The following is a 115343-nucleotide window of genomic DNA, read 5'->3' on the forward strand; positions in this document are numbered from 1 at the left end:
TCGGTGTAGAAGCGGGTGGTGCGCGGGTGGTAGTTGCCGGTGCCCAGGTGCAGGTAGCGGCGCAGCAGGCTGTTGCCACGGCCGTCGTCCTCGCGGCGCACGATCAGCAGCATCTTGGCGTGGGTCTTGTAGCCGAACACGCCATACACCACGTGCGCGCCGGCTTCCTCCAGGCGTGCGGCCCAGTTGATGTTGGCTTCCTCGTCGAAGCGCGCCATCAGCTCGACCACCACGTTCACTTCCTTGCCCTTGCGCGCGGCGCGCAGCAGTTGCTCCATCAGCACCGAGTCGGTACCGGTGCGATACACCGTCATGCGGATGGCCAGCACCATGGGGTCATCGGCGGCGGCGCGCAGCAGGTCGATGACCGGCTGGAAGCTCTGGAAAGGGTGGTGCAGCAGGATGTCCTGCTTGCGGATGGCGGCGAACAGGTCGGCGCGCTTGCCGAAACCACGCGGCAGCGCCGGCTGGTGGGGGCGGTACTTCAGGTCGGGGCGGTCCACCCAGTCCGGCACCTGCATCAGGCGCACCAGGTTCACGATGCCGGGCACCCGGTAGAGTTCTTCGCGCTCCAGGCCGAACTGCTTGAGCAGGAAGTCGCTCATGGCGATCGAGCAGTTGTCGGCCACCTCCAGGCGCACCGAGTCGCCGAAGTTGCGCTGCTGCAACCCGCCCTGCAGGCTGACGCGCAGGTCCTTCACTTCTTCCTCGTCGACGAACAGGTCGCTGTTGCGGGTGACGCGGAACTGGTAGCAGCCCAGCACGTTCATACCCGGGAACAGGTCGCCGACGTGGGCGTGCAGGATGGAGGAAAAGAACACGAAGCCGTGGTCGATGCCGGTCAGCTCCTTGGGCAGGCGTACGACGCGGGGCAGGGCGCGCGGTGCCTGCACGATGGCGCTGTCGCAGTTGCGGCCGAAGGCGTCGCGGCCTTCCAGTTCCACGGCGAAGTTCAGGCTCTTGTTGAGCACGCGGGGGAACGGGTGGGCCGGGTCCAGCCCCACCGGCGTCAGCACCGGCATGACGTCGCGGAAGAAGTACTCGCGGATCCATTCGCGTTGCGCATCGGTCCACAGCGGGCGACGCAGGAAGGCGATGCCTTCCTCGGCCAGCGCGGGCAGTATCTGGTCGTTCAGCAGGCTGTACTGGTCGGCGACGATGCTGTGCACCTCGCGGGTGATGCGCTGGTACAACGCCTGCGCCGCGCTCGCCAGCGGGCTGGACTTCAGCTGCTCCTTGACGCCCGCCACGCGGATCTCGAAGAACTCGTCGAGGTTGCTCGACACGATGCAAAGGAACTTCAGCCGCTCCAGCAGCGGCACGCGCTCATCGGCCGCCTGGGCCAGCACGCGGCGCTGGAAGGCCAGCAGGGACAGCTCGCGATTGATCAGGGTGTCGGAAGAAGCCGTCGGGAGAGTCTCTGCGTGCGCCATGGCCGTGTCTCGATGAGTGTGCGGAGAGGCTGCGCCTTGCAGCCTGGAGGTGCCCTGGATACTGTGACATTTTAGTGACAACTTCATGACAGACGACAGGGCGGTTAAATCCTGCCTGTTCCGTGTGTCGCTTGCATTTCGCCGTCGGGAGCGAGTGATAAACTCGGCCGGCTCGCCCGTTGCAGTGGCATTACTGGCATTACTACTAACCCCCGGTGTCTCCTGATGTTCCAGAAACTCGTCTGCGCGGTCGATCTTGGTTCCAACAGTTTCCGCCTTCTCGTCGGGCGGATCGTTGGTGACCAGATCTATCCCCTGGACGGCCTGAAGGAGTCGGTACGACTGGCCGCCGGCCTGGGAAGCGACAAGCAGCTGGACGCCGCCGCCCGCGAGCGCGCCCTGGAAGCGCTGCGCCGTTTCAACGAACGCATCCGCAACCTGCCGCCGGACGCCGTGCGCGCCGTGGCGACCAATACCCTGCGGGTTGCCAAGAACGCGCCGCAATTCCTGCTGGAAGCGGAGGAGGCGCTGGGCTTCCCGATCGAAGTCATCGCCGGCCGTGAAGAGGCCCGCCTCATCTACGTCGGCGTCGCCCATACTTTGCCCGACCCGACCTTGCAGCAACTCGTGGTGGATATCGGTGGCGGTTCCACGGAGTTCATCATCGGCCGCAATTTCGAGCCGATCCAGCTGGAGTCGCTGTACATGGGGTGCGTGGGCTACAGCCTGCGCTACTTCCCGGGCGGCTACATCGAGAAGCAGGGGCTGAAGGAAGCCGAGCTCGCCGCGCGCAACGAACTGCAGGCGATTGCCAACCCGTACCGGGAAACCGGCTGGGACCAGGCTGTCGGCTCCTCCGGTAGCGCCAAGTCGATTGCCGATGTGCTGGAGCAGAGCGGCTGGTCGTCGGGTGGCATCACCCGTGAAGGCCTGGAGAAGCTGCGCAGCCACATGCTGCGCGCCGGGCACGTGGACAAGCTGGACCTGCCCGGCATCAAGGGTGACCGCCTGCCGGTGTTCGCCGGTGGCTTCTCCATCCTTTACGCGCTTTTCAAGGAATTCGACCTGGAACACATGGTGTTCTCGGACGGGGCGCTCCGCCTGGGCGTGCTCTACGACCTGCTGGGCCGCTATCACCGCCACGACCTGCGCGACGCCACGGTGCAGGCATTCCGCCGGCGCTACCAGGTGGATGTCGCCCAGGCCGACAGCGTGTCGGCGCTGGCGCTGGCGCTGTTCGCCCAGCAGTGTGCAGGCTGTGAGGAAGAGTTCGCCAACGACCGCCGCTTCCTGGACTGGGCCGCACAGCTGCACGAGATCGGCCTGTCGGTGGCGCATTCGAGCTACCACAAGCACACCGCCTACATCCTGGGCAACGCCGACATGCCGGGTTTCTCGCGCATGGACCAGGGGCGGCTCGCGCGCCTGGCGCTGGCTCACCGCGGCAAGCTGGAGCGGGTGCAGAGCCTGGACCCGGAAAGCACCGACTGGCTGCTGATCCTGTGCCTGCGCCTCGCCTGCATCGTGCATCGTGCGCGCAGCCATGCAGCACCTCCGCCCCTGCGCCTGCAGCGTGACGGCCAGGGCTTCATGCTGGCGGCGCCGCAGCACTGGTTGCAGGAATCGCCGCTGACCCACGCGGCCCTGCAGGAAGAGCAACAGCACTGGGCCCGGCTGGGCAAAGGCTTCCGCGTGAAGGCCGAGCGCGCCGTCGCCGCCGCCGGCTGAAGCCATCGTCCATCGCATGCAGACGGATCCGGCCACAACCGGTAGCACACATCGCAAGACGCCTGGCATCGAGCGCCATGCCGACAGGTGGGTGCTGCGTGGCGACTGGACACTGCAGTCGCTGTGCCCGCGCCTCAAATGGATCCGCAGCCAGCTGCGCTCGGCCAATCCCGACGCGGCCTGGGATCTCTCCGACGTGGGACGTCTTGACAGTTTCGGCGCGCTGCTGCTGTGGAAGGCCTGGGGCCTGCGGGAGCCCGCCGAACTGGTCCTCGCAGCGGGCTTGCAGACGGCCTTCGACCGCATCCGCGCTGAAGCCGATGTGCCGCCGCCGGTCCGGCAGCTGGACCTGCTGGCACCGGTCGCGAGGCTGGGTGACAAGATCCTGCGCGGCGGGTATGCCATCCAGCATTTCGTGGCGATGGTGGGGCAGGTCGTCATCGAGGCCGCACGGCTGCTGCAGAACCCGGCGCGTACGCCTCTGCGCGAGGTGTCCGCCACGCTCTACAAGGCCGGCATCACCGCCTTGCCGATCGCCGCGATGCTGGGCTTCCTCATCGGCCTGGTGCTGGCCTACCTGATGGCGTTCCAGTTGCGCAACTTCGGCGCCGACGTGTTCATCGTCAACCTGCTGGGCATCGGCATCATCCGCGAGATCGGTCCAGTGCTGGTGTCGGTGCTGGTGGCCGGGCGTTCCGGATCGGCGTTCACCGCACAGATCGGTGTCATGCGCGTCACGGAGGAAATCGACGCGCTGTCCGCGATGGGCGTGTCGCGCCACCAGCGGCTGATACTTCCCAAGCTGGTGGCGATGGTGATCGCCATGCCGCTGCTGGTGCTGTGGACCTCGGTGGCGGCGCTGCTCGGTGGGGCTCTCGTCGCGCAGTTGCAGCTCGACATCGACATGGGCTTCTTCGCCGAGACGCTGCAGCGCGTGGTGCCGGTGGAGAACCTCTACATCGGTCTCGTCAAGGGCTCGCTGTTCGGCGCGGCCATCGCGCTGGTGTCCTGTCACTACGGCCTGCGGGTCCAGCCCAATACGGAGAGCCTGTCCGCCAACACCACCAAGTCCGTGGTGGTGGCCATCTCCGCCGTGATCCTCCTCAACGCGCTGTTCGCGGTGGCCACGCGCGGCATGGGAATGCCCGGACGATGAGTGCCGCGACGGACATCGTCGAGTTGTCGGGCGTGTGGACGCGACTGGGCCACGACTGGGTGCACCGCGACGTGAACCTCACCGTGAGGCAGGGCGAGTTGCTGGCGCTGGTCGGCGGTTCCGGTGCCGGCAAAACCACGCTGCTGCGCCACATCATCGGCCTAACGCGGCCGGCACGCGGCAGCGTGAGCCTGTTCGGCGAGCCGCTGCGTGCGGGCAACCGCGCGGCGCGGCAGGCGCGGCGGCAACGTTTCGGCGTGCTGTTCCAGCATGGCGCGCTGTTCTCCGCGCTCACCGTGTACGACAACGTGGCCTTTCCGTTGCGTGAGTTCGGTGGCCTGCACGAGGATGAAATCCGCAGCCTCGTCATGAGTCGTCTCGCCCAGGTGGAGCTGGAGCCGCGTCATGCCCGCCTGATGCCCGCGCAGCTTTCCGGCGGCATGGTCAAGCGCGTGGCGCTGGCCCGCGCGCTGGCGCTGGAACCCGAGCTGCTGTTGCTGGACGAACCCACTGCGGGGCTGGACCCGGACCGCAGCGCGAGTTTCGTGAAACTCATCCGCTCCCTGCATGCCCAACTGGGATTGACGATGGTGTTCGTGACGCACGACCTGGAGACCTTGTCCGCGCTGGCCAGCCGGGTCGCCGTCATGGCTGAACACCGTATACTCGTCGCGGGGACACTGGAGGAGGTGTATCGCTTCGATCACCCCTTCGTAAAAAACTTCTTCCGCGTCCGCGCAGCGGGCGAGCGGGAGGTCTGAGAATGGAAAACCGCGCCTACGCGCTCATCGTCGGCACCATCACCCTGCTGCTCGGCATCGGCCTTGCGGCGGCCCTGTGGTGGATGACGTCCGGGGGTGGCAACACCACGGAATACATCATCGAATCGCCGCGCAGCGTGAGCGGCATCAACCGCCAGGCCGTGGTGCGCTTCCGTGGCATCCGCGTCGGCAAGGTGTCGAAGATCGAACTGGACCGTGCGCGTGCCGGCCACGTGCTGATCCATGTCGAAGTGATGGACGACACGCCGATCACCCGCGCGACGCGCGCCAAGGTCGGCTTCCAGGGCATCTCCGGGATGGGGCACATCCAGCTGGATGACGACGGCAGCGACCCGCAGCCGCTCGAACGCCCTGCGGGGCAACCGCCGCGCATCGCCCTGCAGTCGAACATGGTCGACCAGCTGACCCAGAGCGGGCAGGACATCGTCGCCAAGCTGCAGACCACGACCGACCGCCTCAACCAGGTGCTGAGTCCTGAGAACGTGGACCGCATCACGCGTAGCCTGGACAACCTCGCGCGCAGTTCCGCCCACGTCGAGCGCACGCTGGCACAGACCCCGGCGCTGATCGCCGACCTGCGCCGTTTCAGCTCCGCGCAGAATGCCGAACAACTGCAGGCCACGCTGACCAACCTGCGCCAGCTGTCGCAGCAACTGCCGCAAGCCATCGAGTCGTGGAACCGCGCGCTCGGCCGCGTCGAGGCCGCAGGTGGCCGCATCGACCGGCTGGGCGGCGAACTGCAGCAGAACCTGTCCAGCGAGACGCTGCCGCGCGTCAATGACCTGGTCGAGGACCTGCAGACGACCTCCACCCGTCTCAACAGCCTGATCGAAGAACTGGAACGCAGCCCGCAAATGCTGGTGGTCGGTCGCGAGGCGACGCGGCCCGGGCCTGGCGAGGGCGCTACGCGATGACTACACCTGACACGTATTCCCTGTCTTCTCCCGCCGCCACGGCAGGCTTGCGCGCCAGCGCGCGTGGCGTGCTGCTGGCGTTGTCGCTGGCCGTGGCAGGCTGCGGCAGTCTGCAGCCTGCGCCCGTCGTGACGCAGCATGACCTGGGCGGCCTGTTCGACGTGGGCGGGACGCGCAGCCCGGTGCCGTTGCGCACGCTCAACGTCACGGCGCAGCCGCTGGTGTCCGGTACCGGCATGCAGTACCGCGAGGTCGCGCAACCCACGCGGCGTGCTGTCTATGCGCAGAACCGCTGGGCCGCGCCGCCGGCGGCAATGGTGGAACCCGCGCTGCTGCGGCTGCTGGCGGTGGATGGTGGTGGCAGTTGCCGTCTGCAGCTGAGCCTGGCCGAGTTCATCATCGAGGTGGATGCGCAGGGCCAGAGCCGTGCCCGCATCGCAGCCGACCTGCGCTTGCTGGACGCCCGTGGGGTCAACGCCCAGATGCACAGCCTCGATGTCAGCGAGCCACTGGCCCGCACCGCCCCGGCGGAAGGCGCGCAGGCCATGCGTCGCGCGGTGCAGCGGCTTGGCGATGGCGTGGCCGCGTGGCTGGCAGGCGACGCGGGACGCGCCTGCAAGACCTGATCGGCGGCGCGCCGTGGCGCTGATCGACACCCATCTGCACCTGGATGCCGCCGAGTTCGACGGCGATCGCGAGGCGGTGATTGCCCGAGCCGGCGCCGCCGGTGTGACGCGGCTGGTGTTGCCCGCAGTGTTGCCCGCCAATTTCGACGCCGTGCGCGATCTGGCGCGACGCCTGCCCGGCAGCGTCCATGCCTACGGCATCCATCCCCTGTATGTCGGTCGCGCCAGCGAAACCGACATCGCGACGCTGGAAGCACGCCTCGCGGACGGCGACGCGGCGGCAGTTGGCGAGATCGGCCTGGATGGTTACGAGGCCGAGCCCGATCCGGCGCGGCAGGAATGGTTCTTCAACGAGCAGTTGCGGCTGGCGAAGCGCTTCGACCTGCCGGTGATCCTTCACGTTCGACGCGCCCAGGACAGGGTGCTCAAGTACCTGCGCCGGCACGGGTCGCATCGCGGCATTGCGCACGCCTTCAACGGCAGCCCTCAGCAGGCGCGCACGTTCATCGACCAGGGCTTCAAGCTGGGTTTCGGTGGCGCCATGACGTTCAGCGGCTCGACGCGGATACGCGCACTGGCGGCAAGCCTGCCGCTGGAGAGCATCGTCCTGGAGTCCGACGGGCCGGACATCCGGCCGGCGTGGGCGCAGGACGTACCGAACGAGCCCGCCAACGTGGCGCGTTTCGCGCAGGAGCTGGCGGCGTTGCGCGGCATCACGGTGGAGGAGGTGGCGAGGGCCACGACTGCCAACGCCTGCGAGGCGCTGGGCCTGGCGGCGTGACGGATCGCGATGGCGCGTATCGCACCAACCGGTTTCAGCGGCGAAGGTTTCCGCAGCCAAGGATTCAGCACGACCAGGTTTCAGCAGTGACGGTTTGAACAGCAAGCAGGAGAAATGATGATTGCATTCGTGACCGGCGCGACAGCCGGATTCGGCGCTGCCATCGTGCGGCGTTTCGTGCAGGAGGGGCATCGCGTGGTGGCCCTGGGGCGGCGTGCCGACCGGCTGGAGGCCCTGCGGGCCGAGTTGCCCGCTGGCAGCGTCCATATCGTGGAACGGGACGTGCGCGACAACGCGGCGGTGGAGCAGGTGGTGGCCAGCTTGCCGGCGGATTTCGCCGCGGTGGATGTGCTGGTCAACAACGCCGGGCTGGCCCTGGGGCTGGAGGGCGCGGACAAGGCGCTGCTGGACGACTGGGAGCGCATGGTCGACACCAACATCAAGGGTCTGATGTACGTGACCCGTGCCTTGCTGCCCGGCATGGTGGCGCGTGGTCGCGGCCATGTGCTGAACCTGGGTTCGGTGGCGGGCGCCTACCCGTACCCGGGTGGCAATGTGTATGGAGGCACCAAGGCTTTCGTTCGCCAGTTCTCGCTGAACCTGCGGGCCGACCTGGTGGGCAAGAACATCCGCGTCACCGACATCGCGCCCGGCCTGTCGTCCGGCACGGAGTTCTCGCAGGTGCGCTTCCACGGCGACGAAGGCAAGGCCGCGAAGGTGTATGAGGGCACGCAGTCGCTACAGCCCGAGGACATCGCGGAGTCCGTGTACTGGGCGGCCAGCCTGCCGGCGCATGTGAACATCAACATCATCGAGCTGATGCCGGTGACCCAGGCGTTCTCGCCGTTTGCGGTGGTGCGTGAGGGTTGAGTGGTAGACCAGCGCCAGACAAAAAAGGCCGCGAATCATCGCGGCCTTTTTTCTGGAGAATCCTGAGCCTTACTTGCGCAGCACGGCCTTGCCTTCGACGAGCGCTTCCACCTGCGCCAGCGTCACGATAGGTACGCCAGCCGCTTCGATCAGCGCATGGCCGCGCTTGAAGCATTTCTCCACCAGAAAGCTTGCCGCCACCAGCTCCAGCTTCGCTTCGCGTGCCATGTCGATCAGTGCGGCGGCGGTGCGGCCATTGCTGAGGAAGTCGTCGACGATGGCCACGCGCGCGCCCTCCGGCAGGTAGCGCTGCGACAGCACCATGCGGTACTGGCCGCCCTTGGTGGGGGATTCGAGGATGCGCGAGAGCATCGGCGTCTCCACGTCCGGGTGGTACTTCTTGGCGTAGACCAGCGGCAGGCCGAGTTGCAGGGCCACCATCAGGCCGGGGGCGATGCCGCTGGCCTCGGCGGTGAGGATCAGCTCCGGTTCGAAAGCGCGCAGGCGCTCGGCGATCTCGGCCGCCATCTGCTGCATGAACGCGGGTTCGATGCGGTGATTCAGGAAGTGATCGATCTTGAGGATGTCGTTGCCCTGGACGATGGCCTCGGTCTCGATGCGGGCAATCAAGGGGGCAAAAGGTCTGTTCAGCATGCTGCAAATCTCCGCGCCGGTGGGACTCACTGTGGCCCCGCCATAAGTCTTTGTAAAGGAGCGGGATTCTATCGGTTCCGGCGCGCCGTTTCGCATCTGTTGCAAGCAGCCTCTCAAAGGGCTGACGTGGGTCAGATCGGCGCTGTCGGACGCCGCTGACAAGCTTCCGCTTTGGCGCCCTACAGTGCTTCGCGCTGCCCTCTCATGGGGCGGGCGGGCGTGGCTGGCCACAATCCAGTCATGCCGGACGGTGAAGCCGTGCCATCCCGCCGTTCGAGGAGACAGAAAACATGAATGCGAATACCCGGAAATCCCCGCCCCTGCTCGCCAGGCGGCCCTCAGCGTGGCTGCAGTCCGGTTGCGCGGTGCTTGGCCTGATGCTGCTGACAGCCTGTACCGACAACGACGCCTCGCAGCCCTTCATGGTGCCGGAGCGGGCTTCCTCGTTGAAGCTGCCGGTCGATGTCGCCAGCGACGAACCGGACGTGCTGACCGCCAGTTCCGCCTGTGCTGCCAGCATGCTCAAGGCTTACGCCCAGGGCGTACGCAGCCTGACCGTCGAGCCGCCTGACCAGTCCGGTCCGATGGCCTGGCCGGAAACCCAGCCGGTTTCCCGCCGCGGTTGCGACCGCGAACCGTCGCCCGCCCAGCTTTTCACGGCGGCGCCGGCAAAGCAGGTCTGACCGTCTTCGCAACTGCAGGATCCGCCAGAAGCACGACGGCCTGTGCCGTCGTTGCTGCCGTGGCGCAGCCCAGGATGACAGGAGAGCAGTCATGCCATTGAAATCCGGAAAGAGTCGTTCGGCGATCAGCCAGAACATCAAGACCCTGATGCACGAGTACGACGAGAGCGGCGAGATCGGCACCAGCCATCCTCCCAGCCGCCAGCGTGCCTCGAAGCAGGCGGTGGCCATTGCCTTGCGCAAGGCCGGCGTGTCCCGCAACCAGCCGGGCAACAAGCGTTCGGCGCCGCGTCGCTCCCGTGCCAGCCGCCGCAGCGCCGGCCGGCGTGGGGCAGGGAGTGAGCGATGACTGCTGCCACCCTCAACCCGCCGCAACACCAGGACCGGCAGCCGGGGCTGGAATCTGAAATGAATCCGCTGCCGGTATCGGAGATGCCGGATGCGGGAGGCTTCAGGCTCTGCGGGCAGGTCGCCATCGTGACCGGCGGCGACAGCGGCATCGGCCGCGCGGTATCCATTGCCTACGCCAAGGAGGGTGCGGATGTGGTGATCGTCTATCTCGACGAGCACGGCGACGCCAACGACACGGCAGGGAAGATCCGCGAACTGGGCCGTCAGTGCCTGCTGCTTGCTGGCGACGTCGGCGACCCGGCGTTCTGTCGGGAAGTAGTGGATCGCACGCTCGGACAGTTCGGGCGTCTCGACATCCTGGTGAACAACGCGGCGGAACAGCACCCGCAGGACAGTCTCGCGGACATCGATGCAGCCCAGCTGGAGCGCACCTTCCGCACCAATGTCTTCAGCATGTTCTACCTGACGCAGGCGGCGCTGCCGCATCTCAAGTCGGGGGCCCGCATCATCAACACGACCTCGGTCACGGCCTATCGTGGCAACCCGACCTTGCTGGACTATGCCTCGTCCAAGGGCGCCATCGTCGCATTCACCCGCTCACTGTCCCAGCAGCTGGTGCCCAAGGGAATTCGCGTCAACGCCGTGGCCCCCGGCCCGGTGTGGACGCCGCTGATTCCCTCCACCTTCGACGCCGAGAAGGTCTCGCATTTCGGCGACCAAGTGCCGATGAACCGGCCGGGCCAGCCAGCGGAAATCGCACCGGCATACATCTTCCTCGCGAGCAGTGACTCCTCTTACATGAGTGGCCAGGTGCTCCACCCCAACGGCGGCGAGGTGATCAATGGCTGACGCCCCGGACAAGCCGTCGCGCAAGGAGGGGCCGCAGTCGCCCCAACCCAGGCCCGAGCATCCCGACCCGGTCGATCCACCGCTGCCACCCGATGAGCCGCCGGCGGAACATCCGGCGACCGATCTGCCCGAACCGGTAAGACCGCCACCGCCCGGCGACCTTCCGGATGAGGGTGGCGGGCCGAAGTGGGTCAGCTGATATCCGTTGAGGCGCCGCGCGAAGGTTCGAACGGCAGCAGCGACAGAAAGAAAGGCACCCGAGGGTGCCTTTCTTTTCTGCGACATCTTGCGACGTTCATTGCAGCTTGCGTACGCTCCGCCGCCTCAACCGCCAGACTTGTTGCCGTCCGCCTGCCCCGCATCGTGAGAGGCCGCTGGTGCCTGGTCTGCCTGCACAGCACCCTTCGGCGTCGTTGGCGCCTCGTCTGCCTGGCATACACCGTTGCGGCACAACTCACGTTCATGCTCCTTCTGTTCAGGAGGGCTGATGGAGATCGGGTCGCTTGCCGGAAACGAGTACTCGTTCGCCAGGTCCAGTGCGTCCTCTTCGTCCGGATTGGGGCCCAGCGGCGCCTGTGTCGTACCGGGACTGCCGGGTGCATTGCGTATCGAATGTGGCGTGCTCATGACTGCCTCCTGAGTAACTGGGTAAGTAAGCGTTCCGCGCGACCGGTCACTGATGATCGTGACGTGCGCGCAAAAGAACGCGGAAGGAACGGTGAGGCTCAGCCCTGGCCCGGTTCGGTCGCGTCCACGAGTTCGGCGCCGGCGTTGGGCGGCATCCGCATGACCTGCGCCGGTTGCGGACGCATCGGCACGTCCAGCGGATCCAGCACTTGCGAAGTACCTGACAGCAGCGAGCGTTCGATGGCGGCGATCACGCGCACGTCCGCCAGGCCCTCCAGACCATCCGGTTCCGGCGGACGCTCATCGAGGATGCAACGGGTGAAATAGCTCAACTCGCCAGCGAACTGGTCTGTCGCCGGAAATTGCTCCTCACGGGTGCTCTCGCCCTGCAGGGTCGTAAGGTGCAAGCCGGACTCGAAGTCGAAGCCGGGCGACAGCCGCAATGCGCCGCTGCTGCCGACGATCTCGTATTCGTCCACGCGCTGTGCGCTGTAGCTCACGGTGAACTGCGCCAGGCGTTGTTCGGGGAAGACGAGCGTCACCGCAACGGTGTCGTGCAACGGGGGCCCGCCGTCGGGACTCTGCACGCCGAAGGCCCACACCAGGATGGGCTCCGCGCCGAAGATGTTGCGCGCGGCGTTGATCGGGTAGGGCCCCATGTCGGCCACCGGTCCCGCCCAGAAGCCCTGCTGGGCACGGTGGTTGGACGCGGCGACATGCTGCGAGAACGTGGCGGTGAAGAAGCGCGGTACGCCGATGGCGCCAGCGCGCACGCGACGTATCGCTTCCAGCGTCGCCGGCTCGAAATGCAGGCGATAGGCGATCATCAGGCGGGCGCCGCTGCGCTGTGCCGCGGCGTTGATGGTCTCGCACGCGGTTACACCGATCGCCATCGGTTTCTCGAGCAGCACATGCTTGCCGGCATTCAGGGCGCGCACCGCGTAGTCGGCGTGCTGCGCATTCGGCAGGGCGACGAAGACGGCGTCGATCTCGTCGCTGTCGAGCAAGGCGTCGTAGCCCTCATAGGGCAGCGTCTTCACGCTATAGCGTGCGCCCAGCGCTTCAGCCTTGTCGTCGTCGCCAGTGACGATGGCGACGAGCCGGGAGTCCGTGGTCTGCGCGAAGGCCGGCAGGATCGCGGACTGTGCAATCCAGCCGGCGCCGACGACGGCATATCGTACGACCTGACTGGTGTTGCCCGCCGTGGCTGTTGCCATGCGTAAGCTCCTTGTGTGCGCGCGCCGAAGCCATCTTCCGCAATCGGCTGCAGATATGCGTTACGTCGTGCGCTTTCCGATGTCTTTACCGACCCGCCCTTTGCCGTTCAAAGAACACAAGGAGCAGTCCGACGCGGCAGTGCCAGGTTTTTCGCTGGTCCTGCCACGGTCGCTGGTCCTGCCACGGCGCCTCAGCAGGCCAGCGCGCGGGGAGATTCCGGCTCGCGCACGATGATGCGTGGCGGCTCCAGGTCGTTTTCGGTTTCCGTGGGCGCGTCGTCGACGGTGCCCGGCTCGACAGGGATGTCTTCGTCATTTTCCGCGGCGAGCGGGAGGTATTGCATGTCCATGGCGATCTCCTTGCTGGATACATAGACGATTGGCTGATGCACGAGACGCGACGCATCCCATGCATGCTTCATTTATGCAGCAGTGCAGCAAAGCAGACTGTAGGAGGATGCCGTTAGCCGCGTAGGAAGGACGCCGGCAGGTCTATCGGGCAAGGCGCAGGGCTGCGCCGCGGAGACAGGAGCGGCGAGGCAGAGGCCTCGCCGTCCGGGAGGATGCGCGTCAGCCGCGCAGCTTACGCACGCGTTCCGACGGCGTGATGATGTCGGTCAGGCGGATACCGAACTTGTCGTTCACCACGACCACTTCGCCCTGGGCGATGAGGGTGCCGTTGACCAGCACGTCCATCGGCTCACCGGCCAGTGCATCGAGCTCCACCACCGAGCCGTGTGCGAGTTGCAACAGGTTGCGGATCGAGATCTTGGTGCGGCCGAGTTCCACCGTGATCTGGACAGGGATGTCCAGGATCAGGTCGAAGTCGTTCATCGACGTGGGCTTCGCGCCCGGTGCATCGAAACTGGGAAACAGGTTGGAGGCGGGTTGGGCCTGGGGCTGCGTCGCCATGGCGGCATCGACTTCCACCTGCTCCTGCATGGCCGCAGCCCAGTCGTCCTCGCTGATCGCCTCTTCGGTTTCGCCGTTGGCGGTATCGGTGTCAGCCATCTTGTTGTCCTCCAAGTTTGCTGGCGATCAGGTTGATCTCGGTGTCTTCAGGCTTGATGAAGCGTTCCACCTTGAGCGCGTAGCGGCCGTTCTGCACGCCGTACTTGCTCTCCAGCACGCCCACGCCATCTACGGCGGCGCGGATGAATTCAGGTACTTCCAGCGGGACGACGTCCCCGGGTTTGAGTTTGGCCAGGTCGCGCAGCGTCAGCGTGGCCGTGGCCAGGTTGGCCACCAGCTCGATGTCCACGCTGTGCACCTGCTTGCTCATGAGGCTGACCCAGCGCTTGTCCTGCGTGATGTGGTCGGACTGCATGGAGCTGTACAGGATGTCGCGGATCGGCTCCATCATCGAGTACGGGAAGCAGATGTGCATGTCCGCCTGCGCGCCGCCAAATTCCAGCGTGAAGGTGGTGGCCACCACGATCTCGCTCGGCGTGGCGATGTTGGCGAACTGCGAGTTCATCTCGCTGCGGATGTATTCGAACTGCAGCGTGAACACCGGCGCCCAGGCGCGCTCGTACTCGGCGAACACCACCTTTAGCAGACCCTGGATGATGCGTTGTTCGGTGGGCGTGAAATCACGGCCTTCCACACGGGTGTGGAAGCGGCCGTCGCCGCCGAACATGTTGTCGACAACCAGGAACACCAGGTTGGGGTCGAACACCATCAGGCCGGTGCCGCGCAGCGGCTTGGCCATGATGAGGTTGAGGTTGGTGGGCACCACCAGGTTGCGGACGAACTCGCTGTACTTCTGCACGCGGATGGCGCCGACCGACACCTCCGCGTTGCGGTGCATGTAGTTGAACAGGCCGATGCGCAGGTAGCGCGCAAAACGCTCGTGGATGAGCTCCAGCGTGGGCATGCGCCCGCGGACGATACGTTCCTGCGTAGCCAGGTTGTACGAGCGTATGCCACCTTCTTCGGCTTTCTCGTCCGGTTCGTCCAGGTCGCCGGTGACGCCCTTCAAGAGGGCATCAACTTCTTCCTGGGAGAGAAAATCCTGGGCCATGGTGCGTGTCGTCCGTGCGCTGCGTGATCGCTGCTGTTACTGCACGATGAACTGGGTGAAGTAGACCGACACCACCGGGCCGGCGGGCGGCTCGTAGTTCTTCTTCTTCACCTTCGGCGGCGGGGGCGGCTCCCACCCCAGCACTTCGTTGGAGACGTCGGTCAGTTCCAGCGTCAGGTTCTGCCGACCATCCGGCGTGGTCACCTCGGACGGCTTCTTGGAAGACATCAGGGCAAGCATCTCGTGGCGCAGCTGCGGCATCAGTACCTTGATCTGCTCGGAGATCTTCTCGTCCGTGACGCGCAGCGTGATGACGACCTGCAGGAACTGCTCGGCGTTCTCCGGCTGCAGATTCACCGTGAAGGGTTCCAGCGCGACGAAGATCGGCGGCTTCTTCGGGTCGAAGGCAGGCTGGGCGGCGTGCTCTTCCTCCACCTCCTCGGCGTGTTCCTCGTCGCCAGCAGCGGTCTTGCTCTGTTTCTTGCCGAGCAGCAAGCCTGCGCCTGCACCGACCGCACCCGCCACGACAACGACGAGCAGGATGATGATGAGCATCTTCTTGCTCTTCTTCGGCGGTGCGTCGCCAGCGACTTCTTCCTTCTTGGGGGCTTCCTTGGCCATATCGATCCTGTGGAGCTATGTACTGGATTTTCCGGAGATTGCTACTTCCTGAAGCCTCAATTAACGGAAGCAGCGGGCCTTAAATGAAGGGTTGGATTGCCGGAGAAATACATGAACTCGTACATGAGCTCGCGTGGGTTCAGCAAAACATGGGGCGTCAGGCGAAGGTATCCACCAGGCCGACACCCTGGCGGCCGGCGAATCCGCGGCTGCTGCCAAGGCCTGCCATGTCGCCCTGTGACGACAGGCCGGTGTCTCCGCCGAAGCGGCGACCGCCCTGGCCCTGGTGCTGGTCGCCCTGGCCGCTGTGGTTGCTCTGGCCGGCGCTGACATGGGCCTCGCCAAGCTGGATGCCGGCCTGCGACAGGATTTCACGCAGGCGCGGCATGGCGTCCTGCAGGGCTTCGCGAGCCACCGGGTTGGCGGCGACGAACAGGGCGGAGGCCTGTTCGCCTTCCATGTGGATCTTCACTTCCACGCGGCCCAGTTGCGGCGGCGTCAGCACCAGTTCGGCAATCCCGTTGTCCTTGTTTGCCACCCACGCGACCTTTGTGCCTACTTCGTCCGCCCAGCCGCGATGGCCCACCGGGCTGTTCACGGTGTGACGGCTGGGAATGTCCTGCGCGTTGCTGGGGGCGGGCTGTTGCGCGTAGGTCGCCTGCACCTGGGCGGTAGCGTCCTGGCGGGGCGTCACGGCATCCACCGCGACAGTGCTGGCCTGGTTGCTGACCACGTCGGTCTTGACCGGCTGTTCGCTTGTCTTCGGCTGGATGATGACCGGGCTGTCGTCGGCCGTCGTGTCCGCGGCCTGTTGCGTATCGGCCTTGGCGGTGGCATCCACGGCCTGGGCCAGTACCGGCGCGGCGGCGGTGGACGATTGGGTGTCCTGCGTGGCGGCATCGACCTTGGCGTCGGCGGCAAGGCTTGCCGCGTTGCCGGCAGGGTTAGCCGGCAGCGGCGTGGCGCTTGCCGTCGGCGCGGCATCGGTGACGACGATTTCGGCCACGGCTTCGCTGGTCGCCGGCGCTTCCGCGGGTACTTCGGCCTGGCTGGCGAGCAGGGCGGCGAGCTGCGCGGCGGCTGCGGCCTCGCTGGCCTGCGTGCTGGGTTCGGTCGTGGGTTCGGTGTCGCTGGCAGCGTCTTCGGTCTTGCTGGAAGCCCCGTCTTTCCTGGCTTCCGCCTTGGTTTCGCTGTCGGTGCGGCGCTGGTCGCGCAGCACCTGGGCGAAGGTCGGCTTGCCTTCGCTGGCTTCGGTAGCCTTGTTCTCGCTGGCGTTACCGGCGCCGGCTTCGGGCGGGCGCACGGGGGTAACGGGGGCGGTGGCGGCGAGAATCATGTCGGGCATGGCGTTTCCTTCGTTTAGCTGGGCTGCGACCCATCTTTGCAAAGGCTGTGCCAGGCGCCTGACGGCCAGGCGTTGCTACTGGTCGTGCTCGTCCTCGCCACTCTTGAAGTGCTTGGCGGCGTGTTCGTCGCTCTGCCGCTGCTCCTGCTTGTTCTCCTTGCGCTGCTGCTGCTGGAGTTGCCGCTGGGAGAGGGTGTCGAAGGCCTTCAGGCGGTTGCGCTCCTGCATCCACTGCTGCTGCCCGGCCACGGTCAGGCGCTTCTGGTGGTCGGTCACTTGCTGCTGCTGGAGGATGGCGTCGTCCAGCTTGGCGAGGAAGGCGCTGTAGTTGCGCATGTCGGCAGGGCCCATGCCGTTGCGCACGGCCTCCATGTAGCGCTTGCGGTATTCCTCGCGGTAGTCGGTCAGCAGCTGCAGCTTCTCGGCCGCCGTGCGTTCGCCGGCCAGGCACTCGGCCAGGCGTCGCGTGGCGGAATCCACGCGGTCCTTGGCCATGTCGATGAGGGCTTCGAGCGGGCTCTGCCGGGTCATGGCGTGTCAGCCTTCCTTCACATCTGCTCGCCGAACAGGCCGTGCAGCGCGGCCAGACTGTCCTCGAATTCCGCCCGTTCCTCGATCTTCTGCTGCAGGAAGTTCTCCAGCGCCGGGTACATGCGTACGGCTTCGTCGAGGAGGGGGTCGGCGCCCTGTTGGTAGGCGCCCACCGCGATGAGGTCGCGCGAGCGCTGATAGCGGGAGAACAGCTGTTTGAAGCGGCGCACGAGATCGAAGTGGGCGGGGCGCACGAGGTTGTGCATCGCCCGCGAGATCGACTGCTCGATGTCGATGGCGGGGTAGTGGCCCTGGTCCGCGAGCGCGCGGGTCAGCACGAAGTGGCCGTCGAGGATGGCGCGCGCCGAGTCGGCGATCGGGTCCTGCTGGTCATCGCCTTCGGCCAGCACGGTGTAGAAGGCGGTGATCGAGCCGCCACCCTCGGCACCGTTGCCCGCGCGTTCCACCAGCGCGGGCAGGCGGGCGAACACACTGGGCGGGTAGCCGCGGGTCACTGGCGGTTCGCCGATGGCCAACGCGATCTCGCGCTGCGCCATGGCGTAGCGGGTCAGCGAATCCATGATCAGCAGCACCTGCTTGCCCTGGTCGCGGAAATGTTCGGCGATGCTGGTGGCGTAGGACGCGCCCTGCAGGCGCATCAGGGGGCTGGTGTCGGCCGGCGCGGCGACGACCACGGAACGGGCCAGGCCTTCGGCGCCGAGGTTGTGCTCGATGAACTCCTTCACCTCGCGGCCCCGTTCGCCGATCAGGCCCACCACCACCACGTCGGCTGCGGTGTAGCGGGCCATCATGCCAATCAGCACCGACTTGCCGACGCCGGAACCGGCGAACAGGCCCACGCGCTGGCCGCGGCCGACGGTCATCAGGCCGTTGATGGCACGGATGCCGACATCCAGCGTGGCGGAGATGGGCGCGCGGCCCAGCGGGTTGACCGGGCGGCTCTGCAGGGAACGGGTGTTCTGGGTGCCCAGCGGGCCGAGGCTGTCGAGCGGACGGCCGGCGCCGTCGAGCACGCGGCCCAGCAACTCGTCGCCGACCGGCAGGTGCTTGGCGCGGTCGGAAGCCCGGCGGCGGGGGACGACGCGCTCGCCGGTGGTGGGGGTCGGCTGCACCGGCTCGTTGGGAATCACCTGGGCACCGGGCGCCAGGCCGAACACGTCGTCGGTGGGCATCATGAACAGCTTCTCGCCTGAGAAACCGACGACTTCGCATTCCACCGAGCCACCGCCCGGCACCATCACGCGGCAGCCGGAACCCAGCGACAGCTTCAGTCCGGCGGCCTCCATGACGAGGCCGTTGATGCGGGTGAGGCGGCCGGACACCTGCAAGGGCGTCGTGGCGCGCGCGATCTTCTCGCAGTCGCGCAGGTAGTTCTTCCAGACATCGGTGAAGTGCTCATTGGCCATGGCCGTTGGCACCTCGTGCGTGGTCGTCGAACTGCGCGGCATCCTGGCTCAGGTGCTCCACCACCCGGCGCCAGCGGGTCTGCAGCTGGGCGTCGATCTGGGTGCCGGCGGCCTCCACGGTGCAGCCGCCGCGCAGGATGTGGTCATCCTCGACGATGCGGTGGGCCACGCTGTCGAAATGCTCGCCGATGTACTGGCGCGCCAGCGCGGCGTCCGCCGGGTTGAGGCGGATGGTGGCGTGTTGCTGCGGCAGCTGGTTGAGCGCTTCGCGGATGACGGTGAGCAGGGCCTCCGGGCGCTCGACGACGGTGTCGCGGACAACCTGGCGGGCGATCTCCAGCGCGAGGGCCTGGATCTCGTGGGCAATCTGCTGGTCCATGTGGCTCAGCGCCTCGTCCAGGCCGGTGAGCATCTGGTGTAGCTCGGCAGCCTCCATGCGGCCACGCGCCGCGCCTTCCTCATAACCGGCGGCATAGCCCTCGCGGGCGGCGTCATGCTGGATGCGCTCGATGTCCTCGGCGGTAGGCAGGGCCACGCCGGGGACGATCTCGAAGGGAAGGTCCTCGGCGGGTTGTTCCGTGGCGGGCATCGCGGCCGCGACGTTGCCGTCCTCGGGCACGGGGTCCGGCCCGACTGCCTGTTCCGGCACGGAGAGCGCGAAGTCTTCCGGTTCCCAGCGCTGGAACGCGCCGGAGGCCTGGTTGGCGGGGATCATCATGCTGGCTGCCATGTCCGTCGTCTGCAGGGATTGATTGAAGGCATCCGAAGCGAAGTCATCCGAAGCGAAGTCATCCGAAGCGAAGTCATCCGAAGCGAAGTCATTCGAAGCGAAGTCATTCGAAGCGAAGTCATTCGAAGGCAAGGCATCTGAAGCCTCATCGCCTTACACGAAGGCGTCGTCGCCACCCTTGCCACCCAGGGCGATCTGGCCTTCCTCGGAGAGGCGGCGGGCGATCTTGAGGATCTCCTTCTGCGACGCTTCCACTTCGGAGAGGCGCACCGGGCCGCGTGCCTCCAGATCCTCGCGCAGCATTTCCGCCGCGCGGGTACTCATGTTCTTGAAGATCTTCTCGCGCATGTCCGGCGCGGCGCCCTTCAGCGCGATGATGAGCTGGTCGCTCTGCACCTCGCGCAGGATGACCTGGATGCCGCGGTCGTCCACCTCCATGAGGTTCTCGAACACGAACATCTCGTCGAGGATGCGCTGCGCCAGGTCCGGGTCGTACTCGCGCACGTTGTCCAGGATGGCGGTCTCGGCCGCACTGCCGACGAAGTTGAGGATGTCGGCCGCATGTCGCGTGCCGCCCATCGAAGCCTTCTTCAGCGACTGCGCGGAGCCGGACAGCACGCGCGTCAGCGCTTCGTTGAGTTCCTTCAGCGCGGTGGGCTGCACGCCGTCCAGGGTGGCGATGCGCAGCAGCACGTCGTTGCGCTGGCGGTCCGGGAAGTGGCGGATGATCTCGCCGGCGTGGTCGTACTCCAGATGGACCAGGATGGTGGCGATGATCTGCGGGTGTTCGTTCTTGATGAGGTCGGCGGCGGTGGCCGCGTCCATCCACTTCAGCGACTCGATGCCGGCGGTGTCCGATCCCTGCAGCACGCGCGAGATCAGGTTGGCCGCGCGCTCGTCGCCCAGCGCCTTGGTCAGCATGACGCGGATGGTCTCCTCGTCCGGCTCGATGCTGGTGCCCTTGGCGGCGTAGAGCTGCAGCTCGTCCAGCAGCTTCTCGGAATGCTCGCGGGATTGCGGTGGCATCTTGGCCATCGCGGCGCCGAGCTTCTGCACCTCGCGGGGGGACAGCAGCTTGAGCACGCCCGCCGCCTCGTCCGGGCCGAGCGTGAGCAGCAGCAGGGCTGCGTTGTCCAGTCCGTCGCTAGCGTCGTTCTTCGGCACCGGCGCCTCCGTTCAGCCATGTCTTGATCAGTTGCGCCACGATGCGCGGGTCCTTCGCCGCGATGTCGCGGGCGCGGGCCACCTTCTTCTCGAAGCTCATCTTGGCGAGTTCCGCCTCCAGCACTTCCGGCGGGATGTCCTCTTCGCCGGCTTCCTTGCCTTCGCCCTCGGCGGCCGCGGCAGCCTCGGCAGCGGCGGCTGCCGCTGCGGCTTCGCGTTCCGCCTCGGCTTCCTCTTCCTCCTTCGTCGGCACCGGCATCACGGTGCGCAGCAGCGGGCGCAACACGCCGAAGGCCACGAAGGCGATCACGCCGAGCAGCACCAGCCAGCGTGCGGCTTCCTTGGCCAGTGCCAGGATTTCCGGGTCCTTCCACCAGGCGACGGTGATGATCTCCGGCCCCGGTGCATCGGTGAACGGCGCGTTGGCGACGTTCAGCGTATCGCCACGCTGTTCGCTGAATCCCACGGCCTCGCGCACCAGCGCGGTGATCTTCTGCAGCTCGGCCTCGGGCAGCGGCGTCATCTGCACGTCGCCGCGCGGATTGCGTTCCGATTTGTGGTTGACCACGACAGCGACGGAAAGTCGCTTGATGCTGCCGAGCGAACGGCGGATGTGCTGGATGGTCTTGTCCAGCTCGTAGTTGGTGGTGGCGCTCTTGTTCGTCGTGAGCGGCACCGGCGCGCTGGCGCCACCCGGCGGCACTTGCGGTGTGGTGATGGGGGCGGTGGCCGGCACCGGCGGCTGGTTGGACAGCGCGCCCGGCACGCCGGCGGCCGGCGGCTGGTTGGTCTGGTTGTCCACCGTCTGCTGCGAGCGGATCGCCGTGTTGGGCGGCGGGTTGGGCTTGTAGAGCTCCGAGGTCTGCTCGGTGGCGTCGAAGTCCACGTCGGCAGCCACCTGCACGCGGAAATTCGGCTCGCCCAGCAGCGGCATCAGGATGTTCTGCACGCGCTTGATATAGGCCGCTTCCACTTCCTCGACGTATTGCAGCTGGGTGGGGTCCAGGGCGGCCAGGCGGGCGTCGCGTTTCTGGGTCAGCAGGTTGCCGCGCTGGTCGATGACGCTGACCGCTTCCGCCGCCAGCTTCGGGACGCTGGACGAAACCAGGTGCACGATGCCGGCGACCTGCGCCGGTTCCAGGTTGCGGCCGGGGTGCAGGTTGACGACGACCGACGCGGTGGGCTTTTCTTCGTCGCGCAGGAAAGCCGTCTGCTTCGGGATGGCGAGGTGGACCCGCGCGCCACCCACCGCGGCCAGCGACTGGATGGTGCGTGCCAGCTCGCCTTCCAGGCCGCGCTGGTAATTGATCTGCTCATGGAACTGGGAGATGCCGAGCTTCTGTCCCTCCATCAGCTCGAAGCCGACCAGCCCGCCCTTGGGCAGGCCTTGCGAGGCCAGCAGCAGGCGCAGCTCGTTGGCGCGATCCGACGGGACCAGGATGGTGGCGCCGTTGGCCTCGACCCGGTAGGGAATGTTCTGCGCCTGCAGTGACGTGACGATGGCGCCGCCGTCCTTCTCGGCCAGATTGGAGAACAGCACCGAGTACTGCGGCTGGCGGCTCCATAGCCAGACGCCCACCAGCAGGGCGACGGCGAGTGCGAGCGCAACCGCGCCGGCCATCTTCTGGCGCGGCGTCAGTTTGTTGAAATTGTCCGCAATCGTCTGGAAAGGCGAGGGCGGTGGTGCAGCCAGTACGTCTTCGGCCATGTCGGCACTCCATCTAGACGCATCCCATACGGTGGGTGCGCCATTTCGGATGGGCGCATTCTGCGCGGCACCCGGCAAGCCGGACCGGTCAATAAGCGGCATTTTTTGCCGGTTTATCGCAAGGCCCTGTACCAGACTGGATGGATACAGTGCGAGCCAACGTGGGCTGCCCACGCTCTGCTCGCTGGCCGATGCTGATGAACGAACCGCTTGTGAAGGACGACACCGCCACACCGATGGATGCCGCCAGCCTGGCGCAGGCTTTCCAGGCTTTCGCACGGGCGTCCGACGAGCTGACCAACGCCTACAGCGGGCTGCAGGACCAGGTGGCGAGCCTGACCGACCGCCTGCGCCTGCTGCTGGCGACGCTGCCGGCGGGTGTGCTCATCGTCGACCGCGACGGCACCGTGGAGCAGATCAACAAGGCGGCGCGCGCGATGCTCGGCGAAGAGGTGGCCGGCCGCACCTGGGCGGAGGTGGCGCAGGTCTGCCTGGCGCCCACCGACATGCCGGGCGAATGGAGCTGGCAGCCGCTGCAGGGCGAGTGCGCCGTGGAGCGCGTCTCGATTTCGCAGAGCGAGGTGGAGCAGAGCGGTGGCCGCCTGATCCTGCTGCACGACTCCACCGAGGCATACCGCATGCGCCAGCAGGTGGCGCGTACCGAACGGCTGGCCTCGATGGGCGAGATGGTGGCCGGACTGGCTCACCAGCTGCGCACGCCGCTGGCGGCGGCGCTGCTCTACACCGGGCATCTGGCCAGCATGGACCTGCCGCCGGCAAACCGCGCCGACGTGGCGCAGCGCTCGCTGGAGCGCCTGCGTCACCTGGAGAGACTCATCACCGACATGCTGATGTTCGCGCGCGGCGAAGCGCTGGGGCGTGAGGCATTCGGCATCTGCGAGCTGGTCGGCGAACTGGCGCACACCATCGAACCCGTGGCCAGCCGCCAGAGCGCGCAGTTCACCACCGATTGCCTGGCGGGCAGCGAAACCCTGTTCGGCAACCGCAAGGAACTGGCGGGCGCCTTGCTCAACCTCCTGGAGAACGCGCTGAACGCGGTTGGCAGCAAGGCCCCTGACGGCGCCGTGATGCTGACCGCCAGCGTCAGCGAGGGGCAGGCGCGTTTTATCGTCAGGGACAACGGCCGCGGCATCCCGCCGGCCCTGCAGGCACGCCTGTTCGAACCCTTCTTCACGACGCGCGCCGAAGGCACCGGGCTGGGCCTGGCGATTGCCCGCGGCGTGGCCCGCGCGCATGGCGGCGACATCGCACTGCAGTCCGAGCCGGGCGTCGGCACCGAATTCACCTTCAGCATTCCCCTCGCACCCGCGACGAACGGAGCGAACGCATGATCGAAACCCTGAACATCCTGGTCGTGGACGATGACGCTGGCCTGCGTGATGCCATCGAGCTGATCCTGTCCTCCGCCGGCCATCGCGTCACGCTGGCCGCCAGCGGACCGGAAGCGCTGGAAAAGCTGGGCGGACGTGCCTTCAACCTGGTGGTGACCGACCTGCGCATGGACCCCATGGACGGTCTGGAGCTGCTCGGCCAGATCCGCGCCCGCCAGCCGCAGTTGCCGGTGCTGCTGATGACGGCGTTCGGCGACGTCGACAAGGCGGTCGCCGCCATGCGCGGTGGTGCCTGCGATTTCCTGATGAAGCCCTTCGAGCCCCCGGTGTTGCTGGAGGCGGTGCGTCGCTATGCCAGCGTTGCGCCGGGCCAGGAAGACATGGTGGCGGAGGACCCGCGCACCAGACAGACCCTGCAGATGGCCGCCCGCGTCGCGGAAACCGACGCCACCGTGCTGCTGACCGGCGAGTCCGGCACCGGCAAGGAAGTCTTCGCGCAGTACATCCACCAGCATTCGCGCCGCAAGAGCGGCCCCTTCGTGGCCATCAACTGCGCGGCGATCCCCGAGAACCTGCTGGAAGCCACGCTGTTCGGATACGAGAAAGGCAGCTTCACCGGCGCCCAGACGGCGCAGGCCGGCAAGTTCGAGCAGGCCCAGGGCGGCACCATCCTGCTCGACGAAATTTCCGAGATGCCGCTGGGCCTGCAGGCCAAGATGCTGCGTGTGCTGCAGGAGCGCGAGGTCGAGCGGGTGGGCGGCAAGAAGCCGGTGAGCCTGGATATCCGCGTGCTGGCCACCAGCAACCGCGACATGCAGCGCGAGGTTCATGCCGGACGTTTCCGCGAGGACTTGTTCTACCGGCTGAACGTCTTCCCGCTGGCGATTCCCAGCCTGCGCGAACGTCCGGGCGACGTGCTGCCGCTGGCCCGGCATTTCATCGCCCGGCACGGCGAGCGGATCGGCAAAACGGCAAAAATTGCCGGCGATGCGGCGGCAGTTCTTGCCGGTTGGCACTGGCCCGGCAATGTGCGGGAACTTGAGAACACCGTCCAGCGTGCCTTGATCCTGGCCGCCGGCGACACGATCAGCGACGACGACGTGCGGCTGTGCCTGCCGCCTCCAGGTATGGCAACCGCGCCGGCGCCCTTGCCGGACGCGGCTTTCGCAGTACCCGCCATACCCGTGCAACCCGTTTCAAATCAACGCCCTGCCAACATGAAGGACCTGGAGCGCGACCACATCCTGGAAGTGCTGAAGTCGGTCGGCGGCTCCCGCAAGCGTGCAGTGGAGCAGCTCGGCATCTCGGAACGGACCTTGCGTTACAAGTTGCAGCAGTACCGTGAAGAAGGCTATACAGATATCTGAGCCACGTCGGCGTCGTCGTTGCACCTTCGTGGCACATAATCTGCTTAGAAGTAGTTGATACGTCACCGAGACGTCACCCAGACGTCACCGAGTCAATCAGGCTGGAATAAATGGACACCAAGGGCATCGATCAGGTTATCGGACAACTCCGCGCTACCGCAGACGCTGCGGCCAGCAAGAGTGCGTCTGCCGCCGATGCCACCGGTGGCGCCAGCTTTGCCTCCGCCCTGCAGAACGCGCTGCAGGAAGTCAGCCAGGCCCAGGCCAGCGCGCAGGAAATGTCGCGCGAGTTTTCCGCCGGCAACCCCGACGTCAACCTGCAGGACGTGATGGTCAACCTGCAGAAAGCCAACCTCTCGTTCCAGCAGATGGTCCAGGTGCGCAACCGATTGGTCACCGCGTACCAGGACATCATGAACATGCAGGTGTGACCTGTAGGCGCCGAAAGGCGTAACACGGCCCCCCGCAAATTCCTGCAAAATCCCGGTACGCGGACTTCGATACGACGATCACTGATCGTCGTTTTCGTTTTTGCGCGACGGGTGATGTGCGGCGGCCCGTCGGATCAAGCCTCCCGCCGCACTGCATCCTGAAAGGAATAACCGTGAGTCACCCCGTCCAACGTGCTGATTTCGATCGCTACATGGTTCCCGTCTTCTCTCCGCTCGAAATGATCTTCGTGCGAGGCGAAGGCTCGCGCCTGTGGGATCAGGCCGGGCGTGACTACATCGACTTCGGCGCCGGCATCGCCGTCACCGCGCTGGGCCACGGCCACCCGGCTCTGCTGGCAGCCCTCCACGAGCAGGCCGCCAAGCTGTGGCACGTGTCGAACTACTACACCAACGAGCCGGTGCTGAAGCTGGCGCGCATGATCTGCGAATCCACGTTTGCGGAGCGGGTGTTCTTCAGCAATTCCGGTGCCGAGGCCAACGAAGGTGCGATCAAGCTGGCGCGCAAGCGGGCGATCGACCGCCACGGTCCCGAGAAGATCGAGATCGTGGCCTTCAATGGTTCCTTCCATGGCCGTACCTTCATGACCATGGCAGTCGGCGGGCAGCCCAAGTATTCGTCGGGCATGGGGCCGCTGCCGGAGGGGATCATCCACGTTGACTACAACGACATCGAGGCCGTGCGCCGCGTCATCGGACCGAGGACCTGTGCCGTGGTCATCGAGCCGGTGGTGGGCGAAAGCGGTGTCGTGCCGGCTACGCCCGAGTTCCTGCGCACCTTGCGCGAACTCTGCACGCAGCACGACGCGATGCTGGTGTTCGACGAGATCCAGTCCGGCAACGGCCGTACCGGCAATCTGTTCGCCTACATGGGGTACGGCGTGACGCCGGACATCCTGACCACCGCCAAGGGCATTGCCGGTGGCTTCCCGATGGGCGTCATGATGACCACCGAGGCGATCGCCTCTGCCTTCCATGTCGGCTCTCACGGCAGTACCTTTGGCGGCAATCCGCTGGCCGCTGCGGTCGCCTGCGCGGCGTTCGACCTGATCCGCTCCGATGCGGTGCTGGCCGGCGTGCGCAGCAAGGCCGAGCGTGCGGCGTCGCGCCTGCGTGACATGGCCACCAGTACCGGCTGTTTCGGCGAAGTGCGCCATGCCGGCCTGTGGTTCGGCTTGCAACTGGTGCCGGAAATGGCCGGCCGCGCCAAGGATTTCGTGACCGTCGGCGCCGAGGAAGGGCTGCTGGTGTTGCAGGGCGGGCCGGACGTCGTGCGACTGGCGACCTCGCTCGTCATCAGCGATGCCGAGCTGGACGAAGGCCTGAACCGGCTTGAGCGCGTCTGCAAGCGCCTGAAAGCCTGAGCGCGTTGCGAAAGTTTGCCGGGTCGGCTCAAGCTGGCCGTCCCGGCGCTCGTTAAGCAATGGTGGTTTCCCTTCCCATTTTCCGTCCCCGCCATCCATGAATCTGCCGGAGAACCCCGCTCAGGACGACTTTCCCAGACTGGTCGCGCAGGCCCAGCAGTTGGCGAAGCGGGCGGGCATGGGCAGCGTGCTGGTCGAGACGCCTGCGTCGGCGAACGAACTCGCCGGCCGGCTCATGCACATGCTGGACCAGCAATTGCGCGAGAAGGAGCGGCTGACGCTCGCGCTGGACAGCGTGCACGACGGCTTGTGGGACTGGGACAGCGAACGCGGGCAGAACTACCTGAGCCCGGCCTGGAAGGAAGTGCTGGGTTTCGCCGCCAGCGAGCTGGGCGACGATCAGGCGCAATGGGAAGCTATGATGCATCCGGACGATCTGCCGGAAGCGCGTCGCCGCCTGATTTCCCACCTGAAGGGTGAGACGGGCGACTTCCAGGCGGAGTACCGCTTGCGCACCAAGGAGGGTACCTGGTGCTGGATCGCGACCCACGGGCGTGTCGTCGCCCGCAATGCCGAGGGCCGCGCCACGCGCGTGGTGGGCGTGCATCGCAACATCAACGATCGCAAGGGCTGGGAGTTCGCGCTGCTGCGCGCCAAGGAGGCGGCTGAGTCTGCAAGCCGCGCCAAGGGTGACTTCCTGGCCAACATGAGCCACGAGATCCGCACGCCGATGAACGGGATCATCGGCATGACGGAGCTGGCGCTTGATACGCAGCTCGATTCCGAGCAACGCGGCTACCTGACGACGGTGAAGTCCTCGGCCGAATCGCTGCTGTCCATCATCAACGACATCCTCGATTTCTCGAAGATCGAGGCGGGCAAGCTGGAGCTGGAGAACATCGAGTTCTCGCTGCCTGCGGTCATCTCCGACACCTTCAAGGCGCTGGCGCTCCGCGGCCACCAGAAGGGGCTGGAGATGGTCTTCGGCATCGCGCCGGGCACGCCGCATGTGCTGCGCGGAGATCCTAACCGCCTGCGCCAGGTGCTGATGAACCTGCTGGGCAACGCGATCAAGTTTACGGAGAAGGGCGAGATCGAAGTCGTGGTCCGCCTGGTCAGCCGCGAAGCCGCCCAGGCGCGCCTGCAGTTCGAGGTGCGCGACACCGGCATCGGCATCGCCCGCGACAAGCAGGACGAGATATTCGGCGCCTTCTCGCAGGCGGACACGTCCACGACGCGTCGCTACGGCGGCACCGGCCTCGGCCTGGCTATCTGCCGCGAGCTCGTGGAGCTGATGCATGGCCGCATCTGGGTGGCCAGCGAAGCGGGGCAGGGCAGCACCTTCCACTTCACGACCGAGGTCGAGGTGGTGCGCGAGGAAGTGGCCAGCGAACGCGTCGATCCGCGCCTGACCGGCATGCGTGCCTTGCTGGTCGAAGACAGTCGCGCGACGGCCCGAGAAATCGGTGACACGCTCAAGCGCTGGGGCGTGCAGGTGAGCACCGCGGTGAGCGGCGAGGAGGCGCTTGCGACCCTGAAGATCGCCCATCGCGGCGGTGAGCCTTTCGACCTGATGATCGTGGACGGCAACATGCCGGAGCCGGGTGGCTTCGATCTGCCCTCCCGTTTCCACGAAGAGGGTGCAACCTGCGAGCGCATCATCATGATGCTGACGACTGACAGCCAGCGGAACGATTCCGCGCGCTGTCGCCAGCTCGGTGTGCGCGCCCACGTGGTCAAGCCGGTCTCATCGACCGACCTGCTGGATGCCATCAAGCTCGCGCTGATCCCGGCCAAGGACATGGATGTCGATCTCGAAGACATCCGCATCGACGAAGCCCTCGCCGAGGCCGACAGCCCGCGCCGCGTGCGTGACGTGCTGCTGGTGGAGGACAACCCGGTCAACCAGACCGTGGCGACCAAGATCCTCGAACGCGGCGGGTATCGCGTGACGGTGGCCGGCGATGGCCAGGAAGCCATCGAGTGCTTCGAGAAGCAGCGCTTCGACCTGATCCTCATGGACGTGCAGATGCCGGTACTGGGCGGTCTGGATGCCACCAAGGCCATCCGCGCCCGGGAAGCGCGGCGCAGCTGGGCGATGTCCGGCCGCTGGGAGGTCACGCCCATCATTGCGATGACCGCCCACGTCATGCAGGGTGATCGCGAGAAGTGCCTGGACGCCGGCATGGATGACTACGTGTCCAAGCCGATCCAGCCGCAGGAACTGTTCGCCGCGATCGAACGGGTGACGCGCCGTTTCCAGGCGACCGATTTCGAGGGCAACATTGCTAACTGGACCGAAGAGGCCCAGCAGGCCGCCGTGGTCCAGGGCGAAGTCGCCGATCTGTCGCAGACCATGGCCTTGCTGGATGGCGACCGGGATGCACTCGTCAACCTGATCGGCATCTTCCTGGCCGATTACCCGAAGAACGTCCAGCAACTCGAAAGCTCCGCAGCGAAAGGGGACATGAAAAGCCTGGGCGCCGTAGCGCACTCGCTGAAATCCTCGGTAGGGGTATTCGGCGCGTCGGTAGCGGCCGACGCTGCACAGAAAGTCGAGCACGCGGCGCGGCGCGGCGAGGCCGTCACGGCGACGCTGGGAGTGCCGGTGCTGTTGGCGGAACTGCAGCGGCTATCGGATTTCCTCGCCACGCAGATGTCCGCCTGATCGCCTTTCCCGCAGGCATCTCGCACGGCAGGGATTGCCGGGGAGGCTGTCTGCGGGCTATAATTCCGAAAATTTGCACGCGGGATGCGTCCGAGAGGGCGAGTCCCTTTTTTTACGCCGATTGATGGCGTGGGAAGTGTTGAAAACACGTGCAAAATCAATGCGTAACGCGACGCTGCGAGACGCTCCGGCGAGCTGGAAGCCCCGTTCCAGTCCCGGAAATCCTGGAATTTAGGAGCAGATTTTGGCTGACACCCTTCACGCGCTGCTTGCGCTTGCCGACGGTACCGTTTTTTCCGGCAGTGGCCTTGGCGCAGTGGGCAAATCGGTCGGCGAAGTGGTGTTCAACACCGCGATCACGGGTTACCAGGAAATCCTGACCGACCCGTCCTACACGCGCCAGATCGTTACCCTGACACATCCCCATATCGGCAACGTCGGCACCAATCGCGAGGATTGCGAGGCCAATGGCGTGTATGCCGCCGGCCTGGTCATCCGAGACCTGCCGGTGCGTGTGTCGAACTTCCGTTCCGAGCAATCGCTGGACGATTACCTGAAGGCGGCAAACGTTGTCGGCATCGCCGGCATCGACACCCGCAAGCTGACCCGCATCCTGCGTGAAAAAGGCGCGCAGGCTGGCTGCCTCGTCACTGCTGCCAGTGCGAAAGAACTGAACGCAGAGGCCGCCGTCGCCGAGGCGCGTGGCTTCCCCGGCCTGGCCGGCATGGACCTCGCCAAGGTGGTGAGTACCACCCGGTCCTATCCTTGGACTTCCGGTGAATGGAAGTTGGGTAAGGGCTTCGTGGAGCAAAGCAATGCGCGCTTCCATGTCGTTGCCTACGACTTCGGCGTGAAGCAGAACATCCTGCACATGCTGGCCGAGCGCGGCTGCAAGCTCACCGTCGTGCCGGCGCAGACGCCAGCGGCGGAAGTGCTGGCGATGAATCCGGACGGCGTGTTCCTGTCCAACGGCCCGGGCGACCCCGAGCCCTGCGACTACGCGATCGCCGCGACGAAGACTTTTCTCGAGAAGCGTCTGCCGGTGTTCGGCATCTGCCTGGGGCACCAGATCATGGGCCTGGCCGCTGGCGCAAAGACGCTGAAGATGAAGTTCGGCCACCACGGTGCGAACCATCCGGTGAAGGACCTGGACTCCGGCCGCGTGCTGATCACCAGCCAGAACCACGGTTTCGCGGTGGATGCCGCCACGCTGCCCGCCAACGTGCGCACCACGCACGTGTCGCTGTTCGACGGCAGCCTGCAGGGCCTCATCTGGACCGACCGCCCCGCGCTGTGCTTCCAGGGCCACCCGGAAGCCAGCCCTGGCCCGCATGACGTGGCCTACCTGTTCGACAAGTTCGTGAAAATGATGGAGAAGTGAAACGCGAAACGTGATGGCGCACCGCGCCAGCGAGGACGTGTCCGCACGTCATGACATCCACGTTTCAGGTTTCACGCGACAGTAAATGCCCAAACGCACCGACATAGAAAGCATCCTCATCATCGGCGCCGGCCCGATCATCATCGGCCAGGCCTGCGAGTTCGATTATTCGGGCGCGCAAGCTTGCAAGGCGCTGCGTGACGAGGGCTACAAGGTCATCCTGGTCAACAGCAATCCGGCCACGATCATGACCGACCCGAACATGGCCGACGTGACCTATATCGAGCCGATCACCTGGCAGGTGGTCGAGCGCATCATCGAGAAGGAACGTCCCGACGCCGTGCTGCCGACCATGGGCGGCCAGACCGCGCTGAACTGCGCGCTGGACCTGTGGCGTAACGGCGTGCTGGAGAAGTACGACGTCGAGCTGATCGGCGCCACGCCGGAAGCCATCGACAAGGCCGAGGACCGCCTGAAGTTCAAGGACGCGATGACCAAGATCGGTCTCGAATCCGCCCGCTCCGGCATCGCCCACAGCATGGAAGAGGCGCTCGCCGTGCAGGCCAAGGTGGGCTTCCCGGCCATCATCCGCCCCAGCTTCACGATGGGTGGTACGGGTGGCGGCATCGCCTACAACATCGAGGAATTCAACGAGATCTGCACCCGCGGCCTGGATCTGTCGCCCACCCGCGAACTGCTGATCGAAGAGTCGCTGCTGGGCTGGAAGGAGTTCGAGATGGAAGTCGTGCGCGACAAGCACGACAACTGCATCATCGTCTGCTCCATCGAGAACCTCGACCCGATGGGCGTACACACCGGTGACTCGATCACCATCGCGCCGGCTCAGACGCTGACCGACAAGGAATACCAGATCATGCGCAACGCCTCGGTGGCGGTGCTGCGCGAGATCGGCGTGGATACCGGCGGCTCCAACGTGCAGTTCGCGGTGAATCCGAAGGACGGTCGCCTGATCGTCATCGAGATGAACCCGCGCGTGTCGCGTTCCTCCGCGCTGGCCTCCAAGGCCACCGGCTTCCCGATCGCCAAGATCGCCGCCAAGCTGGCCGTGGGCTTCACCCTGGACGAACTGAAGAACGACATCACCGGCGGCCTGACCCCGGCGTCCTTCGAGCCGTCCATCGACTACATCGTCACCAAGATCCCGCGTTTCGCCTTCGAGAAATTCCCGCAGGCCAACGCGCGCCTCACCACCCAGATGAAGTCGGTGGGCGAGGTGATGGCGATGGGCCGTACCTTCCAGGAGTCTTTCCAGAAGGCGCTGCGCGGCCTGGAAGTCGGCGCTTACGGTCTCGACGAAATCGAGTGCGATCGCGAAGAGCTGGAACTGGAACTGGCGAACCCGGGCGCGAGCCGCATCTGGTACGTCGGCCAAGGCTTCCGCGAAGGCATGTCGCTGGATGAACTGCACAAGCTGACCAAGATCGACCCGTGGTTCCTCGCGCAGATCGAGGACATCATCCTCAGCGAGAAGAACCTGAGCGGCCGTTCGCTGAAGAGTCTGGACGCCGCGGCGCTGCGCGTGCTGAAGCGCAAGGGCTTCTCGGACCGTCGGCTTTCGAAGCTGCTGGGCTCGGATGAAACCGCGGTGCGCCTGCATCGCCATGCACTGGGTGTGCGTCCGGTCTACAAGCGCGTCGATACCTGCGCGGCCGAGTTCGCTTCGAACACCGCCTACATGTATTCCAGCTATGAAGAGGAATGCGAGGCACAGCCGACCAACAAGAAGAAGATCATGGTGCTGGGCGGTGGTCCGAACCGCATCGGCCAGGGCATCGAGTTCGACTACTGCTGCGTGCACGCGGCGCTCGCGCTGCGCGAGGATGGTTATGAAACCATCATGGTCAACTGCAACCCGGAAACCGTGTCGACCGACTACGACACCTCCGACCGTCTGTACTTCGAACCGATCACGCTGGAAGACATCCTCGAGATCGTGCATGTCGAGAAGCCGGTCGGCGTGATCGTGCAATTCGGCGGCCAGACGCCGCTGAAGCGCGCCCGCGCGCTGGAGGCGAACGGTGTGCCCATCATCGGTACCAGCCCGGACATGATCGACGCTGCGGAAGACCGTGAGCGTTTCCAGAAGCTGCTGCAGGACCTGGGCCTCAAGCAGCCACCCAACCGCACCGCACGTGCACCGGAAGAGGCCGTGCGCCTGGCGGCCGAGATCGGCTACCCGCTGGTCGTGCGCCCCAGCTATGTGCTGGGCGGTCGTGCGATGGAAATTGTGCACGAGCAGAAGGACCTGGAGCGCTACATGCGCGAGGCCGTGAAGGTCTCCAACGATTCACCGGTGTTGCTGGACCGCTTCCTGAACGATGCGACTGAAGTGGACGTCGATGCGCTGTCCGACGGCAAGCAGGTCATCATCGGCGGCATCATGGAACACATCGAGCAGGCCGGCGTGCACTCGGGTGACTCTGCCTGTTCGCTGCCGCCTTATTCGCTGTCGAAGGTGCTGCAGGACGAACTGCGCCGTCAGACCGAGCTGATGGCCAAGGCGCTGAACGTCGTCGGCCTGATGAACGTGCAGTTCGCCATCCAGGGCCAAGGCGACAATGCGGTGGTGTACGTGCTGGAAGTGAATCCGCGCGCTTCGCGCACCGTGCCTTTCGTGTCCAAGGCCTGCTCGCTGCCGCTGGCGAAGATCGCCGCACGTGCCATGGCAGGCCAGACGCTGGCGGAACAGGGCCTGAAGGGCGAGATCGTGCCGCCTTACTACTCGGTGAAGGAAGCGGTCTTCCCCTTCAACAAGTTCCCGGGCGTCGACACCATCCTCGGACCGGAGATGAAGTCCACCGGTGAAGTGATGGGCGTCGGCCGCAGCTTCGCGGAAGCTTTCGTGAAGAGCCAGATCGCTGCCGGCACGCGTCTGCCGCAGGCAGGCAAAGTGTTCATCAGCGTCAAGCCGACGGACCGGCCCAAGGCGATCGAGGTCGCGCGCGAGCTGATCGAGCTCGGCTTCACGCTGGTCGCCACGAAGGGTACGGCGACGCACCTGGAGGCCGCGGGCATCGCGGTGGAAGCGGTGAACAAGGTGATGGAAGGTCGTCCGCACATCGTGGACATGATCAAGAACAACGAGATCACCCTGGTCATCAACACGGTGGAAGAAAAGCGCCAGGCGATTGTCGATTCGCGCTCCATCCGCACCAGCGCGCTGGCTGCGAAGGTCACCGTCTACACCACTATCGAAGGCGCACGCGCGGCCTGCATGGGCATGCGCCATCTCGCCGGTCTGGAAACCTACTCGCTGCAATCCTTGCATGCCGAGTTGCTGCACTGATCCAAGAACATGAACACCATTCCGTTGACCGTTGCCGGTGCCGAACAGCTGAAGCAGGAGCTGCACCGCCTGAAGACCGTCGAGCGCCCGAAAGTCATCGAGGCGATTGCCGAGGCGCGCTCGCATGGCGACTTGTCCGAGAACGCCGAGTACGACGCCGCCAAGGAGCGTCAGGGCTTCATCGAGGGCCGCATCAAGGAGGTCGAAGGCAAACTGGGCAATGCCCAGATCATCGACCCCAAGCTGCTGGATGCGGACGGCCGTTGCGTGTTTGGCGCGACGGTGGATCTCGAGGATCTCGACTCCGGCGACTCCGTGACCTACCAGATCGTGGGTGACGACGAGGCCGACCTCAAGGCCGGCAAGATTTCGGTGAGCTCGCCGATTGCCCGCGCGCTGATCGGCAAGTACGCGGGTGATGTCGCCGAGGTTCAGGCGCCGGGCGGCGTGCGCGAGTACGAGGTACTCGACGTCAAGTACATCTGAAGTCGATGGGCCGCCTCGCCGATTACCTGTTCGCGATTGCCGCCACGCTGTGGGTCGGCGTCTTGTGGGCGATCGGCTATGTGGTGGCGCCGACCCTGTTCCATACCTTGAGTGACCGCAGCCTGGCCGGCTCGTTGGCCGGGCAGTTCTTCCGTATCGTGGCCTGGATCGGCATGGGCTGCGCGGCTTACCTGCTGATCTACCTGTTGGTGCGCGAAGGAGCCCGCGCACTGAAGGCGGCGGTGTTCTGGCTGGTGGTGGCGATGCTGCTGCTGGTACTTGCGGGCCACTTCGGCATCACGCCGATCATCGCGAAGCTGCGCGCCGAGGCTTTTCCGCGCGAAGTGATGGAAAGCGTGGTGCGCGATCGCTTCGTCGCCTGGCACGGGATTTCCAGCGTGCTCTACCTGATCCAGAGTGCACTCGGCATCGCGCTGGTTACCCAGCTGTTCAAGCGTCAGGCATAGGCGGTTTGGGTGCACTGCGTTCCAGAAAAAACGGCCCGCAAAGCGGGCCGTTGTCTTCAGCGGGCGCTTTTCTTGATGCGGCCGCTACCTGCCGTGGGCTTGCGGATACGCGGCGCGCGCTCCGAAGTCACCGTCGTGCGGATGGGCCCATCACGCTTCGGCCGGGCGCCGGAACTGACGCCGGGCAGCTTGCCACCTGCAATGCGCGGGCGGGTGGTCTTGCCTGCCGCTGCCGGAGCGGATTCATCGGGATTGGGGCGGAACAGGACGAGCAACTTGCCGATATGCTGGACGGCCGCGCAGCCGAGCTCCGTGCATACCGTATTGAGGATGTCCTCGCGGACGGCGCGCTCGTCGCCATACACGCGTACCTTGATGAGTTCGTGGGCCTTTAGCGAACGTTCGATTTCGGCCAGCACCGCAGGGGTCAGGCCATTGCCGGCAATGCTGACCACCGGATTCAGGTGATGGGCCTTGGCGCGCAGATCGCGGCGCTGGGCGGGTGTGAGCTGGAACATTCAGGAAAACTTTCGTAGCAAAACCGGATTTTACCGCGATGAAGCGCAGCAAGAGCAGCAAAAACTGGATGACGGAGCACGTCAACGATCACTGGGTCCAGCGCGCCAAGGCCGAGGGCTTTCGTGCACGCGCCGCGTTCAAGCTTCTGGAGATCGATGAGCGCGATCGCCTGTTGCGCCCGGGAATGGTGGTTGTCGATCTTGGATCGACGCCGGGCTCGTGGTGCCAGGTCGCCGCACCCCGCGTGAAACCGGGAGGCGAGGTATTCGCATTGGACATCCTGCCGATGGACCCGATCCCCGAAGTGACCTTCCTTCAGGGGGACTTCCGCGAGGACTCGGTGCTGATGGAATTTGAAACACTCCTGGCCGGACGTGAAGTTGACCTTGTTTTATCGGACATGGCCCCCAATATGTCTGGAATTGCCATCAGTGACGACGGCCGGATGATGCATCTTGCTGAATTGGCACTGGATTTTTCCCAATCGCATTTGCGCACGGGCGGCAACATGCTGATCAAGGTATTCCAGGGAGCCGGGTTCATGGAGTTTCGTGCGGCCATGCAGGAGAGTTTCAAGCAACTGCATTCACGTAAGCCGGATGCATCGCGCGACCGCAGTGCCGAGGTCTACCTGCTGGGAATGGGTCGTCTGGGGGCGCCAACGGGTCACCCATAGAAGGCTGCTATGAGGCCTATCTTGCATTGCAGCGTCGGAACGATAGGGCATAGAATCAGTCGAATCACGCCAAAGCCCCGGTATTCAGGGGCGTCACAGGAGTCGCCTTGAACAATCTTTTCAAGAATCTCGCCATCTGGCTGGTCATCGGTGTCGTGCTGATGACGGTGTTCAACCAGTTCAATTCCCGCCAGGCGACCCAGAACACGCTCGAGTACTCGCAGTTCATGGACGAGGCACGGCAGGGGCGTGTTGCCAAGGTTACGGTGGATGGCCGCAAGCTGATCGCCAAGACCCAGGACGGGCGCGACGTCACCGTCTACACGCCGGGCTATCAGGATCTGTGGATGATCGATGACCTGCGCAAGTACGGGGTCACGGTGTCTGCCGCCAAACCGGAAGAAGAACAGTCGGTGCTCATGAGCATCTTCGTGTCCTGGTTCCCGATGCTGCTGCTGATCGGGGTCTGGATCTTCTTCATGCGCCAGATGCAGGGCGGTGGCCGCGGGGGGGCCTTCTCCTTCGGCAAGAGCCGGGCGCGCATGCTCGACGATTCGGCCAACTCGATTACTTTCGCCGACGTTGCTGGCTGCGATGAAGCGAAGGAAGAGGTCTCCGAACTGGTCGACTTCCTGCGCGATCCGTCCAAGTTCCAGAAACTGGGTGGCCGTATTCCCAAGGGTGTGCTGATGGTCGGTTCGCCGGGTACCGGCAAGACCTTGCTCGCCAAGGCCATCGCCGGTGAAGCGAAGGTGCCGTTCTTCAGCATCTCCGGTTCGGACTTCGTGGAAATGTTCGTCGGCGTCGGTGCCGCACGCGTTCGCGACATGTTCGAGAACGCTAAGAAGCAGGCGCCCTGCATCGTCTTCATCGATGAAATCGACGCGGTGGGCCGCCAGCGTGGCGCCGGCCTCGGTGGTGGGAACGATGAGCGCGAGCAGACGCTGAACCAGTTGCTCGTTGAAATGGATGGCTTCGAAGGCCAGACCGGGGTGATCGTGATTGCCGCGACCAACCGTCCGGACGTGCTCGATCCTGCACTGCTGCGTCCGGGCCGCTTCGATCGCCAGGTCGTGGTGCCGCTGCCGGACATCCGTGGTCGTGAGCAGATCCTGCGCGTGCATATGCGCAAGGTGCCGATCGCGCCTGACGTCGATCCGCAAGTGCTTGCTCGCGGTACGCCGGGTTTTGCCGGTGCCGATCTCGCCAACCTGGTCAATGAGGCCGCCCTGTTCGCCGCACGCGCCAACAAGCGCCTGGTGGACATGGACGATTTCGAGAGCGCCAAGGACAAGATCATGATGGGCGCCGCGCGGCGCTCGGTGGTCATGCCGGAGGAAGAGCGCCGCAACACGGCGTATCACGAGTCCGGCCACGTCGTCGTCGCCAAGCTGCTCGACAAGACCGATCCGGTGCACAAGGTCACCATCATTCCGCGCGGGCGCGCGTTGGGCGTGACCATGCAGTTGCCGGAAGAGGACCGCTACAGCCAGGATCGTGACCGTCTGCTGCAGACCATCGCCGTGTTGTTCGGGGGCCGGATCGCCGAAGAAGTGTTCATGAACCAGATGACCACTGGCGCCTCGAACGACTTCCAGCGTGCAACCGACATTGCGCGTCGCATGGTCACCCAGTGGGGCATGTCCGATGCGCTCGGGCCGATGGTGTATGGCGAGGAGGAAGGTGAAATCTTCCTGGGTCGTTCCGTGACCCAGCATCGCAATGTGTCCGAAGCCACCATGCAGAAGGTGGACGGCGAGATCCGCCGGATCATCGATGCACAGTATGCCTTGGCGCGTCGCCTGATCGAGGAGAGCCGCGAGAAGATCGAAGTCATGACCGCGGCGCTGCTGGAGTGGGAAACGCTGGATGCGGACCAGATCAACGACATCATGGCTGGTGGCAAGCCGCGTCCGCCCAAGCCGTCCGCCACCCCGACGAATTCGCGCCCTGATGATTCTTCGGGCGCCGAGCCGAACGCACCGGCCGCGGCCTGACGCGGCTGGGGTTTCCCGATACGGGCGTCATCCAAGGATGACGCCCGTTTTGTTTTCCGACCTGCTTCCATGAAACAAACGACGGATCTGCAGTGTGCCGGTTTCACACTGAGCTTCGAACAACCGAAGGTGATGGCAATCATCAACCTCACGCCGGATTCGTTCTCCGGTGACGGCCATGCCGGCTCCACGGATGCGGTTTTGCGCCACGCCGAGCAAGCCCTGGCCGACGGCGCGGACATGCTCGACATCGGCGGCGAGTCATCGCGGCCCGGTGCGCAGCCGGTCAGTGAGCATGAAGAGCTCGACCGCGTGCTGCCGGCGCTGGAGCGCTTGTTGCCGCTCGGCCTGCCGATTTCAGTCGATACGGTGAAGCCTGTGGTGATGCGTGAGGCGGCGAGGGCGGGGGCGGCGATGATCAACGACATCAATGCCCTGCAGGCGGATGGCGCGCTAGAAGCTGCCGCGCAATCATCCGCCGCTGTTTGCCTGATGCACATGCAGGGCGAACCGCGCAGCATGCAGCAGGCGCCCCATTACGACGATGTTGTGCACGAAGTGGAGCAGCATCTGCTCGCGCGTGCTCGGGCGCTAATGGACGCAGGCTGCGCACCCGGGCGCATCGTGCTGGATCCGGGTTTCGGCTTCGGCAAGACGCTGGCGCACAATGTGCTGCTCTTCCGGGCGCTGCCGCGCTTCGCTGGCCTGGGCTATCCTCTGCTGGTCGGCGTTTCCCGCAAGACCATGCTTGGCCACATCACGGGCCGGGCTGTGCAGGAACGCCAGGCTGCCAGCGCGGCTGCAGCCTTGATGGCAGCGCAACATGGAGCTGCCATCCTGCGCGTGCACGATGTGGCGCCAACCGTCGATGCCCTGAAGGTGTGGGCAGCGTTGCGCGGTTGAATACTCGACAACAAGAAAACTTCCAGACAGGTCCATCATTTCCATGAGTCGCAAATACTTTGGCACCGACGGTGTACGTGGCCGCGTCGGCGAGTCCCCGATCACGCCGGAATTCGTGATGCGCCTTGGCTATGCCGCGGGCGTCACGCTGGTGGCGCGCGAGCAGATGCGTCCGGGACATCATCCTGCGGTGCTGATCGGCAAGGACACGCGGATTTCCGGCTACATGCTGGAGGCTGCGCTGGAGGCAGGATTTGCGGCTGCCGGCGTGGACGTGATCCTCGCAGGCCCGATTCCCACGCCGGCGGTTGCTTACCTCACCCGTGCGCTGCGCCTGCAGGCGGGGGTGGTCATTTCGGCGTCGCACAATCCGTACTACGACAACGGCATCAAGTTCTTCTCGGCAGGCGGCGCCAAGCTGCCCGATGCAGTGGAGGCCGAAATCGAGGCGCATCTGGATGAACCGATGGGCTGCGTGGATTCGGCCAGGATGGGGCGCGCACGTCGTATCGATGACGCCGCCGGCCGTTACATCGAGTTCTGCAAGAGCAGCTTCCCGAACGAGCTGAACCTGCGTGGCCTGAAGATCGCACTGGATTGTGCAAACGGCGCGGCCTACCAGATTGCGCCCAAGGTTTTCCATGAACTTGGCGCCGAGGTGGTGGCGGTGGGTGTCGAGCCCAACGGTCTCAACATCAACGATGGCGTCGGTGCCACGGCGCCCAAGAGCCTGAGCGAAGCGGTGTTGCGCACGGGGGCGGACATCGGCATTTCGCTGGACGGCGATGCGGACCGCGTACTGATGTGCGACCGCAGTGGCGAGCTGTATGACGGAGACAAACTTCTCTACGTCATCGCCCGTGCCCAGCAAGCGGAGGGGCGGTTGAGCGGCGTGGTTGGCACCTTGATGAGCAACCTCGGCTTCGAGAACGCGATCCGCGACATGGGGGTAGATTTCCACCGTGCCAAGGTGGGCGACCGCTACGTGCTGGAGTTGATGCTGGAGAAGGGCTGCAAGCTGGGTGGCGAGAATTCCGGTCATATCATCTGCCTGGACCGGCATACGACCGGTGACGGCATCGTGTCGGCGCTGCAGGTGCTGGCCGCCCTGCGGCAGAGCGGCGAAACCCTTGCCGAAGCGTGCCGATCCTTGGTGTTCTACCCCCAGAAGTTGATCAACGTACGCATGACTGCCGGTTTCGACTGGGCGTCGGACGCCGATATCGCTGCTGCCAGGCAAGCAGCCGAGGATGAACTGGGCCGCGAAGGGCGTGTCCTGCTGCGGCCCTCCGGCACCGAGCCATTGTTGCGTGTGATGGTGGAGGGGGCGGATGGCGCCAAGGTTGAACGCCTGTCCCGCAGCATTGCCGAGGTGGTGAGCCGGGCCGTCGAGTAGCAAACCACTGCAGGGGCTGCCGTAGCCCCTGTCGGTGCGACTGATTTCTTACACGTAATGCGTCTGTAACAAAGCGTTCATACACTTGCCTCCGGCTTCAGGCCAATCCATACAAGGAGTCGAGTTATGAACGGTTTCAAGATCCTGACCATCGCTGCGATGGTTGCTGCTGGTTTCGCTGCCCAGGGTGCCAAGGCCCAGGCAATCGTGAAGATTGACGGTTCCAGCACCGTCTTCCCGGTCACCGAAGCGGTCGCCGAAGAGTTCCAGAAGGCCAAGAAGGGCTCGGTCAAAGTGACCGTCGGCGTGTCTGGCACGGGTGGTGGCTTCAAGAAGTTCTGCCGTGGCGAGACCGATATCTCCGGTGCATCCCGCCCGATCCTTGCTAACGAAATGGCGGAGTGCAAGGCCGCCGGCATCAAGTACATCGAACTGCCCGTCGCTTTCGACGCGCTGACCGTCGTTGCCAACCCGAAGAACCCGTTCCTGAAGCAGATCACTGTCGAAGAACTGAAGAAGATCTGGGAACCGGCCGCTCAAGGCAAGATCACCAAGTGGAACCAGGTGAACCCGGCCTGGCCCGACGCGCCGATCAAGCTGTTCGGCCCGGGTGCCGACTCCGGCACCTTCGACTACTTCACCGAAGCCATCAACGGCAAGGCCAAGGCCAGCCGCGGCGACTTCACCGCGTCTGAAGATGACAACGTGCTGGTCCAGGGCGTCTCGCGTGACATCAACGCCATCGGTTATTTCGGCTATGCCTACTACGCCGAGAACCAGGACAAGCTGAAGGCCATTCCTGTCGTCGAAAAGGCAGGCAAGCCCGCCGTGCTGCCGTCGCAGGACACGGTCATGAAGGGTACTTACCAACCCCTGTCGCGTCCGATCTTCATCTACGTGTCGGCCAAGTCCGCTGATCGCGCTGAAGTGAAGGAGTTCATCGACTTCTACCTGAAGGAAGGCGGCAAGCTGGCCAAGGAAGTGAAGTACGTGCCGCTGCCGGACGCCGAGTACAAGCACGCGCATGAAATCTTCACCAAGCGCCGCACCGGCACCGCTTTCGGCGGCGTGCCCGAAGTCGGCGTGGAAGTTGCTGAGCTGCTGAAGCGCGAACCCAAGGAATAACTCCTCCGGGTTCTGCAGGAACCCCGGGATGCTGCGTGCAGGTCCCGGGGTTTTTTTGTGGCGTGACGTCAGGAGAGGGCAGGTAAAATCACATGGATAACGTCATGTTGAGAGAGGGTGAGGTCGTGATGGGTGCGAGCACCAGCGATCGTTTGAAAAAGAAACGCCTGCGCAATCTGCGCGAGAGCTTCATCGAATCGCTGCTTTTCCTGGCGGCCTTCGTTTCCGTGGTGACGACGGTCGGGATCGTATACATCCTGGTGTCGGAGTCGCTGAACTTCTTCGCGGAAGTCCCGCTGATCGACTTCCTGACCGATACGCAGTGGACGCCGCTGTTCGCCGATGCCCACTTCGGCATCATGGTGCTGATTTCCGGCACCCTGACCAGCGCCGGCGTTGCCCTCGCCGTCGCGTTGCCGCTCGGGACCATCATCGCCATCTACCTGTCGGAGTTCGCCACGTTCTCGGTGCGCGAGGCCGCCAAGCCGGTGCTGGAGTTGCTGGGTGGCGTACCTACCATCGTGTTCGGCTACTTCGCGCTGATCGTCGTGACGCCGGCACTACAGAAGATTTTCCCGTCCCTGCCTGGCTTCAACATCCTGTCCGCCGGCCTGGTGATGGGCGTCATGATCATTCCGTACGTCGCTTCGCTGGCCGAAGACGCCATGCGTGCCGTGCCGATGAGCCTGCGCGAAGGGTCCTACGCCATGGGCGCGACTCGCCTGCAGACGGCGCTGCGCGTCGTGCTGCCGGCCGCCATCTCCGGCGTGGCATCGGCTTACGTGCTCGCCATCTCGCGTGCTGTCGGTGAAACCATGATCTTGACCGTGGCCGCGGGGAGTCAGCCTTTGCTGACCTTCAATCCGGCCGATTCGGCGATGACCCTGGCGTCCTATATCGCCGGCGTGTCGATGGGCGACCTGCCGCACGACTCCATCGGTTACAAGACGATTTTTGCCGCCGGCCTCACGCTGATGCTGATGACGCTGGCGTTGAACATCTTCGGCCACTGGCTGCGCAAGCGCTACCGCGAGGTCTACTGACATGAATACCGCTGTTGCTCCGAACAAGGAAAGGGATCTGGCGGCAATCCGCTCGCTGATCCAGAAGCACAAGCGCTGGGATGCCATGTTCGGCGTTCTCGGCATCGTATGCCTGATGATCGGCGTGCTGACCCTGATCGCGCTGTTTGCCGACATGATCAGCGCCGGTGGCCAGCGCCTGTCCTGGGACTTCTTCACCAATTTCCCGTCGCGACGCGCAGGCCAGGCGGGCATCCTCGCCGCCTGGGTGGGATCCACGCTGGTCATGGTGGTGACTGCGGCCACCGCGATCCCGCTGGGGGTTGCCGCTGGCGTCTATCTCGAAGAGTACGCACCCAAGAACTGGGTGACCGACCTCATCGAGATCAACGTCACCAACCTGGCCGGCGTGCCGTCCATCGTGTATGGCCTGCTGGGCCTGGGTATCTTCGTCTACACCTTCGGCCTCGGTCACAGCATCCTCACTGCTGGCCTGACGCTGGCGCTGTTGATCCTGCCCGTGGTCATCGTGGCGACCCGAGAGGCCATCCGCGCCATTCCGCAAATGGTGCGCGAAGGTGCCTACGCCTGCGGTGCAACCACCTGGCAGACGGTGCGCGACCACATCGTGCCTTACTCCAGTGCTGGCATCCTGACCGGCGTCATCATCGGCCTGGCGCGTGCCATCGGTGAAACCGCGCCGCTGATCGTGGTGGGGGCCGTGACCTTCATCGCCTTCCTGCCGCCCGCTCCGGGCACTGGCGAGCCTACCGCCGGCCTCTTCGACTGGCTCTTCGCCGACTTCACCGTCTTGCCGATCCAGATGTTCAACTGGACTTCGCGCCCGGATGCGAACTTCCATGCCAATGCCGCGGCGGCGGGCCTGGTGCTGGTGCTCATGACGCTGCTCATGAACGGCCTGGCGATCTGGCTGCGTTATCGCATGCGCAAGAACATCAAGTGGTAACCCGTTGGCAAGCCCGCTTCCGAACGAATATTCCGCACAGAGATCGCCATGAGCAAAGTTGCTACCCCTGAAAAAATCAAGGCTGAGGTCAAGGACTTCAACTTCCATTACAGCGCCTTCCATGCGCTGAAAAGCGTCAATTTCCCGGTGTACGAGAAGAAGGTCACCGCGCTGATCGGCCCGTCCGGTTGCGGCAAGTCCACGCTGCTGCGCTCGTTCAACCGCATGCACGACCTGTATCCGGGCAACCGGTACGAAGGCGAGATCCGCCTGCATCCCGACAACACCAACCTGCTGGCTTCGGATGTCGATCCGATCGAAGTCCGCATGCGCATCAGTATGGTGTTCCAGAAGCCGAATCCCTTCCCGAAGTCGATCTACGAGAACGTGGCCTACGGCCTGCGCGTACGTGGCGAAAACAGCCGGGCATTGCTCGACGAGAAGGTGGAGCAGGCGCTGCGTGGGGCGTCGCTGTGGGATGAGGTGAAGGACCGCCTCAACGATCTCGGCGCCAACCTCTCGGGCGGCCAGCAGCAACGCCTGTGCATTGCGCGCGCCCTAGCGACCGACCCGGAGATCATCCTGTTCGATGAGCCGACCTCCGCGCTGGACCCGATCGCGACGGCCAACATCGAAGAGCTGGTGACCGAACTGAAGGACAAGGTCACCATCCTCATCGTGACGCACAACATGCAGCAGGCCGCCCGCGTCTCCGACTACACGGCCTACATGTACCTCGGCGAGCTCATCGAGTTCGGCGTCACCGACCAGATGTTCGTGAAGCCGCAGAAGAAGCAGACCGAAGACTACATCACCGGTCGCTTCGGCTGACGTCGCGGGGCCATGCGCCCCGATCTGGTGCCTTACATTGACTGATGCAAGGGGGCGGGATAACATCCCGCTTCTTTGCTAACTGACCCTGCGTACAAGACATGGGTGGTCCAATATTCAGCGTGGTGCTCGTCCTTCACATTCTCGTGGGGTTAGCACTCATCGTTTTCGTGCTCCTGCAGCACGGCAAGGGCGCCGATGTCGGTGCGTCCTTTGGTGGTGGTTCCGCAGGCAGCCTTTTCGGTTCTTCCGGTTCGGCGAATTTCCTCAGCCGGACGACTGCTATTCTCGCCACGGTTTTCTTCGTCACCAGCCTCGGTCTGACCTATTTGGCAGGTCATCGTGCGGGTGTGGCGGCAGTTCCGGCGAGTCTTATGGATGGAGTTGAGAATCAATCCGCTCCTGCCGCAGTGCCGTCTGCGCCGGCTACTGATTCAAAGTCCAGCGACATTCCGAAATAAGATAGTTGCTTGGCGGTTCAGTAGCCGTCACGTATAATCCTTTTGTTGCGGTGCGCCGACGTGGTGAAATTGGTAGACACGCCATCTTGAGGGGGTGGTGGCGCAAGCCGTGTGAGTTCGAGTCTCACCGTCGGCACCAGTCATTTAGAAACGCCCGCACATGCGGGCGTTTCTCCGAATTAGTCAGTAACTCCAGTTAATCGGAGCCTTGGATGCTAGAAAACTACTTTCCGGTATTGCTGTTTATTGTTGTCGGAGTAGTAATCGGCGTCCTGCCCATTCTTCTGGGGCGCATTCTCGCGCCTCATCGTCCTGATCCGGAAAAGCTTTCGCCCTACGAGTGCGGTTTCGAGGCATTCGAGGATGCGCGCATGAAATTCGATGTGCGCTATTACCTGATTGCAATTCTGTTCATCCTATTCGATCTTGAAGTGGCGTTCCTGATTCCCTGGGCATCGATCCTCAAGGAACTGGCCGCCACCGAAGCAGTCCGTCTGTTCGGTTTCTTCGAGATGTTCGTATTTCTCGGCATTCTTATCCTCGGTTACGTGTACGTCTGGAAGAAAGGCGCCCTCGACTGGGAATGAGTGCTGTATCGCAGTATTGAATCAAAGGTGCAGCCGTGAGTATTGAAGGCGTATTCCGCGAGGGGTTCGTTACCACGACCCTCGATACGGTCATCAACTGGACCCGCACGGGTTCACTGTGGCCGATGACTTTCGGGCTGGCCTGCTGCGCGGTCGAGATGATCCATGCGGGCTGTTCCCGCTACGACCTCGACCGTTTCGGCGTCGTCTTCCGCCCCAGTCCCCGTCAGTCCGACCTGATGATCGTGGCTGGCACGCTTTGCAACAAAATGGCGCCCGCCTTGCGCAAGGTCTATGACCAGATGGCCGAACCGCGTTGGGTCATCTCCATGGGTTCCTGCGCCAACGGCGGCGGCTATTACCACTACTCCTACTCCGTGGTGCGCGGCTGCGATCGCGTGGTGCCCGTCGACGTGTATGTCCCGGGCTGCCCGCCGACGGCCGAGGCGCTTCTCTACGGCATCGTCCAGTTGCAGAAGAAGATCCGCAAGAACAGCACCATCGCGCGCTGAGGCAAGCCTGATGAGCCAGAAACTGGAACAACTCTCCGCCTCATTGCAGGCGACGTTCGAAGGACGCGTGCAGTCCTTGCGGCTGGATCGTGGCGAGCTCACGCTCACCGTCGCCGCAGCCGACTATTTCCAGGTTGCCGAAGTGCTTCGTGACACGCCGGCCCTGGGGTTCGAGCAACTGATCGATCTTTGCGGCGTGGACTACTCCAGCTATGCCGGCAGCCAGTCGTTCAGCAAGCGCTACGCGGCGGTCTCGCATCTGCTGTCCGTGAAGAACAATCATCGTCTGCGTCTGCGGGCGTTTGCGGATGAAGACGAGTTCCCGGTGCTGGCATCCGTCTGCGACGTGTGGCCGGCCGCGAACTGGTTCGAGCGCGAGGCGTTCGACCTGTACGGCATCATGTTCAGTGGTCACCCGGACCTGCGTCGCATCCTGACCGACTACGGCTTCGTCGGTCATCCGTTCCGCAAGGACTTTCCGATTTCCGGTTTCGTCGAAATGCGTTACGACCCGGAGCAGGGCCGTGTCATCTATCAGCCGGTAAGCATCGCGCCGCGCGAGATCACTCCGCGCATAGTGCGTGAGGAGAGCTACGGAGACGTCGGCCATGGCTGAGATCCGCAATTACACCGTCAACTTCGGCCCGCAACACCCTGCCGCGCACGGCGTGCTGCGCCTGGTGCTGGAACTGGATGGCGAGGTGGTGGAACGCGCCGACCCGCACATCGGCCTGTTGCACCGTGGTACCGAGAAGCTGGCCGAAACCCGCACCTGGATCCAGTCCGTGCCTTATATGGACCGTCTGGACTACGTCTCGATGATGTGCAACGAGCATGCTTACTGCATGGCCATCGAGAAGCTGCTGGGCATCGAAGTGCCGCTGCGCGCGCAGTACATCCGCGTGATGTTCGACGAGATCACGCGCGTGCTGAACCACCTGCTCAATATCGGCACGCACGCGCTGGACATCGGTGCCATGACGATGGTGCTTTACACCTTCCGCGAGCGCGAAGACCTCATGGATGCCTACGAGGCGGTGTCGGGTGCGCGTATGCACGCGGCCTACTATCGTCCGGGCGGCGTCTATCGCGATCTGCCGGAGCACATGCCGAAGTACGAGGTGTCCAAGTTCAAGGACGCGGCAACGGTCAAGGACCTGAACGCGGCTCGCGAAGGCTCCTTGCTGGACTTCCTCGATGACTTCACGCAGCGCTTCCCGAAGTATGTCGATGAATACGAGACGCTGCTGACGGACAACCGTATCTGGAAGCAGCGCACCGTCGGCATCTGCGTTGTGTCGCCAGAGCGTGCTTTGGCCCTGGGCTTTACCGGACCGATGCTGCGTGGCTCGGGCATCGAGTGGGATCTGCGCAAGAAGCAGCCCTACGAGGTGTACGATCAGGTCGATTTCGACATTCCTGTCGGTGTGAATGGCGACTGCTACGACCGTTACCTGTGTCGCATCGAGGAAATGCGCCAGAGCAACCGCATCATCCGCCAGTGCATCGACTGGCTGCGCAAGAATCCCGGCCCGGTGATCACCAGCAACTACAAGGTGGCTCCGCCGGCACGCAGCAGGATGAAGGAAAGCATGGAGGAGCTGATCCACCACTTCAAGCTGTTCACCGAAGGCATGCATGTGCCGGAAGGGGAGGCTTATGCGGCGGTGGAGCATCCGAAGGGTGAATTCGGCGTGTACGCCATTTCCGATGGCGCCAACAAGCCTTACCGCCTGAAACTTCGTGCGCCCGGTTTTGCGCACCTGGCAGCCATGGACGAGCTGGCACGCGGCTACATGATTGCCGACGTGGTGGCGATCATCGGAACGATGGACATCGTGTTCGGTGAGATTGACCGATGAGCGATCGACAAGCGAACAGCATGCTTTCTGCAGAATCCCTGCGGTCCATAGACCGCGAAGTCGCCAAGTATCCCGCCGACCGCAAGCAGTCCGCCGTCATGTCGGCACTGCGTATTGCGCAGGTCGAGAAGGGCTGGCTGGCCAGCGAGACGATCGAGTTCGTGGCGAAGTATCTCGGCATGCCGCCGATCGCAGCCTACGAAGTGGCCAGCTTCTACAACATGTACGACCTGAAGCCGGTCGGTCGCCACAAGCTGACGGTATGCACCAACCTGCCGTGCGCGTTGTCCGGTGGCTTCGACGCGGGTGAGTACCTCAAGCAGAAGCTGGGTATCGACTACAACGAAACCACCGCCGACGGCCGCTTCACGCTGAAGGAAGGCGAGTGCATGGGCGCCTGTGGCGACGCACCGGTCATGTTGGTGAACAACCATCGTATGTGCAGCTGGATGTCCTACGACAAGATCGACAAGCTGCTGGAGGATCTTGGCAAATGACAGCGCTGAGTGGACACGGCGTCATTCTCGACGGCGTCGCCGGCGAGAACACCTGGCGGCTCGAGGATTACCTGAAGCGTGGCGGGTATGCCGCGCTGAAGAAGATCATCGCCGAGCAGATTCCTCCCGAGAACATCATCGCCGAGGTGAAGAAATCGGCCTTGCGTGGCCGTGGCGGCGCAGGCTTCCCCACGGGCCTGAAGTGGAGCTTCATGCCGCGCGCCTTCCCGGGCGCCAAGTACATCTGCTGCAACTCGGACGAAGGCGAGCCCGGTACTTTCAAGGATCGCGACATCATCCGCTACAACCCGCATGCGCTGATCGAAGGGATGATCATCGCCGGCTATGCCATGGGTTGCGGCACCGGCTACAACTACATCCACGGCGAGATCTTCGCGGAGTACGAGCGCTTCGAGGCCGCGCTGGCCGAAGCGCGCGAAGCGAACCTGCTAGGCAGCCATATCCTCGGTTCCGCATTCAGCTTCGAGTTGCATGCCCACCACGGTTACGGTGCCTACATCTGCGGCGAAGAAACCGCACTGCTGGAATCCATCGAGGGCAAGAAGGGCCAGCCGCGCTTCAAGCCGCCGTTCCCGGCGAGCTTCGGTCTCTACGGCAAGCCGACCACCATCAACAACACCGAGACCTTCGCGTCGATTCCCTACATCATCCGCGAAGGTGGCGAAGCGTTCCTGAACCTTGGCAAGCCGAACAACGGCGGCACCAAGCTGTTCTCGGTGTCGGGCCACGTCAATCGACCGGGCAACTACGAAATCCCGCTCGGCACGCCGTTCACCGAACTGCTGGAGCTCGCAGGTGGCATGCGCGGTGGCCGCAAGTTGAAGGCGGTGATTCCGGGTGGCTCGTCCGCGCCGGTGCTACCGGCATCGATCATGATGGACCTGACGATGGACTACGACGCCATCGCCAAGGCGGGCTCCATGCTGGGCTCGGGCGCGGTCATCGTCATGGACGAGACGACCTGCATGGTGCGTGCGCTGGAGCGTCTGTCCTATTTCTACTACGAGGAATCCTGCGGCCAATGCACGCCGTGCCGTGAAGGCACCGGCTGGTTGCACCGCATGGTTCACCGCATCGAACACGGCGAAGGCCGCGCGGAAGATCTCGAGATGCTGACCGGTGTGTCGGACAACATCATGGGTCGCACGATCTGCGCACTGGGCGATGCCGCCGCGATGCCCGTCAAGAGTTTCGTCAAGCATTTCGGCGACGAATTCGCTTATCACATCCAGCACAAGTGCTGCCTCGTTCCGCACGAAGTCCAGCGCGAAGGCAGCAAGATTTACGTGGAACACGCATGCTAGAGATCGAAATCGACGGCACGAAGCTGGAGGTGCCCGATGGCAGCACCGTGATCGATGCTGCCAACCGTGCCGGCACCTACATTCCGCACTTCTGCTACCACAAGAAGCTCTCCATCGCCGCCAACTGCCGCATGTGTCTGGTGGACGTGGAGAAGGCGCCCAAGCCCTTGCCCGCGTGTGCCACGCCGGTCACCAACGGCATGAAGGTGTCCACGCATTCCAGCAAGGCCGTGAATGCGCAGAAGGGGGTGATGGAGTTCCTGCTCATCAACCACCCGTTGGACTGCCCGATCTGCGACCAGGGCGGCGAATGTCAGCTGCAGGATCTGGCCGTCGGTTACGGCGCTGCGGGTTCGCGCTACAAGGAAGAAAAGCGCGTCGTGGTCAACAAGAACCTCGGCCCGCTGATTTCCACCGACATGACGCGTTGCATCCATTGCACGCGCTGCGTCCGCTTCGGTCAGGAGATCGCCGGCGTCATGGAGCTGGGGATGGCCAACCGTGGCGAGCACTCCGAGATCATGTCCTTCGTCGGGCGCACGGTCGACTCCGAGCTGTCCGGCAACATGATCGACCTGTGCCCGGTGGGGGCGCTGACCTCGAAGCCCTTCCGTTTCTCCGCACGCACCTGGGAGCTGTCCCGTCGCAAGTCGGTGAGCCCGCACGATTCGCTGGGTGCCAACCTGATCGTCCAGGTGAAGCACGACGAAGTGAAGCGCGTGTTGCCGCTGGAGAACGAGGCGGTGAACGAATGCTGGATCTCGGACAAGGACCGCTTCTCGTACGAAGCGCTGCGTTCGCCGGATCGCCTGATCGCACCGCGCATCAAGCAAGGTGGCGTGTGGCGCGAAGTCGACTGGCAGACCGCGTTGGAGTACGCCGCTTCGTCCCTGAAGGGTGTGGCAGCGGACCACGGTGCGCAACAGATCGGTGCCTTGCTGTCGCCGCACAGCACGCTTGAGGAGTTGTATCTCGCTCAGAAGCTGGTACGTGGTGTGGGCTCCGACAATGTCGATTTCCGCCTGCGTCAATCCGATTTCTCGCTGGATGGCAAACGCGCTGGTGCGCCATGGCTGGGTTTGCCGGTCGCCGAGTTGAGCAGCCAGGATGCGGTGCTCGTCGTGGGCAGCTTCCTGCGCAAGGATCATCCGCTGCTGGCGCAGCGTCTGCGCCGTGCCGCCTCGCAAGGTTGCGACGTGATGCGACTGCACGTCAGCGCAGATGACCTGCTGATGACGCTGGCCCAGGACCTCGTCGTCGCGCCATCGGATCTGGTGCGCTCGCTGGCCGCGATCGTCAAGGCTGCCGCGAAGATCGCCGGTGCCGAGGTGTCGGCCAGCGTCAGCGATGTCGTCGCCGCGGTGTCTGCCGATGACCAGGCTGAGGCCATCGCCCGCGCACTGAGTGAAGGTGAGAAGGCGGCCGTGTTGCTCGGCAACTTCGCCGTGCAACATCCGAACGCCGCCTCGCTGGAATTGCTGGCCGCGGAACTGGCGCGCCTGACGCAAGCCAGCGTGGGCGTGATCGGGGAGGCTGCCAATTCGGTGGGCGGCTACATCGCCGGTGCCTTGCCGCAAGGGCAGGGCGCCCACGCAGCCGCGATGCTGGCCACGCCGCTCAAGGGCTACCTGTTGCTGGGCGTCGAGCCCGACCTGGACTGTGCCGACGGTCTTGCCGCGCGCAAGGCCGCACAGGCGGCGGAAAGCGTCATCTACCTGGGTAGTTTCGCCAGCGATTCCATCGCCGAGATGGCCGACGTGATGCTGCCGGTTTCGCCGTTCGCCGAAACCTCCGGTTCCTACGTCAATGCGGAAGGTCGTGTGCAGAGTTTCCACGCCGTGACCAAGCCGCTGGGCGACAGTCGTCCGGCCTGGAAGGTGCTACGCGTGCTGGCCAACCTGTTGCAGCTGGACGGCTTTGCTTTCGATTCCAGTGAAGCAGTACGTGCCGCGGTGCTTGCCGAAGGCGAGGTGACTGCACGACTGTCCAACGCGGTGGAAGGTGGCGTGGCCCGTCTGGATGCCGCATCCGCCGGCCTGCAGCGTGTGGCCGATGTGCCCATTCACTTTGCCGATGCGCTGGTGCGCCGTGCGCCGGCCCTGCAGGCGACCCGCGATGGTGCTGCGCCAAGCCTGCGTGCAAATGCCGCTCAACTCGCCGAGCTGGGCTTGCAGTCCGGTGATGCTGTCCGGGTACGTGGCAGTGGCGGCGATGCTGCCCTCGTGGCCCGCGCCGACGAATCCGTGCCGGCCGGTTGCGTCCGCGTTGCCGCTGCGCACGCCGCGACGGTGGCGCTGGGCGGTCTGCACGGGACGCTGACGGTGGAGCGCGCATGATGCAAGAGCTTCTGCAGCCTGTTGCCGACCTCTTTGGTCCGACCTGGCCGGTGGTGTGGACGCTGGTCAAGATCATGTGCATCGTCGCGCCGATCTTCCTGTGCGTGGCTTACCTCACGCTGGCAGAACGCAAGGTCATCGGTTTCATCCAGGTGCGTATCGGGCCGAACCGCGTGGGTCCGTTCGGCCTGCTGCAGCCGATCGCCGACGGCCTCAAGCTGCTGTTCAAGGAAGTCATTCTTCCTTCGCAAGCCAGCTCCGCGCTGTTCTATCTCGGTCCGGTCATGGTGTTCGCGCCCGCGCTCTTCGCATGGGCGGTCGTGCCTTTCTGGGATGGTGGCGTACTGGCCGACGTCAATGCCGGTGTGCTGTACCTGATGGCCGTGACGTCCATCGGCGTGTATGGCGTGATCATCGCCGGCTGGGCCTCCAACTCGAAGTACGCCTTCCTGGGCGCCATGCGTTCGGCTGCGCAGATGGTGTCCTACGAACTGGGCATGGGCTTCGCACTGGTGTGCGTCCTGATGGTGGCCGGTTCGCTGAACCTGTCCGACATCGTCCGCTCGCAGGGCACGGGCATGTTCGCTTCGATGGGCCTGGGCTTCCTATCGTGGAACTGGCTGCCGCTGCTGCCGATGTTCGTGGTGTATCTGGTGTCCGGTTTTGCCGAGACGCAGCGCGCGCCGTTCGACGTGGTGGAAGGCGAGTCGGAGATCGTCGCCGGTCACATGATCGAATATTCCGGCATGGCCTTCGCGCTGTTCTTCCTTGGCGAGTACGCCAACATGATCCTGGTGGCGGCGCTCACCTCGGTGCTGTTCCTGGGCGGCTGGCTGTCGCCGGTGGGTTTCCTGCCCGACAGCTTCCTGTGGCTCGGCCTGAAGATTTCTTTCGTATTGTTCCTCTTCCTGTGGGTACGTGCGACTTTCCCGCGCTTCCGTTACGACCAGATCATGCGTCTGGGCTGGAAGGTGTTCATCCCGCTGTGCCTGTTCTGGGTGCTGGTCGTGGGTGTGTGGATCATGTCGCCGCTGTCGATCTGGAAGTGACGAGGTAAGTCATGGGTGCTGTATCTGAATTCATCGGCAGTGTCTTCCTGAAGGAACTGCTCAAGGGCATGGCGCTGACCGGGCGGCATTTCTTTGCGCGTAAGATCACCATTCAGTTCCCGGAAGAGAAGACGCCGCAAAGCTCGCGCTTCCGGGGCCTGCATGCCTTGCGCCGCTATCCGAACGGGGAGGAGCGCTGCATCGCCTGCAAGCTGTGCGAGGCGGTGTGTCCGGCGATGGCCATCACCATCGAGTCCGAGCAACGCGAGGACAACACGCGCCGCACGACGCGCTACGACATCGACCTGACCAAGTGCATCTTCTGCGGTTTCTGCGAAGAAGCCTGTCCGGTGGATGCCATCGTCGAGACGCGGGTGTTCGAGTACCACGGCGAAAAGCGTGGTGATCTCTACTACACCAAGCAGATGCTGCTCGCCGTCGGCGAGCGTTATGAAGCGCAGATCGCCAACGACCGCGAGGTCGAGGCGCGTTATCGCTAAGCGCCGGACGAGACAACATCGAATGGAATTCTCGAACCTGATCTTCTACGTGTTCTCGGTCGTGCTGCTGGCGTCCGGGGTCATGGTCATCACCTCGCGCAACCCGGTGCACGCCGTACTGTTCCTCGTGCTGGCCTTCTGTACGGCCGGCGCGATCTGGATGCTGATGCACGCCGAGTTCCTCGCCATCGCCATCATCGTCGTGTACGTCGGTGCCGTGATGGTGCTCTTCCTGTTCGTCGTGATGCTGCTCGACATCAACATCGATCGACTTCGCGAGGGCTTCTGGCGTTACCTGCCGCTGGGCCTGCTGGTAGCCGTGCTGGTGGTGTTCCAGATGGCTGTCGTGCTGCGCGGTGACTACTTCCAGCTCGAGTCGCTGGCACCGCCGACGATGCCGGCTGCGAACGCAAGCAACACGCAGGAACTGGCGCGCGAACTGTTCACGCACTACGCCTATCCCTTCGAACTTGCTTCGATGATCCTGCTGGTGGCGATGGTGGCCGCCGTGATGCTGACCCTGCGCCGTCGCGAGAACAGCAAGTTCAACAATCCGGCCGACCAGATCCGCGTGAAGCGCGCCGATCGGGTGCGCATCGTCAGCATGCCGACCGAGCGTGACCTGCCGGCTGCTCCGGCAGAGGCCGCTGACGTACCGCCGGCCGAGCCGAAGTAAGGCGCCGGGAGGAATAACGAAAATGCTACCGCTCTCTCACGTGCTGATCGTCGCCGCGCTGCTGTTCGCCATCAGCGTCGTCGGTATCTTCCTGAACCGCAAGAACCTGATCATCCTGCTCATGTCGATCGAGCTGATGCTGCTGGCGGTCAACATGAACTTCGTGGCCTTCTCCCGCTACCTGGGCGACTCGGGCGGACAGATCTTCGTGTTCTTCGTGCTCGTCGTGGCCGCCGCCGAATCGGCCATCGGCCTGGCGATCCTGGTCACGCTGTTCCGCAACCTGAAGACCATTCACGTCGACGACCTCGACAGTCTCAAGGGCTGAGTCGACATGAGCTCCATGCAGAAACTCTATCTCCTCGTTCCGCTGGCGCCCTTGTTCGGCGCCATCCTCGCCGGCCTGTTCGGTCGGGTGATCGGTCGTACCGCGTCGCACGTCGTGACCATTCTCGGCGTCGCCGTGGCACTGGTCGCCTCCGTGGTGATCTACCAGGACGTGCAGGCCGGCAACACCTTCAACGGGGCGCTCTACACCTGGGCGACCAGTGGCGGCATCACTTTCGAGGTCGGTTTCCTGATCGATTCACTGACTGTGATGATGATGCTGGTCGTCACCTTCGTGTCGCTGATGGTGCACATCTACACCATCGGCTACATGAGCGAAGACCCCGGCTACCAGCGCTTCTTCAGCTACATCTCGCTGTTCACCTTCTCGATGTTGATGCTCGTGATGAGCAACAACTTCCTGCAACTGTTCTTCGGCTGGGAAGCGGTGGGCCTGGTGTCCTACCTGCTGATCGGTTTCTGGTACACCCGTCCGACTGCGATCTACGCCAACCTCAAGGCCTTCCTGGTCAACCGCGTGGGTGACTTCGGCTTCCTGCTCGGCATCGGCCTGATCGCGGCTTACGCCGGCACGCTGAACTACGCCGAAGTCTTCGCCAAGGCGCCGGAACTGCTGCAGATGACCGTGCCCGCCACGGGCTGGCCGCTGGTGACGGCGATCTGCATCGGCCTGTTCATCGGCGCGATGGGCAAGTCGGCACAGGTGCCGCTGCACGTGTGGCTGCCGGATTCCATGGAAGGCCCGACGCCGATCTCCGCGCTGATCCACGCCGCCACGATGGTGACCGCCGGCATCTTCATGGTGGCGCGCATGTCGCCGCTGTTCGAGCTGTCGGAAACCGCGCTGTCCTTCGTGCTGGTCATCGGCGCGACCACGGCGCTGTTCATGGGCTTCCTGGGCATCGTGCAGAACGACATCAAGCGCGTGGTGGCGTACTCCACGCTGTCGCAGCTCGGTTACATGACGGTGGCGCTGGGTGTGTCGGCGTATTCCGCTGCCGTGTTCCACCTGATGACGCACGCCTTCTTCAAGGCGCTGCTGTTCCTCGGTGCCGGCTCGGTGATCATCGGCATGCACCACGACCAGGACATGCGCAACATGGGTGGCCTGTGGAAGTACATGAAGATCACCTGGATCACTTCGTTGCTGGGGTCTCTGGCACTGATCGGGTTCCCGTTCTTCGCGGGTTTCTACTCGAAGGACTCGATCATCATGGCGGTGCACTTCTCGAACATTCCGGGAGCGGGCTACGCCTACTTCTGTGTGCTCGCCGGCGTGTTCGTGACGGCCTTCTATTCCTTCCGTATGTACTTCCTGGTGTTCCATGGCGAGGAGCGTTTCGGCAAGGCGCACGCGCACGATGCCCATGCCCATGCGCGTGACACGCATGCCGTGGCCCACGACGGCCACGACCATGACGAGCATGCCCAGGATGATCACTCGCATGACGATCACCACCACGGCCTCGCACCGGGCGAAAAGCCGAAGGAGTCGCCCTGGGTGGTGACGCTGCCGCTGGTGCTGCTGGCGATTCCGTCGGTGATCATCGGCGCGCTGACCATCGAGCCGATGCTGTTCGGCGAGTGGTTCGCCGGTGTGATCCATGTCGCCGAGGCACATGACGTGATCGCCGAGTTCGGCAAGGAATTCCACGGTGCGGCCGCGCTGGCCCTGCACGGGTTCGTGACGCTGCCGTTCTGGCTGGCGATGGCGGGCGTGGCGACGGCCTGGTTCTTCTACCTGAAGCGTCCGGAGATCCCGGTGTGGTTCGGTCAGCGTTTCGCCTTCCTGTACCGCCTGCTGGACAACAAGTACTACTTCGACCGCTTCAATGAAGTGTTCTTCGCCGGTGGTTCGCGCATGCTGGGCCGCTTCTTCTGGCGTGCGGGCGACCAGGCCATCATCGACGGTGTGGCGGTCAACGGTTCTGCGCGTCTGGTGGGCGGGATCGCACAACTGACGCGCTGGCTGCAGTCCGGCTACGTCTACCAGTACGCCTTCTGGATCATTTTCGGAGTCATGGTGTTGCTGTGGATGTGGCGACTGGACTTCCAGGCCGGCGCCATCGGCGGTTGATCGCCCGCGACTCAAGAACCGACAACAAACACGATTAACGGGTCATACAGATGACTGTTCCTTACCTCAGCCTGGCGATCTGGCTGCCGATCTTCGGTGGCTTGCTCACGCTCTTCGCCGGCAAAGACCGCAATGCACCGGTCGCGCGGATCATTGCGCTGCTGACCGCGCTGGCCGGTTTCCTCATCACCATCCCGCTGTACACCGGTTTCGATACCACCCAGGCGAACATGCAGTTCCTGGAGGTGCATCCCTGGATCCAGTACTTCAACATCAGTTACGCGCTGGGCGTTGATGGCATCTCCATGCCCTTCGTCATCCTCAACAGCTTCATCACCATCTTCGTGGTGATTGCGGGCTGGGAGGTGATCCAGGAGAAGGTCGCGCAATACCTGGCGGCCTTCCTGATCATGTCGGGTCTTACCAACGGCATCTTCAGTGCACTCGATGGCGTGCTGTTCTACGTGTTCTTCGAGGCCGCGCTGATCCCGATGTACCTGATCATCGGCATCTGGGGTGGCCCCAACCGTGTGTACGCGGCGCTGAAGTTCTTCCTCTACACGCTGCTCGGTTCGCTGCTGATGCTGGTGGCGTTCATCTACCTGTTCCAGCACTCCGGTGGCAGCTTCAGCATCCTCGACTGGCACGCTGCGCCGCTGTCGATGCGCGAGCAGAGCTGGATCTTCTTCGCCTTCCTCGCATCCTTCGCGGTCAAGGTGCCGATGTGGCCGGTGCACACCTGGTTGCCGGATGCCCACGTGGAGGCGCCAACCGGTGGTTCCGTAGTGCTGGCGGCCATCGCGCTGAAGCTCGGCGCCTACGGCTTCCTGCGTTTCTCGCTGCCGATCGTGCCGGATGCCAGCCAGTACTTTGCGCCGCTGATGATCACCCTGTCGCTCATCGCGGTCATCTACATCGGCTTCGTGGCGCTGGTGCAGACCGACATGAAGAAGCTGGTGGCGTACTCGTCCATCTCGCACATGGGTTTTGCCACGCTGGGCTTCTTCATGTTCAACCAGCTCGGCATCGAAGGCGCGCTGGTGCAGATGATTTCCCACGGCTTCGTGTCGGGGGCGATGTTCCTGTGCATCGGCGTGCTGTACGACCGCGTGCACAGCCGCCAGATCGCCGATTACGGTGGCGTGGTGAACACCATGCCGAAGTTCGCGGCCTTCTTCCTGCTGTTCGCGATGGCCAATGCCGGCCTGCCGGCAACCAGTGGCTTCGTCGGTGAATTCATGGTCGTGCTGGGCGCCGTGAAATACAACTTCTGGATCGGCTTCGCCGCGGCCACCACCCTGATCCTCGGGGCCGCGTACACGCTGTGGATGTACAAGCGCGTGGTCTTCGGGCCGGTGGGCAACCACCATGTTGCCGAGCTGAAGGACATCAATGGCCGCGAGTTCCTGTTCCTGGCCGTGCTGGCATTGTGCGTCCTGGGCTTTGGCCTGTACCCGCTGCCGCTGACTGAAGTCATGCACGCCACTGTCGACGAGCTGCTCCGCCACGTCGCCAACAGCAAACTCTGAATGTCGCCGACACGATTGCACAGGTTCTGATCAATGGAATTCCAGATCCCAAATTTCGCTCCCGCCGCCGCCGAAATCTTCGTTGCGGCCATGGCGCTGGTGCTGCTGATGGTGGCAGCCTTCGCGCGTCCGGGTGGTGGCCGCTGCGCGGCCTTCTGGGTCAGCCAGGCAACGCTGCTGGTCGCGGCCGTCCTGTCCCTGCCGGTCGACTGGAGTGCTGGCGTGTGGGAAACGCTCCGCAGCAGTGAAGGCGGTATCGGCATGTGGCTGCTGAGCTGGCTGGCCAGTGGCAAGGTGACGTTCACCTTCGGGCTGTCCTTCCTGTCGGACCCGCTGGGCGGCATGCTGAAGAGCCTGGTCTGCCTCGCGGTGATGGCCGTGCTGCTGTATGGCCGCCGTTACCTGAACGACCGCAAGCTGGAGTCGCCCGAGTACTACGTGGTGGCCATCTGCGCCACGCTGGGCATGCTGGTGCTGATCTCCGCCAGCAGCCTGCTGACCATCTACATGGGCCTGGAACTGCTGTCGCTGTCGTCCTACGCGCTGGTCGCTGTCGACCGCGACAACCCGCGCGCGACCGAAGCGGCGATGAAGTACTTCGTGCTGGGTGCGCTGGCGTCCGGTCTGCTGCTGTACGGCATCTCCATGGTGTACGGTGCTACCGGCACGCTGGACATCATCGAAGTGGCCCGCGGCCTGTATGAGCAACAGGTGAATCGCACGGTGCTGCTGTTCGGCCTGGTCTTCGTGGTGGCCGGCGTCGCCTTCAAGCTGGGCGTGGTGCCGTTCCATATGTGGATCCCCGACGTCTATCACGGCGCGCCGACCTCGGTCACGCTGCTGATTTCCACCGCCCCCAAGCTGGCCGCGTTCGCCATGGCCTTCCGCCTGCTGGCACTGGGCATGTGGGATCTCGCACCGCAGTGGCAGAAGATGCTGATGATCGCTGCCGTGGCGTCGATCGTGCTCGGCAACCTGGCAGCGATTGCGCAGACCAACCTCAAGCGGATGCTGGCCTACTCCGGCATCTCGCACATGGGTTTCATGCTGCTGGGCCTGATGGCCGCCAAGGGCTCGCCGCACGACCTCTTCAACGCCTACGCGTCCTCGCTGTTCTACGTCGTCATCTACGTGCTGACCACGCTGGCTTCGTTCGGCATCCTGCTGATGATGTCGCGCGAGGGCTTCGAGGCCGAGAACATCGACGACTTCCGCGGCCTCAACCGCCGCAACAGCTGGTGGGCGGCGATGATGGCGATCGTCATGTTCTCCACCGCCGGCCTGCCGTTCTTCGTCGGCTTCTTCTCGAAGTTCTTCGTGCTGCAGGCCGTGTTGTCGGCAGGTCACCTGTCGCTGGCCGTCGTGGCGGTGCTGATGTCGCTGGTCGGTGCTTTCTACTACCTGCGCGTCGTGAAGGTGATGTACTTCGACGAGCCGGTGGACGACACACCGGTGCGCGCATCGCGTGGCTTCGGTCTGGTGCTGTCGTCCAACGTGCTGGCCGTGGCGGTGCTGGGCATCATGCCCGGCTGGCTGATGAATTTCTGCGTGCTGGTACTGCGCAGTTCCTTCGGCTGAGCCCAGACTTTCCCGAGACCAGCAAAGCCTGTCACGCCAGCGTGACAGGCTTTTTCATGAGTACCCCTGGAGTCCTTGCGTGAAGCATCTTGAAGAAACCCGTATCGATGGTGAACAGATTCTCGACGGCCGCCTGCTGAAGGTGTTCCGCGATCATGTGCGGCTGCCGGATGGACGCGAGGCCACCCGGGAGTACGTCAAGCATCCCGGCGCCTGCATGGTCATCGCCGAGTCGCGCCCCGGTGTCCTGGTGCTCGAACGGCAGTATCGCTACCCGGTCGGCCGGGTCTGCCTGGAGATGCCGGCCGGGAAGCTCGATCCGGACGAAAGCCCGCTGCGCTGCGCACAACGGGAACTGCAGGAGGAGACGGGTTACGCGGCGACGGACTGGCAGCATGTCGGTACGCTGCACCCATGCATCGGCTACTCGGACGAGCACATCGAGATTTTCCTCGCGCGTGGGCTCACCCTGGGGGAACGCAAGCTCGATGACGGGGAATTCCTTGATGTCCTGGAAATGAGCCTGGACGAGGCTGAGGCGGCCGTGCTGGATGGCCGCATCAGCGACGGCAAGACGATTACCGGACTGTTCTGGGCCCGCAAACTGCTGGTCTGAACGTCCGTGAGGCGGAATGCGCCGCCTCCAATACAGCCGCACAGATTTACTTAGCGCGATACGCCTGTAAAATCGCCGATTGCGCATGGCTCGTGCTCCTTCGCCGGGAGCGTTCGTGCGCCAGACAGAGCCAACAACAGAGAGGCGCCATGAAGAAAATTGCAGTGCTGTTTGCCGTGGTCGCGACGGGTTTGCTGGGTGCGACCGTGCAGGCGGCAGAAGGTCGTGCCCAGATCGGCGCGAAGAAGGTGTCGATGTGCATCGGTTGCCACGGCATTCCCGGCTACAAGATCGGCTTTCCCGACACCTACCACGTGCCCAAGCTCGGCGGTCAGCATCCGGACTACATCGTTGCAGCCCTCAAGGCCTACAAGAACGGTGAGCGCCAGCAGCCAACCATGAACAGCATTGCTGCCAGCCTGTCGGAACAGGACATGGCCGACATTGCCGCGTACTACGCCGGCAAGAAGAAAAAGTGAGGGAGCGGGGCATGAAGCGAATCACCATTGTGGCCCTGGGCCTGATCTCTGCCGTGGTTGCGACGTCCGTCTCGGCGGCATCGGGCAATGCGGCGAAGGGCAAGGAAAAATCCGCAACCTGCGTCGCCTGTCACGGCGCCGATGGCAACAGCCCGACGGCGATGTTTCCGCGAATCGCGGGCCAGCATGAGGATTACCTCAACCAGGCGCTGAAGTCATACAAGAACGGCACCCGCAAGAACGAAGTCATGAAAGGCATCGTTGCGCCGTTGTCCGCGCAGGACATGGCTGATCTCGCGGCGTACTTCTCCAGCCAGAAGGGGCTCGAGATCAAGCGTTGATCGGCCTGACAGGCGAAGCAAGAACAAACGGCCCGAGAGGGCCGTTTGTGTTTTCAGGGCGCGCCCTGCGTTGTGCGAACAGTGCTTTTCTACGCGCCGCTCCCGGCATGACGGCCGGTGGCAGCAGGATCAGCTGCCACCCAGCTTCAGTTTGCGGGTGATGCCTGCAACGTGCTCACCCTGGAAGCGCGCACCGGCCAGTTCGTTGGCGCTGGGCTGACGCGAACCGTCGCCGCCTGCAATGGTGCTGGCGCCGTAAGGAGAGCAACCCGTGAGTTCATCCACGCCCATCTGGCCAGCGAAGCTATAGGGCAGCCCGACGATGATCATCCCCTGGTGGAGGAGGGTGGTGTGGAAGGACAGGATGGTGCTTTCCTGGCCACCATGCTGCGTGGCGCTGGAGGTAAAGACACTGCCCACCTTGCCGATCAGCGCTCCCTTGGCCCACAGGCCGCCGGTCTGGTCGAGGAAGTTGCGCATCTGGGCGGCCATGTTGCCGAAGCGGGTCGGGCTTCCGAAGATGACGGCGTCGTAATCCGCCAGTTCGTTCGGCGTGGCGAAGGGGGCATCCTGGTTGACCTTCATGCCTGCCTTGCCGGCGACTTCGTCCGACACCAGCTCGGGTACGCGCTTGATGGTCACTTCGGTGTCCGCCACCTTGGCGGCACCCTCGGCGATAGCCTTCGCCATGGTCTCGATATGGCCGTATGCGCTGTAGTACAACACCAGAATCTTCGTGCTCATGGGCAACTCCTGACGGAACGGGGAAAGTGACGGGGGAACGGGAATCCGTTCGGAAACGGCTCCATATGGACGTGCTCCTGCGGACCGAGGTTCCGCTCCCTCCAGCATAGCCGACCAGTCCGCCTGTCCGCTCTGCGCAAAGGCTGGTTATCCTGACCCCCTTTCGGGAGAACCGTCATGCCTGTCAGCACATCCAGTATCAGCCTGCCGCGCGTCGTACTTGTCCTGGGCGGTCTCGGCTTGCTTGTCTTCGGTGCGTCACGCCTGCCGCAGGCGGAAGCGCAGCAGCCTTTGCTGGCACCGCCGGAATGCGTGTGCGCCAGACCGACCCGGCTCGACAATGCCAGCGTCGTGGCCTGCACCTGTGGAAGCCTGAGCTGCGTCAGTCTCCTGACCGCCGCGGGCTCAGGCAGTGCCCTGTCCTGTCGTTGATCCGCACGGGGTCGGCCGCTCGTCTTCATCGCCCGGATGGCTGCTTGCGCTTTGTGTGGAAAAGCGTAGCGTCCACCGCGTCATCCAGAGGGCATCCATCCCATGAGTGTGGCCGACGACAAGTCCTATATGCTCGACACCGACCTCTTTCACTGGCTCTGCCAGACGGGGCTGGCGGAAAGCGGCCTGGCGGGCCGACGTCTTTTTGCGACGCATACCCAGCTTGCGGAACTGCGCATGCTGAAGGATTCCGGCAGGCGTGCCGAGCTGCTGGAAGCCTTTGAAGGCTTGCTGAGCCCGGAAGCAATCGAGCCGCAGGGTGTGACCTCCTCGGGCGACCTCACCGAATCCCAGGTGCTCAATACCTCCACCTGGCTCAGGGATGATTTCTCGTTCGAGCAGAACGAGCCGGCGGAGGAGAGCCAGCCCACCTACGGACAACTGTTCGAAGCGCTCGAGGCCCGCGAGCGCAAGCGCCACAACGTGCAGGATGCGGTTGTCGTGGAAACGGCGGTGAAGCAGGGGGCCACACTGATCACGGCTGACCGCGTCATCGCGCTGGTGGTGCGCCAATGGAACGGCAGCGTCGAGGAATGGATGCTGCCCACCGGCCTGCAGATCGGTACTCAGTGATTCGTCGCAGTTGCTGAAGCGCAGCCCTTAGAGCTTCCGCGCAGTGCTTCGGGCCTTCAGCTAATGACGGGTGAGCATTGCGACGACGCGCCGATCAACCGCAGCTTCCGACCGCCCCACACGCAGTGCAGAAGTCGCATCCATCCTTCCTGATCACGGCGGGGTTGCCACATTCGTTGCACAGCGCGCCCTGCATCACCCGCGGTTCGTCGTCACCACGTGGCGCCTCCAGGATGCCCATCTCGCGCATCGGATAACCGTCCTCGTCCAGCACGCCCAGCATCGCGTAGCGGTGGATGACCAGGCGTGCGAGATAGGCGACGGTGCTGGGCCAGTTCTGCTGGCGGCGCGTGCCGGGAACGAAGGCCATGAAGTCGCCGAGTGGCTCCGGGTAGTTCAGCAGCTTGCGCAGCTTCATACCGATCCAGGCCGGGTCCATGACGCGCATGTCCAGCGACAACACGCGAGCGAGGCCGTCGAGAGCGCGCGGGTAGTTGCCGGATAGCCACATGGAATAAGGGCGGGTGACGCCATCCGGCAGCGTGATCTCCTTGAGACCGAGCACGAAGTCTTCACCGCTGGCGGGGTTCTGGATATCCACCGTCCACGACAGCGTGCCGTCGGTGCCGGTTCTCGGTTCCTGGGCACTGAACACCGCGTCCAGCACGGGATTCGTGCCTTGTTGATCGAAGGCGCCGAGCTTCTCGCAGCGGTAGCGCAGCACTTGCGCAAAGGCGGCGACGACACCGGGCACACGCCGCGTCTCGCCGTGCGGAGGGAATCGCAGCTCGAAGCCCGTCTCGCCGACGATGTGCGCCAGGGTGTCGAGCTTGAGCTTGAGCCAAGCGCGGTCGTTGGCGCGCATGTCCATGGACAGCGTCTTGGCCAGCGCGCCCAGGCCACGTGGCTGGTCGGCGCCGTTCACCCACACCTCGAAGGGAAAGTCGCCCGGGCTGTCGGTGGCCCCGGTCTGGCCGACGAACAGCGCGAAGCTGCCCTGTGGCGTGTCGAGCATGTAGGTCCACGACGTATTGCCGTCCGGTAGCTCGGGTCGGCCTGGCCAGCGCAGGCTGGACAGTACGGGCGCGGGCAGGTTGGGGATGCTCAGCCTGCGGTTGGCGTCGCTGACGACGACGTCATGCGGCAGCTTCTTCGGCGTATCGACGGACAACACGGAGCCGAGCACGCTGTTGGGCCGATAGGTGGCCAGGCCCTTCAGGCCGGCCTTCCATGCGCTGAGATAGAGGTTCTCGAAATCGGCGTATGGGTAGTCAGCGGGGACATTGACGGTCTTGGAGATGCTGGTGTCGACGCAGGGTGCGACGGCCGCCACCATGTTCTTGTGCGCCTCGGCGGAGATTTCCAGCGCGGTGACGAAGGCCGGCGGCAGCTTGTCGGTGTCGCCGCCCAGATGCCGGTACAGGCGCCACGCATAGTCCTCCACGGCGTATTCCTTCATGGTGCCGTCGGCCATGCGCTTCTTGCGCGTGTAGGTCCAGGAGAAGGGCGGTTCGATGCCGTTGCTGGCGTTGTCGGCGAAGGCCAGCGAGATGGTGCCGGTCGGCGCGATCGACAGCAGGTGCGAGTTGCGGATGCCGTGCTTGCGGATGGCATCCTTGATCTCGGCCGGAAGTCGGGACGCAAAATTGCCACCGGACAGGTAGAGGTCGGCGTTGAACAACGGAAAGGCGCCGCGCTCCCTGGCGAGTTCCACCGAGGCCAGATAGGCGCGATCGCGCATGGCTTCGGATATCCGCGTCGCCATCGCACAGGCTTCGGGCGTGTCGTAGCGCAGGCCCAGCATGATCAGCGCATCGCCCAGGCCGGTGAAGCCGAGCCCGATGCGCCGCTTGTTGCGCGCCTCCTGCTGTTGCTGCGGCAGCGGCCAGTGGGTGGTGTCCAGCACGTTGTCGAGCATGCGTACCGATGCTTCGACCGTGCGCGCAAAGGCGGCGAAGTCGAACTCGCCGAGCTCCACCCCGTCCGCCTGCCCACCGAAAGCCTTCCGCACGAACAGGGTGAGGTTGATCGAGCCCAGGCAGCAGCAGCCGTAGGGCGGCAAGGGCTGCTCCGCACACGGGTTGGTCGCCTCGATGGTCTCGCAGTAGTACAGGTTGTTGTCGCGGTTGATGCGGTCCAGGAACAGGATGCCGGGCTCGGCATGGTCATAGGTGGAACGCATGATCTGGTCCCACAGGTCGCGCGCCCGCAGCTTGCGGTAGACCCACCAGCCGTCGTCGCGCTGGTAGCCGCCGTTGGCGCGGATTTCCGGAGCGGGCTCGGCGCGGTGGGCCAGTTCCACCTCGCCGTCGGCTTCCACCGCTCGCATGAACGTGTCGGTGACTGCGACCGAGATGTTGAAGTTGGATAGGTCGCCGTGATCCTTTGCGTGGACGAACAGTTCGATGTCCGGATGATCGCAGCGCAGGACGCCCATCTGCGCTCCCCGCCGGGCGCCGGCGGATTCCACCGTTTCGCAGGAGCGGTCGAACACGCGCATGTAGCTCACCGGACCGGATGCGCGACTCTGCGTGCCGCGCACCAGGGCGCCCACCGGGCGGATCGCCGAGAAGTCATAGCCGACGCCACCACCGCGCCGCATGGTTTCGGCCGCCTGTGCCAGCGCGGTGTAGATGCCGGGGCGGCCGTCGGATTCCTCGGTGACCGAATCGCCGACGGGCTGGACGAAGCAGTTGATCAGTGTCGCGGCAAGCTGGGTGCCGGCAGCGGAGTTGATGCGTCCCGCCGGTATGAAGCCGTTCTGCTGGGCTTCGAGGAAGCGGGCCTCCCAGTGCGTCCGCCTGTCCTCGGTTTCGACGGCGGCCAATGCGCGGGCAACGCGTTTTCGCACGTCGGTGACGTCGGACTCGCTGCCCTTGGCGTACTTTTCGAGCAGCACCTCACCGGAGATTTCCTGCTCGGCGAGTGCCGTGACCGTGGTGGTCGTGGCAGGCGGGACGGCGGACGGGGAGGGCTGACCAGGGCGCATGACGGATACCTCGGCGGACCGGACGGCCTGTCAGCGTAGCCCGCCAGGTCGTCAGTCGCCATAGAAATCGTGGATGGTGCTGTGGTGCCGCCATCATGTCGCGCCAGGGTCGGCGGGGCATTGTGCGGGCTCAACTCATTGGAGCCCGACGCCTTCGCGGTGTTCCGTCAGCGCTGCAGGCCGAGGCTGGCCAGCACTTCGCCGAGCTGTGTCTCCGCCTGCTCGATCGCCGCGTTGAGGATCAGGGCGTCCACGCCGGCCAGGCTGAGCGCTTCCGGGTGCAGGCAGCCGATCGCATCCGAAGTCGGCATGCCGGTCTCGATGGCTTCGGACAACACGGCGGCGATATGCACACGGGCTGCATCGTGCGCCAGGTCGCCCGCGTAGGGGGGCATCAGTTGCGCACCGACCAGCGTGCCGATACTGGCGGGCAGTCGCCAGGAGACGATGAGCGCGGCGCCGACCTCGGCGAAATCGCAGCCGGCCAGTTCGCGTTCCCGCTCGGCGCGTTGTCCCAGTGTCGCGGGGCGGGACAGGACGTCGCGCATCACGTCGGGAATGGCGTGGCACATGACGAGGTGGCCGGTGTCCGACAGCAGGCCGGCGACGAACAATCGCTCGCCCTCGCGGTCGCCACTGAGGCGGGACAAGTGGCGGCACAGCAGGCCGCGGCGCACCGAGCCGCGCCAGAAGCGACGCATGTCCAGATCCGCCGGCGCAACGCTGCTGAAGCTGGCCGCCAGCACGCTGGCCAGCACGGCCTCGGCCACTTCGTCCAGGCCGATCAGGCTGATTGCGCGCGACAGGGTTTCGATGCGGCGGGGAAAGCCGAAGAAGGCACTGTTGGCCAGGCGCAGCAGGGTGCCGGCCAGGGCGGGGTCGGCCGACACCAGGCGTGCGAGCTCGTCGGTGGAGACGTCCGGATCCTCGATCGCCTCGCGCACCCGGTAGTAGACGTCCGGCAGGCTCCAGAGCCCCTCGACGCAGGCCACCAGTTCCTGCGAGGTATGCAGTTCAGCCATTGTTCGCCTTGTCGTCGGACAGGTCGTCCTCGTCAATGTCCACGGTTTCGCCGTTGCTGCCGACGCGGCGCGCGCGCAGGCGGATCAGGTCGCAGCTGGCCAGGCGCTCGACGATCTCGACCGCCTCCAGCTGCACCATCGCACCCTTGTACGGCACCATCAGCGACATGCCCGGCTTGACGTCGCCCATCGGCGCCAGCAACCCGGGGGATTTGTTCAGGCACAACACCTTGGACAGCAGCAGGACCGGCACCTGGACGGATTTGCCCTTGCTCGCGGGCTTGCTGATGTTGGCCGGAGCGGCGTTGTCGCCCAACAGCTCCACGCCGAGTTCGAAATCTGCATTTGTGATGCTGCGCGCCCGGCGCGTCACGCACAAGCTGACGGCAGCGCTCTCGCGCGGACGCAGCGCGACCAGTTCGCCCACCGCGATCGCCCCGGCGTGGCCGCTGACGAAACGCAGGCCGAAGCCGGAGGGACTCTGGTCCACCACCTGCCATTCGCTGGTCTGCGACAGGCCGCCACCGATACCTTCCGACTTGTCGCTGGCGCGGCGCCGGAAGGCGGCTGCCGTCAGGAAATGGCGAACGGAGTCGAAACCGGGAACCAGGTCGGCGCGCGGACGGAAGCTGTTGCGGCTGTGGCGGCGCGAGCGCGGCTCCGACCACTGCTCGCCGCAGCGCTGCAGCAGGAACATGTATTCCGGCCTGGCGGCAGCCAGCGGCAGGCCCAGCTTGTTGGGCGGGATGCCAGTGCGCATGCCGACCAGCTGGCGCTTGAGGTGCTTGAGGACGGTGCGCAGATCCAGCACCAGTTCGCCGGGGTTCAGCTCATGGCTGGAGCCCAGCCGGCGCGGCACGCGGCCTTTCTCGGTCAGCACGAAGAGGCCGGCGCCGCGCTTCTCGGGCGGGGCACTGCGCACGACAACCCGGTTGCCGTGGCGCTCGACGTAAAAGCGCAGCCAGCCCAGTTCTTCAGCGCCCAGGGTGGCTGGGTCGGCGAGGGCCAGCAGGCCGCTCTTGCCCACCAGCCGCTCGATGGTTTCCTCGCCTTCGAAGCTCTTGCGGTGGAAACCGCCTTCGCGGGCAATGGCGTAAATGCTGTTGAACTGTGCCCAGCGCCGTGGCGAACCGCTGGCGTATGCCCGCAGTGCCATCAGGCTGCGCTTGTGGATCAGCTGGGTGGCGCGGAAGCAGGCCTGCTCCAGTGCACTGCGATAAACCGCGCGCAGCCACTTGCTGTTGAGTTCCAGCGCCAGCTCCATGTAGGCCTCGCCCAGCTGCTTCAGCAGGCGGTCGGCAGTGGCGGCGGCAATGCGGCTGGTGGCGGTCAGCGGCAGGCGACTTTCGTCGAGCATCTTGTCCAGATCGGTCACCACGGTTTCCGCGTGGTGGTGAATCTGGTCCAGCAGCTTGAGCTGGCGGCGCAGATGGCCTTTGAGGGCGCGGGCTTCGACGACGCATTGGGACAGCATCTCGGCTGCATGGCGCGGGTGCTGCGGCACCATTTCCGTCAGGCGACCTGCGATCGCGTTCGCGGAGGTGATGTCCGCGCTGGCGGCACCTCCGATTGGAAGCAAAGCGGCAAATTGGGCCATGGCATTGCGGCCCGGAATTCTGAAGTCCACCACGTTTCCAGCAAGGTCTCGAGACGACGGGATTATGCGCTCCTAACGACATTGGTACAGCGCTTGACCAGTACTGCCTTACATGCGGAGCCGCAGATAGGACGGGAGGGGGCTTGGGCCGGTTTCAGGCCGTTGACGCGTCCTCGGCGGGCGGGGCTACGAGGTCCCGGTAGGCGTGCCAGGTGGCATGCCCGAGCACCGGCACGACGACGACCAGGCCAGCGTGGAAGCTCAGGAAGCCCACTGCCGTCAAGCTGACGATGAGCACGGCCCAGACAAGGCAGGTGCCCGGGTTGCGCGACAAGGCGAGCAGGCTGGCCAGCATCGCGGTGATGGCGTCCTGGCGCCGGTCCAGCATCAAGGGGATGGAGACCAGGCTGATCCCCAGCACGAGGGCCGCGAAGACCATCCCGACAGCACAGTAGATCGCCAGGAATTTGATGTTCTCCGCACGCAGGATCTGGCCGAGGAAGCCGCTCAGATTCGGCATCTCGCTGGTGTAGAACAGGGCGAACAGCACCAGCGAGGCACGTGCCCACACCAGGAAGACGATGGTCAGCACCAGGCCGAATATCCCCAGGTTGCCGGCGTTGCGCCGCCATACCGTCAAGGCGGAAAGGAAGTCGGGCCGCTGGCCCAGCATGCGCTGGCGACTCAGCTCGTAGAGCCCCATGGACAGGAACGGGCCCAGCAGCAGAAAGCCTGACGTAAGCGCCGAGGTGTATTGGTAGGCGTGCTCGAAGACCACCGTGATGGTCAGACCCATCGAGGCGAAGCAGAATCCGAAGAACAGGCTGGCGCCGAGGGAAACCCGCAGATCCACGATGCCGCGGGCCAGCCAGACGAAGGGGCGGGTGAGGGGTACTGCGCGCACCTCGGGGAAGGGAGAGACGGGGTGCGGCGGTGGTTCAGGCGGATTGCCGGACTCGCGGGTGTTCTCCAAGGCGGACTCCTGTCGCGGATGCGGACCGGATGTTGCCATGACACACCTGTGGCAATGCGCTGCGGTGCAGCGACCATCAGCCGCCGCAATGGCAGGGTTTGATTCTTTGATTGAACTGACCCGGCAAGGCGCGGGTCAGAAATTGCAGGAACAGCAGAGGCGAAACGAGGGGCAGGGCGTGATCAGGCCGGCAGATTCGGCGCGATCATCCGCTCGATGAGGTTGATGCGGTCGCGCACGATGAGCTTGCGCTTCTTCAGCCGACGCAAGGCCAGTTCGTCGTCCATGGGTTTCTGGCACAGCAGGGTGATGGTGTCGTCGAGTTGCCGGTGTTCGTCGCGCAAAGTTTCCAGCCGGGTGTGCAGGCTCATCGCGCGCTCAAGAATCTCGCTCATTGTTCTTTGCTCCTGTCAGTCACTGGTTTGCCGTCAGGATGGGGTCGGACTCTGGTGTGGTCCGTGAGTTCATTCATTAGGTGTACGTCCTGAAGGGCAATTTTTGAATAAGGGTTTTATGCAGTCAGGGCCGGCCCTTGGTGCCAGCGTTCCGGGGGAAGTCCCGTCAGGCAAGCGATTCACGTCCTGACACAAGTGGCAGCGGGGAACACCTATTGATTTTCCCCCTGTCTGACCCGAAATCAGTATTGAGGCCGATGACAATGCCGTCCCGGCCGTCGAGAGGTTTCAACGGGGAGGTGATGACATGCAGATCGTATTCAACAATCCGGTTCTGTACGTGGTGTCCTACCCCTCGGTCGACTCGATCGAGGTCATCGACAAGCGCCTTGGCCGTGGAACGCTGCTGTCTGGCGACACTGCTGCCCGCTTCCGGGTCGAGCTTGCCTCGGTGCTGGAAGGCGAAGAAGACGAGCGCGATGCCGATCTCGACATCTTTCTCGACCAGTTCGACGCGTTGATGACGCAGCCAGCCATCTACCAGTAAGTCCGGTAGGATCGCGCACTGATGTTTCAGCAGTGCGACAGGCATGAACAAGGCATTCGTCAAGGAAAACGACAGCGAGGACGACGACGAGCTGGACGGGGCGCCCCGCCTCCCGGCGGGCACCCGTAACTACATGACCAAGCGTGGCTACGCCACGCTGAAGGGTGAGCTCGACCATCTGCTCAAGAAAGAGCGTCCCGACATGGTCCAGGTCGTGGCCTGGGCGGCGAGCAATGGCGACCGCTCGGAGAATGGCGACTACCTCTACGGCAAGCGCCGTTTGCGCGAGATCGACCGGCGCATCCGCTTCCTCATCAAACGCCTGGAGTCCGCGGTAGTTGTCGACCCCGCCGAGCAGCAGAATCCCGAGCAGGTCTTTTTTGGCGCCACCGTGACGGTGAGCGATCCGGACGGTGCGGAGGCGACTTACCAGATCGTCGGCGTCGATGAGGCAAACGCCTCGCAGGGCAGGATCAGCTGGATCTCGCCCCTGGCGACCGCGTTGCTCAAGGCACGGGAAGGCGACACCGTGAAGGTGGCCAGTCCCGGCGGGCCCCGCGAAATCGACGTCCTGGAAATCCGCTACGAGCCCTGAGCACCGCTCTGCGGTTGCGAGAGTGAGCGCCGCCGCCGGCGGATCACCGAGGCGCGGTAAGGCATCGTGAAGCTGAACTGTGTGCCTTCGTCCGGCACGGACTCCACCCATATGCGGCCGCCATGTCGCTCGATGATGCGGCGTACCGACGCCAGCCCGATGCCGGTGCCGCCGAAGCCTTGACGTGCGTGCAGCTGCTGGAAGGGCTGGAACAGGCGCTTGGCGTGCGCCATGTCGAAACCCACGCCGTTGTCGGCGACGATGATCCGTTTGTGCTCGCGGTCATCCTGCTCGCTGACGGTGATGACCGCCGGCCGCCGGCTGCGGGTGAACTTCCAGGCGTTGTGCAGCAGGTTGTACAGCGCGTTGCGCAGCAGGACTTCGTCCCCCTCCACCTGGATGCCCGGCTGGATGTCGAACAGCACCTCGCGACCAGGGTCTGCCGTGCGCAACTCGCTGGAAATGTCCTCGGCGATGGTCGACAGGTTGAGCGTCGTGATCGAAAGAGGCTGGCGCGAGATGTTGGCCAGCGACAGCAACTCGTCGATCAGTTCGCCCATGCGGATGCTGCCGCGATAGACGCGCTCGAGGTACTCCCGCCCCTGGTCATCCAGGCGATCCCCATAGTCCTCGCGCAGCGCGTGCGCGAAGCCGTTGATCGCCCGCAGTGGCGCGCGCAGGTCGTGCGAGATCGTGTAGCTGAAGGCCACCAGTTCGCGGTTGGTCTGTTCCAGCTCGGAGGTCCGGCGGCGTACCCGTTCTTCCAGCGTGGCATTGACGCGGCCCAGTTCCTCGCGCGCCAGTTCCCGCTGACAGGCATCGTGGTAGCTGATCCACGCCATCAATGCCAGCAGTGAAATGAGCGTGCCGGTACCGAACAGCAGGCGGCGACGCATCTCCTCGAAATCCGCCATCGCTGCGCTCATCGGCCGCGACACCACTACCCGCAGCGGGTAGTCCGCCAGGCGACGGAAGACCGCCATGCGCGGCTCCGCGTCCTCGTTCAGGCTGCCGCTATAGGTGATGGCGCGCGGGGCGTCGGCGTTGCCGTCGGGGTCGTAGGGTGAACTGTCATGCACCTCGCTGCCCATCAGGCCGTCGAGGACCGGCAGGCGCAACAGCACCACGCCGTTGGTGTCGAGTATCGCGATGCTGTCCTGCGCCGTCAGGCGGATGTCGCGGTAGAAGTGTTCGAAGTGCTCGACGTCGATCAGCAGCGACACGACGCCGATGCGCTCGCCCTGCATGTCGTGGGCGTTGCGCAAGGCCGGGATGTACCAGCGCTCGTCCTGCGACTTGAACGGCGCACCGATGCCCAGGCGGTTGCCCACGTTGCGGCGGCGCGGATCGAACTCGCTCAGGGGCGCATCCAGGTTGCCCGGCGCCTGGCGTTGCCGCACGGTCACCAGCTTGTTGCCCTTCGCGTCACCGATGGTGATGGCACGCAGGAAGGGCTGGCGCAACAGCCATTCGCCAGCGACGGCCTCGGCATGGCGTATGCCGGATGGGTCCAGCTGGCCGTGGTCGACAATGCTGCGGGCGATGGCGCTGGCCGCGTTGTCGGCCTGGCCGAAGCTACGGTTGGCCAGCTCGTCGAGCGCCCGGGCCAGGCTGGCGATCTGGGTTTCCTGCCGCTGGAACTCGCGGGCGCGATCCTGCGCCAGCAGGGCCCACACGCCCAGCAGCATCAGCAGGGTGACGAGGGCATAGGAGCCGAAGATGGTGGCGGCCATGCGTATCGGCGAGCGGACGTCGCCGGACAGCTGGACGGCCGGTCGCCGTCGGGACAGCGGGTCGCCGGGCGAACCCAGCTGGGTGTAATCCTCGTCCTGCACCGGGTCTGCTCTCCTCGGGCATGCAAACGCAAGCCCTTGTTTGATCAGGGTCGTGGAATGACCTCTTGAAAGGGCGCAGCATCGTCCCCATATGGCGCGATGTTAACAAAGTGCCACCCAAAAGGAGGAACGCATGAGCGAAACCACGAGCACTCAGGCAAGCGCCGCCACTGGCGCCGAAAAGCGCGGCTTCCAGGCCGAAGTCAAGCAGCTGCTGCAGTTGATGATCCACTCGCTGTACTCCAACCGCGAGATATTCCTGCGCGAGCTGGTTTCCAACGCGTCGGACGCCTGCGACAAGCTGCGCTTCGAGGCGCTGGACGACGCGGCGCTGTACGAGACCGATAGCGACCTGAAGATCCGTGTCGGCTTCGACAAGGATAGCCGCACCATCACCATTTCCGACAATGGCATCGGCATGAGCCGCGAGGAGGCCATCAACCACCTCGGCACCATCGCCAAGTCCGGCACCAAGGAATTCTTCGCGCGCCTGTCCGGCGACCAGCAGAAGGATGCCAACCTGATCGGCCAGTTCGGCGTGGGCTTCTATTCCGCCTTCATCGTCGCCGACAAGGTCACCGTGCTGACCCGTCGCGCGGGCCAGGGGGCCGAAGCGGGCGTGAAGTGGGAATGCAGCATGGTGGGCGACGAGGCGGGCGAATACACCATCGAGCCCTACACCAAGGCGCTGCGCGGCACCGACATCATCCTGCACCTGCGCGAAGGCGAGGACGACCTGCTGTCCGCCTGGAAGCTCAAGAGCATCATCCGCAAGTACTCCGACCACATCGTCCAGCCCATCCTGATGGCGAAGGAAGAGTGGGACGATGACAAGAAGGCCCACGTCCTGCGCGATGAGGAAGAGACCATCAACCAGGCCAAGGCGCTGTGGGCACGCAGCAAGAGCGAAGTGACGGACGACGAGTACAAGGCTTTCTACAAGCACGTCTCGCACGACTACGAAGATCCGCTGGCCTGGTCGCATGCCCGCGTCGAAGGCCGCCACGAATACACGCAACTGCTGTACGTGCCGAAGCGCGCCCCGTTCGACCTCTGGGACCGCAACCCCAAGCACGGCCTGAAGCTGTATGTGCGTCGCGTGTTCATCATGGACGACGCCGAGAAGCTGTTGCCGAACTACCTGCGCTTCGTGCGCGGCGTGGTGGACTCCAGCGACCTGCCGCTCAACGTGTCGCGGGAGATCCTGCAGGAGAGCAAGGACGTCGACACCATCCGTGCCGGTTGCGCCAAGCGCGTGCTGGGGCTGCTGGAAGACATGGCCGAGAACCGCAAGGATGACTACGTCACCTTCTGGAAGGAATTCGGCCGCGTGCTGAAGGAAGGCGTCGGCGAGGACGCCGCCAACAAGGAGAAGATTGCCGGCCTGCTGCGCTTCGCGTCGACGAATGCGGATACGCCGGAAGTGTCCGTGTCCTTTGCCGACTACGTGTCGCGCCTGAAGGAAGGTCAGGACAAGATCTACTTCGTGACGGCCGACAGCTTCAATGCCGCGAAGAACAGCCCGCACCTCGAGGTCTTCCGCAAGAAGGGCATCGAAGTCCTGCTGCTGACCGACCGCGTCGATGAATGGATGATGAGTTACCTCACCGAGTTCGACGGCAAGCAGGTCGTGTCGGTGGCCAAGGGAGACCTGGACCTGGGCAGCCTGCAGGACGAGGCCGAGAAGAAGCAGACCGAGGAACAGGCCGAGGCCAACAAGGAATTGCTGGAGCGCGTGAAGGCCAGCCTGGGCGAGCGGGTGAAGGAAGTACGCGTCACCAACCGCCTGACCGACAGCCCGGCCTGCCTGGTGGTCGACGAACACGAGATGGGCATGAACCTGGCGCGCCTGCTGAAGGCGGCTGGCCAGAACGTGCCGGGCTCCGCCCCCATCCTCGAGCTGAACCCCGGGCATCCGCTGGTCGAACGCCTGAAGACCGACGCGGCGCGTTTCGACGACTTGGCAGCGCTGCTGTTCGACCAGGCCCTGCTGGCAGAGGGCGGCACGCTGGACGATCCGGCGACCTTCGTGAAGCGGGTGAACCAGCTGATGCTGGGCGCCTGATCGCGATTCGCAGGATCGGCCTGCCCTGAGCGAACCAGGGGTGTCCTGCAAGGCGCCCCTGGTTCCTGGCAGCACACGACGGCTTGCATGGATCGTAGGGCGCGCGGGATGATTGCCGCCGGTGCGATTGACGAGGAGCCGCAATGACGACCAGAACGTGTGCCAGGCCCGTGGGCCGCTTGTCCGCTGTTGGCGTCCTGCTGGCCATGGCGGCCAGCCTGGGCGGCTGTGCGTCGGAGAGCTGGAGCAACATCAAGGCGACCGGCTTCAACGCCTACGTCGACCAGTTGCCGAAGAGCTGTCCCAACCTGCGGATCGGCAACGAGGACATCGGTCGCTGGCTGACCCGCGGCGCGAGTTCCGAGTCGAACTACCTGATCTTCTTCGACAACCTCTCGCGGCTGTATTCCGGCAAGATCAGCCGGGACGAATTCCGTACCGGCATTGACAGCCTGCTTGGCGCGGGGCCTCACAACGAGGCCAGCTACGCCTGCATGTTCAAGAGCCTGCCAGCGCAGCCTGCCGCCTGAGCCACAGCGGCGAATTTGCACGCCGGGCCGCATGCCGGGTCGGGCAGCGCACGCTAAACGAAGCCGCCGGTCGGCTATGCTCACGCCACCACGCAACTGCCGCCGGCCCGCCCGGGGCGGCAGGACAACCCATCTGAACCAACGGAAAACGCCTTGACTACCATCACCATCCAGCCTGGCATCCAGGTCGACAACCAGAAACCCTTCGTGCTGTTTGGCGGGATCAACGTGCTCGAGTCGCGCGACCTCGCGCTGCAGGCGGCCGAGGCCTACGTGAAGGTCACGCAGAAGCTGGGCATTCCCTATGTCTTCAAGGCGAGCTTCGACAAGGCCAACCGTTCCTCCATCCATTCCTATCGCGGCCCGGGGCTGGAGGAGGGGATGAAGATCTTCGAGGCGGTGAAGGCGGCCTTCGGCGTCCCCGTCATCACGGATGTTCACGAACCCTGGCAGGCGAAGCAGGTGGCCGAGGTGGTCGACATACTGCAGCTGCCCGCCTTCCTGGCGCGCCAGACCGATCTGGTGGTGGCGCTGGCCGAGACCGGTCGCGTCATCAACATCAAGAAGCCGCAGTTCCTGAGCCCCTCGCAGGTCGGCAACATCGTTGAGAAATTCAAGGAAGCCGGCAACGACAAACTGATCCTGTGCGACCGCGGCTCGTGCTTCGGCTACGACAACCTCGTCGTCGACATGCTGGGCTTCAGCGTCATGAAGAAGGTGAGCGGCAACCTGCCGGTGATCTTCGACGTGACGCATGCGCTGCAGCAGCGCGAATCCGGCGCCGCTGCGTCCGGCGGCCGCCGTGACCAGGTGACCGAGCTGGCGCGCGCCGGCATGGGCCTGGGCCTTGCCGGCCTGTTCCTGGAGGCGCATCCGGACCCCGCCAAGGCCAAGTGCGACGGTCCCAGCGCGCTGCCGCTGGACAAGCTGGAACCCTTCCTCGCACAGATCAAGGCGCTGGACGATCTGGTGAAGTCCTTTCCGCCGCTGGTCATCGACTGACCTCCGACGCCGGAAAGACAAAGGCGCCCGTCGGGCGCCCTTTGTCTTTCCGGCGGGTCTTTCCGGCGGGTGTTTCCGGTGGCCTTGCGTGGGCCTTGCTACAGGTAGGCGTTGATGTCCACCTCGTCGATCTGCTCCGGCCGCATGTAGCGTTCGGCATAGCTGCGGTGCACGCCGCTGCGCAGGAACAGCTCGAACAGTTCCGGGTCGATGTGCTGGTCGCGGCGCATGAAGCTCATGATCTTCAGCGATTCCGACAGGGTCTTGCCCTTCTTGTACGGCCGGTCCGCCGCGGTAAGCGCCTCGAAGATGTCGGCAATCGCCATCATTCTCGCCACCGGGCTCATCTGGTCCCGCGTCAGGCGCTTCGGGTAGCCCGTGCCGTCCATCTTCTCGTGGTGTCCCCCGGCCAGCTCCGGCACGCTCTGCAGGTGCTTGGGGAAGGGCAGGGCGCTGAGCATGATGATGGTCTGCGTGATGTGGTCGTTGATCTTGTAGCGCTCCTCTGCCGACAGGGTGCCGCGTCCGACCGACAGGTTGTACAGCTCGCCGCGGTTGTACAGCAGTTCCGGCGTGTCCAGCCTGAACCCCCAGGGATTGCCCGGGCCGAAGCGCTCGGCCTCGCGGCGCTCGATGCGGTGCTCGGGTTTGTCCGCCAGCAGGGCCTCGGTGGCGGGCAGTGGTACGGCGGGTGAATCCTCCTTGCGGGTGCGTTCCTCGTGCGCAATGCCGATGCGGTCGTCGAGGGTGCGCTGCCAGGTGCGGGCGGCAATCTGCCTGAGGCGTTCCACCTTCTCCGGTGCCATGAATTCGCCCCCTTCGTTGCAGGTGGCGACGAAGGCGAACTCATCGTCCAGCGTGCGCAGGGCGGCGTCCAGCTCGGTGGCGCAGGTGGCCGGGTCGCCGCCAGCCAGCAGCTTGCGCAGGTTGCCGATTTCGGCGTCGCGCTTGAGGACTTCGAAGCGCATGCGCACTTCATGGATGCGGTCGTAGATCGTCTCCAGCTTGGTGGCCTTGTCCACCACGTATTCCGGCGTGGTGACCTTGCCGCAATCGTGCAGCCAGCCCGCGACGTGCACGGCCTCCCATTCGTCCGGGGTGAGCTGGAAATCCTTGTACGGGCCGGTGGTCGTGTCGCAGGCGGCGCGCACCAGCATCTTCGTCAGCTCCGGCACCCGCGCGCAGTGGCCACCGGTGTAGGGGCTCTTGGCGTCGATGGCGCTGGCCATCAGGCGGATGAAGGCTTCGAACAGTTCCTTCTGCGCGTTGATCAGTTCGCGTGACTCCAGCGACACGGCCGCGCTGCCGGACAGCGCGGTGATGAAGCTGAGCCGATCACTCTCCACTTCCTCGGCGCCGAAGAGCAGCATGGCGCCCACCAGTTGATGCTTGCGGTTGTACAGGGCCACGGCGATCACCGGCCGCTCCGCATGCAGCTCCAGGCCGAGCGCCGGCAGGCCGAAGAGTTCGGCCTCGGCGTCGTCGATGCGGCCGGCAATGGCGCGCGCGTTGATGGTGGAGATGACCTCGCGCAGCACGCCCGGCGCATTGCCCAGTGCCTGCGCCACCGGTTCGGCAACTGCCTGGCAACGCGCGCGCAGGCGCAGGGCGGCCGGTGTCAGCAAGGCGCCGTTGTCGGTGGCCAGGTACAGCACGCCGCTGTGCGCCTTGGCTGCGCTGGCGGTTTCGTCGAGCAGGCGCGGCAGCAGGCGGCTGAAGTCGTCTTCCGCGGCGACGGTGGTGGTGATGTCGAGAAAGCGCCGGATCGTGGCCTTCATGCCATCCATCGTGTCGGCCAGGTCTGCCACCTCTTTGACGATGGAGGACACGTTGGCCGGCTTGCTGAAGTCGAAATGACGCACCGCCTCCGCCTCGTCGGCCAGCCGTTCCAGCGGTCGCGCGATGAGGCGGGCGCTGAAGATGGTGAGCGGAATGGACAGCAGCACGAGGCCGCCGAACAGGATCAGGGAACGTCGCCGCGCCTCCCGCACTTCGGCAAGCAGCTCGTTCTCCGGGACGGCCAGGCCGAGGTAGAGCTTCTGGTCGTTCTGCTCCTGCAGCAGGTTGACCGTCGAATGCCAGGACCGGCCATCCGCGGTGTCGAATTCCAGCTTGCCGCCCGCAGGACTGCTGCGGACCGATGCGACCAGGTGGGACAGGGCGGGCGCGTCCAGCTCGGTAACGGTCGACAGCCTGGGCGTGGGCGTGCCGGGGTCGCGGCGCACCGTGCGTTCCTCGTCGTGGTAGCCCACGACGCGGCCTGCGTTGTCGAAGATGACGACCTCGGAAGCGGGTGTCACCCGCTGGCGTTGCAGCAGCTCGGCCAGCGCGTCGAGCTGGATGTCGCTGCCGACGGTGGCGGGGCCGCTCGGCGAACGCTGGGTCAGGGTGATACCGACCTTGCCGGTGGTGAAGAAGACGTACGGATCGGTACGGCGTACGTCCGGGGCCTGGGCGGCAAGCGCGTACCAGCCGCGCTGGCGTGGGTCGTAGGACAGGTACTCGGGCCTGGGCTGCCGCCCCAGCAGGTTCAGCGCACTGTCGTAGTAGAGGTACTCCGCGGTGGCGGGGCGGACGGCATCCCGCTCGATGCTCTGCACCACGTAGGCGGTGCCGGGCGGAGCCTGCAGCGTGCGTTGTTCGGCCTCGCTGTTGATGCGTCGGACGAGGAAGAAGTCACCGTCCTCGTAGCCGGCGTAGAAGCTGACGATGCTCGGGTTGGCCTGCAGCGCGGTGACGTAGTAGCCCAGGCTGTCCAGGCGGTCGTTCAGGTTCGTGGCGCGGACGGCGCGTTGCTGCGCCAGCAGGCGGGTGGCCGTATCCGCAGGCCGGATCAGCTTCTCCAGCTCGCTCACCGTCTCGCGGGCGATACGCACGAAGAGATCGTCGGTCGCCTGGGAGACGATCTCCGAGCTGCGCTGGTAGTTGAGGATGCTGAGGACGATGCCGATCGCCAGCACCAGCACCAGAAACAGCGTGGAGATGTGGATGTGCAGCGGGTAGCTGCGGCGGTGCGGCGCTGCTGACGGCGGGTGAGTCATCGGTGGGCTCCCACGTGGCTGCGCCCACTCTAATCCTGCCGCCTTGCCTCCGCCATATCCCCGGACCTTTGGCTATGCATCCGGCCTATGGCGTTGCGGAATTCCGACAGGCATTGCGTCCAATGCCTCTTACATCTGTCCGTAGATCGGTCCTTCGCCGCCCTGCGGCACCAGCCAGTCGATGTTTTGCGACGGGTCCTTGATGTCGCAGGTCTTGCAGTGGACGCAGTTCTGCGCGTTGATCTGCAGGCGGGGCTGATCGTTCTCCCGCACGATCTCGTATACGCCGGCCGGGCAGTAGCGCTGCTCCGGGGAGTCGTAGACCGCCAGGTTCAGCGTGATGGCCTTGGCCGGATCGCGCAGCACCAGGTGGCAGGGTTCGTCCTCGGCATGGTTGGTGTTGCTGAGGAAGACCGAGGAGAGGCGATCGAAACTCACCACGCCATCCGGCTTCGGGTAGTCGATGGGGGCGAATTCGGCGGCTGGGCGCAGGCGGGTGTGATCGGCCTGGTTGGGCAGGGTCCACGGCGCCTTGCCACCCAGCAGTTTCTGGTCGATGCCGAACAGCAGGCTGCCCAGCCACAGGCCGCGCTTCATGTAGGGCTTGAAGTTGCGCGCGCGGTACAGCTCCTCGTGCAGCCAGCTCTGGCGGAAGGCTTCCGGATAGGCGTCCAGCGTGTCGCCGCGGCGGTTGGCAATCAGCGCGTCGTGGATGGCTTCGGCCGCCAGCATGCCGCTCTTCATCGCGGTGTGGCTGCCCTTGATGCGGGCGGCATTGAGGAAGCCGGCGTTGTCGCCGATCAGCGCGCCGCCGGGGAACACCAGCCTGGGCAGGGATTGCAGGCCGCCCGCGGTCAGCGCACGGGCGCCGTAGCCGATGCGCTTGCCGGCCGCCAGCATCGGGCGCACCAGCGGGTGCTGCTTGAAACGCTGGAATTCCTCGAACGGCGACAGGTAGGGGTTCTGGTAGTCCAGCCCCATCACGTAGCCGATGGCCACCAGGTTCTTGTCCAGGTGGTAGATGAAGCTGCCGCCGTAGGTGTCGGCGGGCAGCGGCCAGCCGGCGGTGTGCATCACCAGCCCGGGCTGGTGCACGGCATCCGGCACCTCCCACAATTCCTTGACGCCGAGTCCGTAGGTTTGCGGGTCGCTTCCGCCACGCAGGTTGAAGCGGGCTTCCAGTTGCTTGCCCAGGCTGCCGCGGCAGCCTTCGGCGAACAGCGTGTACTTGGCCAGCAGGGCCATGCCCGGCTGGAACTGCGGACCCTCGCTGCCGTCGTGCAGGCGGCCCATGTCGCCGGTGGCGACGCCGACCACGCGGCCACCGAGCTCACTCTCTTCGTAAAGCACCTCGGCGCCGGCGAAGCCCGGGTAGATCTCCACGCCCAGCGCCTCGGCCTGTTCGCCCAGCCAGCGGCAGAACTGCCCGAGGCTGATGATGTAGTTGCCTTCGTTGTGGAAGACATCCGGCAGCAGGGCCGTGGGCACGCGCTGGCCGCCGTCCTTGCCCAGGAAGTAGAAGCGGTCCTCGGTGACCGGCGTGTCCATGGGCGCGCCCAGGCTCTTCCAGTCGGGCAGCAGTTCGTCGAGAGCGCGTGGATCGAAGACCGCGCCGGAGAGGATGTGGGCGCCGATCTCGCTGCCTTTCTCGATGAGGCAGACGCTGATTTCGCGATTGTCGCGGGCGGCCAGTTGCTTCGCGCGGATCGCCGCTGCCAGGCCGGCCGGACCACCGCCGACGATCAGCAGGTCAAACTCCATCGATTCGCGTTCCACGTTGCATCTCTCCTTGTATCGGGCGGGCGTAATTTAGCGCAGGTCGCGGGAGACCGTGCGTCATGCGGCTATAACTGGGTGGGGCAGGGCCGGTGCAGGCGACCGGCCAGGCGCCAGAAGGTCAAGCCTAGTGACATCCCTGATGGCCGAGGCAAGCCCCGCCGGGGTCTACTCTGTATGGAGCTGCGGTGTCGCGACCTGCGAGGCGCCCATGGAACTTCAGCCAGAGGAATTGCATGCACGACCGGCCGCTGTGGCAGCCTGATGCCGCCTGGATAGCACGTACCCGGCTTGCCGCCTTCCAGCGGCAACTGGCCGGGCGTCACGGCGTGCACCTGCCGGACTACGCGGCCCTGCATCGCTGGTCGGTCGACAATGCGCCGCTGTTCTGGCGCGCCCTGTGGGACTTCGCCGGCGTGGTGGGCGAGCCGGGCGCGCGCGTGCTGGTCGATGTCGGGCGCATGCCGGGCGCGCAGTGGTTTCCGGATGCGCGCCTGAACTTCGCGGAAAACCTGCTGCGCTTCTGCAACGAAACGCCCGATCGCGAGGCCATCGTCTTCCGGGGCGAACTGGAAGTACGCCGTCGCCTGAGCTATGCCGAGCTGCACCGCGAGGTCGCGCGCCTGGCCGCGGCCCTGCGTGATGCTGGCGTGAAGCCGGGCGACCGGGTGGCTGCCTACATGCCCAACATGCCGGAGACGGTCATCGCGATGCTGGCCTCGGCCGCCATCGGCGCCATCTTCTCCTCGGCCTCGCCGGACTTCGGCGTGCAGGGCGTGCTGGACCGCTTCGGGCAGATCGAGCCGGTGGTCCTGATCGCGGCCGATGGCGCGCTGTACGCCGACAAGCGCATCGATGCGCTGTCGCGGCTGGCGGAAATCGTCGATGGCCTGCCGAGCGTGCGCGAGGTGGTCGTGGTGCCTTACATCCATGCGCAGCACGACCTGCGCGGCATCCGTGCCGCGAAGATGTGGGGAGATTTCGTCGAGCCCTGCCATGACGCGGTGCGCATCGACTTCACCCCGTTGCCCTTCGGCCATCCGCTGTACATCCTGTATTCGTCCGGCACCACCGGAGTGCCCAAGTGCATTGTGCATAGCGCCGGCGGCACCTTGTTGCAGCACATCAAGGAACTGCAACTGCATGCCGACGTGCAGGCCGGCGACCGGCTTTTCTACTACACCACCTGCGGCTGGATGATGTGGAACTGGCTCGCTTCCAGTCTTTCCAGCGGTGCGACGCTGATGCTCTACGACGGCTCGCCCTTCGCCGGTCATCACGGCCAGGTGCTGTGGGACTACTGCCGCGACGAGCAGTTCACCCACTTCGGAACATCGGCCAAGTTCATCGATGCGGCCCACAAGCTGGGCCACCGGCCGGTGGAGACGCACGTGCTGAGTGCCCTGCGTGGCATCCTGTCGACAGGCAGTCCGCTGTCGCACGAAGGCTTCGACTACGTGTATCGCGACGTCAAGCCCAACGTCTGCCTGTCGTCGATTTCCGGTGGTACCGACATCGTGTCCTGCTTCGTGCTCGGCAATCCGGCCGGGCCGGTGTGGCGTGGCGAGATCCAGGCCAAGGGGCTGGGCATGGCGGTGGAGGTGTTCGACGACGACGGCCATCCCGTGCACGCCGGCAAGGGCGAACTGGTGTGCACGAAACCCTTTCCGGCGATGCCGATCGGTTTCTGGAACGATCCGGATGGTGCCCGCTATCGTGCGGCCTACTTCGAGCGCTTTCCCGGCGTGTGGTGCCATGGCGACTGGTGCGAGGAAACGGAGCACGGCGGGCTGATCATCCACGGCCGCTCGGACGCCACGCTCAACCCGGGAGGCGTACGCATCGGTACGGCGGAGATCTATCGCCAGGTGGAAAAGCTGGACGAGGTACTGGAGTCCGTGGTCATCGGCCAGGACTGGGAACATGACGTGCGGGTGGTACTGTTCGTACGGCTGCGCGACGGCCTGCAACTGGACGAGGGAATCGAGGCGCGCATCCGCAAGGTGATCCGCGACAACGCCAGTCCGCGCCATGTGCCGGCACGGATCGTGCAAGTAGCGGACATCCCGCGGACCAAGAGTGGCAAGATCGTGGAACTGGCGGTGCGCGCGATGGTGCATGGCCAGCCGGTCAGGAACGTGGAATCACTGGCCAACCCGGAGGCGCTGGCACAATTCCGTGACCGCCCCGAGCTGGCTGACTGAAAACGCCGGAGACCGCCGGGGATGGCGGACGAAGGTCTGAACGATAACTACACGAGACAACGCATGTACCTTCAAGCTCGACACAGGGATTGCCCGTTCGCTGGCCGGACGGACGCGCAGCAGGCACAACGGTCTTGTCATCCGCGGGTGGCAGGCGCGGGACCAATGGCGCATCTGTGGGGCAAGCTGCAGGGGCAGGGCACAAGCCTGCACGCGCAGACCGGCATCCGTCACGGCTTGCCGCGCTGCTTGACCGTCAGCCGCCAGCAGGCGGATGCGGGCGGCGATGCAGGCGGCGATGCGGGCGGGAATATGCTGCCGGTACGGTCCACGTTCTTCCGCCTCATCTGCCTCGGTCTGGCCATCATGATGGCCCTGCTGTCGCTGCCGGGGCAGGCCCAGAGCGCAGCGGCCAGCGCCGCTCCCGCCAACGAGGACACGCTGGCGCGCATCAAGCGCACCGGCACGGTCGTGCTTGGTTACCGCAGCGATGCGCGACCTTTTTCCTTCAAGGGTGTGGACGGCCAACCGGCAGGCTACTCGGTGGACCTGTGCAAGACGGTGGCGGCGGCGCTGGCCGAGCGCTTGCGCCTGCCACAGTTGAAGACGCGTTGGCAGGCGGTCACGCCGGCGGACCGCGTGGACCAGGTGCGCAAGGGAACCGTCGATCTGGAATGCGGCACCACGACCCGCACGCTGGCGCGCGAGGCGCAGGTGGATTTCAGCCACACGATCTTCGTCGACGGGCTGTCGCTGATGTCACTGGCCGGTGCCCAGCTCACGAAGACGACGGATGTGCAGGGCAAGCGCATCGGCGTGGTGGCCGGCACCACCGGCGCCAGCCGGATCGGCCCGGCGCTGGCCGCGGTGGGCGTCAACGCCCAGCTGGTGACGCTGACCGATTATCGCGATGGCATCAACGCCATCGATGCCGGCAAGGTCGACCTGCTGGCCGGCGACCGCGGCGTCCTGGTGGGAACCGCGCTGGATGCACCGGGACGCGCCTACAGCCTCATGCAGGACATGTTCTCGGTGGAGCCCTACGCGCTGATGATGGCCCGCGACCCGGCCTTCCGATACGAGGTGAACCGCGCGCTGTCGCGGTTCTATCGCAGCGGTGAAATCCAGACCACCTACAACCACTGGCTGCAGCCGTACGGTGAGCCCACCCGGGTGATGAGCGCCGTGTTCCAGCTGTACGCGCTGCCCGACTGAGGCAAGCTTCGACGCAGTGTCCAGCGTAGCGGGCTGTTCAGGCCCGCTTGCCCGGACCCTTGTTGCTCAGGCCCGCTTGGCGTCCAGCCAGCGCTTGCGCCAGAACACCAGCCCCATGCCGACGGCCAGCGCGAACATGATGGCCAAGGCCTCGATCCAGCCGTTGCTGTGCTTCAGCAGCGGCAGGTACTCGAAGTTCATGCCGAAGAAGCCGGTGACCAGGGTGGCGGGGGCGAACAGCATGGTCACCACCGTGAGCAGCCGCACTTCCAGGTTCAGGCGGTTGCTGACCGCCGACAGGTGAATGTCCAGCAGGTCGCCGATCAGGTCACGCAGCGAATCCAGGTGTTCGATCACATGCACCGAGTGGTCGTACACATCGCGCAGGTAGAGCTGGGTCTCCGCGGTGAAGAATCCCCCGGTGTGGCGCAACAGGCTGTTGAGCACTTCCCGTGTCGGCCAGGCGGCGCGGCGCAGCTCCAGGGTCTCGCGCTTGAAGTGGTTGATGCGCTCCAGCGGATTGACCGGTGCATCGGTGATCAGCAGGTCTTCCAGTTGCTCCACGTCGTCGGCGATGGCTTCGACCACCACGAAGTAGGGGTCCACCACGGCGTCGATCAGGTTGTGCACGAGGGCATCGCTGCCCAGGCGCCGCAGCACGCAGTTGTCCTTGCGCAGGCGCTGGCGGATCGGTTCGAACAGGCCGGTCGGCTCTTCCTGGAAGCTCAGCACGAAGTCACGGCCGAGCACCAGGCTGATCTGGTGGCTCAGTGCATCGCTGTTCGCGTCGTCGTACTTGAAGGCACGCAACACGATGTAGAGGTAGTCGCCGTAGTCGTCGACCTTGGGTCGTTGCTCGGTGTTGGCGATGTCCTCCATCACGAGCGGGTGGAGGTTGAAGCGCCGGCCGATCTCCTGCATGACCTGCGTGTCGTGCAGGCCATGCACGTTCAGCCACAGCATGCGGTGCTGGCGGTGGTAGCCGCGCGAGCCTTCGATCGACTCGAAGGACACTTCCTCGAGTTCCTTCTCGTCGTAGTCGAAGAGCGTGATGTTGATCTTCGACATGAGCACATCGCCCACATGCTGCACACTACCGGCCGGTTGTCCGAGCTTGCGGGCGTAGTTCCTGCGGCGCTTTGCGGCACGCCGTTGCGATCGGGTCCTGGGGGCCTTGCCGGTATTTTCCGGCACGGCAGGACCGGTCGTCGGCGTCGGGCTCGACTCGTTGTTGGCAGGTGTTTCCGGCATGGTGCTATGCGTCCCTGTTATCCTCTGGTTGAGTATGATGCATCGGGCAAACGTGTGACAAACCATCAGGAGAACACGAATAAATGGCTCTGACACTGGGAGTGTTGCAGGAGGCGGATCAGGCGGAGCGACGCGTGCCGCTGGTGGCCGATGTGGTCAAGAAATACCGCCAGGCGGGTGCCACCATCGTGATCCAGTCCGGCGCGGGCACGCGTGCCCACATCGATGACGCAGCCTTCGGCGACGTACAGGCCCTGCCCACCGCCGAGGCAGTGCTGGCGCAATCCGACATCCTGCTGACGGTGACCGCACCGTCGCTGGAAGTCATCGACCAGATGAAACACGGCAGCGTGCTGCTCGGCATGCTGCAGCCGTACGCGAGCGAGAATCGCGTGCAGAAGTTGCTGTCGCGCGGCATCACCTCTTTCGCCATGGAACTGCTGCCGCGCATCTCGCGTGCGCAGAGCATGGACATCCTGTCTTCGCAGGCGGCCTGTGCCGGCTATCAGTGTGTACTGATCGCCGCCAGCCACTGCCCGAAGTTCTTCCCGATGCTGACCTACGCGGCCGGCACCATCCGTCCCAGCAAGGTGTTGGTGATCGGTGCCGGCGTGGCGGGCCTGCAGGCCATCGCGACGGCGAAGCGCCTGGGCGCGATGGTGGAAGCGTATGACGTGCGCCCCGAGACGCGCGAGCAGATTGAATCGCTGGGCGCGAAGTTCGTCGACACCGGCGTGTCGGCGGCTGGCAGCGGCGGCTATGCCCGCGAACTGACCGAGGAAGAGAAGCAGCAGCAGGCAGACCGCCTCGCCAAGGCGGTGGCGCAATGCGACGTGCTCATCACCACGGCGGCGATTCCCGGCAAATGCGCGCCGCGCATCATCACCGCCGCGATGGTCGCCGGCATGAAGCCGGGTTCGGTCGTCGTCGACATGGCGGCGGAGAGCGGCGGCAACGTCGAGGGCACGGTGTCGGGTGACGTGGTGCAGGTCGGTCCGGCCACCCTCGTCGGCCCCAGCCACCTGCCCAGCCGCATGGCGACCCACGCGTCCGACATGTTCGCGCGCAACCTCTTCAACTTCATCGGTCCGATGATCAAGGACGGCGAGCTGAAGCTGGACTGGGAGGACGAGGTGCTGGCCGGCGCCTGCCTCACCCACGAAGGGGCGCTGCGCCACGAAGGCGTCAAGAAGGCCCTGGGCCTGTAAGCCACGCGAGGAGAACAAGAAATCATGGAAGGCTTTACCGCGCTCTACATATTCATGCTCGCGGCATTCACCGGTTACGAGGTGATCTCGCGGGTGCCCGTCATCCTCCACACCCCGCTGATGAGCGGCTCCAACTTCGTGCACGGTGTCGTGCTGGTCGGCGCGATGGTTGCGCTGGGTCGCGCCGAGACGCCGCTGGAGCAGGCCATCGGTTTCGTCGCCGTGCTGCTGGGGGCCGCCAACGCGGCGGGTGGTTACGTCGTCACCGAACGCATGCTGGCGATGTTCAAGTCCGACAAGAAGAAGGCAGGGGGCCATCAATGAGTGCCAGCGCGATCGTCCAGATCTCGTATTTCGCGGCCGCGGTGCTGTTCATCGTCGGTCTCAAGAGCATGTCCTCGCCGGTCACGGCGCGGCGCGGCATCATCTGGGCCGGTGTCGGCATGGTGGTGGCGACCGTCGCCACCTTCCTGACGCCCGGCATGGGCAACTTCGCGCTGATGATCGCGGCCATCGCCATCGGCGGTGGCGTGGCCTGGTGGAGCGGCAAGATCGTCAAGATGACCGACATGCCGCAGATGGTCGCCATCTACAACGGCATGGGTGGTGGCGCCGCGGCGGCCATCGCCGCGGTGGAATTCGTCCGTCATGAAGCGCACGGCGAGCTGACCATCGCCCTGGCGGTGCTGGGCGCGCTGATCGGTGCGGTGTCCTTCTCCGGTTCCTGCATCGCCTTCGCAAAACTGCAGGGCCTGATGAAAAAGGCCTACCGCCTGCCCGGGCAGAACATCTGGAACATCGCCCTGGCCGGCGCCACGCTGGTGGTGGGCCTGTCGATGGTCCTGCTGTCCGACAAGATGACCGGCGTGCAGATCCTGTCCTTCTTCATCCTGTCGCTGGTGCTGGGCGTGGTCATCACCATGCCCATCGGCGGCGCCGACATGCCGGTGGTGATCTCCCTGTTCAACGCCTTCACCGGTCTGGCGGTGGGCTTCGAAGGCTATGTGCTGGGCAACCCGGCGCTGATCATCGCGGGCATCGTGGTGGGCGCGGCCGGCACGCTGCTCACCCAGCTGATGGCCAAGGCGATGAACCGCCCGATCACCAACATCATCTTCCAGCCGCTCAGTGGCGAAGCCCAGGCGGGCGGCGCGACGGTGGAAGGCAGCATGAAGGAAGTGGGTGCGCTGGATGCCGCCGCGATGATGCGCTACGGCTCCAAGGTCATCATCGTGCCGGGCTACGGCATGGCGGTGGCCGGTGCGCAGCACAAGGTGTGGGAGATGGCCCAGTTGCTGGAAAAGGCGGGCGTGGAAGTGAAGTTCGCCATCCACCCGGTGGCCGGCCGCATGCCGGGCCACATGAACGTGCTGCTGGCCGAAGCCGGCGTGCCCTACGACAAGATCTTCGACCTGGAAGAGATCAACGCCGAATTCCCGCTGGCCGACGTGGCACTCGTCATCGGTGCCAACGACGTGGTGAACCCGTCCGCCCGCACCGACAAGAGCAGCCCCATCTACGGCATGCCGATCCTGGACGCGGACAAGGCCCAGAACGTCATCGTCATCAAGCGCGGCAAGGGCGCGGGCTACTCGGGCATCGAGAACGCCCTGTTCTACGCCGAGAACTGCCGCCTGTTGTACGGCAGCGCCCAGCAGGTGGCGGGGGAAGTCGTCGGCCACATCAAGGCGATGGGCGACTGATACCGCCCCGTCCCAGCCAGCAAGAAGGCCGCGCAAGCGGCCTTTTTTCATGCGGGCGACAAGACGCCGGTGCATGCCGGCGTTCTGTTTTCAGCGGGAGATACCGACCATCCATTTCCTGCATACCTGCAAGCCGATTGTCTGACAAAATGCGGGTATACCCGTAGCGCAGCCGCCCTGGCGGCTGTTTTTGTTGTGGACGGCCCATAAGGCCAGCAGGAGTGCATCACATGGCAGTCGTTTCTCTCCCCGTGCGCCTTGCGGCGCTCGCCCTTACCGCAGCAACTCTTGCTGCTCCTGCGCTGGCGGCTGACACCCTGGAGAAGATCCGCCAGACCCGCAGCATCACCATCGGCAACCGGGAATCGGCGCGGCCGTTCTCCTTCCTGGATGCCGACAAGCGACCGGTGGGCTATTCCGTCGAGCTGTGCCAGCGCGTCGTGGAGTCGATCAAGCGTGAGCTGAAGATGCCCGACCTGAAGGTGAACTACCTTACCGTCGCGGGCGCTGAGCGCATTCCCAAGCTGGTGGCCGGCGCCATCGACCTGGAGTGCGGCTCCACCACCAACACCCGTGCGCGGCAGGAGCAGGTGGACTTCAGCTACACCTTCTTCGTGGCCGGCATGAAGATCCTGAGTTCGGATGCCGCCCTCACCAGCCCGCAGGCGCTGGCCGGCAAGAAGGTGGCGCTGAGCAAGGGCACGACCTCGGAGAAGCTGTTCAGCCAGCTGCGTGAGGCCGAGGTAGGCACCATGCAACTGGTGAGCTTCCCCAGCAACGGCGACGCCCTGAAGGCACTGCAGGCCGGCCAGGTGGCGGCTTTCCCGCAGGACGACGTGCTGCTGCAGGGCATGCTGAGCACGATCCCGGACGCACAACGCTACCGGCTCGGCGAGAGCTATCTGTCCGTGGAGCCCTACGGCATCATGGTCCGCAAGGGCGATGCGGCCTTGCTGTCGCTGGTGGACCGCACCTTGTCGCAGCTTTATGCCAGCGGCGAGATCAACGCCATCTACGCGCGCTGGTTCGATTCGCCGACGCTCAAGGTGCCGATGTCCAGCCTGCTGCGCGACTCCATCATGCGGCCGTCCAAGCAGGCCGCCTTTGCGCTGATCCTCGGCCACACGCTCTGAGCGAAGCGTCGCTGACCAGTCCGGAAAGGGCCGCGCAAGCGGCCCTTCCGCTTTCCGGCGGCCTGCATCGCCGGAATTTGTTGCTGCGCGACAAACCACGGGAGCCGGCCTCGTGCTGCAATGGCGCCAGAATGACGCCGCCAATGCGTCATCGCACATCCCGGAAGAGGCCGCCATGATCGATCGCCCCATCGTCGAGAAATCCACCGCCACCGGCGTACGCAAGGCGTCGCTGCTCGCGCAGGATCCCGTCCGCTACATGCTGAGGGCAATCCTTGCCGGCATGTACCTGTCCATCGTGGTCTTCGTGTACTGGTCGCTCGGCAACGACCTGCACGACTCGCCCTGGGGCAAGGTGCTGGCCTCGGCCTTCTTCGGCGTCGGGTTGTCGATGATCGTGTTCTCCAACACGGAGCTCTTCACCAGCAACAACATGTACCTCGCCATGTCATCGGCGGAGGGGCAGACCAGCTGGGCGCAGACCAGCTTCCTGTGGACGGCCTGCTACCTGGGCAACCTGGTTGGCGCGCTGATCGTCGCCGGCCTGCTGTACTTCGCCGGATCGCTGGCGCTGCCGGCCGATCACCTGCTGCACACGGGCGCCTTGCACAAGGCGCACCAGGCGGGATTCGTCATCTTCGTGAAGGGCATCCTGGCCAACTGGATCGTGTGCCTGGCCGTGCGCCTGTCGATGGCGATGAAAGAGGACATGGCGAAGATCGCAATCATCATCGCCGTGGTGTTCATCTTCCTCTACCTCGGCTTCGAGCACTCGATCGCGAACATGGGCACTTTCTCGATGAGCATGCTCGGCGGCGGTTCGCTGGGCTTCGGGGATGCCGCGCACAACTTGTTGTACAGCACGCTGGGCAACATCGTCGGCGGTGCAGTGCTGGTCGGCCTGCCGGTGCGCTACATCAATCCGCCGCCCAAGGAGTGAGTGCGTGGCCGCCAGAGGCGCTGGCGGCGAGTGCATGCGCAAGGGCACGCCCAGGCACGTCTGAGGCACGTCCAGGGGCACATGCTAAGGGCGGCCTCTGTAGCCCTTCACCACGGTCAGCCAGGCTTCGCGGCTGCGTCCTTCGGCGATCGCCAGCTGCCAGTGCTGCGGGGTGGCTGCCTCGTCGAAGGCCGCGAGGATCTCAGAAGGCTCCCACTTCGAAACCAGGATGGCGGTGCGGCCGGCGTAGCGCTCGTCCAGCGGACGTGTCAGCTGGTAGTGGCTGGCGATGCGGCCCTGCGGGTCACGGTTCCAGCTTGCCAGTTGCGGCTTGAGGTCACGCAGCTCGTAGAGCATGTGCGCGGCATAGGCGCGGTCATCCACCAGCAGGTAGGCGTCCGGGTGCTGGATGAGCAATGGGCGCACCTGTTGAGCCAGTTCCGGAAAGCCGCGACCGCGGTTCAGCGGGTCCCAGCGCGGGGGCAGTTCGCGGCCGGTCAGGTGCCAGACGTCCTGCAGGTGGTACACCGCCAGCATCAGCACGGCATTGACGGCGATGGCACTGCGCCACCAGCCGGCGCTTCGCTGCGACAGCCACAGCGTGGCGAGGATCAGCGCGCCGACCAGCGCGGGTGCGGCCCAGTTGCCGTTGGCCTCGGCGCGTTCCGACTGGGCGGTGGTGATCAGCAACAGGGGCAACGCGAAACACAGCAGCAGCTGCATGCGTGCTTCGCCGCGCGTGCGCCACGCCAGCAGCAGCGACGCGATGAAAGCCAGCGCGAATACCGGGCCGAGCGAGCCGACCTGGGCCAGCAGGAATTCCCCGAGGTTGCCGCTCTTGTCGTTGCCGGCAACGTGCGTGATGTCGGCCGTGTGGCGCAGCGTCGGGAAGTCGTTCTGCCAGTTCCACCACAGGTTGGGTGCGAGGATGGCCGCGGCCAGCAACATCGCGACCCACAGCTTCGGGTTGAGCAGGTGGTGGCGGCGCCGGGCGTCGATCAGCACGTACAGCGCAGCCGACAGTCCGAAGGCCGCCATCGTGTACTTCGCCATCAGGCCGATGCCGACGAGCGCGCCCAGCAGCAGCCAGTGCGTCCAGCGGTTGTCTTCGAGTGCGCGGACCAGCGCCAGCATCGCGGCCGCCCAGCAGAACAGCAGCGGCGCGTCGGTCGACACGAACAGGCCGAGCGCGGACACCAGCGGTATCAGCGAGAAGGCGACGGCCACCTTCAGGGCGAGCGCGGCGTCATAGAGATGCCGCACCAGCGCGAACAGCACGAAGCTGGTCGCCGGGTACAGCAACAGGCTGGGCAGCTTCACGGCGATCAGGCCGTCGCCGAAGAGTGCGGTGCTGGCGGCGATCAGCCAGGCCACCACGGGCGGCTTGGAGTAGTAGCCCCAGTCGAGTTCTTTCGCCCAGGTCCAGTACTGCGCCTCGTCGACGTACAGGCTGACACCCAGGTGGGGGATGACCCAGATGCGGTAGGCGGTGAGCAGTAGCAACCAGACGGTGAGCTGTCGCAGGGCGCGGCCGGAGGTGGCGTCGTGCATGCTCAACGCACTTTCACCAGCCGCACGCCGCCTTCCGCGAACAGGATGTCGACCGGGGCATCGGCCGGCAGGCGGTCGGCACGGGTCAGCGCCAGGTCTCCGGGCTGCGGCGGCCGGGCGGGGGTCTGTTGCTGGCGGTAGACGCTGAAGCTGGGCGCATGGAAATTCCACTGCACCGCCGGCCCCGGATGGTTGCGGGCGGCCAGCGCCGCGCGCTTGGTGGGGCCTTGCAGCACGTCACCGACGAAGGGCGTGACCAGCAGGCACAGCAGCACGGTCTGCGCGCCGGCGATCAGCACCACGCGGCGCCAGGCCGGCGCGCGATGGCGCAGGGCGACGCCAAGGGACAGCACCAGTGCGCAGATCAGCGCCGGCAGGTAGGCCGGCTGCAGCGCGTCGCCGAGGCGGGCAACCTGCATGTTGTAGAAGCGGTCACGCACCCAGCCGGCCTCCAGCGAGTGCTGCAGCAACCAGGGCAGGGCCGCGAGCACGCCCAGCAGCAGCAGGGCAGGCAGGGCGGCCAGGAAGGGATTGCGCAAGGTATTGCGGTGCGCGCCCAGCAGCACGAACAGCGGCGTACAGCCATACAGCGCGTAGTGCGGCAGCTTGGTGCCGGACAGCGAGAAGAACACCACCACGAAGCCGGCCCAGATCCACAGGAAGCGGCGCATCGGCTCACGCACGTCGCTGCGCAGTTTCGTCAGCGCAGCGATGAGGAAGCTGGTCCAGGGCAACAGCAGGGCCGGCACGATCAGCACGTAGTAGAACAGGGTGCCGGAGTGCCCCTCCAGCGTGCCGGAGAAGCGCTGCACGTTGTGGCGCAGGAAGAAGCCGTCGATGAAATCCTGCCCGTGGATCACCAGTGCCGCGACGTACCAGGGCGCGGCCACGCCGATGAGGATCAGCCAGCCCAGCGGGTCGAACACGCTGCGCAGCCAGTCACGCCAGCGCCCCACGCTCAGGCAGTAGAGCAGGGTGGTGGCGCCGGGTACCAGCAGGGAGATGGGCCCCTTGGTCAGCACGCCCAGCGCGATCCACAGGTAGCTGCGCAGCAGCGGTGCGCGGCCACCGCCTTCGAGGTGGCGCCATCCATCCATCAAGGCGAGCGCCAGCAACATGTTGAGCAGCGAGTCGGCGGTGGAGGCGCGGCCGATGATGTGGGTGCCGATGCAGGTCGCCACAATGGCCGTGGCCATGATGGCGGCATCGCGGCCGAAGCGCGGCGCGGTGAAGCGGCCGACAGCGTATGCCCAGAAGGTGGCCGCCAGCGCCGAGGGCAGGCGGAAGGCCCACTCGTTGGGGCCGAGGATGAAGACGAAGATCGCCTGCAGCCAGTAGATGAGGATCGGCTTGTCGAAGCGCGGCTCGCCATTGAGCCAGGTGGACAGGAAGTCGCCGCGCTCGAACATCTCCCGCGTCGCTTCGGAGAAGGCGCCTTCATCCACGTCGAACAGCGGCGCGCCGCCCAGGTTCAGCAGGAAAGCCAGCAGGGGCAGGGCGAAAAGCAGGAAACGGGTGCGGGCGTCGAGGGTGACAGGCTGCAAGATCGGCTCGCTACAGTGCGGAACGGCGCTCATGGTAAACCACCGGGCGCCCCAGGGGCGGCCCGGGGGCAAGCGGTGGCCTGCGGGTGGCGCGTGGCCAGCGCTTATTGCTTGAGGTCGAAGGCGATGCTGGCGTACTGGCCGTTGGCATCCATCGCGGTCAGCGTGTGCGCGCCGGCCTCGGCGATTTCGAAGCTCAGGGCGCTGCCGGCGGGCGCGACGCGCGTCAGGCGTCCATCCAGCAGCCAGTACTGCCGCCCGTTGCCGCCGACGCTGCGCACCGTGATGCTGGCGCTGCGACGCCCGGGCGTCGGCCGCAGGGTGGTGCCGGCGGACAGGCCGGCGATACGCAGGCTGCCGCCCGGCCGCGGTGCGGCGCAGTCGGCCTGCCAGTCCGGCGGGCTGAAACGGACGCGGTCGCCGGGCGACAGCCAGGGTTCCAGCTGCGTTGGCCAGCGGGCGATGCTGCGCGGCAGGGCCTGTGGATTGCATTCCGGCAGTGTGCGCAACCGGCTGTGCGGGTCGAGCCAGATCGTCTCGACCAGGCCGCGATCACGCACGCGGTCGATGAAGGTCGGCGGGATGGCATCGTTGAGCGTCCACGCGCTGCGCCTGCGGTGGCAGTGTGCGGCGGGCGTGGCGTCGGCGGCACCGCCCAGCGGCCAGCAGACCTGGGCCACCTTCACACTGGCGGGGCGTTTGCGGCGCGTGGTTTGCGCCGGCAGCGCCGCGGCAATGTCCTTCAGCAAGGGCGCGGCGATGTTGGCGCCGAAGAAGCCCGGGTTGGGCGTGCCGTCGGGACGGCCCACCCATATGCCGATGGTGTAGGCATCTGTGACGCCCACCGCCCAGGCGTCGCGGAAGCCGAAGCTGGTGCCGGTCTTCCAGGCGAGGCGTGGTCCGTTGTGCGCTTCGACGAAGGGACGGTCGGGATGCCCGCCGGTTTCCAGGATGTCGCGGATGATGAACGCGGCGCCTTCGCTCATCAGGCGACTCTCGATGCGCGGTGCATCCGGTGTCAGCCGCGGCTGTCCTGCCAGTCCACCCGCCGCCAGCGCGCGATAGGCGCCCACCAGTTCCTCCAGGGTGGTGCCGCCACCGCCGAGGATGAGGCTGAGGTTGGGCGATTCGCCGCGCGGCATGCGCAGGCGCAGACCACCGGCACGCAACTGCGCGGCGAAGCGCGACGGACCGACGCGGTCCAGCAGGTCGACCGCCGGCACGTTGAGCGAACGCTGCAGCGATTCGGACACACTCACCGCGCCGGAAAAGTCCGCCTGGAAGTTGCCGGGCTCGTAGCCGCTGAAGGACTGCGGCACATCCGACATCAGGCTCTCCGAATGGATCAGGCCCTCGTCCAGCGCCATCGCGTAGAGGAAGGGCTTGAGCGTGGAGCCCGGCGAGCGCACGCCGCGCACCATGTCCACATGGTTGAAGCGACGCGCATCGCTGAAGTCTGCCGAGCCGGCGTAGGCGCGCACCGCCAGGCTGTCGCTCTCCATCACCAGCGCGGCCATCGACACGTGTGGCGGCAACTGGCCGACGCGATCGGCGAGCAGACGTTCCAGCGTGGCCTGCATCTCGCGATCCAGCGTGGAGCGCACGACCGCCACGGCGCCGCGGGCCTGGCGGGTGCCGAGGTCACGACGCGCCTGTCCGCGCAGGCGCTCCGCGGCGATGGGCGCCAGCCACTGCGCGCGCAGCGGGTTGGCCGCCACGCGCTCGATGCGGGCGTCCTCCACCACCGCGGTGGGCCAGATGCCCAATGCATCCATGCGCGCCAGCACCTTGTCGCGTGCGAGCTGGGCCGCCTGCGGCGCACGGTCGGGGCGCAGCCGCGAGGGGGCCTGCGGCAGCACCACCAGCAGCGCCGCCTCGGCATGCGACAGCTGTGACGATGGCTTGCCCAGGTAAGCGCGGCTGGCCATCTCCACGCCCTCGACGATGCCGCCCATCGGCGCGTGGTTGAGGTAAAGCGCGAGGACCTCGTCCTTCGACAAGCGTGCCTCAAGTTGCAGCGCACGCAGCATCTGGCGCGTCTTGCCCCACAGGCTGCGGCCGCGCGGTGGTTCCATGATGCGGGCCACCTGCATCGTCAGCGTGGAGCCGCCCGACACGATGCGGCCATGGCGCAGCCATTGCCATGCGGCGCGCGTCATCGCGAGCGGGTTGATGCCGGGGTGCCAGCGGAACCAGCGGTCCTCGTAGGCGAGCAGGGCCTCGCGGTACAGCGGGGAAACCTGGTCGGCGCTCACCGGGTAACGCCACACGCCATCGACGCCCGGCCAGCTGCGCAGCGGCGTGCCGTCCTGCGCCACGACGACCAGCCCTGCAGCCGTGCGCGGCAGCGGTGGAGGAAGCAACTGATCGAGAAGGAGCGACCCCGCCAGCAACCCGGCCAATGCACAACGCAGGGGATGCCTGCGCGCCTGCATGCGCAGGCTCCCGCCAAGCGCCCGCATGCCTTGGCGGAGATGGTGGAAGGGGCGTGCCGCTGCGATGGACATGCGCGGATTGTACGAAGCCGGAGCGCCCGTGCCCGACGCGCTGCGTCAGGTAGCGACCGGCAGGTGTGGCGTGACCTTGCGCCGCAGCAGATCGACCAGTGCCGGCGCCATGAAGGGATACTCGTCCGGGATGTCCAGGCACACCACGCGCTGCCCGCGCAGTTGTGCGCCGAAGCGGGTGGACAGCCTGTGGCGGTGCGCCTGTTCCATCACGAAAATCAGGTCTGCCCATTCCACCAACTCGGGCGTCAGCGGATTCACGGCGTCGTGGTTGAGCCCCGCCGAGCTGCAGGCGATGCCGGGATGGTCGGCGAAAAGCTGTTCCGCCGTCGGGCTGCGTAGCCGGTTCTGGCTGCACAGGAACAGCACGTTCACACCACTGCCTTCCACGCGTCGACGTAGGCGCGTGCCCGTTGCGCCAGTTCATCCGTGCCGCGCCCGGGGGCGTACAACTGGCTGCCGATACCGAAGCCGTTGGCACCCGCGGCCGTGTAGCCCGCAAGACTCTCCGGCGTGATGCCGCCCACGGGTATCACCGGTACGGCAGCCGGCAATACCGCACGCCAGGCCTTCACGACCGTGGGTGGTACCGCCTCGGCCGGAAAGATCTTGATGCCCTGCGCGCCGGCACGCAGGGCAGCGAAAGCCTCGGTCGGTGTCGAGACGCCGGGCAGCGACCACAGGCCACGCTCGCGCGTGGTGCGGATGACTTCCGGGTTGCAGTCCGGCGAGATGATCAGTTCGCCACCGGCCGCCGCGACATCCGCCACGGCCTGCGGCGACAGCACAGTGCCGGCGCCGATCAGCACGTCGGGCGGCAGCGCGGCACGCAGGCTGGTAATGCACGCCAGCGCGCCGGGCCGGTTGAGCGGCACCTCCAGCACGCGGACGCCGGCGTCGAACAGGCATTGACCGACCGTGACGGCTTCGTCTGGCGTCAGGCCCCGCAGGATGGCGATCAACGGTACGGCGGGCAGCGGGTAGAAATGCTCGGTGGTGCTCGTGCCTGGGTTCATGTCAGTCGACCTGCGAGGGAGCGCAGCGCACGCATCGCCGCGACAAAGACTTCGTCCGGATCGAACACGCGGGTGGCGACACCCAGGCGGGCGGCAGCGCGTCCGTGCAAGGCCGCGAGCCTCGCATCGCCCACGATGTTCACCCGGCCACCCGCGAGCTGTGCGCGCAGTTCGGGGTCATGCCATTCGCTGCCGATCAGCAAGCCCGACAGCCAGCCCTTGCCCTGCGTGGCCGGCAGTCGCTCGCGCAGGATACCGGCACGCAGCGAAAACAACGCGCGGCTCAGCGCATGTCCCTGCGCCGCCACCGACAGGCCGGCTTCGAAGCCCTCGGCTTCGGCAGGCGCTGCATCCTGCGCGTCTTCTGCCGCCTGCAGCACGCCAGCCAGCGTACCGGCGCCCCGCAGCAGCGCGAACAATTCGCCGGTCATGAACGTGTGCAGCCGCGTGATGCGCCCGTCCTCCACCCACACCCATTTGCTGTGGGTGCCCGGCAGCAGATAGCAGCCGTCGCCGCCGCCCAATGCGTGCACGCCGAGGATCTGCGTTTCCTCTCCCCGCATCACATCCGGCCCCTGGTCGTCGCAGACGCCCGGCACGATGCGCACCCGCGCCGCCTCGAAAGGAACCTCGACCAGGTGCTGTCCGATGGCACCCAGCGCCACAGGCGCGGGAAGATAGGGCGCCTCCACCCAGCCGCTGCGACTGCCCACCATGCCGGCCATGAGCACGTCCGGCCGCTCACCCAGTTGTGGCCAGTGTGCGAGGAGGGTGCCCAGCGATTCCGCAAAACGTCCCTGGCTGGGCAGCAGACCCTGGTCGTCGGCCTGGCGCTCGACGACCGTGCCGCCGTCGTCCAGCAGATAGGCGCGACGATGGGTGGTGCCCCAGTCGATGGCCAGCCAGTGGGTGTCGGAATTGCGCATGCGGCGGCGGCTGTCAGGTTCTCAGTGGTGGTGGCCGTGATCGCCGTGCACATGGCCGTGCGCGATTTCTTCCGCGCTGGCGGCCCGCACCGAGACGACCTTCACCGTGAAGCGCAGCGCCTTGCCGGCCAGCGGGTGGTTGCCGTCCAGATGCACGACCGGCCCCTTGATCTTGGTGACATAGAAACGCTGCGGCTGGCCATCTTCGCCACGGCCTTCCAGCTGGCCACCGACCTTCACGCCCGGCGGGAATTCGCTCTTGGGCATGGTGCGCACCAGGCTGTCGTTGCGCAGGCCGAAGGCCTCTTCCGGTGCCAGGTCGACCGTCGTCTGGAAGCCGGCCTCCTGGCCCTCCAGCGCCGCTTCGATCTTCTCGAAGGTGTTGCCGTAACCGCCGTGCAGGTAAGAGGTGGGCTCGCGACCTTCGTCAAGCGGCATGCCGTTCTGCTCGGCAACCTTGTAGCGGATGGTGACGGCAGTGTCTTTCTGGATCTTCATCGTTGAGTCCTGTCAGGCGGGTTTTCGTGAGCCGGGTATTGTCGCGCAAAGGCATGGGGCGGCGGTAGCCGCGCAACGGGGCCCCCGGTATCCCTTACGCCATCACGGCCCGCTCGGTCGCCCAATGCCGCAGGGCCTGGACCTGCTCCGCCATGAGGACGGACAGCGGCCGCGTGCGGCCGATCTCGGTCAGCAGCAAGGTGTCGTTGAGCACCAGCTTCTGGGCGTGTGCCTCGAAGCTGGCGGCGATGACGGCCTGTTCGATCTCCGCACCGGTGAAGCCCTGGCTGGCACTCGCCAGCCGCGGCAGGTCGAAGGCCTGCGGCTGTTGCTGGCGGCGGAGGAGGTGGATGCGGAAAATGTCCTGACGGGTGGCTTCGTCCGGCAGGTCGACGAAGAAAATCTCGTCGAAGCGCCCCTTGCGCAGCAACTCGGCGGGCAGTGCGCGTACGTCGTTGGCCGTTGCGGCAATGAAGACGCGGCTGGCGCGTTCTGCCATCCAGGTGAGCAGGGTGCCCAGGACGCGGCGCCCGACGCCACCGTCGGATTCTGCCGAGCCCTGGGCCATCGCCTTCTCGATCTCGTCGATCCACAGCACGCAAGGCGAAAGTGCCTCGGCGGCGGCCAGTGCGGCACGCAGGTTGCGTTCGGTCTCGCCGTGGTACTTGTCGTACAGGCTGCCCACGTCGAGGCGGGCCAGCGGTACCTTCCAGCTGGCGGCGATGGTGCGCGCAGCCAGCGACTTGCCTCCGCCCTGCACGCCCAGCAGCAGTACGCCGCGCGGGGTCGGGAGTCCGTCTGCATCGCCACAGAAGGATGCGGTACGTAGCTGCAGCCAGTGCTTGAGATTGGGCATACCGCCAACACTGGTCATGTCGCCGTTCACGTACTCGACTTCCAGTGCACTCTGCGCCTGCATGCTCCGCTTGGCGTCCATGACGCGCTGCAGGTCGCGCTCGGTGATCTGGGCGTCATCGCGGATGGACAGGCGCAGCAGGCGTCGCACGTCCTCCTCGCACAGGCCAGCGAGTTGCTGCACGAGACGGTTGGCGATGGCCTGCTCGCCGCCGACCTTGCGACCTTCGCGCGAGGTGGCGAAGAGTTCCAGTTCCTCCTGGAAGATCTTCCGGATGCGCGCCACATCCGGCAGGGCGAGTTCGTGGAACAGCGCGTGGCGCGCGATCTCGGCTGGCAGTTCCAGGCGCGGGCCGATCAGCACCAGGGTGCGTGCCCGGTCATGGTGGGCAAAGGCCACTTCACGCAGCAGGCGCTGCACGGCACCCTGTTCCAGGAAGTGATGCGGATCGAACAGAAGGTACAGCCCGGGCGGGCCTTCCTTGTCGATGAAGTGCAGGGCCTCCTGCAACTCGACGGTGTCTTCGATCTCGCGTCTGCGTGCATTTTCCTGGGCATCCACCTGCGCCGTGCGCTGTGGCTTCCATCCCTCTACGGTCTGGAAGCCGTCTCTCGGGCCTGCGCCGCCGTAGCGGAAATTCTGCTGGATGAGGCCGTCGGCAATGCTCCAGGTGTAGAGCGGCAGATCGCTTTCCTGCGCGAGCTTTTCCAGCAGTGCCGTGGCACGCGGCTCCTCGTGGGTTTCCATGCATATCAGCGGGAAGCGGGCCTGCAGCGCGCTGCGCAACGCGTCGATGTCCGAGATGGCGGGTGTGGTGGTCATGGGGCTGGCTGGTTCCGGGTGGCAGGCGGATCTGGAGTGCGGGGAAGGCAGGGCCGGTCAGCTGCAACTGCCGCCCAGCTCGGTCTTGCTGCGTTCGGTGGGCGTCACACCTGTGCGCAACAGGGGTGCCACGATGTCGCGCTGGAAGCGGGCACGTGCGTCGGCCGAGTCCTGCTCGCTGCGCGATACTTCGATCAGACGCTCGCCGTTGGCGAGCGTCCATTCCTCGATCTTCAGTCGGCCTGCGGTGTGACGTGTGAAGCGGCTGATGCAGCCGCGCGACCGCGCTGCCAGCGCTGCGGGCGGCAGCGGCGCCGTTTTCCTGGTCTCCACCGAACAACTGCGGGAGTACACCTGCATGGGCTGCGTGTCGGCAGAGAAGGATACGTCGAGCTCATCCTTGGACTCGTCCGCGCCCGGCAGTGGGCAGGTCCAGGCTCTCAGCGCGGGTTTTTTGAAGGGGGCATCGCTGCGGTACTTGAAAGTGAGTTCGTACTTGTCCTTGCCCTTCCTGCGCTGACGCAGGATGGAGGTCGCGCCGGGCGGTGCATCGGCCGGTGGCGTCAGGTCGAAGTACTGGACTTCGTAGTTATCCTTGTCGTCGGATTTCAGCTTGAGCGTTTGCAGCACGGCCTTGGCGTCGGCCATGTTGTTGCCCTTCGCCGACCAGCGAAGGGCGTATTCGGCCGACGCCTGGGCTGCGTGCGCGGGTGGAGCCAGCATCGCGGCTGCGCAAACAGCCAGTGCGACGATTGCCGGATGTGGGCGCAGTCTGTTCGAACCGTGCTCGCTGGCGATCACTGGCGCGGATCCACGATGGACACGGGTTCCGGCGTCACACCAATGCCGCGGATCTCCGGCCGGTACATGTCTTCCGCATACGGCGCCGGCACGCTGAACTTGCCGGGTGTCACTACGCGCAGCAGGTAGAAGAAGCGCGACTCACCGAAGGGCAGTTTGGCGGCGGTGACGAAGCGGTCGTCGCGGTATTCGGTGTGTTTGATGTTGCCGCTCTTCATCGCTTCGCCGACGTTCACGTTGTCGATGCTGAAGTCACCGGCCTGGGGGCCTTGCGACAGGTTGAGGTTCTCCACTTCGAGCCCGGCGGGAATGTGGTCGACGATCAGGCCGTCCTCCACGTGCTGTTTCGCTTTCACGGTGACGCGGGCGATCAGCATGTCGCCCACCTTGAGCGGCCCGCCGCCCCAGCGCTTGCCGTCCACGGTGTGCCAGCTGCGGCTGATCTCGATGACGTCACTCCTGGCTGCGGGGGGCTTGAGCGGGAAGCCGCTGGCTTCGAGTTCGGCGTAGATCGCCTGCGGGCCCTTGTTCTCCACGGTGATGCCGCGCGACAGGTCCGCTGGCTGCAGTTCCTGCGACAGCGTGCTGGCGCTCGTGAGCGGGCGGGTGCCAGCCGCGGACTTCAGCTCGGCCTGCCAGGGGGTGCTGGCGTCACCACCGGCAGCGCGCGCGGCGAGGAAGAGGGCCAGTCGTTCCTGCGTGGAGTACCACTGCCGTTCGCCCAGTCTTTCCGCGACGGTGGTGAGCAGGTTCTCGCGCTGCGGGTGTTGCACCTCATGACGGTTGAGCAGGGCGTAGGCCAGCGCGTTGTCGCGGACGCTGCTGCCATAGTCTCCCAGCCACTCGCCCCAGTAGTTGCCGCGGTTGGTGGCGATGCCGTAGGGGCGCTGCATGGCCTCGTTGAGCGCTTCGTCGGCACGCTTCGCGTCGCCCATCAGGCGCAGCGCCAGCGACAGGTGCACCAGTGGCAACGGGGAGCGGGCCAGCCTGCGGTGGTTGTCGTGCAGCAGGCGCAGCACGGCCAGCGGGGCTTTCTGTTCGCGCGCCAGCATGTAGCCGATGTGGGCCATCTCGGCGAAGCGCTGGTGGCCGTTGCGCAGCAGCTCGTAGTCGTGCGGTCGGTTGGCGCCGTTGCTGGCGAGGATGGCGTCGGGGACGCCGGGCAGGTAGTTGCCGGCGTTGTTCAGCTTGTCGAGCATCCAGTCCTGCGCGTTCTTGTGCATCGCGGCCGGCACGTTGAAGCCGGCGTCGCGTGCATCCATCAGGAAGCCGCTGACGTAGGCGGTCAGCCAGTATTCGTAGCTGCCGTTGCTGCCCCACAGGCTGTAGCCGCCCGCGGCGCCCTGCATGCCGGCGATGCGGCCGATGGCGCCTTCGACGAAGCGTGCGCGTTCCTCGCGCGTGCGCGGCGTGAGGCCGACGGCCTTTGCACCGGCCTCGTCGATGAACAGGTGCGGATAGGCCGCGCTGGTGGTCTGCTCCAGGCAGCCGTAGGGGTAGTCGAGCAGGCCCTTCACCAGGCTGTTGATGTTGAGCGGTGGCTTGTTGGACAGGCTGAGCGACACCGTGGCGGAGCCGCGGAAGTAGCGTTCGGCGGCGTTGCGGTCCAGCGTGATGCTGGCGCCGGGCTCGATGCGCAGGCGCTGGTTCTGGTGCTCGCGCGGCAGCGGGGGCTGTACCTGCAGGGCGAACTCGCGCTTGATGACGACCGGTTTCGCGCCAGCGGTGCGCAGATCCAGCGTGATGCGCGCCAGGCCGTAGGGCTCGGTCGGCTCGGCGGTGAAGCGCAGGATCTCGCGCTGCTTGTCCTTCAGGTTGATGCTGCGGCTGCCGCCCGCGATGCGCAGCGGTGACTCGGCGCTCAGGCTGATGCTGACCTGTTGCGGCGTGCCGCTCATGTTGGTGACGTCGAGCGCCAGCGTGGCGGCGTCACCCGGCGCGATGAAGCGCGGCGTGGCGATCTCCGCCACGATGGGGGCGGATACCGTCATCTCGCGCTCGGCACTGCCGAAGCTCTCCGCGGTGGCGGCCACCGCCATGATGCGCAGCGTGCCGTTGAAGTCCGGCACGTCCAGCGGCACGTCGGCTTCGCCCTGTGCGTTGAGCTGCACCGGCCCGGAAAAGAGGTCGATCAGCTTCACCTTGCTGGGCATGCTGCGGGTGTCGCGCATGCCGGCGTCGCCGCCCCATTTCAGCTTGCCGCGCAGGCCATCCATCTTCTCGATGAGCTTGCCGTAAATGTCGGTCAGCTCGATGCCGAAGCGGTGCTTGCCGAAGAAGAAGTCGAACGGGTCTGGCGTCTTGTAGCTGGTGATGTTGAGGATGCCGACGTCGACCGCGGACACGGTGACGAAGGCCGGCTTGCCGGCCGCACCTTCGACCTTCACACGCGCCGTGGCGCGCTTCTCCGGCTCCACGCGTTGTGGTGTGGTGATGGCCACCTTCAGCTTGCGGTCGTCGCGCGCCAATGGCAGCCAGGTGAGGCCGATGGCACGCGCCGGGGTGACGCGATCGCCTTCGCTGCCGGGGCGGAACACCACGGCGGAGACGTACATGTCGGAGCGCTTCCAGCTCTTGTCGATGGGAATGCGCAGCGTGGTGCCGGAGGTGCTCACCTTCACGCGGCGGCTCCACAGCACCTTGTCGGCTTCCACCAGCACCAGCGCCTCGCCGTCGTGCGGCGGCAGCATGGTGAGTTCCACCTCGGTGCCGGGTTTGGCCGGTACGCCGGCCAGCTTCATCTGCACGCGGTCGGGGCGGTTGCCGATGTCATCGGCGTTCTGCGCGCCCCAGCCGGCGTAGAAGCGGTAGCGCGCCGTCAGGCCGGTGTCGGGGTCGGTGACTTCCAGCCGGTAGGTGCCCCATTCGACGGGGAGCGTGAGCTTCGCACGGGCCTTCAGCGCCAGGCGGCCGGACTCCAGCAACTGGTTGCCCTCGGTGTAGCCCGAATGCCAGCCGCGACGATCGTCGTAGCGCCAGTAGTACTGGCGGTCTTCCTTGTAGAGTCGGAAGGCGGCCTCGGCGGCCGGCACGATCTTGCCGGCTGCATCCGTGCGTATGACTTCGAACTCCGCCATGCTGCCCTCGCGGGTGACGTTGCGTTCGAAGGCGGGGCGGATGCCGATCAGCGTCTTAGCCGGCCACCAGGCGCGTTCCAGCGAACGCACCACCGGGCGGCCGCCGGACTCCAGCAGGCTGAAGCTGGCGCGCGCTTTCATCGGCGACTGCAGCTTGCCCAGGCCCAGCGGGATGTCGACCTCCGCACGGCCTTCGTCGTCGAGCGTCGTTTCGTCCAGGTCGCGACGGGTCTTGGCGCTGTCGTCGGCGAAGTCGCCGAAGATGAAGCCCGGCCACTGGCGGGGCAGGGGATTGGTGGCGCGTTCCACGGCGAGGCTGGCGAGCAGGCGGTTGCCGGCCGCGGGGGCGCCGTAGAGGTAGTCGCCGCGCACCTGCACGGCGAAGTTGCCGTCGTCTGCCAGCGGCGCGTCCTCGCTCTTCAGGTCGAGCTTCATGCGCTCGGGCAGGAATTCCTCCACCTGGAAACTCCACACCGTGTCGGCGCGTTTCGCTGCCGGATCGGCCTTGGCCTCCAGCGTCCAGCGGCCGGTGGCGGCATCGGCCGGTAGCACGATGGCGCGCTGGAAATAGCCGGGTGTGCGGGCGTCCGGCTGCCACACGGCAGATTGCACGACGTCGCCGTCGGGCTTCTTCAGTTCCACCGTGATGGGGCTGGGTGGCAGCACCTGGCCGTCGGCATTGCGCGCCAGCATCGACGCGGTGAAGGTTTCGCCCGGCCGGTAGAGGTCACGTCCGGCGTAGAGAAACAGCTTGGCGTCACGCGGCAGGTGGCCGCCGATTTCGAACTCGGACAGGTCCAGCCCCGGCTCGTGCAGCACGATCATCGACAGTTCCTTGCCGCGTCGGGCCAGCAGCACGTGGGCCTTGTCCGGCACGCCGGCCAGGGTGGCACGGCCTTCGCCATCCACCTTGCCGCGGGCGATGGTCTTCGCCTCGGCGTCCAGCACCTCGATGTCGGCGCCGGTGATCGCCTCGCCGGTCTTCAGCGAGGTGGTGAACACATCCATCTGTTTCGCCTGGCGGCGCACGTGCAGGCCGATGTCGCTGACGTAGAAGTAGGTGACCTGGTAGTTGTCGCCGAAGCGGCCGGGTTGGCTCATCACCGCCACGTAGATGCCGGGTTCCTTCAGCTCGGCGATCGTCTCCACCGGCAGGTGGGTCACCTTGCGACGGTTCTGCTTCTCGTCGGTGAGGAAGCGGCCGAGGTAGACGCTCTTCGACATCTCCTTCAGCTGGTTGAGCTGCCAGCCGTACGTATTGCCCTTGAGGCGGTTGCGGCGGCCGCTGTCCCAGTAGAACTCGTCTTCCTCTTCGTCGCTGTCGCCGGCCTTGATGCCGATGATGCGGCTGATGAACTGCGGGAACTGTGCCGGCTCGATGCGCAGGAACTGCACATCCACTTCCGGCACGTTGATGGTGACGATGGGCAGGCCGCCGTTCTGTCCGGCAGGCAGCACCGTGCCCTTGCTGGCGAAGTAATACGTCGGCGCCATGTCGGCGGAGGCGACGCGGCATTCGCGTGCACGTTCCAGCGAGGCGCCGCCCTGGCTGCGCAGGCTGGCCGACACGGTGATGCGGAAGTTGCGCTGCGCGCTGATGTAGGGAAACACCAGGGTGCGGCCATTGTTCTGCAGCACCCAGGTGTTGCGGACGACCTTGCCGGTGGGCGCACTCTGCGCGACGTCGGTGAGCGGCACGGGCGCCTGCGCGTCATTGCCGTCCTCGTTGCCGTTTTCGTTCTTCTCCGTCGCGCCGAGATCGGTGACCTGCACCAGCGTGTCGAAGGGCTGGTCGCGCTCCAGCGGTTCGGTGAAGCTCACCGACAGGGAGGGCTGGTCTTCGAACAGGCTCGCCTGGCAACTGTCGGCGCCGAACGCAGCGCCCGCCGCCGGTGTGCCGCTTGCGGAGCCTGGGGCGGTGATGACGTCGCCACCGGCGCCCTGCGGCGTGGCGCGATGCTTGAGCCACCATGCACCGGCCGCGCCGGCTACTGCGACGACCGTGATTCCTGCTGCAATCGCCGCCTTGGTCCGCAAGGACATCCGCATGCCCGTCTCCCTTTGATGAGTGCGGGCACTCTAGCAGCGGCGCAGGGGCGGAGAAAGGGCGGCTTCGGGGCAGCGGCCGGGCGGCCATGCCGATGGCTTGCAGCGGCGGGCGAGCGGTCTCGCAGGCTGGCCCGGAGCCGGGAGACTCAGTAGACGAAGCTGTGGATTTCCTGGTCGCCGGAGGTCAGGCCGACGAAGGCCACCATGCGCTCGGTGGGGCGCCATTCCATCGGCTCGGTGCTGTAGGGGTTGTACAGCTCGGGGGTGTTGAGTGCCTGGCGCGCCTGTTCCACGTCGTCGCTGGTGGCACGCAGGCGTGCGGCCAGCAGGCTGGCACGGCGCAACCCTTCGAGGTTGGCGACGTTGGTGGCATGGCGGTCGATGCGGGAATGGCCGAACGCGGTGAGGATCTTGCCGATGGGGTTGTAGGCCATCGAGTACCACGGTGTCTTCAGGCCCTGGGCCCTGTTCTGCAATTGCTGCACGCTGGCCATCGCGTCGGCCGTCTCCGAGATCGGACGATCCAGTGCGAGGGCGACGTCCATGTATTGCTCGGCAACCTGGTTGCTGGTCGCCTGGTACTTGAACAGGCGGCTGGAGAAAGCGTGACGGACCTGCTCGAACGCGCTGCGTCGTGCCGCGTCTTCATCCAGCGCGTCGCGGCGGGCCAGGTCCAGCGAGGTGTTGGCATACAACCACTCGCCGATCAGCGCCCAGGTCATGGAGCGCTCTTCTTCGCTGATGGCCTGCTGCCAGCCGGACGGGATCAGCGCCGCGGCCTGCGCCGGCGACAGCCTGGCCAGTGCGAGGTTGGCGTACTGGAAGTGCCGCTTCAGGGCGGTGGCGGCAATGCTCTTGGTGGTCAGCGATTCGGTATTGGCCAGCACCATGCGCCAGAAGCGATGGTCGGCTTCAAGCAGGGCGCGCGCAGCCTCCGGCCGGCCGTCGCGGGCATGCAGCCAGGCCTGCGCCAGCAGGACCTCGTGCGCCGGCATCACGCTCATCAACTGGGTGGAGGATGGCGCCGCACGCCCCTCCACCGGCCGCGGTTCCAGCCAGTCGGTGTTGGCGAGCAGCGCGCGATGACGGTCCAGCAACCAGGCTTCGTCGCTGAGCCACTGGCGTACCACGTCGATCCTGCTGGTCAGCGCGGCATCGCAACGTGGCCCCATCAGCCGGCATTCGCCGAGCAGGTTGCGCAGCGCCGGCGGGCGCTGCAGGGTCAGCGTCTGCTCCGGTGCAACGAGGCTATGCAGGCCCTTGCCGGGTTGTTGCAGCGCGGCGTTGATCTGCGCCATGCGCTGCGTGCCGATGCGGCGCGGGTCGTCTTCCTGCGCTGCGGCGAAGCCCAGTGCGTAGACGTAGGCGTTCTGCGCGTCGGCCACCGGCGGACGGCTCTGGCACATCAGGGTGAACTTGAGTGCGGACTCCGAGACCGGCTCGTCGTGGCGATTGACGAAAAGAAGCGCCAGCCCAGCCAGCGCCGTCAGCACCAGCAGGGACAGGGTGATCCACAACAGGAAGCGCAATGCACGGCTGGCAGCCATGGGCCGATCGGGGCTCGAAAAGACCGTCAGTGTCGGCAAGCACCGGAGCGGAGGCAACCACCTTGCCCTTGCGGGTATCGCCGCGCCGACCGGTGGCGCCGCCGCGCGCTTCAGTCGGAAGCCGGGTGGTGGCGCCGGTCGTTGCCGTGCTGCTGGTAGTGGGCACGCTTGGCGGCGTACATGGCCTCGTCGGCACGCTGCACGGCCTGGATGAGTGCACCGGCGTCCTCGCAGGTACTGGTGCCGACCGCGAAGGACAGCCGCGGCCCGGTGTAGAACTGGTTGTTCAGGTCGGCCACGATGTGGATGCGCTCGATGGCCTTCTCCGCATCGTCCGCGTTGGCGCCCGGCAGCAGGATGCCGAACTCGTCGCCGCCGATGCGCGCCACGCACTCGTTGTCGCCGATCGCCTTCTTCAGCGCTTCGCCCGCGCGGCGCAGCAGGTCGTCACCCGCGGCGTGGCCGATGGTGTCGTTGGCGATCTTCAACCCGTTGAGGTCGACGATGATCACGCTGACCGGGTAGGGGCCTTTGCGGGTGACGCGTGCCAGCTCCTCGTCGAAGTAGGCGCGGTTGTTCAGCTTGGTCAGCGGATCGTGGCGGCCGAGGAACTCCAGGTAGGCCTCGGCCTTCTTGCGGGCGGTGATGTCGGTCAGCGAGATAAGCACCCGCTCCCAAGTCTGCTCGAAGCCCGGCAGCACGGAGAACTGCAGGTGCACGTTCACCACCTGGCCGGACAGCGAATAGTTGATGGCTTCGCGCTGCTGGAAGAGCTGGCCGTTCCACAGGTCGATCAACTGTTCGGCGAAGTGCTGGTGCATGTCGTCGCGGAAGATCTTGCCCAGGTTGCCGAGGATGGTTTCCTTGTTGCTGGCACCGAACATCTTCATCGTCTGGCGATTGATGTCGATGACGTGGATCTCGTGCATGCAGTGGGTGACGAATTCCGGATGCACGTTCAGGAAGGTGCGGAAGTCCTGGATGCCCATGCCGCGCACGTCTTCGATCATGCGACGGATGCCGCTGAAGTCCTCCACCCACAACGACACCGGCGAATGCTCGAACAGCCCCAGCGCGTACTGCTCGCTGTGCTTCACGCGCTGCTCGGCCTGCACGCGGGCAGTGATGTCCTCCAGCGCGATGATGACGCGCGACCAGTCGTGCTCGTGGCCGGGCACGACGCGGGCATTCACCAGCACATCGATGCGGCGGCCATCCAGCGCGTAGTTCACGCTCTGGCTGGCGAAGCCGTTGCCGCCGCGCCACAGCGCTGCCATGTCATGGGCATGCTGGTCGTGCATGTCGTCGCGGAAGACAGTGCCCAGGTTGGCGACGAGATGGCCGAAATCCTGCGCGCCCAGCAACTGCAGCGTGCGCTGGTTGGCGGCGAGCACGCGGATTGCCGCGGAGCATTCCTCCACCGCAGATGGATTGGCTGCGAAGTGCGCATCGATGTCTTCGATGCCGTCGGCCTTCCACTGGGCGAACAGACGATGGATGCCGCTGAAATCCTCCAGCCACAGGGAGATCGGAGCATGGTCGAACAGCGGGTCGAGGGGAGCGGCGGTGGTCATGATGGGTGAAACCGGAATTCGGCGGACTGGCCGTGCCTAAGCATAGGCGAGCAGGCGCGCGCAGAAAGGGTGGAACTGGCCCCGCGGCAGGCGCTTATTCGTGCGTGCCCGACGGGATCGTCGCCTGTGGCCGACAGGCCGTGGCAGAGGGGAATGCAAAACCGGGCCACGGCCCGGTTCGAGATGGAATTCAGCAACTGAATCAGTTCTTCCTCAATCCTTCCTCAGTCTTTCATCAGCCCCTGCTTCTCGATGAAGCGGACGATCTCCTCCAGGCTGTGGCCGGTCTTCATGTTGCTGAACACGAAAGGGCGCTCGCCGCGCATCTTCTTCGCGTCGCGTTCCATCACCTCCAGCGAGGCACCCACCATCGGCGCGAGGTCGATCTTGTTGATGATCAGCAGGTCGCTCTTCATGATGCCGGGCCCGCCCTTGCGCGGAATCTTCTCGCCGGCAGCCACGTCGATCACGTACAGCGTGAGGTCCGACAACTCCGGGCTGAAGGTCGCTGCCAGGTTGTCGCCACCGCTCTCGATGAGGATGATGTCCAGCCCGGGGTGCCGCAGGTTCATGCGGTGCACCGCTTCGAGGTTGATGGACGCGTCCTCGCGGATGGCGGTGTGCGGGCAACCGCCGGTCTCCACGCCGATGATGCGGTCGGGCGACAGCGCCTCGTTGCGCACCAGGAACTGCGCGTCTTCCTCGGTGTAGATGTCGTTGGTGATTGCCGCGATGTTGTAGTGCTCACGCAGGCGCTTGCACAGCGCGAGCGTCAACGCGGTCTTGCCGGAACCGACAGGGCCGCCGATGCCGACGCGGAGGGGGGGACGGGGTGTAGTCATGTCTTCTTACCTTGGTGAAACGTGAAAGGTAAAAAGTGAAACGTGGTGCGCGAAGGAATGCTTTCCCATTTCACCTTTCACTTCTCACCGGTTTCAGGAACGGAACAGCCGTGTGTACTGCGTCTCGTGCTGGCTGCACAGGATGGCGAAATGCGGCGTGAAGTTCTCCCACTCGTCTTCGCCACGGGACAGCGCCTCGTCAGCGATGGCCGGCAGCGCTTCGATGAGTCGCATCAGGATCCGCTGGCCGTCGGTCTGGCCCAGCGGCACCAGCTTCACCGCGCCCATGACCTGGTTCTCTGCCCAGGCCCACAGATAAGTGTCGAGGGCCTCGCGCGCCGGCAGCTCGCTGGCCGCCGCAGCCCAGGCTGTCGGAAACGCGATGTCGCTCATCGACGCTAGCGTGGTGCGCTGACAAGCCGGTGTGCCATCGAGGTCGCCTAGCAGGCGCGCCAGCGAGTAGCCCATCTGGATCGTCTCGGCGCGCAACTCGGCGGTTTCACGCGTGGCGAGGAAGGCATCGTTCAGGCGCGCGATACGGGCGGCGTCCTGCGCCTGCCAGGCAGCCAGCAGCGCATGCAGTGCGGGACCTTCGCAACGCGCGACGGCGAAACGCGCCACCTGCGTGATCCAGCGCTCCGCGCTCGCCGCATCGGTCACGATGCCGGTTTCCACGGCGGACTCCAGCCCTTGCGAATAACTGAACGCACCGACCGGCAGGGCCGGGCTGGCGAGGTGCAGCAGGCGGAGGAGGGTGCGGGCTTCCATTACTGGCCGGATTGTTCAGCGGAAGCGCGCACGATCGGAGGGCCTGCATGAATGGCGCCGCGCTCCGGCCAGGAAAGTGTGGGCGAGAAATCCACCTTCCAAATGTCCAGCTCAAGCGGCACATCGTCGCTGTCTACGTTCAACGCAACGGACACCGGCACGTCATCAGCGTCCAGGTAATGGCACTCGGCAGCGATGCGGTCGAAGGCACGAACGGACTCGAAAGGTGCGATACGCAAACTGCCCATTCCGCCATCACACATCGGTTCAACTTGAACCGAGTCGAGATCGGTAGTGAGTGCTGCCTCCCGATAAAGGAAAGCAACGAGAGGGCGCTCACGTGGCAGCAAGGTTCGCATGCTACTTCCGGTACTCGTGGATGCGCCCGCTGTGACTCTGCTCGTGCGCTTCGTGATGGTGATGCGCAGCGTGGCCACCGTAGGCGCCGGCTTCGGGTTCGAATGAGGCGGTCAGCTTCGTCAGCGTCGCGCCCAGGCCTTCCAGCATGGCGCCCAGTACGTGGTCGTCCAGGATGCGCAGGAAGCCTTCGTCCACCCGCACGGCGACGTGGCGGTTGCCGAGGTGGTAGGCGGCCTTGGCGAGTTCGGTCGGCGTGGCGAAGCGTGCGTCGAGTACGGCTTCGGCAGCGGACTCCACGGCAACGACGCGACCGTCGTTGCCCAGCAGACGGTCACCGCTTTTCAGGATGCCGCCGCGCGGCAGGAAAAGGCCCGCGTCTTCGCCGCTCACCAGCTTCGTGCGCAGGCGGCTCTTGCTGCGTGCCTCGAAATCCAGCACGAGGCGTTCGGAGGCGGCGTCCTTGCCGACGTAGTGTTGCTCGATGACCAGCATGTGTTCAGCGCGGATTTAGAAGAGGAAGTAGCGTTGCGCCATCGGTAGCGAGGATGCCGGTTCACAGGTCAGCAACTGTCCATCGGCACGCACCTGGTAGGTCTCGGCATCCACCTCGATCTGGCCGCACCAGCCGTTGTGGATCATGTCGGTCTTCTTCACGTTGCGGATCTTGCCGACCGGCACCAGCGGCTTGGCGAGGCCCAGGGCGGTGAGCTTGCCGTTGGCGAGCGCAGCCTGTGACACGAAGGTGACGGAGGTCTTCAGGGCGCGGCCGAAGGAGCCGAACATCGGGCGGTAGTGCACCGGTTGCGGGGTCGGGATGGAGGCGTTAGGGTCGCCCATCGCAGCGGCGGCGATCATGCCGCCCTTGAGGATCAGGCTGGGCTTCACGCCGAAGAAGGCCGGCTTCCAGACGACCAGGTCGGCCAGCTTGCCGACGGTGATGGAACCCACCTCGTGCGAGATGCCGTGCGCGATGGCCGGGTTGATCGTGTACTTGGCGATGTAGCGCTTGACGCGTGCGTTGTCGTTGCGCGGGCCGTCGCCTTCCAGCGCGCCGCGCTGGACCTTCATCTTGTGGGCGGTCTGCCAGCAACGGATGATCACCTCGCCGACGCGGCCCATGGCCTGCGAGTCGGAGGAGTACATCGAGATGGCGCCGATGTCGTGCAGGATGTCTTCGGCGGCGATGGTCTCGCGGCGGATGCGGCTCTCCGCGAAGGCCACGTCCTCGGCGATGCTGGCGTCGAGGTGGTGGCACACCATCAGCATGTCGAGGTGCTCGTCGATGGTGTTGATGGTGTAAGGGCGCGTCGGGTTGGTGGAGCTGGGCAGCACGTTGGCCATGCCGGCCAGCTTCACGATGTCGGGCGCGTGGCCACCGCCCGCGCCTTCGGTGTGGAAGGTGTGGATGGTGCGGCCCTTGAACGCCGCGGCGGTGTCTTCCACGAAGCCGGATTCGTTCAGCGTGTCGGAGTGGATGGCCACCTGCACGTCATGCTTCTCGGCGACGTCCAGGCAGTTGTTGATGGCGGCGGGCGTGGTGCCCCAGTCCTCGTGCAGCTTCAGGCCGATGACGCCAGCCTCCACCTGCTCTTCCAGCGGGCCCGGCAGCGAGGCATTGCCCTTGCCGAGGAAACCGAGGTTCATCGGGAAGGCCTCGGCGGCTTCCAGCATCTTGAAGATGTGCCACGGCCCCGGCGTGCAGGTGGTGGCGTAGGTGCCGGTCGCGGGGCCGGTGCCGCCACCGATCATGGTGGTGACGCCCGACATCAGCGCCTCCTCGATCTGCTGCGGGCAGATGAAGTGGATGTGCGTGTCGATGCCGCCCGCGGTGACGATGCTGCCCTCGCCGGCGATGACTTCGGTGCCTGCGCCGATGGGAATCGTGATGCCCGGTTGCACGTCCGGGTTGCCGGCCTTGCCGATGGCGGCAATGCGGCCGTTCTTGATGGCGATGTCCGCCTTGACGATGCCCCAGTGGTCGATGATCAACGCATTGGTGATGACGGTGTCCGCCACCTCGCCGGACAGGCGCTGACCCTGGCCCATGCCGTCGCGGATCACCTTGCCGCCGCCGAACTTCACTTCTTCGCCGTAGTTCGTGTAGTCGCGTTCGACCTCGATGACGAGTTCGGTGTCGGCCAGGCGCACGCGGTCGCCGGTGGTGGGGCCGAACATTTCCGCGTAGGCGCGGCGGGAGATCTTTGCCATTTTCGTGCTCCGTCTTTTCCTTGAAGGTGAAACGTGATTCGCGTTGTGCGCTCAGGTGAAGAGTGAAACGTGCCGGGGTGCCGCCACGTTTGACCTTTCACATCTCACGTTTCACAGCTTTCCCTGCACCAGTCCGCGGAAGCCGTACACCTTGCGGTCGCCGGCGTAGTCCACCAGTTCCACCGTGCGGCTCTGGCCGGGCTCGAAGCGCACCGCGGTGCCGGACGCGATGTTCAGGCGCATACCGCGCGCCGCGCTGCGGTCGAAGTCCAGCGCGGCGTTGGTTTCCGCGAAGTGGTAATGCGAGCCGACCTGGATGGGACGGTCGCCGGTGTTGGACACGCTGAGCGTGACGGTGCGACGGCCGACGTTCAGTTCGATGTCGCCTTCGTCGGTGAAGAGTTCGCCGGGAATCATGTGTTGTGCTCCTCAGGCCAGACCAGCCAGCAGGCCGAGTCCGAAAAGTGCGACGGCGCCACCGGTCACGCGCGGCAGCCAGACGTTGCGTTGCAGGACGAAGTGACCGATGGCGATGCCCAGCAGGTGCAGGATCATCGTGCCCAGCACCATGCCCCCCAGGGAAGCGAAGGCCTCGTCAGCCGGCAGCTCATGGCCGTGTGCCACGCCGTGGAAGAGCGCGAACAGGCCCACGATGACCGCGCCCGCCGCGACCGGCAGCTTCGCGCGAGTCGCCAGCAGCACGCCCAGCACCAGCAGGGACGCGGCGATCATCGGCTCCACGCCCGGCAGTTGCACGCCGGCGAAACCCGCCAGGCCACCGACCAGCAGCAGGGCGGCGAAGGCTACGGGCGCAATGGCGATGCGCAGGGCGGAGCCACTGAACACGACTGCGCTCCAGATGCCGACGGTGACCATCGCGGCAAGGTGGTCGAGGCCGGTGAAGGGATGGGTGAAGCCCTGCATGAAAGCGGAGCCATGGTGGATGCCGGCGTCTCCACCTGTATGCGCAAAGGCCAGGGCCGGCAGCAGCAAGCCGATGGCAGCAAGCGTTCTCGCGGAAATGGCGTGTTGGCCCATACGGTGCTCCTGTCTCATACGATGGGGTTGTGCACCGTGACCAGCTTGGTGCCGTCCGGGAAGGTGGCTTCCATCTGGATCTCGGGAATCATCTCGGCCACGCCGTCCATGACGTCGTCACGGCCGAGCAGGGTGGTGCCGTAGCTCATCAGCTCGGCCACCGTCCTGCCATCGCGCGCACCTTCCATGATGGCGGCGGAAATGTAGGCGATGGCTTCCGGGTAGTTCAGCTTCAGGCCGCGGGCCTTGCGGCGTTCGG

The 115343-nt window shown here is 65.4% G+C and carries 104 protein-coding genes and 1 tRNA gene (2 of these 105 running past the window's edge); 60 read left to right on the forward strand and 45 right to left on the reverse strand.

Translation table 11 applies throughout. From position 1 onward, the window contains the following. A protein-coding gene (gene ppk1, locus VVD47_RS01025) for a polyphosphate kinase 1 (protein WP_327601540.1) crosses the window boundary here: on the reverse strand, positions 1-1433 show its 5' portion. Its footprint begins 655 nt before the window's first position; 1433 of the gene's 2088 nt are visible here — the first part of the coding sequence; its start codon is at positions 1431-1433; its stop codon lies beyond the left edge, outside the window. Positions 1434-1658: 225 nt separating this feature from the next. On the opposite strand from ppk1, the gene ppx reads away from it, so the two are divergent. From ppx to VVD47_RS01060, 7 genes are all read left to right on the forward strand, one after another. Further along, a complete protein-coding gene (gene ppx, locus VVD47_RS01030; RefSeq protein ID WP_327601541.1) occupies positions 1659-3161 on the forward strand; it encodes an exopolyphosphatase in 1503 nt (500 codons plus the stop codon). Positions 3162-3177: 16 nt separating this feature from the next. Further along, positions 3178-4317, forward strand: coding sequence for an MlaE family ABC transporter permease (locus VVD47_RS01035; protein WP_327601542.1), 1140 nt, complete (start codon positions 3178-3180; stop codon positions 4315-4317). Continuing rightward, positions 4314-5078 carry an ABC transporter ATP-binding protein gene (locus tag VVD47_RS01040; protein WP_327601543.1) on the forward strand — a complete coding sequence of 255 codons (765 nt, stop codon included), beginning with the start codon at positions 4314-4316 and terminating at the stop codon, positions 5076-5078. The genes VVD47_RS01035 and VVD47_RS01040 overlap by 4 nt, the downstream gene beginning before the upstream one ends. A 2-nt stretch (positions 5079-5080) precedes the next feature. Further along, complete coding sequence (locus VVD47_RS01045) at positions 5081-6013, forward strand: MlaD family protein (protein WP_327601544.1); 933 nt, start codon at positions 5081-5083, stop codon at positions 6011-6013. Beyond that, positions 6010-6639 carry an ABC-type transport auxiliary lipoprotein family protein gene (locus VVD47_RS01050; protein ID WP_327601545.1) on the forward strand — a complete coding sequence of 210 codons (630 nt, stop codon included), beginning with the start codon at positions 6010-6012 and terminating at the stop codon, positions 6637-6639. The genes VVD47_RS01045 and VVD47_RS01050 overlap by 4 nt, the downstream gene beginning before the upstream one ends. Before the next feature lie 13 nt (positions 6640-6652). Next, positions 6653-7420 carry a TatD family hydrolase gene (locus VVD47_RS01055; protein WP_327601546.1) on the forward strand — a complete coding sequence of 256 codons (768 nt, stop codon included), beginning with the start codon at positions 6653-6655 and terminating at the stop codon, positions 7418-7420. 114 nt (positions 7421-7534) lie between these two features. Next, complete coding sequence (locus VVD47_RS01060; RefSeq protein WP_327601547.1) at positions 7535-8290, forward strand: SDR family oxidoreductase; 756 nt, start codon at positions 7535-7537, stop codon at positions 8288-8290. A 69-nt stretch (positions 8291-8359) separates the two neighbouring features. Here VVD47_RS01060 and VVD47_RS01065 read toward each other — a convergent pair whose 3' ends face one another. After that, complete coding sequence (locus tag VVD47_RS01065; RefSeq protein WP_327601548.1) at positions 8360-8944, reverse strand: phosphoribosyltransferase family protein; 585 nt, start codon at positions 8942-8944, stop codon at positions 8360-8362. Positions 8945-9234: 290 nt separating this feature from the next. Here VVD47_RS01065 and VVD47_RS01070 point away from each other — a divergent pair, with 290 nt between their 5' ends. From VVD47_RS01070 to VVD47_RS01080, 3 genes are all read left to right on the forward strand, one after another. Continuing rightward, positions 9235-9627 (forward strand): hypothetical protein, encoded by a 393-nt coding sequence (locus VVD47_RS01070; RefSeq protein ID WP_327601549.1) that lies wholly within the window; start codon positions 9235-9237, stop codon positions 9625-9627. A 91-nt stretch (positions 9628-9718) separates the two neighbouring features. Beyond that, on the forward strand, positions 9719-9976 hold the full coding sequence (locus VVD47_RS01075; protein WP_327601550.1) for a hypothetical protein: 258 nt from the start codon (positions 9719-9721) through the stop codon (positions 9974-9976). Then, on the forward strand, positions 9973-10827 hold the full coding sequence (locus VVD47_RS01080; protein WP_327601551.1) for an SDR family oxidoreductase: 855 nt from the start codon (positions 9973-9975) through the stop codon (positions 10825-10827). The genes VVD47_RS01075 and VVD47_RS01080 overlap by 4 nt, the downstream gene beginning before the upstream one ends. A gap of 324 nt (positions 10828-11151) precedes the next feature. On the opposite strand, the gene VVD47_RS01085 is transcribed toward VVD47_RS01080, so the two are convergent. From VVD47_RS01085 to fliF, 12 genes are all read right to left on the reverse strand, one after another. Further along, positions 11152-11454, reverse strand: a complete 303-nt coding sequence (locus VVD47_RS01085) for a hypothetical protein (RefSeq protein WP_327601552.1) — start codon at positions 11452-11454, stop codon at positions 11152-11154. Between the two features lie 98 nt (positions 11455-11552). Beyond that, complete coding sequence (locus tag VVD47_RS01090) at positions 11553-12671, reverse strand: Gfo/Idh/MocA family protein (RefSeq protein ID WP_327601553.1); 1119 nt, start codon at positions 12669-12671, stop codon at positions 11553-11555. Between the two features lie 191 nt (positions 12672-12862). Beyond that, positions 12863-13021 carry a hypothetical protein gene (locus tag VVD47_RS01095; RefSeq protein WP_327601554.1) on the reverse strand — a complete coding sequence of 53 codons (159 nt, stop codon included), beginning with the start codon at positions 13019-13021 and terminating at the stop codon, positions 12863-12865. A gap of 220 nt (positions 13022-13241) precedes the next feature. Then, positions 13242-13682, reverse strand: a complete 441-nt coding sequence (gene fliN, locus VVD47_RS01100; protein ID WP_327601555.1) for a flagellar motor switch protein FliN — start codon at positions 13680-13682, stop codon at positions 13242-13244. Beyond that, positions 13675-14694, reverse strand: a complete 1020-nt coding sequence (fliM, locus tag VVD47_RS01105) for a flagellar motor switch protein FliM (RefSeq protein WP_327601556.1) — start codon at positions 14692-14694, stop codon at positions 13675-13677. Before fliM ends, fliN begins: the two co-directional genes overlap by 8 nt. A gap of 36 nt (positions 14695-14730) precedes the next feature. Beyond that, positions 14731-15315 carry a flagellar basal body-associated FliL family protein gene (locus VVD47_RS01110; RefSeq protein WP_327601557.1) on the reverse strand — a complete coding sequence of 195 codons (585 nt, stop codon included), beginning with the start codon at positions 15313-15315 and terminating at the stop codon, positions 14731-14733. Positions 15316-15472: 157 nt separating this feature from the next. Continuing rightward, complete coding sequence (locus tag VVD47_RS01115; protein ID WP_327601558.1) at positions 15473-16660, reverse strand: flagellar hook-length control protein FliK; 1188 nt, start codon at positions 16658-16660, stop codon at positions 15473-15475. 75 nt (positions 16661-16735) lie between these two features. Then, positions 16736-17191 carry a flagellar export protein FliJ gene (gene fliJ / locus VVD47_RS01120; protein WP_327601559.1) on the reverse strand — a complete coding sequence of 152 codons (456 nt, stop codon included), beginning with the start codon at positions 17189-17191 and terminating at the stop codon, positions 16736-16738. 17 nt (positions 17192-17208) lie between these two features. Further along, a complete protein-coding gene (gene fliI / locus VVD47_RS01125; protein ID WP_327601560.1) occupies positions 17209-18618 on the reverse strand; it encodes a flagellar protein export ATPase FliI in 1410 nt (469 codons plus the stop codon). Then, entirely contained in the window at positions 18608-19348 is a 741-nt protein-coding gene (locus VVD47_RS01130) for a flagellar assembly protein FliH (protein WP_327601561.1), read from the reverse strand. The genes fliI and VVD47_RS01130 overlap by 11 nt, the downstream gene beginning before the upstream one ends. A 153-nt stretch (positions 19349-19501) precedes the next feature. Then, positions 19502-20512, reverse strand: a complete 1011-nt coding sequence (fliG, locus tag VVD47_RS01135) for a flagellar motor switch protein FliG (RefSeq protein ID WP_327601562.1) — start codon at positions 20510-20512, stop codon at positions 19502-19504. Next, positions 20493-22220: a flagellar basal-body MS-ring/collar protein FliF gene (gene fliF / locus VVD47_RS01140; protein ID WP_327601563.1), complete on the reverse strand. Its 1728-nt coding sequence runs from the start codon at positions 22218-22220 to the stop codon at positions 20493-20495. Before fliF ends, fliG begins: the two co-directional genes overlap by 20 nt. 197 nt (positions 22221-22417) lie before the next feature. Here fliF and VVD47_RS01145 point away from each other — a divergent pair, with 197 nt between their 5' ends. The 9 genes from VVD47_RS01145 (at position 22418) to VVD47_RS01185 (ending at position 35061) form a co-directional block, all read left to right on the forward strand. Continuing rightward, the gene (locus VVD47_RS01145) at positions 22418-23572 is read left to right on the forward strand and encodes a sensor histidine kinase (protein ID WP_327601564.1); all 1155 of its coding nucleotides are present in this window, start codon (positions 22418-22420) and stop codon (positions 23570-23572) included. Further along, positions 23569-24939: a sigma-54-dependent transcriptional regulator gene (locus VVD47_RS01150; protein WP_327601565.1), complete on the forward strand. Its 1371-nt coding sequence runs from the start codon at positions 23569-23571 to the stop codon at positions 24937-24939. The genes VVD47_RS01145 and VVD47_RS01150 overlap by 4 nt, the downstream gene beginning before the upstream one ends. Positions 24940-25049: 110 nt before the next feature. Then, a complete protein-coding gene (gene fliE / locus VVD47_RS01155) occupies positions 25050-25370 on the forward strand; it encodes a flagellar hook-basal body complex protein FliE (protein ID WP_327601566.1) in 321 nt (106 codons plus the stop codon). Between the two features lie 173 nt (positions 25371-25543). Next, on the forward strand, positions 25544-26752 hold the full coding sequence (locus VVD47_RS01160) for an acetylornithine/succinyldiaminopimelate transaminase (protein ID WP_327601567.1): 1209 nt from the start codon (positions 25544-25546) through the stop codon (positions 26750-26752). Positions 26753-26849: 97 nt separating this feature from the next. Next, on the forward strand, positions 26850-29420 hold the full coding sequence (locus VVD47_RS01165) for a PAS domain-containing hybrid sensor histidine kinase/response regulator (protein ID WP_327601568.1): 2571 nt from the start codon (positions 26850-26852) through the stop codon (positions 29418-29420). Between the two features lie 244 nt (positions 29421-29664). Further along, positions 29665-30801: a glutamine-hydrolyzing carbamoyl-phosphate synthase small subunit gene (gene carA, locus VVD47_RS01170; RefSeq protein WP_327601569.1), complete on the forward strand. Its 1137-nt coding sequence runs from the start codon at positions 29665-29667 to the stop codon at positions 30799-30801. Positions 30802-30886: 85 nt separating this feature from the next. Further along, complete coding sequence (gene carB, locus VVD47_RS01175) at positions 30887-34108, forward strand: carbamoyl-phosphate synthase large subunit (protein WP_327601570.1); 3222 nt, start codon at positions 30887-30889, stop codon at positions 34106-34108. 9 nt (positions 34109-34117) lie between these two features. Next, on the forward strand, positions 34118-34594 hold the full coding sequence (gene greA / locus VVD47_RS01180) for a transcription elongation factor GreA (protein WP_327601571.1): 477 nt from the start codon (positions 34118-34120) through the stop codon (positions 34592-34594). Positions 34595-34599: 5 nt separating this feature from the next. Further along, positions 34600-35061 carry a DUF4149 domain-containing protein gene (locus tag VVD47_RS01185; protein WP_327601572.1) on the forward strand — a complete coding sequence of 154 codons (462 nt, stop codon included), beginning with the start codon at positions 34600-34602 and terminating at the stop codon, positions 35059-35061. A 56-nt stretch (positions 35062-35117) separates the two neighbouring features. Here VVD47_RS01185 and yhbY read toward each other — a convergent pair whose 3' ends face one another. Then, a complete protein-coding gene (yhbY, locus tag VVD47_RS01190) occupies positions 35118-35579 on the reverse strand; it encodes a ribosome assembly RNA-binding protein YhbY (protein ID WP_327601573.1) in 462 nt (153 codons plus the stop codon). Positions 35580-35617: 38 nt separating this feature from the next. Between yhbY and VVD47_RS01195 the strand changes: the two genes are divergently transcribed. The 27 genes from VVD47_RS01195 to VVD47_RS01325 all read left to right on the forward strand — a co-directional run bounded on the left by VVD47_RS01195 (position 35618) and on the right by VVD47_RS01325 (position 61270). Then, the gene (locus VVD47_RS01195) at positions 35618-36256 is read left to right on the forward strand and encodes an RlmE family RNA methyltransferase (protein ID WP_327601574.1); all 639 of its coding nucleotides are present in this window, start codon (positions 35618-35620) and stop codon (positions 36254-36256) included. Between the two features lie 107 nt (positions 36257-36363). Further along, the gene (ftsH, locus tag VVD47_RS01200) at positions 36364-38253 is read left to right on the forward strand and encodes an ATP-dependent zinc metalloprotease FtsH (RefSeq protein WP_327601575.1); all 1890 of its coding nucleotides are present in this window, start codon (positions 36364-36366) and stop codon (positions 38251-38253) included. Positions 38254-38322: 69 nt separating this feature from the next. Continuing rightward, entirely contained in the window at positions 38323-39156 is an 834-nt protein-coding gene (gene folP, locus VVD47_RS01205) for a dihydropteroate synthase (RefSeq protein ID WP_327601576.1), read from the forward strand. A gap of 43 nt (positions 39157-39199) precedes the next feature. Continuing rightward, positions 39200-40552, forward strand: a complete 1353-nt coding sequence (glmM, locus tag VVD47_RS01210) for a phosphoglucosamine mutase (protein WP_327601577.1) — start codon at positions 39200-39202, stop codon at positions 40550-40552. Positions 40553-40678: 126 nt separating this feature from the next. Beyond that, entirely contained in the window at positions 40679-41677 is a 999-nt protein-coding gene (locus VVD47_RS01215) for a PstS family phosphate ABC transporter substrate-binding protein (RefSeq protein ID WP_327601578.1), read from the forward strand. 92 nt (positions 41678-41769) lie between these two features. Next, on the forward strand, positions 41770-42720 hold the full coding sequence (pstC, locus tag VVD47_RS01220) for a phosphate ABC transporter permease subunit PstC (RefSeq protein ID WP_327601579.1): 951 nt from the start codon (positions 41770-41772) through the stop codon (positions 42718-42720). A gap of 1 nt (position 42721) precedes the next feature. After that, positions 42722-43666 (forward strand): phosphate ABC transporter permease PstA, encoded by a 945-nt coding sequence (gene pstA, locus VVD47_RS01225; RefSeq protein ID WP_327601580.1) that lies wholly within the window; start codon positions 42722-42724, stop codon positions 43664-43666. A gap of 48 nt (positions 43667-43714) precedes the next feature. Further along, the gene (pstB, locus tag VVD47_RS01230) at positions 43715-44497 is read left to right on the forward strand and encodes a phosphate ABC transporter ATP-binding protein PstB (protein ID WP_327601581.1); all 783 of its coding nucleotides are present in this window, start codon (positions 43715-43717) and stop codon (positions 44495-44497) included. 101 nt (positions 44498-44598) lie between these two features. Beyond that, positions 44599-44958, forward strand: a complete 360-nt coding sequence (gene secG / locus VVD47_RS01235) for a preprotein translocase subunit SecG (RefSeq protein WP_327601582.1) — start codon at positions 44599-44601, stop codon at positions 44956-44958. Between the two features lie 54 nt (positions 44959-45012). Next, positions 45013-45097, forward strand: a tRNA-Leu gene (locus VVD47_RS01240). Positions 45098-45170: 73 nt separating this feature from the next. After that, positions 45171-45545, forward strand: coding sequence for an NADH-quinone oxidoreductase subunit A (gene ndhC / locus VVD47_RS01245; protein ID WP_327601583.1), 375 nt, complete (start codon positions 45171-45173; stop codon positions 45543-45545). Between the two features lie 35 nt (positions 45546-45580). Further along, entirely contained in the window at positions 45581-46057 is a 477-nt protein-coding gene (locus VVD47_RS01250; protein ID WP_327601584.1) for a NuoB/complex I 20 kDa subunit family protein, read from the forward strand. A gap of 10 nt (positions 46058-46067) precedes the next feature. Further along, the gene (locus tag VVD47_RS01255; protein ID WP_327601585.1) at positions 46068-46673 is read left to right on the forward strand and encodes an NADH-quinone oxidoreductase subunit C; all 606 of its coding nucleotides are present in this window, start codon (positions 46068-46070) and stop codon (positions 46671-46673) included. After that, positions 46666-47919: an NADH-quinone oxidoreductase subunit D gene (locus tag VVD47_RS01260; RefSeq protein ID WP_327601586.1), complete on the forward strand. Its 1254-nt coding sequence runs from the start codon at positions 46666-46668 to the stop codon at positions 47917-47919. Before VVD47_RS01255 ends, VVD47_RS01260 begins: the two co-directional genes overlap by 8 nt. A 20-nt stretch (positions 47920-47939) precedes the next feature. Further along, a complete protein-coding gene (gene nuoE / locus VVD47_RS01265) occupies positions 47940-48416 on the forward strand; it encodes an NADH-quinone oxidoreductase subunit NuoE (protein WP_327601587.1) in 477 nt (158 codons plus the stop codon). Beyond that, on the forward strand, positions 48413-49741 hold the full coding sequence (gene nuoF, locus VVD47_RS01270) for an NADH-quinone oxidoreductase subunit NuoF (protein WP_327601588.1): 1329 nt from the start codon (positions 48413-48415) through the stop codon (positions 49739-49741). The genes nuoE and nuoF overlap by 4 nt, the downstream gene beginning before the upstream one ends. After that, entirely contained in the window at positions 49735-52077 is a 2343-nt protein-coding gene (gene nuoG / locus VVD47_RS01275; protein WP_327601589.1) for an NADH-quinone oxidoreductase subunit NuoG, read from the forward strand. Before nuoF ends, nuoG begins: the two co-directional genes overlap by 7 nt. Then, on the forward strand, positions 52077-53126 hold the full coding sequence (gene nuoH / locus VVD47_RS01280; protein WP_327603164.1) for an NADH-quinone oxidoreductase subunit NuoH: 1050 nt from the start codon (positions 52077-52079) through the stop codon (positions 53124-53126). The genes nuoG and nuoH overlap by 1 nt, the downstream gene beginning before the upstream one ends. A gap of 11 nt (positions 53127-53137) precedes the next feature. Next, a complete protein-coding gene (gene nuoI, locus VVD47_RS01285) occupies positions 53138-53626 on the forward strand; it encodes an NADH-quinone oxidoreductase subunit NuoI (protein WP_327601590.1) in 489 nt (162 codons plus the stop codon). Between the two features lie 22 nt (positions 53627-53648). Then, complete coding sequence (locus VVD47_RS01290; protein ID WP_327601591.1) at positions 53649-54302, forward strand: NADH-quinone oxidoreductase subunit J; 654 nt, start codon at positions 53649-53651, stop codon at positions 54300-54302. A gap of 22 nt (positions 54303-54324) precedes the next feature. Next, positions 54325-54630: an NADH-quinone oxidoreductase subunit NuoK gene (nuoK, locus tag VVD47_RS01295; protein WP_327601592.1), complete on the forward strand. Its 306-nt coding sequence runs from the start codon at positions 54325-54327 to the stop codon at positions 54628-54630. A gap of 6 nt (positions 54631-54636) precedes the next feature. Further along, the gene (gene nuoL, locus VVD47_RS01300; RefSeq protein ID WP_327601593.1) at positions 54637-56727 is read left to right on the forward strand and encodes an NADH-quinone oxidoreductase subunit L; all 2091 of its coding nucleotides are present in this window, start codon (positions 54637-54639) and stop codon (positions 56725-56727) included. A 50-nt stretch (positions 56728-56777) separates the two neighbouring features. Beyond that, entirely contained in the window at positions 56778-58256 is a 1479-nt protein-coding gene (locus VVD47_RS01305; RefSeq protein ID WP_327601594.1) for an NADH-quinone oxidoreductase subunit M, read from the forward strand. A gap of 33 nt (positions 58257-58289) precedes the next feature. Further along, the gene (gene nuoN / locus VVD47_RS01310; protein ID WP_327601595.1) at positions 58290-59834 is read left to right on the forward strand and encodes an NADH-quinone oxidoreductase subunit NuoN; all 1545 of its coding nucleotides are present in this window, start codon (positions 58290-58292) and stop codon (positions 59832-59834) included. Between the two features lie 79 nt (positions 59835-59913). After that, the gene (locus tag VVD47_RS01315) at positions 59914-60450 is read left to right on the forward strand and encodes an NUDIX hydrolase (RefSeq protein WP_327601596.1); all 537 of its coding nucleotides are present in this window, start codon (positions 59914-59916) and stop codon (positions 60448-60450) included. A 149-nt stretch (positions 60451-60599) separates the two neighbouring features. Then, entirely contained in the window at positions 60600-60929 is a 330-nt protein-coding gene (locus tag VVD47_RS01320) for a c-type cytochrome (RefSeq protein ID WP_327601597.1), read from the forward strand. Between the two features lie 11 nt (positions 60930-60940). Beyond that, a complete protein-coding gene (locus VVD47_RS01325) occupies positions 60941-61270 on the forward strand; it encodes a c-type cytochrome (RefSeq protein WP_327601598.1) in 330 nt (109 codons plus the stop codon). Between the two features lie 129 nt (positions 61271-61399). Here the strand turns inward: VVD47_RS01325 and wrbA are convergent, their stop codons facing one another. Further along, complete coding sequence (gene wrbA / locus VVD47_RS01330) at positions 61400-62014, reverse strand: NAD(P)H:quinone oxidoreductase (protein WP_327601599.1); 615 nt, start codon at positions 62012-62014, stop codon at positions 61400-61402. Between the two features lie 177 nt (positions 62015-62191). Between wrbA and VVD47_RS01335 the strand changes: the two genes are divergently transcribed. After that, the gene (locus tag VVD47_RS01335) at positions 62192-62446 is read left to right on the forward strand and encodes a hypothetical protein (protein ID WP_327601600.1); all 255 of its coding nucleotides are present in this window, start codon (positions 62192-62194) and stop codon (positions 62444-62446) included. 102 nt (positions 62447-62548) lie between these two features. Next, the gene (locus VVD47_RS01340) at positions 62549-63079 is read left to right on the forward strand and encodes a hypothetical protein (RefSeq protein WP_327601601.1); all 531 of its coding nucleotides are present in this window, start codon (positions 62549-62551) and stop codon (positions 63077-63079) included. Positions 63080-63173: 94 nt separating this feature from the next. Here the strand turns inward: VVD47_RS01340 and VVD47_RS01345 are convergent, their stop codons facing one another. The 5 genes from VVD47_RS01345 to VVD47_RS01365 form a co-directional block, all read right to left on the reverse strand. Continuing rightward, positions 63174-66068 carry an adenosylcobalamin-dependent ribonucleoside-diphosphate reductase gene (locus VVD47_RS01345; RefSeq protein ID WP_327601602.1) on the reverse strand — a complete coding sequence of 965 codons (2895 nt, stop codon included), beginning with the start codon at positions 66066-66068 and terminating at the stop codon, positions 63174-63176. Between the two features lie 167 nt (positions 66069-66235). Next, the gene (locus VVD47_RS01350; RefSeq protein WP_327601603.1) at positions 66236-67090 is read right to left on the reverse strand and encodes an HDOD domain-containing protein; all 855 of its coding nucleotides are present in this window, start codon (positions 67088-67090) and stop codon (positions 66236-66238) included. Next, positions 67083-68564, reverse strand: coding sequence for a hypothetical protein (locus VVD47_RS01355; protein WP_327601604.1), 1482 nt, complete (start codon positions 68562-68564; stop codon positions 67083-67085). Before VVD47_RS01355 ends, VVD47_RS01350 begins: the two co-directional genes overlap by 8 nt. A gap of 277 nt (positions 68565-68841) precedes the next feature. Then, entirely contained in the window at positions 68842-69660 is an 819-nt protein-coding gene (locus VVD47_RS01360; protein ID WP_327601605.1) for a DUF2189 domain-containing protein, read from the reverse strand. A 182-nt stretch (positions 69661-69842) separates the two neighbouring features. Beyond that, positions 69843-70055 carry a YdcH family protein gene (locus VVD47_RS01365; protein WP_327601606.1) on the reverse strand — a complete coding sequence of 71 codons (213 nt, stop codon included), beginning with the start codon at positions 70053-70055 and terminating at the stop codon, positions 69843-69845. Positions 70056-70362: 307 nt separating this feature from the next. On the opposite strand from VVD47_RS01365, the gene VVD47_RS01370 reads away from it, so the two are divergent. Further along, a complete protein-coding gene (locus tag VVD47_RS01370) occupies positions 70363-70602 on the forward strand; it encodes a DUF3567 family protein (RefSeq protein WP_327601607.1) in 240 nt (79 codons plus the stop codon). 43 nt (positions 70603-70645) lie between these two features. Next, positions 70646-71197, forward strand: a complete 552-nt coding sequence (gene greB, locus VVD47_RS01375; RefSeq protein WP_327601608.1) for a transcription elongation factor GreB — start codon at positions 70646-70648, stop codon at positions 71195-71197. On the opposite strand, the gene VVD47_RS01380 is transcribed toward greB, so the two are convergent. After that, the gene (locus VVD47_RS01380; protein WP_327601609.1) at positions 71185-73032 is read right to left on the reverse strand and encodes a sensor histidine kinase; all 1848 of its coding nucleotides are present in this window, start codon (positions 73030-73032) and stop codon (positions 71185-71187) included. The genes greB and VVD47_RS01380 overlap by 13 nt on opposite strands. 133 nt (positions 73033-73165) lie before the next feature. Between VVD47_RS01380 and htpG the strand changes: the two genes are divergently transcribed. The 3 genes from htpG to kdsA all read left to right on the forward strand — a co-directional run bounded on the left by htpG (position 73166) and on the right by kdsA (position 76629). Beyond that, on the forward strand, positions 73166-75097 hold the full coding sequence (gene htpG, locus VVD47_RS01385) for a molecular chaperone HtpG (RefSeq protein WP_327601610.1): 1932 nt from the start codon (positions 73166-73168) through the stop codon (positions 75095-75097). Positions 75098-75240: 143 nt separating this feature from the next. Continuing rightward, positions 75241-75627 carry a hypothetical protein gene (locus tag VVD47_RS01390; RefSeq protein ID WP_327601611.1) on the forward strand — a complete coding sequence of 129 codons (387 nt, stop codon included), beginning with the start codon at positions 75241-75243 and terminating at the stop codon, positions 75625-75627. Between the two features lie 153 nt (positions 75628-75780). Continuing rightward, on the forward strand, positions 75781-76629 hold the full coding sequence (kdsA, locus tag VVD47_RS01395) for a 3-deoxy-8-phosphooctulonate synthase (protein WP_327601612.1): 849 nt from the start codon (positions 75781-75783) through the stop codon (positions 76627-76629). Positions 76630-76727: 98 nt separating this feature from the next. Here the strand turns inward: kdsA and VVD47_RS01400 are convergent, their stop codons facing one another. Next, a complete protein-coding gene (locus VVD47_RS01400; RefSeq protein ID WP_327601613.1) occupies positions 76728-79670 on the reverse strand; it encodes an HD domain-containing phosphohydrolase in 2943 nt (980 codons plus the stop codon). Positions 79671-79799: 129 nt separating this feature from the next. Next, the gene (locus tag VVD47_RS01405) at positions 79800-81446 is read right to left on the reverse strand and encodes an electron transfer flavoprotein-ubiquinone oxidoreductase (RefSeq protein WP_327601614.1); all 1647 of its coding nucleotides are present in this window, start codon (positions 81444-81446) and stop codon (positions 79800-79802) included. A 236-nt stretch (positions 81447-81682) separates the two neighbouring features. On the opposite strand from VVD47_RS01405, the gene VVD47_RS01410 reads away from it, so the two are divergent. Together VVD47_RS01410 and VVD47_RS01415 are read left to right on the forward strand one after the other, a co-directional pair. Then, positions 81683-83650, forward strand: coding sequence for an acetoacetate--CoA ligase (locus tag VVD47_RS01410; protein WP_327601615.1), 1968 nt, complete (start codon positions 81683-81685; stop codon positions 83648-83650). Between the two features lie 165 nt (positions 83651-83815). Continuing rightward, complete coding sequence (locus VVD47_RS01415) at positions 83816-84865, forward strand: amino acid ABC transporter substrate-binding protein (protein WP_327601616.1); 1050 nt, start codon at positions 83816-83818, stop codon at positions 84863-84865. Between the two features lie 66 nt (positions 84866-84931). On the opposite strand, the gene corA is transcribed toward VVD47_RS01415, so the two are convergent. After that, positions 84932-85933, reverse strand: a complete 1002-nt coding sequence (gene corA, locus VVD47_RS01420) for a magnesium/cobalt transporter CorA (protein WP_327601617.1) — start codon at positions 85931-85933, stop codon at positions 84932-84934. Between the two features lie 266 nt (positions 85934-86199). Between corA and VVD47_RS01425 the strand changes: the two genes are divergently transcribed. The 5 genes from VVD47_RS01425 (at position 86200) to VVD47_RS01445 (ending at position 91100) form a co-directional block, all read left to right on the forward strand. Further along, positions 86200-87324, forward strand: a complete 1125-nt coding sequence (locus VVD47_RS01425; RefSeq protein WP_327601618.1) for an NAD(P) transhydrogenase subunit alpha — start codon at positions 86200-86202, stop codon at positions 87322-87324. 24 nt (positions 87325-87348) lie between these two features. Next, the gene (locus VVD47_RS01430) at positions 87349-87648 is read left to right on the forward strand and encodes an NAD(P) transhydrogenase subunit alpha (RefSeq protein WP_327601619.1); all 300 of its coding nucleotides are present in this window, start codon (positions 87349-87351) and stop codon (positions 87646-87648) included. Further along, entirely contained in the window at positions 87645-89027 is a 1383-nt protein-coding gene (locus tag VVD47_RS01435) for an NAD(P)(+) transhydrogenase (Re/Si-specific) subunit beta (RefSeq protein ID WP_327601620.1), read from the forward strand. The genes VVD47_RS01430 and VVD47_RS01435 overlap by 4 nt, the downstream gene beginning before the upstream one ends. 230 nt (positions 89028-89257) lie before the next feature. Next, a complete protein-coding gene (locus VVD47_RS01440) occupies positions 89258-90160 on the forward strand; it encodes an amino acid ABC transporter substrate-binding protein (protein WP_327601621.1) in 903 nt (300 codons plus the stop codon). Positions 90161-90272: 112 nt separating this feature from the next. After that, entirely contained in the window at positions 90273-91100 is an 828-nt protein-coding gene (locus tag VVD47_RS01445) for a formate/nitrite transporter family protein (protein ID WP_327601622.1), read from the forward strand. A gap of 84 nt (positions 91101-91184) precedes the next feature. Here VVD47_RS01445 and VVD47_RS01450 read toward each other — a convergent pair whose 3' ends face one another. The 20 genes from VVD47_RS01450 to ureA all read right to left on the reverse strand — a co-directional run. Further along, positions 91185-92651 (reverse strand): glycosyltransferase family 39 protein, encoded by a 1467-nt coding sequence (locus VVD47_RS01450; protein ID WP_327601623.1) that lies wholly within the window; start codon positions 92649-92651, stop codon positions 91185-91187. Between the two features lie 2 nt (positions 92652-92653). Continuing rightward, the gene (locus tag VVD47_RS01455) at positions 92654-94195 is read right to left on the reverse strand and encodes an ArnT family glycosyltransferase (protein ID WP_327601624.1); all 1542 of its coding nucleotides are present in this window, start codon (positions 94193-94195) and stop codon (positions 92654-92656) included. Between the two features lie 104 nt (positions 94196-94299). Beyond that, positions 94300-96630: a penicillin-binding protein 1C gene (pbpC, locus tag VVD47_RS01460; protein WP_327601625.1), complete on the reverse strand. Its 2331-nt coding sequence runs from the start codon at positions 96628-96630 to the stop codon at positions 94300-94302. Between the two features lie 117 nt (positions 96631-96747). Continuing rightward, on the reverse strand, positions 96748-97077 hold the full coding sequence (locus VVD47_RS01465) for a low molecular weight protein tyrosine phosphatase family protein (protein WP_327601626.1): 330 nt from the start codon (positions 97075-97077) through the stop codon (positions 96748-96750). Next, complete coding sequence (locus tag VVD47_RS01470; protein WP_327601627.1) at positions 97074-97718, reverse strand: 2-dehydro-3-deoxy-6-phosphogalactonate aldolase; 645 nt, start codon at positions 97716-97718, stop codon at positions 97074-97076. The genes VVD47_RS01465 and VVD47_RS01470 overlap by 4 nt, the downstream gene beginning before the upstream one ends. Beyond that, positions 97715-98644 carry a 2-dehydro-3-deoxygalactonokinase gene (locus VVD47_RS01475; protein ID WP_327601628.1) on the reverse strand — a complete coding sequence of 310 codons (930 nt, stop codon included), beginning with the start codon at positions 98642-98644 and terminating at the stop codon, positions 97715-97717. The genes VVD47_RS01470 and VVD47_RS01475 overlap by 4 nt, the downstream gene beginning before the upstream one ends. 21 nt (positions 98645-98665) lie before the next feature. Beyond that, complete coding sequence (locus VVD47_RS01480) at positions 98666-99142, reverse strand: FKBP-type peptidyl-prolyl cis-trans isomerase (RefSeq protein WP_327601629.1); 477 nt, start codon at positions 99140-99142, stop codon at positions 98666-98668. A gap of 94 nt (positions 99143-99236) precedes the next feature. Continuing rightward, entirely contained in the window at positions 99237-100820 is a 1584-nt protein-coding gene (locus tag VVD47_RS01485) for an AAA family ATPase (protein WP_327601630.1), read from the reverse strand. A gap of 57 nt (positions 100821-100877) precedes the next feature. Further along, on the reverse strand, positions 100878-101621 hold the full coding sequence (locus tag VVD47_RS01490) for a hypothetical protein (protein WP_327601631.1): 744 nt from the start codon (positions 101619-101621) through the stop codon (positions 100878-100880). Beyond that, entirely contained in the window at positions 101618-106747 is a 5130-nt protein-coding gene (locus VVD47_RS01495; protein WP_327601632.1) for an alpha-2-macroglobulin family protein, read from the reverse strand. Before VVD47_RS01495 ends, VVD47_RS01490 begins: the two co-directional genes overlap by 4 nt. Positions 106748-106893: 146 nt before the next feature. Further along, positions 106894-108294 (reverse strand): hypothetical protein, encoded by a 1401-nt coding sequence (locus VVD47_RS01500; protein ID WP_327601633.1) that lies wholly within the window; start codon positions 108292-108294, stop codon positions 106894-106896. 110 nt (positions 108295-108404) lie between these two features. Further along, on the reverse strand, positions 108405-109868 hold the full coding sequence (locus tag VVD47_RS01505; protein ID WP_327601634.1) for a sensor domain-containing diguanylate cyclase: 1464 nt from the start codon (positions 109866-109868) through the stop codon (positions 108405-108407). Positions 109869-110092: 224 nt separating this feature from the next. Continuing rightward, positions 110093-110710 carry an urease accessory protein UreG gene (ureG, locus tag VVD47_RS01510; protein ID WP_327601635.1) on the reverse strand — a complete coding sequence of 206 codons (618 nt, stop codon included), beginning with the start codon at positions 110708-110710 and terminating at the stop codon, positions 110093-110095. A 93-nt stretch (positions 110711-110803) separates the two neighbouring features. Continuing rightward, entirely contained in the window at positions 110804-111478 is a 675-nt protein-coding gene (locus VVD47_RS01515) for an urease accessory protein UreF (protein WP_327601636.1), read from the reverse strand. After that, on the reverse strand, positions 111478-111837 hold the full coding sequence (locus VVD47_RS01520) for a DUF6984 family protein (protein ID WP_327601637.1): 360 nt from the start codon (positions 111835-111837) through the stop codon (positions 111478-111480). The genes VVD47_RS01515 and VVD47_RS01520 overlap by 1 nt, the downstream gene beginning before the upstream one ends. A gap of 1 nt (position 111838) precedes the next feature. Then, positions 111839-112330: an urease accessory protein UreE gene (gene ureE / locus VVD47_RS01525; protein ID WP_327601638.1), complete on the reverse strand. Its 492-nt coding sequence runs from the start codon at positions 112328-112330 to the stop codon at positions 111839-111841. A 15-nt stretch (positions 112331-112345) separates the two neighbouring features. Next, positions 112346-114046, reverse strand: coding sequence for an urease subunit alpha (gene ureC / locus VVD47_RS01530; RefSeq protein WP_327601639.1), 1701 nt, complete (start codon positions 114044-114046; stop codon positions 112346-112348). 111 nt (positions 114047-114157) lie between these two features. Then, entirely contained in the window at positions 114158-114463 is a 306-nt protein-coding gene (locus VVD47_RS01535; RefSeq protein WP_327601640.1) for an urease subunit beta, read from the reverse strand. Between the two features lie 12 nt (positions 114464-114475). Then, a complete protein-coding gene (locus VVD47_RS01540) occupies positions 114476-115084 on the reverse strand; it encodes a HupE/UreJ family protein (RefSeq protein ID WP_327601641.1) in 609 nt (202 codons plus the stop codon). Positions 115085-115098: 14 nt separating this feature from the next. After that, positions 115099-115343, reverse strand: the 3' portion of a protein-coding gene (ureA, locus tag VVD47_RS01545; RefSeq protein WP_327601642.1) for an urease subunit gamma. The gene runs 58 nt beyond the window's last position; only the last 245 of its 303 coding nucleotides appear in the window; its start codon lies beyond the right edge, outside the window — the gene reads right to left on this strand; it ends in the stop codon at positions 115099-115101.

The organism is Uliginosibacterium sp. H1 (assembly GCF_036017065.1).
GTDB lineage: Bacteria > Pseudomonadota > Gammaproteobacteria > Burkholderiales > Rhodocyclaceae > Uliginosibacterium.

Excerpts from the sequence above, each read along its gene's own strand:
- ppx (WP_327601541.1), top strand. The coding sequence starts at position 1,659 with ATGTTCCAGAAACTCGTCTGCGCGGTCGATCTTGGTTCCAACAGTTTC.
- VVD47_RS01035 (WP_327601542.1), top strand. The coding sequence starts at position 3,178 with ATGCAGACGGATCCGGCCACAACCGGTAGCACACATCGCAAGACGCCT.
- VVD47_RS01040 (WP_327601543.1), top strand. The coding sequence starts at position 4,314 with ATGAGTGCCGCGACGGACATCGTCGAGTTGTCGGGCGTGTGGACGCGA.
- VVD47_RS01045 (WP_327601544.1), top strand. The coding sequence starts at position 5,081 with ATGGAAAACCGCGCCTACGCGCTCATCGTCGGCACCATCACCCTGCTG.
- VVD47_RS01050 (WP_327601545.1), top strand. The coding sequence starts at position 6,010 with ATGACTACACCTGACACGTATTCCCTGTCTTCTCCCGCCGCCACGGCA.
- VVD47_RS01060 (WP_327601547.1), top strand. The coding sequence starts at position 7,535 with ATGATGATTGCATTCGTGACCGGCGCGACAGCCGGATTCGGCGCTGCC.
- VVD47_RS01065 (WP_327601548.1), bottom strand. The coding sequence starts at position 8,944 with ATGCTGAACAGACCTTTTGCCCCCTTGATTGCCCGCATCGAGACCGAG.
- VVD47_RS01070 (WP_327601549.1), top strand. The coding sequence starts at position 9,235 with ATGAATGCGAATACCCGGAAATCCCCGCCCCTGCTCGCCAGGCGGCCC.
- VVD47_RS01075 (WP_327601550.1), top strand. The coding sequence starts at position 9,719 with ATGCCATTGAAATCCGGAAAGAGTCGTTCGGCGATCAGCCAGAACATC.
- VVD47_RS01080 (WP_327601551.1), top strand. The coding sequence starts at position 9,973 with ATGACTGCTGCCACCCTCAACCCGCCGCAACACCAGGACCGGCAGCCG.
- VVD47_RS01085 (WP_327601552.1), bottom strand. The coding sequence starts at position 11,454 with ATGAGCACGCCACATTCGATACGCAATGCACCCGGCAGTCCCGGTACG.
- VVD47_RS01090 (WP_327601553.1), bottom strand. The coding sequence starts at position 12,671 with ATGGCAACAGCCACGGCGGGCAACACCAGTCAGGTCGTACGATATGCC.
- VVD47_RS01095 (WP_327601554.1), bottom strand. The coding sequence starts at position 13,021 with ATGGACATGCAATACCTCCCGCTCGCCGCGGAAAATGACGAAGACATC.
- fliN (WP_327601555.1), bottom strand. The coding sequence starts at position 13,682 with ATGGCTGACACCGATACCGCCAACGGCGAAACCGAAGAGGCGATCAGC.
- fliM (WP_327601556.1), bottom strand. The coding sequence starts at position 14,694 with ATGGCCCAGGATTTTCTCTCCCAGGAAGAAGTTGATGCCCTCTTGAAG.
- VVD47_RS01110 (WP_327601557.1), bottom strand. The coding sequence starts at position 15,315 with ATGGCCAAGGAAGCCCCCAAGAAGGAAGAAGTCGCTGGCGACGCACCG.
- VVD47_RS01115 (WP_327601558.1), bottom strand. The coding sequence starts at position 16,660 with ATGCCCGACATGATTCTCGCCGCCACCGCCCCCGTTACCCCCGTGCGC.
- fliJ (WP_327601559.1), bottom strand. The coding sequence starts at position 17,191 with ATGACCCGGCAGAGCCCGCTCGAAGCCCTCATCGACATGGCCAAGGAC.
- fliI (WP_327601560.1), bottom strand. The coding sequence starts at position 18,618 with ATGGCCAATGAGCACTTCACCGATGTCTGGAAGAACTACCTGCGCGAC.
- VVD47_RS01130 (WP_327601561.1), bottom strand. The coding sequence starts at position 19,348 with ATGGCAGCCAGCATGATGATCCCCGCCAACCAGGCCTCCGGCGCGTTC.
- fliF (WP_327601563.1), bottom strand. The coding sequence starts at position 22,220 with ATGGCCGAAGACGTACTGGCTGCACCACCGCCCTCGCCTTTCCAGACG.
- VVD47_RS01145 (WP_327601564.1), top strand. The coding sequence starts at position 22,418 with ATGAACGAACCGCTTGTGAAGGACGACACCGCCACACCGATGGATGCC.
- VVD47_RS01150 (WP_327601565.1), top strand. The coding sequence starts at position 23,569 with ATGATCGAAACCCTGAACATCCTGGTCGTGGACGATGACGCTGGCCTG.
- fliE (WP_327601566.1), top strand. The coding sequence starts at position 25,050 with ATGGACACCAAGGGCATCGATCAGGTTATCGGACAACTCCGCGCTACC.
- VVD47_RS01165 (WP_327601568.1), top strand. The coding sequence starts at position 26,850 with ATGAATCTGCCGGAGAACCCCGCTCAGGACGACTTTCCCAGACTGGTC.
- carB (WP_327601570.1), top strand. The coding sequence starts at position 30,887 with ATGCCCAAACGCACCGACATAGAAAGCATCCTCATCATCGGCGCCGGC.
- greA (WP_327601571.1), top strand. The coding sequence starts at position 34,118 with ATGAACACCATTCCGTTGACCGTTGCCGGTGCCGAACAGCTGAAGCAG.
- VVD47_RS01185 (WP_327601572.1), top strand. The coding sequence starts at position 34,600 with ATGGGCCGCCTCGCCGATTACCTGTTCGCGATTGCCGCCACGCTGTGG.
- yhbY (WP_327601573.1), bottom strand. The coding sequence starts at position 35,579 with ATGTTCCAGCTCACACCCGCCCAGCGCCGCGATCTGCGCGCCAAGGCC.
- VVD47_RS01195 (WP_327601574.1), top strand. The coding sequence starts at position 35,618 with ATGAAGCGCAGCAAGAGCAGCAAAAACTGGATGACGGAGCACGTCAAC.
- folP (WP_327601576.1), top strand. The coding sequence starts at position 38,323 with ATGAAACAAACGACGGATCTGCAGTGTGCCGGTTTCACACTGAGCTTC.
- glmM (WP_327601577.1), top strand. The coding sequence starts at position 39,200 with ATGAGTCGCAAATACTTTGGCACCGACGGTGTACGTGGCCGCGTCGGC.
- VVD47_RS01215 (WP_327601578.1), top strand. The coding sequence starts at position 40,679 with ATGAACGGTTTCAAGATCCTGACCATCGCTGCGATGGTTGCTGCTGGT.
- pstC (WP_327601579.1), top strand. The coding sequence starts at position 41,770 with ATGGATAACGTCATGTTGAGAGAGGGTGAGGTCGTGATGGGTGCGAGC.
- pstA (WP_327601580.1), top strand. The coding sequence starts at position 42,722 with ATGAATACCGCTGTTGCTCCGAACAAGGAAAGGGATCTGGCGGCAATC.
- pstB (WP_327601581.1), top strand. The coding sequence starts at position 43,715 with ATGAGCAAAGTTGCTACCCCTGAAAAAATCAAGGCTGAGGTCAAGGAC.
- secG (WP_327601582.1), top strand. The coding sequence starts at position 44,599 with ATGGGTGGTCCAATATTCAGCGTGGTGCTCGTCCTTCACATTCTCGTG.
- ndhC (WP_327601583.1), top strand. The coding sequence starts at position 45,171 with ATGCTAGAAAACTACTTTCCGGTATTGCTGTTTATTGTTGTCGGAGTA.
- VVD47_RS01255 (WP_327601585.1), top strand. The coding sequence starts at position 46,068 with ATGAGCCAGAAACTGGAACAACTCTCCGCCTCATTGCAGGCGACGTTC.
- VVD47_RS01260 (WP_327601586.1), top strand. The coding sequence starts at position 46,666 with ATGGCTGAGATCCGCAATTACACCGTCAACTTCGGCCCGCAACACCCT.
- nuoE (WP_327601587.1), top strand. The coding sequence starts at position 47,940 with ATGCTTTCTGCAGAATCCCTGCGGTCCATAGACCGCGAAGTCGCCAAG.
- nuoF (WP_327601588.1), top strand. The coding sequence starts at position 48,413 with ATGACAGCGCTGAGTGGACACGGCGTCATTCTCGACGGCGTCGCCGGC.
- nuoG (WP_327601589.1), top strand. The coding sequence starts at position 49,735 with ATGCTAGAGATCGAAATCGACGGCACGAAGCTGGAGGTGCCCGATGGC.
- nuoH (WP_327603164.1), top strand. The coding sequence starts at position 52,077 with ATGCAAGAGCTTCTGCAGCCTGTTGCCGACCTCTTTGGTCCGACCTGG.
- nuoI (WP_327601590.1), top strand. The coding sequence starts at position 53,138 with ATGGGTGCTGTATCTGAATTCATCGGCAGTGTCTTCCTGAAGGAACTG.
- VVD47_RS01290 (WP_327601591.1), top strand. The coding sequence starts at position 53,649 with ATGGAATTCTCGAACCTGATCTTCTACGTGTTCTCGGTCGTGCTGCTG.
- nuoK (WP_327601592.1), top strand. The coding sequence starts at position 54,325 with ATGCTACCGCTCTCTCACGTGCTGATCGTCGCCGCGCTGCTGTTCGCC.
- nuoL (WP_327601593.1), top strand. The coding sequence starts at position 54,637 with ATGAGCTCCATGCAGAAACTCTATCTCCTCGTTCCGCTGGCGCCCTTG.
- VVD47_RS01305 (WP_327601594.1), top strand. The coding sequence starts at position 56,778 with ATGACTGTTCCTTACCTCAGCCTGGCGATCTGGCTGCCGATCTTCGGT.
- nuoN (WP_327601595.1), top strand. The coding sequence starts at position 58,290 with ATGGAATTCCAGATCCCAAATTTCGCTCCCGCCGCCGCCGAAATCTTC.
- VVD47_RS01320 (WP_327601597.1), top strand. The coding sequence starts at position 60,600 with ATGAAGAAAATTGCAGTGCTGTTTGCCGTGGTCGCGACGGGTTTGCTG.
- VVD47_RS01325 (WP_327601598.1), top strand. The coding sequence starts at position 60,941 with ATGAAGCGAATCACCATTGTGGCCCTGGGCCTGATCTCTGCCGTGGTT.
- wrbA (WP_327601599.1), bottom strand. The coding sequence starts at position 62,014 with ATGAGCACGAAGATTCTGGTGTTGTACTACAGCGCATACGGCCATATC.
- VVD47_RS01335 (WP_327601600.1), top strand. The coding sequence starts at position 62,192 with ATGCCTGTCAGCACATCCAGTATCAGCCTGCCGCGCGTCGTACTTGTC.
- VVD47_RS01340 (WP_327601601.1), top strand. The coding sequence starts at position 62,549 with ATGAGTGTGGCCGACGACAAGTCCTATATGCTCGACACCGACCTCTTT.
- VVD47_RS01345 (WP_327601602.1), bottom strand. The coding sequence starts at position 66,068 with ATGCGCCCTGGTCAGCCCTCCCCGTCCGCCGTCCCGCCTGCCACGACC.
- VVD47_RS01350 (WP_327601603.1), bottom strand. The coding sequence starts at position 67,090 with ATGGCTGAACTGCATACCTCGCAGGAACTGGTGGCCTGCGTCGAGGGG.
- VVD47_RS01355 (WP_327601604.1), bottom strand. The coding sequence starts at position 68,564 with ATGCTGTCCCAATGCGTCGTCGAAGCCCGCGCCCTCAAAGGCCATCTG.
- VVD47_RS01365 (WP_327601606.1), bottom strand. The coding sequence starts at position 70,055 with ATGAGCGAGATTCTTGAGCGCGCGATGAGCCTGCACACCCGGCTGGAA.
- VVD47_RS01370 (WP_327601607.1), top strand. The coding sequence starts at position 70,363 with ATGCAGATCGTATTCAACAATCCGGTTCTGTACGTGGTGTCCTACCCC.
- greB (WP_327601608.1), top strand. The coding sequence starts at position 70,646 with ATGAACAAGGCATTCGTCAAGGAAAACGACAGCGAGGACGACGACGAG.
- htpG (WP_327601610.1), top strand. The coding sequence starts at position 73,166 with ATGAGCGAAACCACGAGCACTCAGGCAAGCGCCGCCACTGGCGCCGAA.
- VVD47_RS01390 (WP_327601611.1), top strand. The coding sequence starts at position 75,241 with ATGACGACCAGAACGTGTGCCAGGCCCGTGGGCCGCTTGTCCGCTGTT.
- VVD47_RS01400 (WP_327601613.1), bottom strand. The coding sequence starts at position 79,670 with ATGACTCACCCGCCGTCAGCAGCGCCGCACCGCCGCAGCTACCCGCTG.
- VVD47_RS01410 (WP_327601615.1), top strand. The coding sequence starts at position 81,683 with ATGCACGACCGGCCGCTGTGGCAGCCTGATGCCGCCTGGATAGCACGT.
- VVD47_RS01415 (WP_327601616.1), top strand. The coding sequence starts at position 83,816 with ATGGCGCATCTGTGGGGCAAGCTGCAGGGGCAGGGCACAAGCCTGCAC.
- corA (WP_327601617.1), bottom strand. The coding sequence starts at position 85,933 with ATGTCGAAGATCAACATCACGCTCTTCGACTACGACGAGAAGGAACTC.
- VVD47_RS01425 (WP_327601618.1), top strand. The coding sequence starts at position 86,200 with ATGGCTCTGACACTGGGAGTGTTGCAGGAGGCGGATCAGGCGGAGCGA.
- VVD47_RS01430 (WP_327601619.1), top strand. The coding sequence starts at position 87,349 with ATGGAAGGCTTTACCGCGCTCTACATATTCATGCTCGCGGCATTCACC.
- VVD47_RS01435 (WP_327601620.1), top strand. The coding sequence starts at position 87,645 with ATGAGTGCCAGCGCGATCGTCCAGATCTCGTATTTCGCGGCCGCGGTG.
- VVD47_RS01440 (WP_327601621.1), top strand. The coding sequence starts at position 89,258 with ATGGCAGTCGTTTCTCTCCCCGTGCGCCTTGCGGCGCTCGCCCTTACC.
- VVD47_RS01450 (WP_327601623.1), bottom strand. The coding sequence starts at position 92,651 with ATGCACGACGCCACCTCCGGCCGCGCCCTGCGACAGCTCACCGTCTGG.
- pbpC (WP_327601625.1), bottom strand. The coding sequence starts at position 96,630 with ATGCAGGCGCGCAGGCATCCCCTGCGTTGTGCATTGGCCGGGTTGCTG.
- VVD47_RS01470 (WP_327601627.1), bottom strand. The coding sequence starts at position 97,718 with ATGAACCCAGGCACGAGCACCACCGAGCATTTCTACCCGCTGCCCGCC.
- VVD47_RS01475 (WP_327601628.1), bottom strand. The coding sequence starts at position 98,644 with ATGCGCAATTCCGACACCCACTGGCTGGCCATCGACTGGGGCACCACC.
- VVD47_RS01480 (WP_327601629.1), bottom strand. The coding sequence starts at position 99,142 with ATGAAGATCCAGAAAGACACTGCCGTCACCATCCGCTACAAGGTTGCC.
- VVD47_RS01485 (WP_327601630.1), bottom strand. The coding sequence starts at position 100,820 with ATGACCACCACACCCGCCATCTCGGACATCGACGCGTTGCGCAGCGCG.
- VVD47_RS01495 (WP_327601632.1), bottom strand. The coding sequence starts at position 106,747 with ATGCGGATGTCCTTGCGGACCAAGGCGGCGATTGCAGCAGGAATCACG.
- VVD47_RS01500 (WP_327601633.1), bottom strand. The coding sequence starts at position 108,294 with ATGGCTGCCAGCCGTGCATTGCGCTTCCTGTTGTGGATCACCCTGTCC.
- VVD47_RS01505 (WP_327601634.1), bottom strand. The coding sequence starts at position 109,868 with ATGACCACCGCCGCTCCCCTCGACCCGCTGTTCGACCATGCTCCGATC.
- ureG (WP_327601635.1), bottom strand. The coding sequence starts at position 110,710 with ATGACTACACCCCGTCCCCCCCTCCGCGTCGGCATCGGCGGCCCTGTC.
- VVD47_RS01515 (WP_327601636.1), bottom strand. The coding sequence starts at position 111,478 with ATGGAAGCCCGCACCCTCCTCCGCCTGCTGCACCTCGCCAGCCCGGCC.
- VVD47_RS01520 (WP_327601637.1), bottom strand. The coding sequence starts at position 111,837 with ATGCGAACCTTGCTGCCACGTGAGCGCCCTCTCGTTGCTTTCCTTTAT.
- ureE (WP_327601638.1), bottom strand. The coding sequence starts at position 112,330 with ATGCTGGTCATCGAGCAACACTACGTCGGCAAGGACGCCGCCTCCGAA.
- ureC (WP_327601639.1), bottom strand. The coding sequence starts at position 114,046 with ATGGCAAAGATCTCCCGCCGCGCCTACGCGGAAATGTTCGGCCCCACC.
- VVD47_RS01535 (WP_327601640.1), bottom strand. The coding sequence starts at position 114,463 with ATGATTCCCGGCGAACTCTTCACCGACGAAGGCGACATCGAACTGAAC.
- VVD47_RS01540 (WP_327601641.1), bottom strand. The coding sequence starts at position 115,084 with ATGGGCCAACACGCCATTTCCGCGAGAACGCTTGCTGCCATCGGCTTG.